The sequence below is a fragment of the Serratia sp. AS12 genome (assembly GCF_000214195.1).
Lineage (GTDB): Bacteria > Pseudomonadota > Gammaproteobacteria > Enterobacterales > Enterobacteriaceae > Serratia > Serratia plymuthica.
This window is the reverse complement of the sequence record NC_015566.1, coordinates 5027848-5142143: the sequence shown is the minus strand read 5'-3', so window position 1 is coordinate 5142143 and position 114296 is coordinate 5027848. Positions and strand designations below refer to the sequence as shown.

The 114296-nt window shown below is 57.7% G+C and carries 101 protein-coding genes (2 of these 101 only partly in view); 58 read left to right on the top strand and 43 right to left on the bottom strand.

The genetic code is table 11. The features are described 5' to 3' along the window. On the top strand, positions 1 to 264 hold the final stretch of the coding sequence (fetA, locus tag SERAS12_RS23800; RefSeq protein ID WP_013814887.1) for an iron ABC transporter ATP-binding protein FetA. It extends 414 nt beyond the left edge of the window; the window shows 264 of its 678 coding nt (coding positions 415-678); its start codon lies off the left edge, out of view; its stop codon occupies positions 262 to 264. Then, entirely contained in the window at positions 251 to 1024 is a 774-nt protein-coding gene (gene fetB, locus SERAS12_RS23795) for an iron export ABC transporter permease subunit FetB (protein ID WP_006328625.1), read from the top strand. Before fetA ends, fetB begins: the two co-directional genes overlap by 14 nt. A gap of 41 nt (positions 1025 to 1065) precedes the next feature. Here the strand turns inward: fetB and SERAS12_RS23790 are convergent, their stop codons facing one another. Further along, entirely contained in the window at positions 1066 to 1902 is an 837-nt protein-coding gene (locus SERAS12_RS23790; protein ID WP_013814886.1) for a TIM barrel protein, read from the bottom strand. A 31-nt stretch (positions 1903 to 1933) separates the two neighbouring features. Continuing rightward, positions 1934 to 3376 carry a sugar porter family MFS transporter gene (locus SERAS12_RS23785; protein ID WP_013814885.1) on the bottom strand — a complete coding sequence of 481 codons (1443 nt, stop codon included), beginning with the start codon at positions 3374 to 3376 and terminating at the stop codon, positions 1934 to 1936. Positions 3377 to 3933: 557 nt separating this feature from the next. On the opposite strand from SERAS12_RS23785, the gene SERAS12_RS23780 reads away from it, so the two are divergent. The 4 genes from SERAS12_RS23780 (at position 3934) to SERAS12_RS23765 (ending at position 7256) form a co-directional block, all read left to right on the top strand. Continuing rightward, positions 3934 to 5439 carry a CoA-acylating methylmalonate-semialdehyde dehydrogenase gene (locus SERAS12_RS23780; protein WP_013814884.1) on the top strand — a complete coding sequence of 502 codons (1506 nt, stop codon included), beginning with the start codon at positions 3934 to 3936 and terminating at the stop codon, positions 5437 to 5439. Between the two features lie 86 nt (positions 5440 to 5525). Next, on the top strand, positions 5526 to 6344 hold the full coding sequence (gene iolB / locus SERAS12_RS23775; protein WP_013814883.1) for a 5-deoxy-glucuronate isomerase: 819 nt from the start codon (positions 5526 to 5528) through the stop codon (positions 6342 to 6344). Positions 6345 to 6633: 289 nt separating this feature from the next. After that, complete coding sequence (locus tag SERAS12_RS23770) at positions 6634 to 6903, top strand: hypothetical protein (protein ID WP_013814882.1); 270 nt, start codon at positions 6634 to 6636, stop codon at positions 6901 to 6903. 14 nt (positions 6904 to 6917) lie between these two features. Continuing rightward, positions 6918 to 7256, top strand: coding sequence for a hypothetical protein (locus SERAS12_RS23765; protein WP_013814881.1), 339 nt, complete (start codon positions 6918 to 6920; stop codon positions 7254 to 7256). 83 nt (positions 7257 to 7339) lie between these two features. Here SERAS12_RS23765 and SERAS12_RS23760 read toward each other — a convergent pair whose 3' ends face one another. Both SERAS12_RS23760 and iolC read right to left on the bottom strand, forming a co-directional pair. Next, positions 7340 to 8176, bottom strand: a complete 837-nt coding sequence (locus tag SERAS12_RS23760; protein ID WP_013814880.1) for a MurR/RpiR family transcriptional regulator — start codon at positions 8174 to 8176, stop codon at positions 7340 to 7342. A 197-nt stretch (positions 8177 to 8373) separates the two neighbouring features. Further along, entirely contained in the window at positions 8374 to 10302 is a 1929-nt protein-coding gene (gene iolC, locus SERAS12_RS23755; protein WP_013814879.1) for a 5-dehydro-2-deoxygluconokinase, read from the bottom strand. A gap of 86 nt (positions 10303 to 10388) precedes the next feature. Between iolC and SERAS12_RS23750 the strand changes: the two genes are divergently transcribed. The 5 genes from SERAS12_RS23750 to iolE are packed head-to-tail and all read left to right on the top strand — an operon-like array spanning position 10389 to position 15665. Beyond that, positions 10389 to 10736 carry a hypothetical protein gene (locus SERAS12_RS23750; protein WP_041416480.1) on the top strand — a complete coding sequence of 116 codons (348 nt, stop codon included), beginning with the start codon at positions 10389 to 10391 and terminating at the stop codon, positions 10734 to 10736. 49 nt (positions 10737 to 10785) lie between these two features. After that, positions 10786 to 12726, top strand: coding sequence for a 3D-(3,5/4)-trihydroxycyclohexane-1,2-dione acylhydrolase (decyclizing) (iolD, locus tag SERAS12_RS23745; RefSeq protein ID WP_013814878.1), 1941 nt, complete (start codon positions 10786 to 10788; stop codon positions 12724 to 12726). A gap of 48 nt (positions 12727 to 12774) precedes the next feature. Further along, positions 12775 to 13788, top strand: coding sequence for a Gfo/Idh/MocA family protein (locus SERAS12_RS23740; RefSeq protein WP_013814877.1), 1014 nt, complete (start codon positions 12775 to 12777; stop codon positions 13786 to 13788). A 38-nt stretch (positions 13789 to 13826) separates the two neighbouring features. After that, on the top strand, positions 13827 to 14711 hold the full coding sequence (locus SERAS12_RS23735) for a sugar phosphate isomerase/epimerase family protein (RefSeq protein WP_013814876.1): 885 nt from the start codon (positions 13827 to 13829) through the stop codon (positions 14709 to 14711). 57 nt (positions 14712 to 14768) lie between these two features. After that, entirely contained in the window at positions 14769 to 15665 is an 897-nt protein-coding gene (iolE, locus tag SERAS12_RS23730) for a myo-inosose-2 dehydratase (protein ID WP_006328609.1), read from the top strand. A 184-nt stretch (positions 15666 to 15849) separates the two neighbouring features. On the opposite strand, the gene SERAS12_RS23725 is transcribed toward iolE, so the two are convergent. Together SERAS12_RS23725 and SERAS12_RS23720 are read right to left on the bottom strand one after the other, a co-directional pair. After that, the gene (locus SERAS12_RS23725) at positions 15850 to 17028 is read right to left on the bottom strand and encodes a P1 family peptidase (protein WP_013814875.1); all 1179 of its coding nucleotides are present in this window, start codon (positions 17026 to 17028) and stop codon (positions 15850 to 15852) included. Further along, on the bottom strand, positions 17021 to 17542 hold the full coding sequence (locus SERAS12_RS23720; RefSeq protein WP_013814874.1) for a GNAT family N-acetyltransferase: 522 nt from the start codon (positions 17540 to 17542) through the stop codon (positions 17021 to 17023). Before SERAS12_RS23720 ends, SERAS12_RS23725 begins: the two co-directional genes overlap by 8 nt. 389 nt (positions 17543 to 17931) lie before the next feature. Between SERAS12_RS23720 and SERAS12_RS23715 the strand changes: the two genes are divergently transcribed. The 4 genes from SERAS12_RS23715 (at position 17932) to gntK (ending at position 22159) form a co-directional block, all read left to right on the top strand. Next, positions 17932 to 18627: a pirin family protein gene (locus SERAS12_RS23715; RefSeq protein ID WP_013814873.1), complete on the top strand. Its 696-nt coding sequence runs from the start codon at positions 17932 to 17934 to the stop codon at positions 18625 to 18627. 131 nt (positions 18628 to 18758) lie between these two features. Continuing rightward, positions 18759 to 19754 carry a gluconate operon transcriptional repressor GntR gene (gntR, locus tag SERAS12_RS23710; protein WP_013814872.1) on the top strand — a complete coding sequence of 332 codons (996 nt, stop codon included), beginning with the start codon at positions 18759 to 18761 and terminating at the stop codon, positions 19752 to 19754. Positions 19755 to 20138: 384 nt separating this feature from the next. Further along, on the top strand, positions 20139 to 21455 hold the full coding sequence (gene gntT, locus SERAS12_RS23705) for a gluconate transporter (protein WP_004951440.1): 1317 nt from the start codon (positions 20139 to 20141) through the stop codon (positions 21453 to 21455). A gap of 173 nt (positions 21456 to 21628) precedes the next feature. Further along, positions 21629 to 22159, top strand: a complete 531-nt coding sequence (gene gntK, locus SERAS12_RS23700) for a gluconokinase (RefSeq protein ID WP_013814871.1) — start codon at positions 21629 to 21631, stop codon at positions 22157 to 22159. A 45-nt stretch (positions 22160 to 22204) separates the two neighbouring features. On the opposite strand, the gene SERAS12_RS23695 is transcribed toward gntK, so the two are convergent. Next, complete coding sequence (locus SERAS12_RS23695) at positions 22205 to 22798, bottom strand: YhgN family NAAT transporter (protein WP_013814870.1); 594 nt, start codon at positions 22796 to 22798, stop codon at positions 22205 to 22207. 239 nt (positions 22799 to 23037) lie between these two features. Here SERAS12_RS23695 and asd point away from each other — a divergent pair, with 239 nt between their 5' ends. The 6 genes from asd (at position 23038) to glgP (ending at position 34252) form a co-directional block, all read left to right on the top strand. Further along, on the top strand, positions 23038 to 24141 hold the full coding sequence (gene asd, locus SERAS12_RS23690; protein ID WP_004951431.1) for an aspartate-semialdehyde dehydrogenase: 1104 nt from the start codon (positions 23038 to 23040) through the stop codon (positions 24139 to 24141). Positions 24142 to 24651: 510 nt separating this feature from the next. Next, positions 24652 to 26838 carry a 1,4-alpha-glucan branching enzyme gene (glgB, locus tag SERAS12_RS23685; RefSeq protein WP_013814869.1) on the top strand — a complete coding sequence of 729 codons (2187 nt, stop codon included), beginning with the start codon at positions 24652 to 24654 and terminating at the stop codon, positions 26836 to 26838. Then, complete coding sequence (glgX, locus tag SERAS12_RS23680) at positions 26835 to 28817, top strand: glycogen debranching protein GlgX (RefSeq protein WP_013814868.1); 1983 nt, start codon at positions 26835 to 26837, stop codon at positions 28815 to 28817. The genes glgB and glgX overlap by 4 nt, the downstream gene beginning before the upstream one ends. Positions 28818 to 28832: 15 nt before the next feature. Next, a complete protein-coding gene (glgC, locus tag SERAS12_RS23675; RefSeq protein WP_013814867.1) occupies positions 28833 to 30110 on the top strand; it encodes a glucose-1-phosphate adenylyltransferase in 1278 nt (425 codons plus the stop codon). A gap of 116 nt (positions 30111 to 30226) precedes the next feature. Continuing rightward, entirely contained in the window at positions 30227 to 31660 is a 1434-nt protein-coding gene (gene glgA / locus SERAS12_RS23670) for a glycogen synthase GlgA (RefSeq protein ID WP_013814866.1), read from the top strand. A gap of 144 nt (positions 31661 to 31804) precedes the next feature. Then, positions 31805 to 34252 carry a glycogen phosphorylase gene (gene glgP, locus SERAS12_RS23665; protein WP_013814865.1) on the top strand — a complete coding sequence of 816 codons (2448 nt, stop codon included), beginning with the start codon at positions 31805 to 31807 and terminating at the stop codon, positions 34250 to 34252. A gap of 42 nt (positions 34253 to 34294) precedes the next feature. Here glgP and glpD read toward each other — a convergent pair whose 3' ends face one another. The 3 genes from glpD to glpG form a co-directional block, all read right to left on the bottom strand. Continuing rightward, the gene (gene glpD, locus SERAS12_RS23660; protein WP_013814864.1) at positions 34295 to 35803 is read right to left on the bottom strand and encodes a glycerol-3-phosphate dehydrogenase; all 1509 of its coding nucleotides are present in this window, start codon (positions 35801 to 35803) and stop codon (positions 34295 to 34297) included. A gap of 265 nt (positions 35804 to 36068) precedes the next feature. Further along, positions 36069 to 36827 carry a DeoR/GlpR family transcriptional regulator gene (locus SERAS12_RS23655; protein WP_004930797.1) on the bottom strand — a complete coding sequence of 253 codons (759 nt, stop codon included), beginning with the start codon at positions 36825 to 36827 and terminating at the stop codon, positions 36069 to 36071. 36 nt (positions 36828 to 36863) lie between these two features. Beyond that, positions 36864 to 37700 (bottom strand): rhomboid family intramembrane serine protease GlpG, encoded by an 837-nt coding sequence (glpG, locus tag SERAS12_RS23650; protein ID WP_013814863.1) that lies wholly within the window; start codon positions 37698 to 37700, stop codon positions 36864 to 36866. A gap of 490 nt (positions 37701 to 38190) precedes the next feature. On the opposite strand from glpG, the gene rbsK reads away from it, so the two are divergent. The 4 genes from rbsK to SERAS12_RS23630 all read left to right on the top strand — a co-directional run bounded on the left by rbsK (position 38191) and on the right by SERAS12_RS23630 (position 42252). After that, positions 38191 to 39402, top strand: a complete 1212-nt coding sequence (rbsK, locus tag SERAS12_RS23645) for a ribokinase (protein WP_013814862.1) — start codon at positions 38191 to 38193, stop codon at positions 39400 to 39402. A 55-nt stretch (positions 39403 to 39457) separates the two neighbouring features. Further along, positions 39458 to 40381 carry a dihydrodipicolinate synthase family protein gene (locus tag SERAS12_RS23640; RefSeq protein WP_013814861.1) on the top strand — a complete coding sequence of 308 codons (924 nt, stop codon included), beginning with the start codon at positions 39458 to 39460 and terminating at the stop codon, positions 40379 to 40381. A gap of 96 nt (positions 40382 to 40477) precedes the next feature. Continuing rightward, the gene (locus SERAS12_RS23635; protein ID WP_013814860.1) at positions 40478 to 40960 is read left to right on the top strand and encodes a YhcH/YjgK/YiaL family protein; all 483 of its coding nucleotides are present in this window, start codon (positions 40478 to 40480) and stop codon (positions 40958 to 40960) included. After that, complete coding sequence (locus SERAS12_RS23630) at positions 40957 to 42252, top strand: MFS transporter (RefSeq protein WP_013814859.1); 1296 nt, start codon at positions 40957 to 40959, stop codon at positions 42250 to 42252. The genes SERAS12_RS23635 and SERAS12_RS23630 overlap by 4 nt, the downstream gene beginning before the upstream one ends. A 34-nt stretch (positions 42253 to 42286) precedes the next feature. Here SERAS12_RS23630 and glpE read toward each other — a convergent pair whose 3' ends face one another. Then, complete coding sequence (gene glpE / locus SERAS12_RS23625) at positions 42287 to 42613, bottom strand: thiosulfate sulfurtransferase GlpE (protein ID WP_004951393.1); 327 nt, start codon at positions 42611 to 42613, stop codon at positions 42287 to 42289. A gap of 83 nt (positions 42614 to 42696) precedes the next feature. Next, positions 42697 to 45411 carry an HTH-type transcriptional regulator MalT gene (gene malT / locus SERAS12_RS23620; RefSeq protein WP_013814858.1) on the bottom strand — a complete coding sequence of 905 codons (2715 nt, stop codon included), beginning with the start codon at positions 45409 to 45411 and terminating at the stop codon, positions 42697 to 42699. A gap of 544 nt (positions 45412 to 45955) precedes the next feature. Between malT and malP the strand changes: the two genes are divergently transcribed. Further along, on the top strand, positions 45956 to 48361 hold the full coding sequence (malP, locus tag SERAS12_RS23615; protein WP_013814856.1) for a maltodextrin phosphorylase: 2406 nt from the start codon (positions 45956 to 45958) through the stop codon (positions 48359 to 48361). A gap of 9 nt (positions 48362 to 48370) precedes the next feature. Then, positions 48371 to 50461 (top strand): 4-alpha-glucanotransferase, encoded by a 2091-nt coding sequence (gene malQ / locus SERAS12_RS23610; RefSeq protein ID WP_013814855.1) that lies wholly within the window; start codon positions 48371 to 48373, stop codon positions 50459 to 50461. Positions 50462 to 50648: 187 nt separating this feature from the next. On the opposite strand, the gene nfuA is transcribed toward malQ, so the two are convergent. Both nfuA and gntX read right to left on the bottom strand, forming a co-directional pair. Next, positions 50649 to 51224: a Fe-S biogenesis protein NfuA gene (gene nfuA / locus SERAS12_RS23605; protein ID WP_012147309.1), complete on the bottom strand. Its 576-nt coding sequence runs from the start codon at positions 51222 to 51224 to the stop codon at positions 50649 to 50651. 58 nt (positions 51225 to 51282) lie between these two features. Beyond that, a complete protein-coding gene (gene gntX / locus SERAS12_RS23600; protein ID WP_013814854.1) occupies positions 51283 to 51966 on the bottom strand; it encodes a DNA utilization protein GntX in 684 nt (227 codons plus the stop codon). Positions 51967 to 52008: 42 nt separating this feature from the next. Between gntX and bioH the strand changes: the two genes are divergently transcribed. Together bioH and SERAS12_RS23590 are read left to right on the top strand one after the other, a co-directional pair. After that, complete coding sequence (gene bioH / locus SERAS12_RS23595) at positions 52009 to 52791, top strand: pimeloyl-ACP methyl ester esterase BioH (protein ID WP_013814853.1); 783 nt, start codon at positions 52009 to 52011, stop codon at positions 52789 to 52791. A 259-nt stretch (positions 52792 to 53050) separates the two neighbouring features. Continuing rightward, a complete protein-coding gene (locus tag SERAS12_RS23590; RefSeq protein ID WP_013814852.1) occupies positions 53051 to 53332 on the top strand; it encodes a YdgH/BhsA/McbA-like domain containing protein in 282 nt (93 codons plus the stop codon). A 46-nt stretch (positions 53333 to 53378) separates the two neighbouring features. On the opposite strand, the gene SERAS12_RS23585 is transcribed toward SERAS12_RS23590, so the two are convergent. The 5 genes from SERAS12_RS23585 to greB form a co-directional block, all read right to left on the bottom strand. Beyond that, on the bottom strand, positions 53379 to 53618 hold the full coding sequence (locus SERAS12_RS23585; protein ID WP_013814851.1) for a FeoC-like transcriptional regulator: 240 nt from the start codon (positions 53616 to 53618) through the stop codon (positions 53379 to 53381). Further along, on the bottom strand, positions 53618 to 55933 hold the full coding sequence (gene feoB, locus SERAS12_RS23580) for a Fe(2+) transporter permease subunit FeoB (protein ID WP_041416659.1): 2316 nt from the start codon (positions 55931 to 55933) through the stop codon (positions 53618 to 53620). Before feoB ends, SERAS12_RS23585 begins: the two co-directional genes overlap by 1 nt. A 72-nt stretch (positions 55934 to 56005) precedes the next feature. Continuing rightward, positions 56006 to 56230 (bottom strand): ferrous iron transporter A, encoded by a 225-nt coding sequence (gene feoA, locus SERAS12_RS23575; RefSeq protein ID WP_004951370.1) that lies wholly within the window; start codon positions 56228 to 56230, stop codon positions 56006 to 56008. A gap of 686 nt (positions 56231 to 56916) precedes the next feature. After that, on the bottom strand, positions 56917 to 59241 hold the full coding sequence (locus tag SERAS12_RS23570; protein ID WP_013814849.1) for a Tex family protein: 2325 nt from the start codon (positions 59239 to 59241) through the stop codon (positions 56917 to 56919). Between the two features lie 179 nt (positions 59242 to 59420). Continuing rightward, entirely contained in the window at positions 59421 to 59894 is a 474-nt protein-coding gene (gene greB / locus SERAS12_RS23565) for a transcription elongation factor GreB (RefSeq protein WP_013814848.1), read from the bottom strand. A gap of 406 nt (positions 59895 to 60300) precedes the next feature. Between greB and ompR the strand changes: the two genes are divergently transcribed. Both ompR and envZ read left to right on the top strand, forming a co-directional pair. After that, entirely contained in the window at positions 60301 to 61020 is a 720-nt protein-coding gene (gene ompR / locus SERAS12_RS23560; protein ID WP_004709363.1) for a two-component system response regulator OmpR, read from the top strand. Next, positions 61017 to 62387, top strand: coding sequence for a two-component system sensor histidine kinase EnvZ (envZ, locus tag SERAS12_RS23555; protein ID WP_013814847.1), 1371 nt, complete (start codon positions 61017 to 61019; stop codon positions 62385 to 62387). Before ompR ends, envZ begins: the two co-directional genes overlap by 4 nt. Before the next feature lie 36 nt (positions 62388 to 62423). Here the strand turns inward: envZ and SERAS12_RS23550 are convergent, their stop codons facing one another. The 7 genes from SERAS12_RS23550 to SERAS12_RS23520 form a co-directional block, all read right to left on the bottom strand. Next, entirely contained in the window at positions 62424 to 62903 is a 480-nt protein-coding gene (locus SERAS12_RS23550) for a type II toxin-antitoxin system VapC family toxin (RefSeq protein ID WP_013814846.1), read from the bottom strand. Continuing rightward, positions 62900 to 63163, bottom strand: a complete 264-nt coding sequence (locus SERAS12_RS23545; protein ID WP_013814845.1) for a plasmid stabilization protein — start codon at positions 63161 to 63163, stop codon at positions 62900 to 62902. The genes SERAS12_RS23550 and SERAS12_RS23545 overlap by 4 nt, the downstream gene beginning before the upstream one ends. A gap of 126 nt (positions 63164 to 63289) precedes the next feature. Beyond that, a complete protein-coding gene (gene pckA, locus SERAS12_RS23540; protein ID WP_013814844.1) occupies positions 63290 to 64909 on the bottom strand; it encodes a phosphoenolpyruvate carboxykinase (ATP) in 1620 nt (539 codons plus the stop codon). Between the two features lie 196 nt (positions 64910 to 65105). Next, entirely contained in the window at positions 65106 to 65984 is an 879-nt protein-coding gene (hslO, locus tag SERAS12_RS23535; RefSeq protein WP_004951344.1) for an Hsp33 family molecular chaperone HslO, read from the bottom strand. 25 nt (positions 65985 to 66009) lie between these two features. Further along, on the bottom strand, positions 66010 to 66417 hold the full coding sequence (gene hslR, locus SERAS12_RS23530) for a ribosome-associated heat shock protein Hsp15 (RefSeq protein ID WP_013814843.1): 408 nt from the start codon (positions 66415 to 66417) through the stop codon (positions 66010 to 66012). Further along, positions 66414 to 67094 carry a GMP/IMP nucleotidase gene (yrfG, locus tag SERAS12_RS23525; RefSeq protein WP_013814842.1) on the bottom strand — a complete coding sequence of 227 codons (681 nt, stop codon included), beginning with the start codon at positions 67092 to 67094 and terminating at the stop codon, positions 66414 to 66416. The genes hslR and yrfG overlap by 4 nt, the downstream gene beginning before the upstream one ends. Positions 67095 to 67190: 96 nt before the next feature. Beyond that, positions 67191 to 69326, bottom strand: coding sequence for an intracellular growth attenuator family protein (locus SERAS12_RS23520; RefSeq protein WP_041416468.1), 2136 nt, complete (start codon positions 69324 to 69326; stop codon positions 67191 to 67193). Positions 69327 to 69785: 459 nt separating this feature from the next. Between SERAS12_RS23520 and nudE the strand changes: the two genes are divergently transcribed. After that, complete coding sequence (gene nudE, locus SERAS12_RS23515; RefSeq protein ID WP_013814840.1) at positions 69786 to 70346, top strand: ADP compounds hydrolase NudE; 561 nt, start codon at positions 69786 to 69788, stop codon at positions 70344 to 70346. Between the two features lie 53 nt (positions 70347 to 70399). On the opposite strand, the gene mrcA is transcribed toward nudE, so the two are convergent. Then, positions 70400 to 72958 (bottom strand): peptidoglycan glycosyltransferase/peptidoglycan DD-transpeptidase MrcA, encoded by a 2559-nt coding sequence (gene mrcA / locus SERAS12_RS23510; protein WP_013814839.1) that lies wholly within the window; start codon positions 72956 to 72958, stop codon positions 70400 to 70402. A 122-nt stretch (positions 72959 to 73080) separates the two neighbouring features. On the opposite strand from mrcA, the gene pilM reads away from it, so the two are divergent. From pilM to trpS, 12 genes are all read left to right on the top strand, one after another. After that, a complete protein-coding gene (gene pilM / locus SERAS12_RS23505; protein WP_013814838.1) occupies positions 73081 to 73914 on the top strand; it encodes a type IV pilus biogenesis protein PilM in 834 nt (277 codons plus the stop codon). Next, positions 73914 to 74450: a PilN domain-containing protein gene (locus SERAS12_RS23500; protein ID WP_013814837.1), complete on the top strand. Its 537-nt coding sequence runs from the start codon at positions 73914 to 73916 to the stop codon at positions 74448 to 74450. The genes pilM and SERAS12_RS23500 overlap by 1 nt, the downstream gene beginning before the upstream one ends. Next, positions 74443 to 74964 carry a hypothetical protein gene (locus SERAS12_RS23495; RefSeq protein ID WP_013814836.1) on the top strand — a complete coding sequence of 174 codons (522 nt, stop codon included), beginning with the start codon at positions 74443 to 74445 and terminating at the stop codon, positions 74962 to 74964. The genes SERAS12_RS23500 and SERAS12_RS23495 overlap by 8 nt, the downstream gene beginning before the upstream one ends. Beyond that, the gene (locus tag SERAS12_RS23490) at positions 74957 to 75319 is read left to right on the top strand and encodes a DNA utilization family protein (protein WP_013814835.1); all 363 of its coding nucleotides are present in this window, start codon (positions 74957 to 74959) and stop codon (positions 75317 to 75319) included. Before SERAS12_RS23495 ends, SERAS12_RS23490 begins: the two co-directional genes overlap by 8 nt. Continuing rightward, a complete protein-coding gene (gene hofQ / locus SERAS12_RS23485; RefSeq protein WP_013814834.1) occupies positions 75316 to 76560 on the top strand; it encodes a DNA uptake porin HofQ in 1245 nt (414 codons plus the stop codon). The genes SERAS12_RS23490 and hofQ overlap by 4 nt, the downstream gene beginning before the upstream one ends. A gap of 348 nt (positions 76561 to 76908) precedes the next feature. Beyond that, positions 76909 to 77430, top strand: a complete 522-nt coding sequence (gene aroK / locus SERAS12_RS23480; protein ID WP_004391482.1) for a shikimate kinase AroK — start codon at positions 76909 to 76911, stop codon at positions 77428 to 77430. A 95-nt stretch (positions 77431 to 77525) separates the two neighbouring features. Beyond that, positions 77526 to 78623 carry a 3-dehydroquinate synthase gene (gene aroB, locus SERAS12_RS23475; protein ID WP_013814833.1) on the top strand — a complete coding sequence of 366 codons (1098 nt, stop codon included), beginning with the start codon at positions 77526 to 77528 and terminating at the stop codon, positions 78621 to 78623. Positions 78624 to 78781: 158 nt separating this feature from the next. After that, positions 78782 to 79852, top strand: coding sequence for an SPOR domain-containing protein (locus SERAS12_RS23470; protein WP_013814832.1), 1071 nt, complete (start codon positions 78782 to 78784; stop codon positions 79850 to 79852). 319 nt (positions 79853 to 80171) lie between these two features. Next, entirely contained in the window at positions 80172 to 80984 is an 813-nt protein-coding gene (gene dam, locus SERAS12_RS23465; protein WP_004951307.1) for an adenine-specific DNA-methyltransferase, read from the top strand. 112 nt (positions 80985 to 81096) lie between these two features. Next, positions 81097 to 81774, top strand: a complete 678-nt coding sequence (gene rpe / locus SERAS12_RS23460) for a ribulose-phosphate 3-epimerase (protein ID WP_006319070.1) — start codon at positions 81097 to 81099, stop codon at positions 81772 to 81774. After that, positions 81767 to 82465, top strand: a complete 699-nt coding sequence (locus SERAS12_RS23455) for a phosphoglycolate phosphatase (protein WP_013814831.1) — start codon at positions 81767 to 81769, stop codon at positions 82463 to 82465. Before rpe ends, SERAS12_RS23455 begins: the two co-directional genes overlap by 8 nt. A gap of 2 nt (positions 82466 to 82467) precedes the next feature. Continuing rightward, positions 82468 to 83472: a tryptophan--tRNA ligase gene (gene trpS, locus SERAS12_RS23450; protein WP_004951301.1), complete on the top strand. Its 1005-nt coding sequence runs from the start codon at positions 82468 to 82470 to the stop codon at positions 83470 to 83472. A 51-nt stretch (positions 83473 to 83523) separates the two neighbouring features. Here the strand turns inward: trpS and cysG are convergent, their stop codons facing one another. From cysG to nirB, 4 genes are read right to left on the bottom strand one after another with little or no spacing between them, the layout of a single operon-like run. Continuing rightward, the gene (gene cysG / locus SERAS12_RS23445; RefSeq protein ID WP_013814830.1) at positions 83524 to 84927 is read right to left on the bottom strand and encodes a siroheme synthase CysG; all 1404 of its coding nucleotides are present in this window, start codon (positions 84925 to 84927) and stop codon (positions 83524 to 83526) included. 49 nt (positions 84928 to 84976) lie between these two features. After that, entirely contained in the window at positions 84977 to 85777 is an 801-nt protein-coding gene (nirC, locus tag SERAS12_RS23440) for a nitrite transporter NirC (protein WP_013814829.1), read from the bottom strand. A gap of 30 nt (positions 85778 to 85807) precedes the next feature. Further along, a complete protein-coding gene (gene nirD / locus SERAS12_RS23435) occupies positions 85808 to 86134 on the bottom strand; it encodes a nitrite reductase small subunit NirD (protein WP_013814828.1) in 327 nt (108 codons plus the stop codon). Continuing rightward, the gene (gene nirB, locus SERAS12_RS23430) at positions 86131 to 88680 is read right to left on the bottom strand and encodes a nitrite reductase large subunit NirB (protein WP_013814827.1); all 2550 of its coding nucleotides are present in this window, start codon (positions 88678 to 88680) and stop codon (positions 86131 to 86133) included. The genes nirD and nirB overlap by 4 nt, the downstream gene beginning before the upstream one ends. 303 nt (positions 88681 to 88983) lie before the next feature. Between nirB and SERAS12_RS23425 the strand changes: the two genes are divergently transcribed. Next, on the top strand, positions 88984 to 90252 hold the full coding sequence (locus SERAS12_RS23425) for a cytosine deaminase (RefSeq protein WP_041416657.1): 1269 nt from the start codon (positions 88984 to 88986) through the stop codon (positions 90250 to 90252). A gap of 63 nt (positions 90253 to 90315) precedes the next feature. On the opposite strand, the gene tsgA is transcribed toward SERAS12_RS23425, so the two are convergent. The 4 genes from tsgA to SERAS12_RS23405 all read right to left on the bottom strand — a co-directional run bounded on the left by tsgA (position 90316) and on the right by SERAS12_RS23405 (position 94469). Then, the gene (tsgA, locus tag SERAS12_RS23420; protein WP_013814825.1) at positions 90316 to 91500 is read right to left on the bottom strand and encodes an MFS transporter TsgA; all 1185 of its coding nucleotides are present in this window, start codon (positions 91498 to 91500) and stop codon (positions 90316 to 90318) included. A gap of 248 nt (positions 91501 to 91748) precedes the next feature. After that, entirely contained in the window at positions 91749 to 92729 is a 981-nt protein-coding gene (locus SERAS12_RS23415; RefSeq protein WP_013814824.1) for a LacI family DNA-binding transcriptional regulator, read from the bottom strand. A gap of 97 nt (positions 92730 to 92826) precedes the next feature. Then, positions 92827 to 94134 (bottom strand): 6-phospho-beta-glucosidase, encoded by a 1308-nt coding sequence (locus SERAS12_RS23410; protein WP_013814823.1) that lies wholly within the window; start codon positions 94132 to 94134, stop codon positions 92827 to 92829. After that, positions 94131 to 94469, bottom strand: coding sequence for a PTS lactose/cellobiose transporter subunit IIA (locus SERAS12_RS23405; protein WP_041416656.1), 339 nt, complete (start codon positions 94467 to 94469; stop codon positions 94131 to 94133). Before SERAS12_RS23405 ends, SERAS12_RS23410 begins: the two co-directional genes overlap by 4 nt. Positions 94470 to 94824: 355 nt before the next feature. Here SERAS12_RS23405 and ppiA point away from each other — a divergent pair, with 355 nt between their 5' ends. The 3 genes from ppiA to btsR all read left to right on the top strand — a co-directional run bounded on the left by ppiA (position 94825) and on the right by btsR (position 97964). Continuing rightward, the gene (gene ppiA, locus SERAS12_RS23400) at positions 94825 to 95394 is read left to right on the top strand and encodes a peptidylprolyl isomerase A (protein WP_013814821.1); all 570 of its coding nucleotides are present in this window, start codon (positions 94825 to 94827) and stop codon (positions 95392 to 95394) included. Positions 95395 to 95553: 159 nt separating this feature from the next. Then, positions 95554 to 97239 (top strand): sensor histidine kinase, encoded by a 1686-nt coding sequence (locus SERAS12_RS23395; RefSeq protein ID WP_013814820.1) that lies wholly within the window; start codon positions 95554 to 95556, stop codon positions 97237 to 97239. Further along, entirely contained in the window at positions 97239 to 97964 is a 726-nt protein-coding gene (gene btsR, locus SERAS12_RS23390) for a two-component system response regulator BtsR (protein WP_013814819.1), read from the top strand. The genes SERAS12_RS23395 and btsR overlap by 1 nt, the downstream gene beginning before the upstream one ends. Here btsR and SERAS12_RS23385 read toward each other — a convergent pair whose 3' ends face one another. Next, positions 97965 to 98243, bottom strand: a complete 279-nt coding sequence (locus SERAS12_RS23385) for a type II toxin-antitoxin system RelE/ParE family toxin (protein WP_013814818.1) — start codon at positions 98241 to 98243, stop codon at positions 97965 to 97967. Positions 98244 to 98266: 23 nt separating this feature from the next. Further along, positions 98267 to 98536, bottom strand: a complete 270-nt coding sequence (locus tag SERAS12_RS23380; protein ID WP_013814817.1) for a hypothetical protein — start codon at positions 98534 to 98536, stop codon at positions 98267 to 98269. A 229-nt stretch (positions 98537 to 98765) separates the two neighbouring features. Here SERAS12_RS23380 and SERAS12_RS23375 point away from each other — a divergent pair, with 229 nt between their 5' ends. The 3 genes from SERAS12_RS23375 to SERAS12_RS23365 all read left to right on the top strand — a co-directional run bounded on the left by SERAS12_RS23375 (position 98766) and on the right by SERAS12_RS23365 (position 102322). Beyond that, positions 98766 to 100292 (top strand): helicase HerA-like domain-containing protein, encoded by a 1527-nt coding sequence (locus SERAS12_RS23375; RefSeq protein ID WP_013814816.1) that lies wholly within the window; start codon positions 98766 to 98768, stop codon positions 100290 to 100292. 105 nt (positions 100293 to 100397) lie between these two features. Beyond that, on the top strand, positions 100398 to 100973 hold the full coding sequence (locus SERAS12_RS23370; protein WP_013814815.1) for an aminodeoxychorismate synthase component II: 576 nt from the start codon (positions 100398 to 100400) through the stop codon (positions 100971 to 100973). A 131-nt stretch (positions 100974 to 101104) separates the two neighbouring features. Beyond that, the gene (locus SERAS12_RS23365; RefSeq protein WP_013814814.1) at positions 101105 to 102322 is read left to right on the top strand and encodes an aspartate aminotransferase family protein; all 1218 of its coding nucleotides are present in this window, start codon (positions 101105 to 101107) and stop codon (positions 102320 to 102322) included. 38 nt (positions 102323 to 102360) lie between these two features. Here SERAS12_RS23365 and SERAS12_RS23360 read toward each other — a convergent pair whose 3' ends face one another. Next, positions 102361 to 104436: a YccS/YhfK family putative transporter gene (locus SERAS12_RS23360; protein WP_013814813.1), complete on the bottom strand. Its 2076-nt coding sequence runs from the start codon at positions 104434 to 104436 to the stop codon at positions 102361 to 102363. Between the two features lie 54 nt (positions 104437 to 104490). Next, positions 104491 to 105123, bottom strand: coding sequence for a cAMP-activated global transcriptional regulator CRP (gene crp / locus SERAS12_RS23355; protein WP_004090925.1), 633 nt, complete (start codon positions 105121 to 105123; stop codon positions 104491 to 104493). A gap of 379 nt (positions 105124 to 105502) precedes the next feature. On the opposite strand from crp, the gene SERAS12_RS23350 reads away from it, so the two are divergent. Beyond that, complete coding sequence (locus SERAS12_RS23350) at positions 105503 to 105910, top strand: OsmC family protein (protein ID WP_013814812.1); 408 nt, start codon at positions 105503 to 105505, stop codon at positions 105908 to 105910. Between the two features lie 45 nt (positions 105911 to 105955). On the opposite strand, the gene SERAS12_RS23345 is transcribed toward SERAS12_RS23350, so the two are convergent. The 3 genes from SERAS12_RS23345 to SERAS12_RS23335 all read right to left on the bottom strand — a co-directional run bounded on the left by SERAS12_RS23345 (position 105956) and on the right by SERAS12_RS23335 (position 108187). Then, positions 105956 to 106825, bottom strand: a complete 870-nt coding sequence (locus SERAS12_RS23345; RefSeq protein WP_013814811.1) for a phosphoribulokinase — start codon at positions 106823 to 106825, stop codon at positions 105956 to 105958. 151 nt (positions 106826 to 106976) lie between these two features. After that, a complete protein-coding gene (locus tag SERAS12_RS23340; RefSeq protein WP_013814810.1) occupies positions 106977 to 107210 on the bottom strand; it encodes a YheU family protein in 234 nt (77 codons plus the stop codon). Then, a complete protein-coding gene (locus SERAS12_RS23335; protein ID WP_013814809.1) occupies positions 107207 to 108187 on the bottom strand; it encodes a hydrolase in 981 nt (326 codons plus the stop codon). The genes SERAS12_RS23340 and SERAS12_RS23335 overlap by 4 nt, the downstream gene beginning before the upstream one ends. Positions 108188 to 108305: 118 nt before the next feature. On the opposite strand from SERAS12_RS23335, the gene SERAS12_RS23330 reads away from it, so the two are divergent. The 6 genes from SERAS12_RS23330 to tauD all read left to right on the top strand — a co-directional run bounded on the left by SERAS12_RS23330 (position 108306) and on the right by tauD (position 113267). Next, positions 108306 to 108908 (top strand): LysE family translocator, encoded by a 603-nt coding sequence (locus tag SERAS12_RS23330; protein ID WP_013814808.1) that lies wholly within the window; start codon positions 108306 to 108308, stop codon positions 108906 to 108908. A gap of 10 nt (positions 108909 to 108918) precedes the next feature. Further along, the gene (locus SERAS12_RS23325; protein ID WP_013814807.1) at positions 108919 to 109701 is read left to right on the top strand and encodes a PhzF family phenazine biosynthesis protein; all 783 of its coding nucleotides are present in this window, start codon (positions 108919 to 108921) and stop codon (positions 109699 to 109701) included. 115 nt (positions 109702 to 109816) lie between these two features. Further along, entirely contained in the window at positions 109817 to 110812 is a 996-nt protein-coding gene (gene tauA / locus SERAS12_RS23320) for a taurine ABC transporter substrate-binding protein (RefSeq protein WP_013814806.1), read from the top strand. Positions 110813 to 110821: 9 nt separating this feature from the next. Then, positions 110822 to 111589, top strand: a complete 768-nt coding sequence (gene tauB / locus SERAS12_RS23315) for a taurine ABC transporter ATP-binding subunit (RefSeq protein WP_013814805.1) — start codon at positions 110822 to 110824, stop codon at positions 111587 to 111589. Continuing rightward, the gene (tauC, locus tag SERAS12_RS23310) at positions 111586 to 112422 is read left to right on the top strand and encodes a taurine ABC transporter permease TauC (protein ID WP_013814804.1); all 837 of its coding nucleotides are present in this window, start codon (positions 111586 to 111588) and stop codon (positions 112420 to 112422) included. The genes tauB and tauC overlap by 4 nt, the downstream gene beginning before the upstream one ends. Further along, complete coding sequence (tauD, locus tag SERAS12_RS23305; RefSeq protein ID WP_013814803.1) at positions 112419 to 113267, top strand: taurine dioxygenase; 849 nt, start codon at positions 112419 to 112421, stop codon at positions 113265 to 113267. The genes tauC and tauD overlap by 4 nt, the downstream gene beginning before the upstream one ends. A 14-nt stretch (positions 113268 to 113281) precedes the next feature. Here the strand turns inward: tauD and SERAS12_RS23300 are convergent, their stop codons facing one another. Then, positions 113282 to 114296, bottom strand: the 3' portion of a protein-coding gene (locus SERAS12_RS23300; RefSeq protein ID WP_013814802.1) for an ABC transporter ATP-binding protein. It continues 899 nt past the right edge of the window; the window shows 1015 of its 1914 coding nt (coding positions 900-1914); its start codon lies off the right edge, out of view; the stop codon is at positions 113282 to 113284.

The following is a 114296-nucleotide window of genomic DNA, read 5'->3' as shown; positions in this document are numbered from 1 at the left end:
TCGGGCGGGGAGAAACAGCGTATTTCCTTGATCCGCAACCTGCAGTTTATGCCCAAGGTGCTGCTGTTGGATGAAATCACCAGCGCGCTGGATGAAGAGAATAAACGTAACGTTAACGAGATTATTCATCAGCTGGTATCGCAACATGGCGTAGCGGCGTTGTGGGTCACGCACGATAAAGATGAAATCAAACATGCGGACGATGTGATTACCCTGAGCGCCCACGGCGCACGGGCACAGGAGAAAGCCGATGAACCAGCATAATATCACCAATGAATCTTTAGGGTTGTCGATGATACTGGTGGTTATCGCTATTTTGATCAGCCATAAAGAAAAGCTGGCGCTGGAAAAAGACATTATCTGGAGTATTTGCCGCGCGGTAGTGCAGCTGATTATTGTCGGCTACGTGTTGAAATACATTTTTGATGTGAACAACGCCATTCTGACGGTGCTGATGGTGCTGTTTATTTGTTTTAACGCCGCTTATAACGCGCAAAAGCGCAGTAAATATATTGAGCATGCGTTTATTACCTCATTTATCGCCATTACCACGGGCGCGGTACTGACGCTGGTGGTGTTGGTGCTGACCGGTTCGATAGAGTTTACGCCGATGCAGGTGATCCCGATTTCTGGCATGATCGCCGGCAATGCCATGGTGGCGGTTGGGTTGTGTTACAACAATCTGGGGCAGCGTTTCAAAGGCGATCAGCAGAAGATTCAGGAGATGCTCAGTTTGGGCGCGTCGCCGAAGTTTGCCTCGACGGCGTTGATCCGCGACAGCATCCGCGCGTCGTTGATTCCGACGGTCGATTCCGCCAAAACCGTCGGGCTGGTCAGCCTGCCGGGTATGATGTCCGGTTTGATCTTCGCGGGTATTGATCCGGTCAAGGCGATCAAGTACCAGATCATGGTCACCTTTATGCTGCTTTCCACCGCCAGCCTGTCGACCATTATTGCCTGCTATCTGGCCTACCGTAAATTCTATAACGCCCGCCATCAACTGGTGGTCAGCAAGCTGAAGTAGCGTTGAAAAAACGGCCTCCGAAGAGGCCGTTATGCTCTCTGCTACCCTTGCAGCAGGGCGATGCTCTGGCGGATTTCACGTTCTATATCTGCCTCTGACCAGCTATCCAGTTGCGAAGAGAACGGCTCGAAGGCGTAAATGCCGGTATAACCGAGGCGCTCCAGATTCTGCACCTGCTTTTTGCTTTCCAGCCGATCTTGGTCGCTTAGCATGATGCGTTCTTCGTCGCTTAGCGCGCTTTTGCTTAGCGGGTCTTCCACCCCGGAAAGGTGCACCAGGCCAATGCCATCGATGTCAATCTGCGCATCAAACTCGGGTTGCGCCACCTCACTTAAATAATGGTGGAAGGTATCCAGCACGATTTTGTAGGGCGCGCCGGAATCCCCGATCAGCGACTGCGTCAGCAGCGACGAGCGCAGTGAACTGATGCCGAAGCCCAGCGGTTCGACATAGCCCTGCACGCCATATTGTTTAAACAGCGGGGCCAGCAGCTTCAGGGACGCCAACGTATCCGTCTTTTTCTGCTCTTCGCTGCGGCGATCGTCCGCGCTGCAATGCGGGCACAGCACCAGCGCCTTGCTATGGATGGCCTGGGCTTGCGACAGCAGCGCCTTGGCATTTTTCAGCAGCGCGGCCTCGTCGTCCAGCAGGTTAAACCTGCCAAGGGCATTGATAGTGATGATCTCAATGCCGTATTTTGCCGCCAGCGCAGTGAGTTGCTCATTGCTCAGGCTGTCGGTCACCTTGCCGCTCGGCATATCGTTGCGCAGCTCAACTTTGCTGAGCCCGCACTTTTTCACCAGGCGGAAAAAGGATTCCAAATCGAGATTCGGCGCGATCTTGCGGTTGATGCAAAAACGCTTTGGCGCAATGGTCATGATGCATGACTCCTGAAGGGGTTGAGAAAGCTTAGGGCTTGCCGTCTTGCAACGGCACCGGCCGTGTTTCGGACAAGGGCAGGCGATAGCGTTTCGCCATCACCACGTCTTCCATTTTCTCGAGGGAGACGCCCCGGGTTTCCGGGATATAGCGGCTGACAAACCAGTAGCTGAACAGGCAGCACGCCGCAAAAATCCACATCGGGAAAGCGCCGTGGAACTGGGAGAACAGATACGGATTGTCGTTGATCATCGGGAAGCTTTGCGAAACCACAAAGTTGGCCAGCCACATGCAGCCGACGGCGATGCTCATGCCCTGCGAACGCATGCGGTTGGGGAAAATCTCCGACACCAGCACCCAGGCGCCGACGCCCCAGGACAACGCGAAAAACACCATGAAGAACAGCATGCCGAACAGCGCGAAATAGCCGGTCGCCTCGGTATACAGCGCATAAGAGGTGATAAGCAGCCCGACGATGACCCCCAGCGTGCCCCAGCGCATCAACGGGATACGGCCCATACGATCCATCAGCATGGCGCCAATCACCGAGCCGACCAACTGCATCACGCCAATCCAGATGGTCTGGAACAGCGCTTCCTGCGCATTCTCGGTGACGGTTTTCAGCACCACCGGCGCGTAATACATCATGACGTTAACGCCGGTGACCTGTTGCAGCATGGCGATCATGCAGCCGACAAACAGGATGAATCGCACGCGCTTATCGGTGTAGCTGAGTTTTTGCTTGCTGGATTGTTGATCCTGCCGTATCGAATCCTTGATTTCCCGCAGTACGTTTTTGGCATGCTCGGCGTTGGAGACGCGGGTCAGCATCGCCAGCGCCTGATCGTCACGGCCGACCATCACGCTCCAGCGCGGGGATTCCGGAATGATGAACACCAGAATGCAAAACAGGATGCAGGGAAGCACGCCGGAGGCGAACATCCAGCGCCAGCCCATCTCCACCAGCCAGGCTTCGCTGGCGATGCTGGCAATCTTGAAGTTGACGTAAAAGATCACGATCTGGCCGAACACGATGGCGAACTGCTGCATGCTGAGTGCGCGGCCGCGCATGTCTTTCGGTGACACTTCAGACATGTACATCGGTGAGACGGTGGCGGCGATGCCCACGGCCAACCCGCCGATAATGCGGTAAATGACAAACCAGGTGAAGGTCGGCGCCAACGAGGAACCTATGGCCGAGACGGTGAACAGCAGCGCCGCCAGCATCAGCGCCTTCTTGCGGCCATAACGCCCCGCCAGCGGCCCGGCGGCAAAGGCGCCAACCACACAGCCGATCACCACGTTGGAGACCGCCCAGCCGGTTTCGGCCGGGCTGAGGTTGAAATAGGTTTTCAGGGATTCGATCGCGCCGGAGATCACGGCGGTATCGTAGCCGAACAGCAGGCCGCCCAGAGCGGCGACCCCGCAAATCTTCATGATGTAGCCGGTATTGCGTTTACGCTGATATGACATTTATTGCTCCGATTTTTATCCTGGCTTCTGCCCGCATGTTGCGTTGTAGGGAAAAGGGAGCAGAAGGGTGAACCGTGCCTGTCATCAAGGCGGTGATATTTGTGCAGTTCTTCCTTAAACAAGAACATTTATTTCATAATTAGTGAATAATGAAATATTGATTTTTAGATCCAGTTCAAAAAAAACCGCAAACGGACAGCCAACGTTACCGAAAGATTTACGCGCGCCCGGCGCCGTTGCGTTGGCCGACCTCTGCTATTTTTCTGTATAAAAGTCAGTGGTAAATACCGCCCGTCGCCCGGCAAGCCGGCGGCGCGTTTTTTACCGCAATGCAATGCCCCTGTATGACGACAGGGTAAAACTGCGACCTTCCGCACTAAAAACAAAATTTCTAAAATAATTTATTTGAAACTTTTTTTTCAATGAAATAGAGTTTGCTTTATCCGGTCAGGATTTAGCCTGCTTGCGGGCATGAGCTGGCAGTGTGATTCAAACGCCACGGCGTGCGGCAGCCCCGCATGCGGCCAGGCGACAGCGGACTTAAAAGAGGGTGAGACATGAAAACCGTGGGTAACTTTATTGGCGGGCAGGTGTGCCTGAGCAGCAGCAATCAAACCGTCGACGTGCATAACCCGGCTACCGGTCAGGTTGAACGTCGCGTCACGCAGAGCACCGCCGCCGAGGTGAAACAGGCCATCGATGTCGCCCATCAGGCGTTTACCGACTGGTCGCGCACCACACCGCTGCGCCGTGCGCGCATCATGTTCAATTTTAAGGCGCTGCTGGAACAGCATCGCGAAGAACTGGCGCAGCTTATCGTCAGTGAACACGGCAAAGTCTATTCCGATGCGCTGGGCGAACTGACCCGCGGTCTGGAAGTGGTCGAGTTTGCCTGCGGCATTCCGCATTTGATCAAAGGCGAATATTCGCCGGATGTCGGCAGCGGTGTCGACAGCTTCTCGCTGATGCAGCCGCTGGGCGTGGTGGCGGGCATTACCCCGTTCAACTTCCCGGCGATGGTGCCGATGTGGATGTTCCCTATCGCGCTCGCCTGCGGCAATACCTTCGTCCTCAAGCCGCCGGCGCTGGTGCCTTCGGCCTCGGTGCGGCTGGCGGAGCTGCTGAAAGAAGCCGGCCTGCCGGACGGCGTATTCAACGTGGTTCATTGTTCTAATGAAAACGCCGCCCAGCTGTGCACCGATCCGCACATTCAGGCGGTGAGCTTTGTCGGCTCGTCTGCGGTAGCGGAACACATCTACACGACCGCCAGCGCCCACGGCAAGCGGGTACAAGCCTTTGGCGCAGCGAAAAATCAGGCCATCATCATGCCGGACGCCGATCTGGACGCGACCGTAAATGCCCTGATGGGCGGCGCGTTCGGTTCTGCCGGTGAGCGTTGCATGGCACTGCCGGTGGCGGTGGTGGTGGGTGACGACACGGCCGACAAGCTGATCGCCAAGCTGAAACCGCTGATTGCCCAACTGCGCGTTGGCCCTGGCATTCAGCAGGGCGGCGAAGAAAACGAAATGGGGCCGCTGGTGTCTTCGGCGCACCAGAAGAAAGTGTTGGGTTATATCGATCTGGGTGCGGAAGAGGGCGCGACGCTGGTGGCCGATGGCCGCAACTATCAGGTAGCGGGCTATCCGGAGGGTTACTACGTTGGCGGTACTCTGTTTGACCACGTGACTTCTGACATGCGCATCTATCGTGAAGAGATCTTCGGACCGGTGCTGGGTATTGTCCGCGTACCGGATTACCAGACCGCCATCGATACGGTGAACAGCCATGAGTTTGGCAATGGCAGCGCCATCTTCACCAGTAACGGCCACTATGCACGCCAGTTCGTGCAGGAAGTGCAGGCCGGCATGGTGGGGGTTAACGTGCCGGTGCCGGTCCCGATGGCGTTTCACAGCTTCGGCGGCTGGAAGCGCTCGGTATTCGGTGCCCTGAACGTGCACGGCACCGACGGCGTGCGTTTCTACACCCGCATGAAAACCGCCACAGCGCGCTGGCCGACCGGGCAGCAGACGGTGTCGGAATACAGTATGCCGACGCTGGGTTAATCCCCGAACCGACAGACCAGGGCCGTTACTTCATTGGAGTGACGGCCGCTGCATTTGTAACGCTATAGGTTAACAGGAGAATAATCATGTCCTCATTGCTCGCCAAATGTCAGCAGCCGAACGCCGAGGGGCGCATCCAGCACGTCACCCCAGAGAATGCCGACTGGCGCTTTGTCGGGTTCGATGTCTATCGCCTCGAAGCCGGCCAGACGCTGCAATTGGAAAGCGGCGATAAAGAGCTGTGCCTGGTGCTGGTCGCCGGCATTGCCTCCGTCGCCACCCTGCGGGCGGAATATCCGCATATCGGCAAACGCATGAGCCCGTTTGAGCGCACGCCGCCTTACGCGGTCTACGTGCCGCATCACGACAAGATTAACGTGCGGGCGGAAAGCGATGTGGAGTTGGCGGTGTGCAGCGCACCGGGCAAAGGGCATCTGCCGTCGCGCCTGATTACGCCGGCGGATGTGGGCGTCGAGCGGCGCGGAAAGGGGCGCAATCAGCGTCTGGTGCATAACATTCTGCCGGACAGCGAACCCGCCGACAGCCTGCTGGTGGTGGAAGTGTACACCGATGAAGGCAATACCAGTTCATACCCCAGCCACAAGCACGACCAGGAGGATTCGCCGGATGAAACCTATCTGGAAGAAACCTACTATCACCGCATTCAACCTGAACAGGGTTTTTGCCTGCAGCGAGTCTATACCGACGATCGCGAACTGGATGAGTGCATGCCGGTGTATAACCGTGACGTGGTCAAGGTACCGCGCGGTTACCATCCGGTGGCGACGCTGGCCGGTTACGACAGCTACTATCTCAACGTGATGGCCGGGCCGGTGCGGCTGTGGAAATTCACCTGGGAAAAAGACCACGCCTGGATTAACAGCGACGGTTATCCGGCGCGCTAGGTCAAGTCTGTGTTATGACATTAAGCCCGTGAAACGGGCTTTCCTCATGATCGGCCACATAGCTGTCAATTGGCGTGTGTATAAATTTAGTATCAATTTGCTCCCCGCCTGTTCAAATGATAACCTTTTTAAACATGAGTCGCTGGGTGTGATGACAGGCTATGTGCGCGGAAGCGAAAGTAGCGAGTAGCCGCGAAGTGCAATTGCCGTGATTTGTTCGCAAGCCTGGTGAGGCGTCCTTTGAGCGGAAGCTTTCGCCTGTGCAATAGAAGTAAAAGAGGAATCCGTTATGACGACTACGATGTCCCAAAAGGCTGCTCGAGAAGGGTTGGGTTCACCCGACCTATTTGAAGGCGGTGTTTTCGTCACCAAAAATGGCGTCGCTGAGCTGTTTGTCCAAACTGCAGCTGAGAGAGAGGCAGAGATTAGGGAACGCAATCTCGAACGACAGGCTAATGCCCTGCTAAAACTGGTGATGCTGGCTAAACAAGACATTAAAAATCAGCGTGGAATGTCACCTGAGGAAACGCTGAGAAGATTGCGTGTAGCACGCAAATAACAAAGAGGTGCTGAGTGCCGAAATATAGGGATATTATTGTTTCACCGGCGGCAGAATGGAGTCTTAAAGATATCGAGTCGTTTAAAAGCGGGATTATTGGCCAGGCTAATGCCGGTGAATTTGTGGATAATCTGCTGTTATCATCTCTATCGGCGATAGCTGAAGACCCCACTCGCTATCGTTTCAATGCGGTGTTATCAGGCTGCGGCGTACAGCTCCGTGAGCGGCTGGATCCCGACAGCGAGTATCGTGTTATCTATGACTGTGACGACAAAACCATCGAAATCCTGGTTTTTGTCAGCATGAAACAGGATCTGGAAAGCGCATTGTACCGCTATCTGGTATTGCAATAGCTTTCAGCACCCGGCTGTGCCGGGTACATTCTCATCGGTAAAACGGCCCGATTTCCTGCGTGCCGCCTCCCTTATTACCATAACTACTCGTCTTTGGCATTATTCAGCGCCAAGGATACCGCCAGGGTTTGCGCCAGACACATTGAGGCGACCTGCGAGCGGAAACCGTCCACCTGCGCTTCGCGCACCACAAAGCACACGTCGCTGAAGGCGGCCAGCGGGCTGACCTGGCTGTCGGTGATGGCGATCTGTTGCGCGCCGCGTTTGGCGCCCAGTTCCACCAACTCCAGCGCTTCTTGCGCATACGGCGAGTAGCTGATGGCAATCACCACGTCCTTGGGTTTCACCATGCTCAATTGCTCGGTAAACATGCCGCCCAACCCGTCGATCAGAAACGCCCGACGTTCAAGGTGGCGCAACGCATAGGTAAGGTACGAGGCGACGCTGAAAGAACGGCGCAGGCCAATCACGTAGATGTTCTCGGCGTTGTTCAGCAATTCAACGGCACGGTCCAGCTGCTCTGAGCTGGTTTGCATCGCCAGCTGTTGCAGCGCCTGAGCGTTGACCATGGTGAACACGTTGAGAATTTCCGCCGGTTTTTCCGGTGCGACGTTGCCGTCGGTCGCAGTCTGGCGAAACAGGCGGGCGCGTTCGGTGTAGTTGACCGTTTCTTCCATCAGGTGCTGGCGAAAAACCTGTTTCATTTCGTTGAAACCGCTAAAGCCAAACGCGTTGGCGAAGCGGATCAGCGTGGAAGGCGGAACGCTGGCCTGGGCGGCGATGGAGGCAACGGTATCGAAAGCAATGCTGTTACTGTTATCCAAAATGTAACGCGCCACCTGTTTCAAGCGCTTGCTTAGCGTTTCATAACGGTGGCGAATCTCGTCCTGTAACAGCGAAAGTTGAGTTGGGTTGTTCATCCATTCGGCTCGCAGTGGGGGCTAAGGCGTATCGGCCTGACGCCTGAGTTGTTGACAGCCCATTCTAACAGATGGAGCGGAAATTTCATTTCATCTAAAAGCGATTTATTCGATTGCACGTTGCGTTACTTCACAGAAAAGCGGCAAAAAAATCCCCTTAAAGCGGCGAAAATCGCTGTAAGGGGAGTCTTTGTCGATTAGCTTGCGTCGTGGCCGGGGCGATATTGGCGCCAGAAACCGATCAGCGTCAGGTATTTTTGTTTCACCTGTTCGATTAAGCCGGCGTCATCCAGTTCGCCCTGCAACCAGCGGCGTGAAGGCTGGCCGAAAATGGTGCGGCCAACGGCAAAACCTTTCACCCAAGGCGCATCTGCAGCGGCGGCGAAGCCGGCCTTCAGCGTTTCCTCCGGGGAATCCAACCCCAGGATCAGGACGCCGCGACAGAAGGGATCGTTAGCCTCGATCAACGCGCCGACCTGCCGCCAGTTCTCGGCACTCAGCGGCGGCAGTTTCCACCAGTCCGGCTTCACGCCCAGCCGGTAGAAATGTTGCAGCATGTCCAGATAGTAACGCTCGTCTTTGTCGGCGTTGCTTTCCGGCAAAATCACCTCGAGCAGCAGCTCGTGGCCGGATTTGCAGCAGCCGCGATAGACGTCGCCGATCAGTTCATCCTGTTCGCGGCGCAGTTCGGCGGCGTCATGCGGATGGTAAAACACCAGGCATTTCACTACGTGTTCCTGCGGCCAGTCGATCAGTTGCGAGCCGATATTGCCGTGCTCCAGCCGCAGCGGGCGCGAGCTGGGCAGCTCGACCGGCCGGCCAATCCACCAGCCCTGGCCGGTGATTTCGTTCAGCGCTGCCTGGCCGTAAGTGGTGTCGGCCAGAATGCCGCTGTTGCCCTGCAGCCCGGCATCTTCTGCGGCCCGTTGCGCCGCCGCCAGCAGCAGGGTTTTCAATTGGGGGATACGTTCTTCACTGACGTTGGCTTCGCGCGCCATATCCGCCAGCTGCTTGCGGTGATCGAAGGCGAACACGCACAGTTCCGGCCACTGTTTTTTGCGGGTCGTCACCCGGTGCAGGTGGTTGAGCCGCGGGTCGCGGTCCGGGCGTTTCACTTCCCGTTCGCGTTGCAAATAGTCATCCAGCTCCAGTTTGGTGGGCATCGCCGGCGCGCAACCGTGGCGCGAAACCACCAGTGCACCGCAGGCGTTGGCGTAGCGGCAGGCCTGATCCCAGCCTTCATCGTTCAGGTAACCGCGCAGCAGGCCGGACATAAAGGCATCGCCGGCGCCCAGCACGTTCAGTACCTCAACCCGTACGCCGGAATGCAGTTTTACCTGCTGCCAGTCGGCGGCGATCTCACCTTCGAAGACCGAGCAGCCCTGAGCTCCGCGTTTGCAGACCAGTGTGGCCTGGGTCGCTTTGCGTACGTTGCTCAGTGCAGTCAGTGTGTCGGTGCTGCCGCCGGCAATATGAAACTCTTCTTCGGTACCGACGATTAAATCAAAGTGGTGCAGCACCTCTTGCAGTTCGCGGGTCACCTTCTCGGATTCCACAAAGCGGGTTTCACCGTCGCCCAACGAGGTCAGGCCCCACAATACCGGGCGGTAGTCGATATCCAGCGCGGTGCGCAAGCCGTGGCGGCGGGCGTACTCCAGCGCCTTCAGCACCGCAGCGCGGGTATTCGGGTGCGACAAGTGGGTGCCGGTAATGGCCAGCGCGCGTGACGACGCAATATAGGATTCGTCGATATCGTCCGGCGTCAGTGCCATGTCGGCGCAGTTTTCACGGTAGAAAATCAGCGGGAAGGTTTCCTGATCCTTGATGCCGAGGATCACCAGGCCGGTCAGGCGCTCTGGGTCGACGATCAGGCTCCGGGTGTCGGCGCCGACGCGTTGCAGCTCTTCGCGCAGGAAACGGCCCATATGCTCATCGCCGACGCGGGCCAGCATGCCGGACTTCAACCCCTGAATGGCGGTGCCGTAGGCTACGTTGCCGGAAGAGCCGCCGAGATACTTGGAGAATGTGCTGGCATCTTCCAGGCGTGCGCCGATCTGTTGTGCATAGAAATCGACGGCGATACGCCCGAGACAAATGACATCAAGTTGTTTTTCTTGTGTAGCCATACCCGTTTCCTTCTGTATTAAGCAAAACCCCGACTGCAAAGCATATTTTGGAGTATGAGGAATAAAAATTTCAATTTCAAGATTGAATGAAATTTACACCCCAAAAATGTGATGCATTTAAAACCATGATGAAAGCGGGGATGCAGAGGGCGAAAACCGCGCCCTGCCTGAGAGGAAAACGTGCTGCAACGGGGGTTGATGCTTACGCGTCACAGGCCGGTGGCATCGGGTACGCAGGCGGGTTTGGCGCGGTTGGGATGGGGCCGCATCGGCCGGAAAGGGCGGCTAAGTCGGTGAATTCTAAAGGCATGGATGAAATGGGGTTTTCATCATTATGCGATCTTTATCGCAAAATGAAATGTTTCTTCTGTAATGTCATTTTATGGAAAATATATTTGTTTATAATCGCTTCACGTTTCACGTTGTCGGTTTAGTGAGCGGCACCGCTGGAAAGCCATAGGGCATAATGTAGAGGGTGGAGAAATGGGCAAGATCAGATTAACCATGGCACAGGCGCTCGTCAGGTTCCTCGACAACCAGTATCTGCTGGTCGACGGCGTGGAAACCAAATTCGTAAAGGGCATCTTTGCGATTTTCGGTCACGGCAACGTCCTCGGCCTGGGGCAGGCGCTGGAACAAGACAGCGGCGAACTGGTGGTGCACCAGGGGCGCAATGAGCAGGGCATGGCCCATGCGGCGACCGGCTTCGCCAAGCAGAAGCTGCGTCAGCAGATCTACGCCTGCAGCTCTTCCGTCGGCCCCGGTGCCGCCAATATGATCACCGCCGCCGCGACCGCCACCGCCAACCGCATTCCTTTATTGCTGCTGCCGGGCGACGTCTATGCGTCGCGCCAGCCGGACCCGGTGTTGCAGCAGATCGAACAGTCCTACGATCTCAGCATCAGCACCAATGACGCGTTCCGCGCGGTCAGCAAATACTGGGATCGCATCGTGCGGCCGGAACAGCTGATGAGCGCCTGCATCAACGCGATGCGCGTGCTGACCGATCCGGCGGAAACCGGCGCGGTCACGCTGTGCCTGCCGCAGGACGTGCAGGGCGAAGCCTATGACTACCCGGACTACTTTTTCCAAAAGCGCGTACATCGGCTCGATCGCCGCCCGGCGACCGAAGGCATGCTGGCGGATGCGCTGGCGCTGTTGACCGCCAAACGCAAACCGCTGCTGGTGTGCGGCGGCGGGGTGAAATATTCGCAGGCCGGGCAGGCGCTGCGCGAGTTTGCCGAACGTTTCCACATTCCGTTTGTGGAAACTCAGGCCGGCAAGGGCACGGTGCCTTCCAGCCATCCGTTTAACCTGGGCGGCATCGGCGAAACCGGTTGTCTGGCGGCCAATACGCTGGCCAAACAGGCCGACCTGGTGATTGGCGTAGGCACCCGTTACACCGACTTCACCACGTCGTCAAAATGGCTGTTCCAGCATTCGGATGTCGATTTCCTCAATATTAACGTCAGCGGTTTCGACGCCGGCAAACTCGACGGCGTACAGGTGCTGGCCGATGCCCGTGCGGCGCTGGTCGCCTTGAGCGCCCTGCTGGCGCAATCCGATTACCGCGCCGGTTGGGGCGATGCCATTGCCGAGGCGCGCAGCGCGCAGCAGCAGGAAACCGCCCGCGTTTATGCGGTGGAATACACGGGCGAAGGCTTTGTGCCGGAAATTGACGATCATCTCGATCGCGACCGTGTCTTCGCCGAATTTATTGAACAGACCGACTCGCTGCTGACCCAAAGCCGAGTGCTGGGCGTGTTGAATCAGCACCTGCCGCAGGACAGCGTGATCGTCGCCGCCGCCGGCAGTCTGCCGGGCGATTTGCAGCGCGTGTGGCACAACCACGGCGAGCACGGTTATCACGTGGAATACGGCTATTCGTGCATGGGCTACGAGGTTAACGCGGCGTTGGGAGTCAAACTGGCCGAACCGCAGCGCGAGGTGTATGCGATGGTCGGCGACGGCGCCTTTATGATGCTGCATTCCGAACTGGTCACCTCGATTCAGGAAGGTTGCAAAATCAACGTGGTGCTGTTCGACAACATGACCAACGGCTGCATCAACAACCTGCAGATGGAACACGGTATGGACAGCTACACCACCGAATTCCGCTTCCGCAACCCGCAGGGCGGCAAGCTCGACGGCAACTTTGTGCCGGTCAATTTCGCCATGCTGGCGGCGGCCTACGGCTGCAAAACCTACAGCGTTACCACCGAACAACAACTGATCGACGCGCTGGCCGATGCGCGCCTGCAGAAGGTCTCTACCCTGCTGGACATCAAAGTGCTGCCAAAAACCATGGTGCACAAGTATCTCAGCTGGTGGCGCGTGGGCGGTGCTCAGGTGGCCGACAGCGAAAAAATTGTCGCCGTGGCCCGCAAGCTGCAGGAAAACATCGATAAGGCCCGCGATTACTGATTACCCAGACCTTGCGTCTGCCGCAACTATTTGAAGAGGATAACGAAGATGACATTGAACATTGGGGTTATTGGCACCGGCGCAATCGGTCGGGATCATATTCGCCGCTGCAGCAAAGTGTTGCAGGGCAGCCGCATCGTGGCGGTCAACGACATCAACCGCGACAACGCCGCCAAGGTTGTGAGCGATCTGAAGCTGGACGCCAAGGTGTATGACAACGGCCACGATCTGATCAAGGCGGCGGACGTGCAGGCGGTGCTGGTCACTTCCTGGGGCCCGAGCCACGAAGAATTTGTGCTGGCGGCCATCGCCGCCGGCAAGCCGGTGTTCTGCGAGAAGCCGCTGGCGGTCACCGCACAGGGCTGTAAAAACATCGTCGAAGCCGAAGCGAAGCACGGCAAACGCCTGGTGCAGGTGGGTTTTATGCGCCCTTACGATCGCGGCTACCGCGCCTTGAAACAGGTGCTGACCAGCGGCCAGATCGGCGAGCCGTTGATGCTGCATTGTGCGCACCGCAACCCGACCGTCGGTGAGGCCTATACCACCGATATGGCGATCACCGACACCTTGATTCACGAGATCGACGTGCTGCGCTGGCTGCTGGATGACGACTACGTCTCGGTGCAGGTGGTGTTCCCGCGTAAAAGCCCCAAGGCGTTCCCGCACCTGAAAGATCCGCAGATTGTGCTGTTTGAAACCGCCAAGGGCACGCGCATTGACGTCGAAATTTTCGTTAACTGCCAGTACGGCTATGACATCCAGTGTGAAGTGGTGGGTGAAACCGGCATCGCCAAACTGCCGGAGCCTTCGTCGGTGCAGATGCGCAGCGGCGCCAAACTGTCTACCGAGATCCTGACCGACTGGAAAGACCGCTTTATTGACGCCTATGACGTTGAGCTGCAAGGCTTTATCAACGACGTGCTGGCCGGGAAACTGACCGGGCCTTCCGCCTGGGACGGTTATGCGGCCTCTGTGACTGCCGACGCCTGCGTGGCCGCGCAGCTCAGCGGCGAGATTGTGCCGGTGACCCTGCCGCCGCGCCCGACGTTCTACAACCACTAATGGGCTGACCGCCGTACCCACGTTTAAGAGGAATGACCATGAAGATCGCTTTTGATGTTGATGTCATCAGGGACCTGGGCATCACCAAAATGGTTCAGCAGGTAGCGGACTGGGGCTATCGGTATATCGAACAGTCGCCGCACCCGCAGATCAATCCGTTCTATAAGCATCCGAAAGCCGGCCGTGAGGTGATGGCGGAATACAAGAACGCGCTGAAAGCGACCGGTGTGGAGATTTCCTCGTTTATTGTGGTGTACCGCTGGTCCGGCCCTGGTGAGGATCGTCGCCAGGCGGCAGTCAAAAACTGGCGCCGGATGATAGAGATTGCGGTGGAAATGGGCGTGCAGGTGATCAACACCGAGCTGGCCGGCAACCCTAATGAGCCGGAAATTTGCGAAGAGCTTTGGTATCGCTCAATGGAGGAGCTGCTGCCGATCATTGAGCGCGAAGGCATCCGCATGGAGATCCAGTCTCATCCGTGGGATTTCTGCGAACTGAGCAACGAAACCGCCGACATGGTGAAATCGCTGCGTAGCGACCACGTCAAGTACCTCTACAGCGTGCCGCACAGCTTCTATTACGACAAAGGCCAGGGCGACGTGGCCGGCATGCTGAAATATGCCGGAGACGATCTTTCCCACGTGCTGATCGCCGACACCATGAACCACACCAAACACTGCCGCTATATCGTCAACCCGCCGGGGGTGGACGCTGCCGTGCACCAGCACGTGGGTATTGGCGAAGGCGAGGTGGATTTCGACGCGCTGTTCCAGACCCTGCGCGATATGGAGTTCGCCAACCGCAACTTTAAGGTCGGTGGCGAATCGATCATCTGCACTTCGCTGTTTGGCTACCCGGAAAAAATGAAAAACCAGGCAGTGGCGACCAGAGAGCGCATCGAGAAAGAGCTGCTGGGCAAATAACCTTTTCGGCGCGTCGGCGAACTCCGTCGGCGCGTCATCCGATTATTGAGGCTGAACATGAACAAAGACAACGTGAAACTGGCCATTGCGCCGATCGGCTGGACCAATGACGATATGCCAGAATTGGGCAAAGAGAATACTTTCCAGCAGTGCGTCAGTGAAATGGCGCTGGCCGGCTTCACCGGCAGCGAAGTCGGGAGCAAGTACCCGCGCGATCCGGCGGTGTTGAAGCCGATGCTGGATATTCGTGGCATCCAGATCTGCAACGCCTGGTTCAGCACCTTTTTTGCCGACGGCCAGAAAGAAAAAACCATCGATGAATTTATCAACCATATGAATTTCCTGCATGCGATGGGTGCCAGGGTGATCGGCTGTTCCGAGCAGAGCAAGAGCATTCAGGGCACCACCAAAGGGGTGTTCGAAGAGAAGCCGTATTTCAGCGACGAAGAGTGGCAGCGGGTGGCCGATGGCTACAATGAGCTGGCGAAAATTGCCGCCGACAAGGGGATGCAGGTTTGCCTGCACCACCATATGGGCACCGGCATCCAGACTACCGCAGAGATTGACCGCTACATGAGCATGGTGAACGACGACGTCTATCTGCTGTTTGATACCGGCCACGCTTACTACTCGGAAGGCAGCCAGCAGGCGATGATGGCGATACTGGAGAAGTATCTGCCGCGTATTAACCATGTGCATTTGAAAGACGTGCGTGACGAGGTGGTGGCGGAAGTGAAGGCCAATAAGCTGAGCTTCCTCGACGGCGTGAAGAAGGGCACCTTCACCGTGCCGGGTGATGGTGTGATCGACTTCCGTCCGGTGTTTAAACTGCTGGATGAGCGGGGCTACAAGGGCTGGATGGTGGTGGAGGCCGAACAGGATCCGGCGCTGGCCAACCCGTTTGAATATGCGGTGAAGGCGCGCCGTTATATCAAGGAGACCGCCGGCATTTAATCGGGCCGGGAAAGATACCCGTCATACTTGAAGCTGCCTCTGTGTTGGCTGCGAGCACTTACCCGAATCACTTACTTGAGTCAGCTCATCGGGATAAGCACCCTTGCCGCCTGGATGCAACTCCACTTATTTTGGGTATAAAAAGGTGCCTGAGTTATCAAGGCACCTTTTTTATTTGCCGGGGTCAGGCGAGGGTTTTCCAGGTGGTGACCTGGCTGCCGGGCCATGGGGTGGCGGCGTAGACGCCACGGGCGATCGCCCGCGCCAGCGTGTCTGCCGCCAAGGCGCCAATTTGCAGCACCGCCAGCTCGCGGCTGCCCTGAACCTCGCGCTTGCCGGTGGACAAGGCAAACACCACGTCGCCGTCGAACGGGCTGTGCAATGGGCGGATGGCGCGCGCCATGCCGTCCTGTGCCATGATCGCCACGCGTTTCAATTCCACCCGGGTCAGCGCCAGATCGGTGGCGATGCAGGCCAGGGTGGTGTTTTTCCTGCCGCCTGTCGGCTCGGTGGGCATCCAGTCTTCGCCCTGGCCATGCAACTGCGCCAGCGCGGCCGCGCCGCCGTTGCCGAATTCACCGTTGATTTCATAAGGCGTGGCCCAGAAGGCACGGGTGCCGGGTGCGACCACCGAACCCAGGCTGTTGACCGCCACCAGCGCGCCGACGGTTGCGCCGTTAGCCGCCACGATGGAAGCTGAGCCGAGGCCGCCTTTCAGCTTGCCCATGCCGGTCATGGCGCCATAGCCTGCCCCCACGGTGCCGAGCGGGAAGTCGTGGCCCGCCTTGCCGGCCGCGTCTATCCCCAGTTGGCGGTAGGGCGGATCAAGCTGCCAGTTTTTATCGCCCGCGTTGTTCAGATCATACAGGCAGGCGGTAGGTACTATGGGGGAAACCGGCACGCCGGGAGCAGGCCGCAGGGCGTAGCCGCGGCCTTGTTGCCCCAGCCAGGCCGCGACGCCGTCCGCCGCCGCCAGCCCGTATACCGAGCCGCCGCTCAGCACCAGCGCATCGACGGTTTGCACCAGGTTATCTTCCCCCAGCGCGTCGGTTTCACGGGTTGCCGGGCCACCACCGCGCACGTCGACGGCGGCGATCGCCGGGCTATCCGGCAGGATCACTGTGGTGCCGGTGCGTACCTGGCTGCTCTGGGCGACGCCGACCTTCAGGCCGGGAACGTCGGTAATCAGGTTGCGGGCGCCGCTCCGCACGGCAGGAGAGGTTGGCATGGCGGCCCCCAGGAAGGTGGTGGGAGAAAGGATGCCGATAGCACCCGTTACGCAGGCCAGCGTCTGCACAAAAGTGCGGCGGCTGACGGTTAAGGGCCGGTTAACCGGCCCTGATTCATTTTCGCTATCACTCATGATGTGCTTTTGCCTGCTGCTCGCTGCGAAAGCGAGCCATATGATGAGAATCCACCAACTCGCCATCGCGCATGGCATAAGCGCGGCTGGTACCTTCAATTTCAAAGCCGAACTTGCGGTAGAGCGCAATGGCGGCTTGATTGTCGGTAAACACCGTCAGCTCGATGCGCTCGATGGCCGCCCAGTTGTCGCAAAGGTCGATCATCGCCTTCATCAGGCTGCTGCCGACGCCTTTGCCGTGATAACGCGCATCGACGCCAATGCCGAAGGTCGCCACATGGCGACGGCGAAGGCGCTGGTTCAACATCACGGCAAGCTGGCCGACGATCTGCCCGTCGATACAGGCCACCAGGTTGTGGGTGCCCGGTTCGAGGTTGGCGAGGCGCTTGTGCCACAGTTCTTTTGAGGCTAGCGGGAGTTGTAGCGTGTCACGGTAAAGTTGTGGTTGAGAGTAAAGCTGATGTAAGGCCTGTGCATCTGCCGCTTCTACGTGACGAACCACTATTTCACTCATGACGCTGCTCCTGTTGCTTACCGGTTGAATAACCTTTGAATTTATCCGTTTATCCTGACGAGTCAACATTATTTCGGATGGGGCAAAATAACGCTTTACAGGTGCGAATGATAATGATTATTATTGCGATGCGTTCCGGGGAGAGCATCGCCTTTTTGATACTCTTCCTGCGAAGGCACGACATTGCTCACATTGCTTCCAGTGTTACTTAGCCAGCTCGGGTGCTGGCTTTTTTTTTGCCTGTTTTTACCCCCTTCACGCCTTCAACAACTCCGCTGAAAATAGCTTCGCCACTCCATCTAATTTTTTGAACAGAGGGGTGAGTTTTTTACGCTTTCTTATTCTGCTGCCGGGACTAGACTGTAAAAAAACATTGAGGAGAGTTGAATATGATTTATTTACGTAAAGCAGAAGATCGCGGTCATGCCAATCATGGTTGGCTGGATAGCTGGCATACCTTCTCATTTGCCAACTACTACGATGCCGATTTTATGGGGTTCTCGGCGCTGCGGGTGATCAACGAAGACGTGATCGACGCGGGGCAGGGTTTTGGCACTCATCCGCATAAAGACATGGAGATCCTGACCTACGTGCTGAGCGGCACGGTAGAGCATCAGGACAGCATGGGCAACAAAGAGCAGATTCAAGCCGGCGAGTTCCAGATCATGAGTGCGGGTACCGGGGTGCGCCACTCTGAATACAACGGCAATAAGGATCGCCCGCTGCACCTGTACCAGATTTGGATTATTCCTGATCAGGTCGGGCTGGAGCCGCGTTATGAGCAACGTATGTTCGATGCGCCGCAGGGCCGCCAGTTAGTGCTGTCGCCGGATGCGCGCGAGGGTTCGCTGAAGGTGTTCCAGGATATGACTTTGTCACGCTGGGCGCTGAACAAAGACGAGCAGTCGGCGTATCAGATCGAGGCCCAGCGCCGCGTTTGGATCCAGGTAGTCCGCGGCAACGTGGTGATCAACGGTCAACAGGCCGGCACCAGCGATGCTTTCGCGGTGTGGGATGAAGCCGAGCTGTCGATTCAGGCGGATGAAGACAGTGAAATCCTGCTGTTCGATCTGCCGCCGGTGTGATTAAGCGGTAAATATCAAGGGCTCACGCGGTGAGCCCTTTTTGCATTCGGCCATCCGGCAACCAACAATATCGGCCCCGGTTTTTTTTTGCTAAAATGAATGCCCTTTCACGGTTAGCCAGTTCATTGATAATGAAGAAAAAACGGCCGGTACTTCAGGATGTTGCAGACAAGGTTGGCGTGACCAAGATGACGGTGAGCCGTTATCTGCGTAATCCCGATCAAGTTTCTGTCGCCTTGCAGCAAAAAATTGCCGTCGCGCTTGATGAGCTGGGCTACATTCCCAACCGTGCGCCGGATATCCTTTCCAACTCGACCAGCCGCGCCATTGGCGTACTGCTGCCGTCGTTAACCAACCAGGTGTTTGCCGAAGTCTTGCGCGGTATCGAGAGCGTGACCGATGCGCACAATTACCAGACCATGCTGGCGCACTACGGCTATTTGCCGGAGCGTGAAGAGCAGCGCCTGACCTCGCTGCTGTCGTACAATATCGACGGCTTGATCCTGTCCGAACGCCACCATACCCCGCGTACCCTGAAGATGATCGAGGTGGCGGGCATCCCGGTGGTGGAGCTGATGGACTGCGTGTCGCCGTGCATTGATCTGGCGGTGGGCTTCAATAACTTCGAAGCCGCGCGCCAGATGACTCAGCAAATCATCGCTCACGGCCACCGTCACGTGGTGTATTTCGGCGCACGTCAGGATGAGCGCACCATTATCAAACAGCAGGGCTATGAGCAGGCAATGCGCGAGTCCGGCCTGGAACCGTACAGCGTCATGACCGCGCGTTCGTCGTCCTATTCCGCCGGCGGCGAACTGCTACGCCAGGCGCAGCGCGACTATCCGCAGATTGACAGTATCTTCTGCACCAACGATGACCTGGCGATTGGCGCCACCTTTGAGTGCCAGCGTCAGGGGCTGTCGATCCCCGATCAGATGGCGATTGCCGGTTTCCACGGCCACGATATCGGTCAGGTGATGGTGCCGAAACTGGCGAGCGTGCTGACGCCGCGTGAAAGGATGGGGCAAATCGGCGCCGAGCGTCTGCTGGCGCGGTTGCGGGGTGAAACCGTTTCCCCGCGTATGGTAGACGTTGGTTTTACCGTGATCCCCGGCGGCAGTATTTGATCGTTTTTAACTAACCGCATTTTGAACCCGCGCCGTTCGGCGCGTTTCACCTCCCACCGGTGCGCTTGCCGCTCGTTACTGCCGTAAGTTTGATCTCTATCCCAGAACGCGAATTTTAGTCGTTTACCCGATTCCGTCATTCATGTTGTTACCGGTATCATGATACCGGTAACAATGAGGTCAGTGACAGCCTAGGGGCGCAGCACGCTGCGGCCGCACGGAGCGGGGCGAGTAAATCGCCCCCTGCAAGCAGGGACAGAACCTTTGACTCAGTACCACCTACAGCTCGCCTTCTGACACCGGGGAAGAGCCTGAAAATACAACAAGCGCACGCTTTACGGTCTAGGGTAAAGAGAGTCGCGATAAAAGGGTTGGAGAAAAATTATGCCATTAGTGATTGTTGCAGGCGGCGTAGCGTTGCTGCTGCTGCTGATGATTCGCTTTAAGCTGAACGGCTTTATCTCTCTGGTTTTAGTCGCACTGGCGGTGGGTATCGCACAGGGCATGCCGGTAGATAAAGTGATCGGCTCCATCAAGGCCGGCGTTGGCGGCACGCTGGGCAGCCTGGCGTTGATCATGGGCTTTGGCGCCATGCTCGGCAAGTTGCTGGCGGACTGCGGCGGCGCTCAGCGCATCGCCACAACGCTTATCGACAAGTTCGGCAAAAAACACATTCAATGGGCGGTGGTGCTGACCGGTTTTACCGTCGGTTTCGCGCTGTTCTATGAGGTCGGCTTCGTGCTGCTGCTGCCGCTGGTATTCAGCATCGCCGCCTCCGCCCGCGTTCCGCTGCTGTACGTTGGCGTGCCGATGGCGGCTGCGCTGTCGGTGACCCACGGTTTCCTGCCGCCGCACCCTGGCCCAACGGCGATCGCCACCATCTTCCATGCCGACATGGGGAAAACCCTGCTGTATGGCACGCTGCTGGCCATCCCGACGGTGATCCTGGCCGGCCCGGTCTACGCCCGCTTCCTGAAAGGCATCGACAAACCGGTGCCGGAAGGCCTGTATAACCCGAAAATCTTCACCGAAGAAGAAATGCCAAGTTTTGGCATCAGCGTTGCCACTTCTCTGGTGCCGGTGATCCTGATGGCATTGCGCGCCGTGGCCGAAATGGTGCTGCCGAAGGGCCATACATTGCTGCGTTTTGCCGAGTTCTTCGGCGATCCGGTGATGGCGACGCTGATTGCGGTGTTGATCGCTATCTTCACCTTTGGCCTTAATCGTGGCCGTACCATGGATGAAGTGATGGGCACCATCACCGATTCAATCAAAATTATCGCCATGATGCTGTTGATCATCGGCGGCGGCGGTGCGTTCAAGCAGGTGCTGGTCGACAGCGGCGTAGAAAAATACATCGCCGGTTTGATGGAAGGCAGTAACGTATCGCCAATTCTGATGGCGTGGTCCATTGCCGCCGCGCTGCGTCTGGCACTGGGTTCCGCCACCGTGGCGGCGATCACCGCCGGCGGCATCGTCGCCCCGCTGATTGCCACCACCGGCGTCAGCCCGGAGCTGATGGTGATCGCGGTCGGTTCGGGCAGCGTGATTTTCTCTCACGTCAACGATCCGGGTTTCTGGCTGTTCAAGGAGTATTTCAACCTGAGCATTATGGAAACCCTCAAATCCTGGTCGGTGCTGGAAACCATCATCTCGGTTTGCGGCCTGGTAGGCTGCCTGCTGCTGGCGACGGTCGTATAATTTAGCGGTTACCTTTCAAGCTGCGGCCGCCTGGCGGCAGCTTGAAATTCATAGGATATCCTGAGGCTATCGGGTGCCCTGCGCGGCACCGGGCATCATTTTGAGTTTGGGGCGCATTGGGCGGCGCAATCCACCGCACAAACCTGCGTGAGTCCCCATAAGGACATGAGATTATGAGCAATCCACAGCACCACGTATTTATTTTGATGGGCGTTTCAGGCAGCGGTAAATCCGCCGTCGCCAGCGACGTTGCCCACCAGGCCCACGCCGCGATGCTGGACGGCGACTACCTGCACCCGCGCGCCAATATCAACAAAATGGCGTCCGGGCACGCGCTGGACGACAACGATCGCGCCCCGTGGCTGACGGCATTGAACGACGCCATTTTCGCTATGCAACGCACCAATGACGTGTCGCTGCTGGTGTGTTCGGCGCTGAAAAAAAGCTACCGCGACCGGCTGCGCGAGGGTAACAGCAACCTGCATTTTATCTATCTGAAAGGGGATAAGGCGGTGATTGAAGAGCGCTTGAAACAGCGCAAGGGGCATTTCTTCAAGCCGCAGATGCTGGTGTCTCAGTTTGCGACGCTTGAAGAACCGGGTGCGCAGGAGCAGGACGTGCGGGCGATTGATATCAACCAGCCGCTGGACGGCGTGATCGCCGATACTTTGGCTTACATTCGCAGCGTCGCAGCCCCGCAATAACCGGCTGCGTCATGATACCGGCGCCGCCAGGCGCCAGTATGTTCACTACAACTTCATGTAAGCCCGCACGCCGTCCAGGAACATTTGGGTCGACAGCATCACCAGAATCAACCCCATCAGCCTTTCCAGCGCGCTGACCCCTTTGCTGCCCAGCAGGCGCAGGAACAGGTTCGACATCAGCAATATCGCGGCGGAAATACCCCAGGCAATCAGCAGGGCCACCACCAGATGCGAAATCTGGTTCGGATACTGGTGTGAGAGCAGCATCAGTGCCGCCAAAATCGAAGGCCCTGCCACCAACGGGATCGCCAGCGGCACCAGGAAAGGTTCTTCACCGGCGGAAAGCCCGCTGCTGCTGCCTTCCTGAGAGGGGAAAATCATCTTGATGGCGATCAGGAACAGGATAATCCCGCCGGAAATGGACACGGTTTCGGTACGCAGGTTGAGGAACGCCAGGATTTTCTCGCCGGCAAACAGGAAAATAAGCATCAACAGCAAGGCGATCAACAGCTCGCGAATCAACACCATCCGCCGGCGGCGCGGTTCCAGGTGCTTGAGCACCGACATGAAAATCGGCAGGTTGCCCAGCGGATCCATGATTAAAAACAGCAATACCGTGACTGAAATCATCTCTGTCATTATTACCTCAGAATTAAAAAAACACGCCGCCCATCCCGACGGTGCACAGGCCATAGCCGAGGGCTTTCAAGTGCTGGCAACAACGCTGCAGCTTGAAAGACTGCGGGCATATAAGAAGGATTGCTGAGAATCGCTCACCCATCGAATAAATTCACTTTGCGCCTGCGCTGACATTTTGTAAGGTGGAGAGATATTGCACACAACTCTAAGCAGTTATCCTCCAAAGCAGGACAGTTATTATGAAAAACGTTGGTTTCATCGGTTGGCGCGGAATGGTCGGCTCCGTACTCATGCAGCGCATGACGGAAGAGCGCGACTTCGACGCCATTCGCCCGGTCTTTTTCTCCACTTCGCAGCACGGTTCTGCGGCGCCGGCATTCGGCGGCCAGCAGGGCACGCTGCAAGATGCTTACGATGTTGACGCGCTGAGCGCGCTCGACATTATTATTACCTGCCAGGGCGGCGATTATACCAATGAAATTTACCCTAAGCTGCGTGAAATCGGCTGGCAAGGGTACTGGATTGACGCGGCATCTTCTCTGCGGATGGGGGATGACGCGATTATCATCCTGGATCCGGTCAACCATGCGGTGATTCAGCAGGGTCTGGACAAAGGTATCAAGACCTTTGTTGGCGGTAACTGCACCGTCAGCCTGATGCTGATGTCGCTCGGCGGCCTGTTCGCCAACGATCTGGTGGAGTGGGCTTCCGTATCCACCTATCAGGCGGCCTCCGGTGGCGGCGCGCGCCACATGCGCGAACTTCTGACCCAAATGGGCATGTTGCATGCCGATGTGGCGAAAGAGCTGCAGGACCCGGCTTCGGCCATTTTGGATATCGAACGCAAAGTCACTGCGGCTACCCGCAGCGGCAAACTTCCGACCGATAACTTCGGTGTGCCGCTGGCCGGCAGCCTGATCCCGTGGATCGACAAACAGCTCGATAACGGCCAAAGCCGCGAAGAGTGGAAAGGCCAGGCGGAAACCAACAAGATTCTGAACACCTCCAGCGTGATCCCGGTTGACGGTTTGTGCGTGCGCGTTGGCGCGCTGCGTTGCCATAGCCAGGCGTTCACCCTGAAGCTGAAAAAAGACGTTTCGCTGCCGGAAATTGAACAGATGCTGGCGACCCACAATGATTGGGTGCGGGTGATCCCGAACGACCGTGAGCTGACCATGCGTGAGTTGACGCCGGCTGCGGTTACCGGGACGCTGAACACACCGGTCGGTCGCTTGCGCAAGCTGAATATGGGGCCGGAATATCTGTCCGCGTTCACCGTGGGTGACCAACTGCTGTGGGGCGCGGCAGAGCCGCTGCGCCGTATGCTGCGCATCCTGCTGTAAACCTGAACTGAACTTCCCGGGGGCTGGCCTCTTTCAGCCCCCCAAAGCCTTATTTTCCGCTTTTCACCCTGTCTTGACGCGTTATGGACGAAGTTGCTGCCAGGGGAGATGCTCGTACCGATAACCGGCCTTCCTCCCGGCAGGCAGTAGCGCAACGGCGCTGCGGGCTGGCAGTTTTCTTAATGAATGATTTTCCATGCTAATACGGCACTGTTTTTGACAGACATTGGCTATGCTTAAAGCGTTGGCGAATACATTTTCACCAACGCTGAAAAGATGACTAAAAATAAGCATAAAGAGCGGAAATTCAGGTCGGCAAGCTGAAAATTGATCAATAACCGACCGCAATCACGCTTTAGATACCGAATGAATTGCATGATAACCAAAACGGCTATGGATTAATCATTTACCCAATGGATGTCAAATCGCGGCCTGCAAGGCGGCGACCTGGACGGTGATGGGTAGACGCAGCCTCTTATAAATCATGCTCTTAATCTAAGGAAGAAGTCTATGCCTGTACTTCCCGATCGTGACGTGATTGATCAGCTTTTCTCCGGCAATTTTGCCGATCCCTTTTCTCTGCTGGGTATGCATGCGGTCGATAATGGCCTGCAAGTGCGTGCGCTGTTGCCTGACGCCAGCGAAGTCTGGTTGCTGGAGCAGCAAACCGGCAAGCGGGTGGTGCAGCTGGCCTGCGACGATGCCCGTGGTTTTTTCAGCGCTACCGTCCCGCGTCGGAAAACCCCCTTTCGTTATCAACTGGAGGTCCGCTGGCAAAATCACCAGCAGATCGTCGACGATCCCTACCGTTTTGGCACCTTGTTGCAGGATATCGACGGCTGGCTGCTGGCGGAGGGCACCCATCTGCGGCCGTATGAGCGGCTGGGGGCGCATCTCGCGACGCTCGACGGGGTAGAAGGCGTCAGCTTTGCCGTCTGGGCGCCCAATGCCCAGCGCGTTTCGGTGGTGGGAGAGTTCAACTTCTGGGACGGCCGCCGCCATCCAATGCGCCTGCGCCGTGAAAACGGTATCTGGGAGCTGTTCCTGCCTGGGGTGAAAGCCGGGCAGCTGTACAAATACGAAATCATCGACTGCTATGGCAACACCCAACTGAAAGCCGACCCTTATGCCTTTGAAGCGCAGATGCGACCGGATACGGCTTCCCTGGTGACGCCGCTGCCGGAGGTGGTGGCAAATACTCCGGAACGTCAACGCGCCAACGATTTGGATCGGCCAATCTCCATCTACGAGGTGCATCTGGGTTCGTGGCGGCGCCACACCGACGATAATTTCTGGCTCAGCTACGGCGAGCTGGCGGTGCAGTTGATCAATTACGTCAAAGACATGGGATTTACCCATATCGAGCTGTTGCCGATTAACGAGCATCCCTTCGACGGCAGTTGGGGTTATCAGCCGCTGGGGCTCTACGCCCCGACCCGACGTTTCGGCACGCCCGCCGATTTCAAAGCCTTTGTGGCGGCGGCGCACCGGGCCGGCATCAACGTGATCCTGGACTGGGTGCCGGGGCATTTCCCCAGCGACGCCTATGGTTTGGCGAATTTCGACGGCACCGCGCTGTATGAATACGCCGACCCCCGCGAGGGCTTCCATCAAGATTGGAACACGCTGATCTACAACTATGGCCGCAATGAGGTACGCAACTATCTGGCGGGCAATGCCCTTTACTGGATGGAACGTTACGGTATCGACGCTCTGCGCGTCGATGCCGTGGCCTCGATGATCTACCGTGATTACAGCCGCGCCGAAGGCGAGTGGGTGCCGAATTATTACGGCGGCAACGAAAACCTGGAGGCCATAGCCTTCCTGCGCTACACCAACCATACCGTCGGCAAGGAGCGGCCCGGCGCGGTGACGCTGGCGGAGGAATCCACCGATTACCCGGGGGTCACGCTACCGCCAGATGCCAATGGGTTGGGGTTCCACTACAAATGGAACCTGGGCTGGATGCACGATACGCTCGACTACATGCAGTGCGATCCGGTACACCGCAAATATCATCACAATCAGATGACCTTCGGCATGTTGTATGCCTACACCGAGAACTTCGTGCTGCCGATTTCTCATGACGAAGTGGTGCACGGCAAAAAATCGATTCTCGACCGCATGCCCGGCGATGCCTGGCAGAAGTTCGCCAACCTGCGCGCCTATTACGGTTTTATGTGGGCGCACCCCGGCAAAAAACTGCTGTTCATGGGCTGCGAGTTTGCCCAGGGGCGCGAATGGAATTTCGATACCAGCCTCGACTGGCATCTGCTGGAGGGTCTGGACGGCTGGCATCACGGCGTGCAGCGGCTGGTGCGCGATCTCAACCACTGCTATCAGCAGCAGGCACCGTTGTATGAGCGTGACTACCGCCCGGACGGCTTCGAATGGCTGGTGGTGGACGATCACGACAACTCGGTGTTTGCCTTTGCCCGTTACGACTCGCAGGGCAACGAGCTGATCGCCGTCAGCAACTTTACTCCGGTGCCGCGCCACCATTACCGCATCGGTATCTCCCGCCCCGGCGAGTATCGGGAAATCCTTAATACCGACTCGCACCATTATCACGGCAGCAATACCGGCAATCAGGGCCGCGTGGTGTCGGAACCGATCGGCAATCACGGCCGCGAGCATTCGATTAGCGTGACCGTACCGCCATTGGCGACGATCTACCTGCTGCGGGAGGCGCAATGACTGAGCTGACGCCCGGCATCGCCGCGCCTCTCGGGGCGCATTATGACGGTAACGGCATCAACTTTACCCTGTTTTCCGCCCACGCCACCGGCGTGGAGCTGTGCCTGTTTGACGGGCAACAGCGCGAGGTGCGTCTGCCGCTGCCGGCGCGCAGTGGCGATATCTGGCACGGCTATCTGCCGGGCGGCAAACCGGGCCAGCGCTACGGTTACCGGGTGCACGGCCAGTTTGATCCCGCGCAGGGGCTGCGGTTTAACCCTAACAAACTGCTGTTGGATCCCGCCGCCCGCGCGGTCGAGGGGCCAGTGGCGGACGATCTGGAACTGCATGGCGGCTATGACCGGCCGGACCCGCAGGACAGCGCAGAGGTGATGCCGAAGTGCGTGGTCATCGACGAAGCCTACGATTGGCAGGATGACCGCCCGCCGGCCACGCCGTGGGGTAAAACGGTGATTTACGAAGCGCACGTGCGCGGCCTCACTCTGCTGCACCCGGATATCCCGCCGGTGCTGCGCGGCAGTTTCGCAGCGCTCGGGCATCCGGTGATGATCGCCCATTTCAAGCGCCTCGGCATCACGGCGCTGGAACTGCTGCCGGTACAGCAGCATAGCTCCGAGCCGCGTCTGCAGCGTCTCGGGCTGATTAACTACTGGGGATATAACGTGCTGGCGCCCTATGCGCCGGATAACCGTTATTGCAGCCTGCGCACCGACATGACGCCGCTGCGCGAATTTCGCGATGCGGTGAAGGCGCTGCACAAGGCCGGGATTGAGGTGATCCTCGACGTGGTGTTCAACCACAGCGCCGAGTTGGACATGGACGGGCCGACACTGTCGCTGCGCGGTATCGATAACCCGGAGTATTACTGGCTTGCTCCCGACGGGGGATACGTTAATGACACCGGCTGTGGCAACACGCTGCGGTTGGATAAACCGCAGGGCGTGGCCTGGGTGATGGAGTGCCTGCGTTTCTGGGTGAGCGAATGTCATGTCGACGGTTTTCGCTTCGATCTGGGCAGCGTGCTGGGCCGTACCCCGGCGTTCGATCGCGATGCGCCGCTGTTCCAGGCGATGCTGGCGGACGATCTGCTGTCGCGCTGCAAGCTGATCGCCGAGCCGTGGGACATTGGCCCCGGCGGTTATCAGGTGGGCGCTTTTCCGGGGCGCTTCGCCGAGTGGAATGACCATTACCGGGATGATATGCGCCGCTTTTGGCTGCAGGGCGATTTGCCGCTTGGCCAGTTTGCCCAACGCTTTGCCGGCTCCAGCGATGTGTTCAACCAACGCGGGCGTGCGCCGTACGCCAGCATCAACATGCTGACCGCTCATGACGGGTTTACCCTGCAGGATCTGGTCAGTTTTAACCGTAAGCACAACCAGCTTAACGGTGAAGGCAACCGTGACGGCAGCGACCATAATTTCAGCTATAACCACGGTGTTGAAGGCCCGATTGCCGACGACGCCATTGTGCAACGCCGCAGGGCCAGCCGGCAGGCACTGCTTGCCACGTTGTTGCTGTCCCAGGGGACGCCGATGCTGCTGGCCGGCGATGAGCATGGACACAGCCAGCAGGGGAACAACAATGCCTATTGTCAGGACAACGCCATCACCTGGCTCGACTGGGCCAAGGCGGATGACTCGCTCACCGCTTATACCGCAGAGCTGATTCACCTGCGCCGGCAGATCCCCGCCCTGCAGCAAGACCGCTGGTGGCAGGAGGGTGACGGCAGCGTGCAGTGGTTGAACGCGCAAGGGCACCCGCCTGCGGCGCAAGAATGGGAGCAGGGAGATTTGCAATTGCAGATCCGCCTGTCGCAGCGCTGGCTGGTGGTGGTTAACGCCACGCCGCAGACGGTGGAGATGAGGTTGCCTGCGGGCGATTGGCAGGTTGTCGCCCCCTTTACTCAGGAAGGACCGCAGGCGGTTTTACCCGCCTGGAACCAGGCTGCGCACTCGATTTGCGTGCTGGTACAGAAATAATAAAAGGAGTCAGCTATGGTTAGGTTTGAAAATAAAGACCCCCTGATGTTGGCGCGCCAACTGCCGATTAAGTCCGTTGCTCTGATTCTGGCCGGCGGCCGCGGTTCGCGCTTGAAAGATTTAACCTCAACCCGTGCCAAGCCTGCCGTCCACTTTGGCGGTAAGTTCCGCATCATTGATTTTGCCCTGTCGAACTGCCTGAATTCGGGTATCCGCCGTATCGGCGTGATCACCCAGTATCAGTCCCATACCCTGGTACAGCATATTCAGCGCGGCTGGTCGTTTCTCAATGAAGAGATGAACGAATTTGTCGATCTGCTGCCGGCCCAGCAACGCCTCAGTACCGAGCACTGGTACAAGGGCACGGCGGATGCGGTGTACCAGAACCTGGACATCATTCGCCGCTACGATGCCGAGTATGTGGTGATCCTGGCGGGCGATCACATCTACAAGATGGATTACTCGCGCATGCTGATCGATCACGTCGAAAAGGGCGCGCAATGCACGGTGGCCTGCTTGCCGGTACCGCGCGATGAGGCCAGCGAATTCGGCGTGATGGAAGTCGATGAGAACGATCTGATCCTCGAGTTCCTGGAAAAACCGAGCAATCCGCCGCCAATGCCGGGTAACCCGGAGATGTCGCTGGCCAGCATGGGGATCTACATCTTTAACGCCGACTATCTGTTCCAACTGCTGGAAGAGGATATGTCGACCCCCGGCTCCACCCACGATTTCGGCAAGGATCTGATCCCGAAAATCACCGCTCAGAAAGCGGCGTGGGCGCACCCGTTCACGCTGTCTTGTGTCACCTCCAATACCGATCTGCCGCCGTACTGGCGCGATGTAGGCACGCTGGAAGCCTACTGGCGCGCCAACCTCGATCTGGCCTCGGTGACGCCGGAACTGGACATGTATGACCGCGCCTGGCCGATCCGCACCCATATGGAGCCGCTGCCGCCGGCCAAGTTCGTGCAGGACCGATCCGGCAGCCACGGCATGACCATGAATTCGCTGGTGTCCGGCGGCTGTATCGTCTCAGGTTCGGTGGTGGTGCATTCGGTGCTGTTCCCGCGGGTGCGGGTGAACTCGTTTTGTACCATCGACTCTACCGTATTGCTGCCGGACGTAAACGTCGGTCGCTCTTGCCGTCTGCGGCGCTGCATCATTGACCGCGCCTGCCACATTCCCGAGGGCATGGTGATTGGCGAAAACGCCGATGAGGACAGCAAACGCTTTTATCGCTCGGAAGGCGGCATTGTGCTGGTGACGCGCGAAATGCTGTCAAAGTTGTGAGTTAAGGTTGTCGGTGGAACGATGATACCGCCGCCTTGTGAATAGACTGATGGCTTGCAAAACGCGGAATTTACAACAGCGGCAAGCCTGCTTCTTTGCCGACTTCAGGAGTGATAATGCAGGTTTTACACGTATGTTCTGAAATGTTCCCTCTGTTGAAAACCGGGGGGCTCGCAGACGTGGTTGGCGCATTACCGGCGGCTCAAATTGCCGAGGGCGGCGACGTTCGGGTGCTCTTGCCCGCTTTTCCTGACGTGCGTAATGGTATACCGGACTCCGTTCTGGTGGCGGAAATCGATTCGTTCGCCGGCCGGGTCGGCCTGCGCTACGGTACCTATCATGGCGTGGGCATCTACCTGATTGACGCCCCCTGGCTGTATGACCGGCCGGGCAGCCCCTATCACGACCAGTCGATGAATGCCTATTCCGACAACCATCGGCGTTTTGCCCTGTTGGGCTGGATCGCCTGTGAGTTGGCCAAGGGGTTGGACCGCTACTGGCGGCCGCAGGTGGTGCACGCCCATGACTGGCACGCCGGCCTGGCCTGTGCCTATCTGGCGGCCAACGGCCACCCGGCGCGTTCGATTTTCACCGTGCACAATCTGGCCTATCAGGGACTGTTCTCCGCCCATCACGTGGCTGAACTGTGGCTTCCGCCTTCGTTTTACAACGTTTACGGCCTGGAGTTTTACGGCCAGATGTCGTTCCTGAAAGCCGGGCTGTATTACGCCGACCATATCACCGCCGTCAGCCCGACCTACGCGCGGGAAATCACCCGGCCGGAGTTCGGTTGCGGCATGGAAGGGTTGTTGCAGGAACGTCAGCGGCAGGGGCGGCTGAGCGGTATTCTTAACGGCGTGGACGACAATATTTGGGATCCGTCCCACGATCCGCGCTTGACCGCCCGCTACGATGCTGACGATCTGAAGAACAAGACCAAGAACAAGCTGCACCTGCAAAAAGCGATGGGCCTGAAGGTGGACGAGTCGCTGCCGGTGTTTGCGGTGGTGAGCCGCCTGACCAACCAGAAAGGTCTGGATCTGGTGTTGGAAGCGTTGCCGGCGCTGCTGGAGCAGGGCGGCCAACTGGCGCTGTTAGGGGCCGGCGATGCGGTGTTGCAGCAGGCGTTTCTGGCCGCTGCCGCCGACTATCCGGAACAGGTCGGCGTACAGATTGGTTATCACGAGGCGTTCTCGCACCGGATTATCGGCGGCGCCGATGTGATCATGGTGCCGAGCCGCTTCGAACCCTGCGGACTGACCCAACTCTACGGCTTGAAATACGGCACGCTGCCCCTGGTGCGCCGCACCGGCGGGCTGGCGGATACGGTGGTGGACTGCGCGCTGGAGAATCTGGCCGACGGCACCGCCAGCGGATTTGTGTTCGATGATTGTGATGCCGGCGCACTGGGCAACGCCATCCGGCGTGCCATGGTGCTGTGGAGCAGGCCGAAGCATTGGCGTCACGTACAGCGCCACGCCATGAGCGTGGATTTTGGCTGGCAGATAGCGGCAAAGGCTTATCTGTCACTTTATTCCCGTCATACTTGACGCTGCCTCTGTGTTGGCTGCACTCACTTACCCGAATCACTTACTGAAGTAAGTGATTCGGGATAAGTTCCCTTGCCGCCTTGATGCAGCGCCAATTATTTTGGGTATATCAACGCTTGTTGTAACAACTCACTTGGGATCACTATGACTTCACCGATTAGTTACACCTCACCCACGGTCAGTGTTGAAGCGCTGAAACATTCCATCGCCTATAAGTTGATGTTTATTGTCGGCAAGGATCCGGCTATCGCCAACCAGCATGACTGGCTGAACGCCGTGCTGTTTGCGGTGCGCGACCGCATGGTGGAACGCTGGCTGCGTTCCAACCGCGCCCAGCTTTCCCAGGACGTGCGGCAGGTCTATTACCTGTCGATGGAGTTTCTGCTCGGACGCACGCTCTCCAACGCGCTGCTGTCGATGGGGATATACCAGGATATCGATGACGCGTTGAATGAAATGGGGCTGAGTCTCGGTGAATTGCTGGAGGAAGAGAACGATCCGGGGCTGGGCAACGGTGGTCTGGGGCGGCTGGCGGCCTGTTTCCTCGATTCGCTGGCGACGCTGGCGCTGCCGGGGCGCGGCTACGGCATCCGCTACGAATACGGCATGTTCAAGCAGAACATCGTTAACGGCCAGCAGATGGAGTCACCGGACTACTGGCTGGAATACGGCAATCCGTGGGAGTTCCCGCGCCACAACACCCGATATAAGGTGCGCTTCGGCGGGCGAATTCAGCAGGAAGGCGCCAAGACGCGGTGGCTGGAAACCGAAGAGGTGTTGGCCATCGCTTACGATCAGGTGATCCCCGGTTTTGATACCGACGCCACCAACACGCTGCGGCTGTGGAGCGCCCAGGCCAGTAACGAAATCAACCTCGGTAAATTCAATCAGGGTGATTATTTCGCGGCGGTTGAGGATAAAAACCACTCGGAGAACGTATCGCGCGTATTGTACCCGGACGACTCCACCTATTCCGGGCGCGAGCTTCGGTTGCGGCAGGAGTATTTCCTGGTGTCGGCCACGGTGCAGGATATCCTCAACCGCCACTGGATGATGCATAAAACCTTCGACAATCTGGCGGACAAGATTGCCATTCACCTGAATGACACTCACCCGGTGTTGTCTATCCCCGAACTGATGCATCGGCTGATCGACGATCACAAGTTCAGTTGGCTCGACGCCTGGGCCGTCGTGGAGCAGGTATTCTCCTACACCAACCACACGCTGATGAGCGAAGCGCTGGAGACCTGGCCGCTGGACATGATCGGCCGGATCCTGCCGCGTCACTTGCAGTTGATCTTCGAGATCAATGATCACTTCCTCAAGCACGTGCAGGAAGTGGTGCCGGGCGACAACGAGCTGCTGGCGCGGGTGTCGATCATTGACGAGACCAATGGCCGCCGGGTGCGCATGGCGTGGCTGGCGGTGGTGGCCAGCCATAAGGTCAATGGGGTTTCCGCACTGCATTCCGAGCTGATGGTGCAATCGCTGTTTGCCGACTTTGCGCGCATTTTCCCCGATCGTTTCTGCAACAAAACCAACGGCGTCACGCCGCGCCGCTGGCTGGGGTTGGCCAACCGGCCGCTTTCCGCCGTGCTTGACGACAGCATTGGCCAGACCTGGCGCACCGATCTTAGCCAACTGAGCGAGCTCAAAGCCAACATCGATTTCCCCAGTTTTCTGCAGGCGGTTCAGGCTGCCAAACGGCAAAACAAGGAGCGGTTGGCGAAGTACATCGCCAAAACCCTGAATGTGGTAGTCAACCCGGATGCGTTGTTCGATGTGCAGATCAAACGCATTCATGAGTACAAACGGCAACTGCTCAATGTACTGCACGTGATCACGCTGTATAACCGCCTGTTGCAGGATCCGGAGACCGAGCGCGTGCCGAGGGTCGTGATCTTCGCCGGCAAAGCGGCGTCGGCCTATTATGCGGCTAAGCAGATCATTCGCCTGATCAACGATGTGGCGAAGGTGATCAATAACGATCCGCGCGTGCACACCCAGTTGAAGGTCGTATTTATTCCGAACTACAGCGTCAGTCTGGCGCAGTTGATCATTCCGGCGGCGGACCTTTCCGAGCAGATCTCGCTGGCGGGCACCGAGGCGTCGGGCACCAGCAACATGAAGTTCGCCCTTAACGGCGCGCTGACCATCGGCACGTTGGACGGCGCCAACGTAGAGATGCTGGAGCATGTGGGTGAAGAGAACATCTTTATCTTCGGCAATACCGCCGAGCAGGTGGAAGAGTTGCGCCGCAACGGCTACAACCCGCATCTGTACTATGAGCAAGATCCCGAACTGCATCAGGCGCTGACCCAGATCGCCACCGGCGTATTCAGCCCGGAGGAGCCAAAGCGCTACAGCAATCTGTTTGATTCGCTGGTGAATTTGGGCGATCACTACCAGTTACTGGCCGATTACCGCAGCTATGTGGATACGCAGGACAAGGTGGATGAGGTGTACCGCAATCAGGATGACTGGACGCGGCGGGCGATCTTGAATATCGCCAACATGGGGTATTTTTCTTCCGACCGCACCATTCAGGAGTATGCGGACGAAATCTGGCACATCAAACCGATCAAGCTGTAATGCCAAAGGGCCGGATATCCGGCCCTTTTCACATTCAATGGCTCAGGAAGCCAGAGAGAGCGTTTTCGTTTTCGTGTGTTGCGCCAGCCAGGCTTTCACCCGCGCCTGCTGCGCATCATCCAGCCACATACCCAGCTTGGTGCGGCGCCAGATGGCGTCTTCCAGCTCGACCACCCACTCTTTCTCTACCAGATAGCGCAGTTCGGCTTCATACAGGCCGTGACCAAACTCTTCGCCCAGGCTGCTGAGGCCGTTGGCATTCGCCAGGATCAGCTCGCTGTGGCTGCCGTAGGTGCGGGCGTAGCGGCGCGCCAGGGATTCCGGCAACCAGCCGTGTTCGCGGCGCAGTTTGGCGGCATAGCTGTCGCGATCGCCACCGATGTCGCCGCCGGGCAGCGAACCGTTTTTGGTCCACGCCGGGCCGCAGCCAGGGTAGTAATGCGCCAGTTTTTCCATCGCATGTTCAGCCAGCTTGCGATAGGTGGTCAGTTTACCGCCGAACACCGACAGCAGCGGCGCTTTGCCCTGCTCGTCATGCACGTCCAGCGTGTAGTCGCGGGTCACCGCCTGCGGCGAATCGGATTCGTCATCGCACAGCGGACGCACACCGGAGTAGGTCCAGACGATGTCGTCACGGCCCAACTGCTTCTTGAAGTGGTCGTTGTACACTTTCAGCAGGTAGTCGATCTCGTTATCGTCGATCTTCACGTCTTTCGGATCGCCGTGGTATTCCACGTCGGTGGTGCCGATGATCGAGAATTCGTCATTCCACGGGATCACGAATACGATGCGGTGGTCTTCGTTTTGCAGAATATAGGACTGCGGCTGGTTGTGAGCACGTGGCACCACGATATGGCTGCCTTTGATCAGGCGGATGCCGTACGGGGATTTCAGCTTCAGGCCGTCGTCGAAGAAGTGTTTCACCCAAGGGCCGGTGGCGTTGACCAGGCCCTTGGCGCGCCAGGTAAAGGTTTTACCGCTGTCGACGTCAACCGCTTCCACCATCCACAGGCCGTTTTCACGCCATGCACGGGTCACTTTGGTGCGGGTGCGTACTTCACCGCCGCGTTTTTCCACTTCCTGTGCGTTCAGCACCACCAGGCGGGCATCATCCACCCAGCAGTCGGAATATTCGAAACCGCGCTTCAGATCAGGCTTAAGTACCGATTCTGGTCCAAATCGCAAACTCTTGCTGCCCGGCAGGCTGGTGCGTTTGCCCAGGTGATCGTACAGGAACAGGCCGATGCGGATCATCCAGGCCGGGCGCAGATGCGGCTGGTGCGGCAGGCGGAAACGCATGGGGAACGCGATGTGCGGCGCCAGCTTCAGCAACACTTCACGCTCGGCCAGCGCTTCGCTCACCAGGCGGAATTCGTAGTGTTCCAGGTAGCGCAGGCCGCCGTGGATCAGTTTGGAACTGGCGGAAGACGTAGCGCAGGCCAAGTCTTGCGCTTCCAGTAGCAGTACGGACAGCCCGCGCCCGGCAGCATCCGCCGCGATGCCGGCACCGTTGATGCCGCCACCGATAACGATCAAGTCTTTGGTTTCCACGTCAACTTCCTCCAGATGTTCGAAATAGCTCTTTCATGTTCGTTTTCGCTCATGATTGTAATCAAAAACCAACAAACAAGCCAAGACTTAACCAAACAAAAACATTTAGGCGTGATAGAGGTAACAGTTTGGTGATAGTAGTTATACAAAGAAAAGGGATATTCCGGCAGGCAATGCCGGGCTCAGCAGGCTGAACCCAGGTAAAAACGGCGGGGGTGACGGCGCGGTAGGCTGCGCCCCTTGGGTTAGACGAGAAGGGCGGAGATCAGCACAGCTCGAGCTGCACGTCGTACTGTTCGATGATTTTCATCACGCTCGGCGGCGGTAACTGGTCGGTAAACAGGTAGTCGATCAGGTTCATATTGCCGAGGTTGACCATCGCATTACGGCCGAATTTGGAATGGTCGGTCACCAGCATCACGCAGCGCGAGTTTTCGATAATTGCGCGTTTGGTGCGCACTTCATGGTAGTCGAATTCGAGCAGCGAGCCATCCATGTCGATGCCGCTGATGCCGAGAATGCCGTAATCGAGCCGGAACTGGGAGATAAAGTCCAGCGTGGCCTCGCCCATGATGCCGCCGTCGCGGGTGCGCACTTCACCGCCGGCCAGGATCAGGCGGAAATCTTCCTTGGCGGTCAGCAGGGTGGCGACGTTCAGGTTATTGGTCACCACGCGCAGGTTTTTGTGGTTCATCAGCGCGTGAGCGACCGCTTCCGGCGTGGTACCGATATCGATAAACAACGTGGCGCCGTCGGGGATCTGGCTGGCGACGCGTTGGGCGATACGCGCTTTCTCTTCCGACCACATCACTTTGCGATCGTTATAGGCGGCGTTGACCGAGCTGGAAGGCAATGCAGCGCCGCCGTGGTGGCGCTGAATTTTGTTCTGATCGGCAAGGTCATTCAAATCACGGCGAATCGTTTGCGGGCTGACGTCAAAATGTTCGACCAGTTCTTCCGTACTGACATAGCCCTGCAGGCGCACCAGCTCGATAATTGCGTCATGACGCTGTGTTTGCTTCACGATAATCCCCTAAAACGCCTGGCTTGTACCTGGCTGTTATTGTTCGTTGTGCGCGCGATGACGCGTGTCCCAAAATGCCATCAATAACCCTAACACTAAACCGGCCACGTGTGCCGCGTTAGCGATCGACATTCCTAAAATATCGAAATACCCGGCCACCAGCCAGAGTACTGAAAATACCATCAGGCCGCGCGGCAGCATCAGGCCGCGTTCCGGTGCCCGTTCGCCGCTGAGCCAGCTGTAGCCCATCAGCGCATAGACCACGCCGGACAGGCCGCCGAACAACGCGCCGCTGAACAGTGACTGCGCCCAACCGCTGAAGAAGGCCGATACCACCGCCAGCACGAACAGCTTACCGGTGCCGAGGCGTTTTTCCAGCGGGCCGCCGAGATACCACCACCACAGCAGGTTAAAGGTGATGTGCAGCAGCGAAAAATGCAAAAACGCGTGGCTGACCCAGCGCCACAGCTGCGGGTATTGGCTGCTGTCTTGCGGCCAGGAGAGCCAGTACATCACGGTGTCATCGCCCATCGCCTGCATCAGGATGTACACCGCAATGCACAGCACCATCACGCCCAGCGTCAGCGGCCCGGCCTTGCTGCGCAGGGTTTGCAGATAGGAGTAGCCTGGGTAGTGCAGATCGGCGGCGGTGTTGCCGGTTTCCCAACTGGCGGCCTGATAGCGGCGGTTGAGCGGATCGACCAGGAACTGCTGCAACTCGTGCTGTACCTGCTCCAGATGGCTGTCGTCAGCCAGCCAGATTTCCGCTGCCTCGCCGGTATTGTGCACGCTAAGTTCAATGCCCTGTGTCGCCATGTAGTCGACAAAGGCTTGAGCCAGGCGGGGGTTGGATACGGCGATTACTCGAACCATAGATATTCCGTTTCATATACCCGTCGCCTTTCAAGCCACGGCGTTGTTGGCTGCATTCAGTTACGTGGCCCGTTTATGGGCCACGTAACTGAGGGGGCCGCTGCAAGCAGCGTTCAAATCTGCTCCCGGCAGATTTGTCACCCCAGTCACTTACCTGAGTAAGCTCCAGGGGATTTACACCCTTGCCGCCTGGCCGCAGCTTGAAATTCATAGGGTAAAGATAAGTTGGACCGTCGGTTTGCCGCCGACGGCGTTGACGGCTGATTATACCGTTGAAATCTTGAACGCAGGCAAGGGATCTGCGAAAAACCAGTAAAAACACCCACTAACGGCCCTGTGGCGGCTCATCAATCCCGCTGTTTGCCCGCCATGGGCCGGCGAATATTGCAGCGATTTTTGTTTACTTCCGTTTAGCCCTGCAACATATGATCACAGTCACTTTTTAACCATTGGGGGTCCCTTACTCTCAAAAACAGGTGCTGAGGTGACTATGTTTCTCGAAGAACGACGCAATAACATCCTGGATTATCTGGATAAATATGAACGCGTTAGCGTGGCGTACCTGGCCACGTCTTTTGCAGTGACCAAAGAAACCATCCGCAGCGATTTAAACGTGCTGGCGCAACTGGGGTTAGTGCAGCGCTGCCACGGCGGCGCGATCGTCATCCGCCGCAGCCTGCAGGCCAAATTAATTACCGAAACCGACGGCACGTTCGAAGTGCTGTTAAGGCGCCTGGAAAGCCAGAAAAGAAAGGCGCAGGAGCCGGAGAGAGGAAAAAACATGCGAGGCAAGGTCTGTATTCTGGGGTCATTCAATGTCGATATCGTCGCCAGGGTGGCGCGCTTTCCCAAAGGCGGCGAATCGCTGCTGGCGCTCGGCAGTACGCTCGGCCCCGGCGGCAAGGGGGCCAATCAGGCGATGGCCGCCAGCCGGGCCGGCGCTCTGGTGCATTTCGTGTCCAAAGTCGGCAAAGATCAGTTCAGTCAGTTCGCTTTCGACCACCTCTCTGCGTCGGAAATCCACTCGTTCACTTTATACCAGTCGGAAACCGAGCCGACCGGCAATGCCATCATTTATGTTTCGCAGCAGGACGGCGAGAACATGATCGCCATTTATTCCGGCGCGAATAAAACCATCACCGACGAAGAAGTGGCTGCAATTGCCCCGGAACTGGCCGGCGCAGAGGTTCTGCTGGTGCAGCTGGAGAATAACTTTAACGCCACGTTGAACGCGATGAAGCTGGCTAATGCGTTGGGGATCCGGGTGATCCTCAATCCTGCGCCTTACTCCGCCGACGCGCTGCAATGCCTGGAATATGTCGATGTGATCACCCCGAATGAAACCGAGGCCTCGCTGCTGTCCGGCGTGGAGGTCACGGATCTGAACAGCGCCAAAGAGGCGGCGCAGCGTATCGCCGGGCTGGGCGCCCGACGGGTCATCATCACCATGGGCGCGCGTGGAGCGATGATCCTCGAAGGTTCGCAGTTCCAGCACATTCCCGCGTTCCCGGCGTTGAGCGTCGATACCACCGGCGCGGGAGATGCGTTCAACGGCGCCTTCGCTGCGGCTATCGCCACCGGGCAAACGATTGCCCAGGCGGCAACCTATGCCGCCGCCTTTGCGTCACTGGCGGTGGAAAGAGAAGGGGCGTCCAACATGCCGCAACATCAACAGGTGGTGGCTCGTCTGAGCCAGCGCTGATCCCTAATCAAACAACACCATTGTCTGCCGCGTCAGCGCGGTATGAGGAGCAAAAATGAAGAACATCGAGGGCATTGTGCCGGTAATGCTAACGCCGTTTACCGCTCGCAACGAGATTGACTATCCTGGCCTGGCACGCCTGATCGACTGGTATTTGCAGCGCGGCGTCGATGCGTTGTTCGCCGTCTGTCAGTCCAGCGAGATGCAGTTCCTCAGCCTGGCGGAACGGGTTGAGCTGGCGCGTTTTGTAGTGCAGCGGGTGGACGGCCGGGTGCCGGTTATCGCTTCCGGCCATATCAGCGACGCGCTGGAGCAGCAAATTGAAGAGCTGCAGGCGATGGCGCAAACCGGCATCGACGCGCTGGTGCTGGTGACCAACCATCTTGACCCGCAACGCCAGGGCAGCGCGGCATTTTTCGCCACGCTGGACAGCCTGCTGGCGGCGTTGCCGGTTAGCATGCCGCTTGGCCTGTACGAATGTCCGGCGCCTTACCGCCGTTTGCTGAGCGATGAAGAACTGAGCTATTGCGCCGACAGCGGCCGCTTTGTCGTGCTGAAAGACGTCAGTTGCTGTCTGCCGACCGTGACGCGTCGGGTGGCATTAACCGCAGGGACGCCGCTGAATATCATCAATGCCAACGCCGCTATCGCCTGGCCGGCGATGCAGGCCGGATCCAAAGGGTTCAGCGGGGTATTCACCAATTTCCACCCGGAGCTGTACCACTGGCTGTATCACCACGGCGCGCAGCGGCCTGAGCTGGCGCAGGAACTGGCGACCTTCCTGTCGTTGGCGGCGGTCACGGAGACGCTGGGTTATCCGAAAAACGCCAAGATCTATCACCAGCGATTGGGCACTTTCGACAGCGAGCTGTGCCGGGTAAACCAGGACGACGTGCTGGAGAAATTCTGGGGGCTGAGCGTGCTGCTGGATCAAATCCGCAGCGGTACCGGGTTCTACCAGCAAAAAATTGCCGGTTAAGGCTGTGCGGGAAGATGGCGACATCCTCCCGCCGTTCAACAACACCACTGTACCTACCACACCCGCTAAAACTATCACTACAAGGGGAACACCATCATGATGCTTTGCGATCTGCAGGACTGGGCGCGGGAAAAACACGCGTTTCATCCGATGATTCACCAGGCCATCGCGTTTATCGAACGCACTGATTTTGCCAAGCTGCAACCCGGTAAAATCGACATTATTCCCGGCAAGATGTTTTGCCTGCTGCAGGAGATGAGCACCGTGCCGGCGCAGCAAATGCGCCCTGAGTCGCACTTTGACTACGTTGACGTGCAGTACCTGTTGCAGGGGGAAGAAACTATCGGCGTGGCGCGCCGCCGGGGCGATGAACCTGTGGCGGAAGAGCGGCGCCACCACGACATCGTGTTTTACCAACAGGTGCAAAATGAAATGGCGGTTTCGCTGTTGCCCGGTACCTTTGCGGTATTTTTCCCGCACGATCTGCATCGCCCTTGCTGCCAAACCCACGGTGAGTCTTTTATCCGCAAAGCCGTGATTAAAATTCACCTCAGCCTGTTTACGGAGCCGCAATCATGAAAGAGGCGACTTCTGCGCTGCATTCATCGGCCGCCGTACCGGCGGCGCCGATCTCCCGTTTGCGTTGGGGCATTATCCTGATCCTGTTGATTGCCGCGGTGGTGAACTATCTCGATCGGGCCAACCTGAGCATCGCCAATACCACTATTGCCCGGGAGTTTGGTTTTTCCTCGACCGAAATGGGCCTGCTGCTGTCGGCGTTTTTGTGGCCTTACGCGCTCGCCAACCTGCCCGCCGGCTGGCTGGTGGACAAACTGGGGCCGAAGAAAATGTTCTCCTGGGCGCTGGGATTGTGGTCGGCATTTACCGTGATGGCGGCGTTCGTCAACAGCTACTCGATGTTCTATGGCCTACGGATGCTGCTGGGCGTATCGGAATCCCCGTTTTTCACGTCGGGGATCAAGATCACCCATCGCTGGTTCTCGGAGAAAGAGCGTGGTCTGCCTACTTCGATCATCAACACCGGTTCGCAGATTGCCAACGCCATCGCTCCGCCGATCCTCACCGTGCTGTTGCTGACGCTCGGCTGGCGCGGCATGTTTATCGCCATTGGTCTGGCGGGCATTCCGCTGATGCTGGCCTGGCTGAAGTTTTACCGTGATCCGACGGCGCGGGAAGAGGCGATGATCCACGCCGAAAAACGTGCGGCGGCAAAAGCCGTCAGCCAGCAGCAGGGTGGGAGCTGGGGTTCGCTGTTCCGCCATAAAACGACCTGGTTCATGATTTTGGGCAACTTTTCCATCATGTTCACCATCTGGGTTTACCTGACCTGGCTGCCGAGCTATCTGGAGAATTCGCTGGGCTTTAGTCTGAAACAGACCGGTTGGATCGCGTCGATCCCGTTCTTTGCCGGCATTCTGGGGGTATTGTGCGGCGGGGCGATTTCCGATCGTTTGATCCGCCGTGGGGTGAAAGCGATCACCGCACGCAAGATCCCGATCGTTTGCGGTGCTGCGCTGGCAGCCTGCTGCGTGGCGCCGATCGCCTTTGTCGACAGTACGCCGCTGTGCATTTTATTGCTGTCGCTGGGGTATTTCTTCTCGCAACTGCCTTCCGGCGTGATCTGGACGCTGGCGACGGATATCGCACCGAAACAGCAGGTGGCTTCGTTGGGGGCGATTCAGAACTTTGGCGGTTTCCTCGGTGCGGCGATGGCGCCGATTGTCACCGGGGTGATCCTCGACCTGACCGGGCAGTTCACCAACGTGTTCTTGTTGGGGGCGGGTTTGCTGATGCTGGGGGCGTTCAGCTACGGCCTGTTTGTCAAACGGCCGATGGTGGCGGTGGAGTAGCAAAGGAAGAGGGCGCAGGATGCGCCCTGATTTTTTACGCTGAAGTTTCAACGTCCTGCGGGTACTGACGTGCCCAGGCTTCAAAGCCGCCATCAATGCTGTATACCGCATCAAACCCCTGATTCAGCAGGTATTGCGCCGCGCTGCGGCTGCTGTTGCCGTGGTAGCACATCACCATCACCGGCCGGTCAAAGTCGTTGTGCTGCATGAATGTTTGCAGGCTGGCGTTGGTGAGGTGAAACGCGCCCGGCGTGTGCCCGGCTTCAAAACTCTGCGGATCGCGGATGTCGACCAGAGCGGCGCTGTCTTCTTTCCAACGCGCGTAGGCCTGTTCAACGTTGATCGCTTCAAACTGTTCCATGACTTCTGACTGCCTTGTAATGAGAATATGCCGCCATTGTAACCAACTCTGCGGCAATTAAGACCAGAGCAACGCTGTGGTTTTTAGGCGCCGTAACCCATCATCTTCAGCAGTTGCTGCGCCTGCTGCACCGCTTCCTGGCGGTGGGCCACGCCCAGCTTCTGATACAGGTTGCGGATATGGGTTTTGATGGTGGTGGCCGCCACGTCCAGCTCGCCGGCGATCTGGTCGTTGCTGTAACCGGAATAAATCAGCCCCAGTACCTGCCATTCGCGCTGCGTCAGCGGGCTGGTACGGATCAGTTCCGGCACCTGCGGGTGCGTTAGCAGCTTATCGACGAAGTTCTCGTCAAAATGCGCGAATTTATGCCGATGATGCTGGTTGATGTCGCGCAGAATGCGTTGAGCCCGATGGTGCTCCAGCTCCGGTAGCGTATTGAGCTGAATCAGCTGACGCAGCTGCTGCGCCATCACTTCGCCCTCGATGACAAAGTGGCTGATAAATCCGGTGCGGCTGGCCAGTGACAGCGCCTCCATCAGCACCCTTTGCGCATCGCCTTTACGTTCCATCTGCCAGTAAAGTTGGTTACTGAGCAGCAGGTTGCGGTTCAGATCGCTCACCAGCCGCAGGCGGCGGGCGTTTTCGTTCAGTTCATCCAGCACCACTTCGGCTTCTTCGTACTGGCCGAGCATGATTTGCACCCGGGCGATATTACGCCACTGGCCCTGCATAAAGTGGTTATCCGCCATGCCGGGTTTTTCGGTTTGGCGCAGCCATTGGGCCGCAGCGGCGGTGTCGCCGGTCATCTGCCAGTGGATCACCCGCGGTTTGTCGGCGTTGGTCAGCCAGTCGCGATGGTATTGAGTGCCGTGCAGCAGCGCTTCGCAACGCTGCAGGTGCGCATGGGCGTTATCCAGATCGCCGCGCGCCAGCGAGCATTTGGCCAGCATGGCGATGCATTGCAGCTGCTGCTGAGGCTGGAAGTTGGCCAGAATTTTCAGACCCTGACGCGCCGCGTCTTCCGCTTCGTCCAGCCGTGACCAGGACCACAGGATCTGCGAACGGATACGCAGCAGGAACTCATGCATCGGCAACTGTTCCAGATGCTGTTCACGCACCAGTTCAAAAGCCTTGTCCTGCGTCTCATAGGCGGCCTGCAGGAAACCCTGGGCAATCAGAATTTCGCTCTGTTGCAACAGCGCCCACAACGCGTAGTGATAGGCTTGATGGCGTCGCGCCATCTGCTCGGTTTGCTGCATCATCGGCAACGCACGGGCCAGCTCGCCCTTGCAGTGATGCACTTCGCCGGTTACCGAGGTGGCGACGATGCGGCTGTAATAACTGGAAAGCGGCAGAAACTTCAGCGCCTCGGTAGCCAGGCGTTCGGCCTCTTCCGGCTTGCCGGCGTTGATCGCCACCTGTGCGCGCAGGGCGTCGAATTCGGCATGCAGGGTCCGATCGACGTCGATTTTTTGATCGCGCATCGCCTGTTCGGCGCGTTCCAACAGGGTGTTCACTTCGATGTAGCGGTGTTGGCTCTGCGCCAGCCAGGCCTGCAACAGCGCCAGCTTGGGATTTTGGATCAACCGTTCATACGGCAGTGCATTCAGGCACTCTTCCAGCAGAGCCAGCTCGCTGTGATGGAACAGCGACCAGGCGTGTTGCAGCAGGATATCGCGCAGCATGCTGACGTCGCTGGCCGCCAGCGCGTGGTGAATCGCCTCCGCCGGGTAACCCAATGCCAGCCAGCCTTCGGCGGCGGCGCGGTGCAGCCCCGGCAGCTCCAGCGCCAGCTCCCATTGGCAGCGTTGGCGCAGGAAAGTGGCGAACAGCGGATGGAAGCAGAACCACTCGCCGGTGTCGTCCATGCGGTGGATAAACAGCCCCTGGCGCTCCAGCTCTTCCAGCCGTTGCTGGCCGTTATCTTCGCCGGTCAGGCGCACGATCAGCGCATCGTTCATTGAGCGCAGCACCGAGCAGCGCAACAGGAAGGCGCGCGCCCCGGCATCGACGTGATCCAGCACTTCATCCACCAGATAATCGGACAGGTGGCTGGCGTTCAGACCGGCCAGGCGTTTGGCGGATTGCTGTGCAGACGAGGTGGACTGCCGGGCAGACAGCGCAATCAGCTGCAACGCGGTGGCCCAACCTTCGACTTCATCGCACAGGCGGCTGCTGTCATGCTGTTCCATCGGCGCGGCCAGGCGGCAATCGAAGAATTGTTTGGCTTCCTGATGGGTAAACGCCAGTTGCTGCGTGCCCATCTCCAGCAGTTGATCGCGCACGCGCAGGTTGGCGATGCCCAGCGGCGGCAGGGTACGGGACAGCAGGATCAGCGTCAGGTTTTCCGGCTGGTGGCGCAGGAAGAAGCGCATGGCCTCATGGATGACGTCATTGGTGATCAGGTGGTAATCGTCAATCACCAGGTACAGCGGCTGATGCCAGTCGGACAGCTCAATGAACAACTGGGCGAACAGCGCCGACAGGCTGGCGTACTGATGTTTTTGGCTCAACGCTTCGCTCTTCACGCAGTGGCCGCCGCTGGCATGTTGCAAGGCGGCGATCAGGTAGCTGGCAAAGCGCTCGGGTTGGTTGTCGCTTTCATCCAGCGAGTACCAGCCCAAATCTGATTTGCCGGCTGCCCATTGTGCGACCAGCGTCGTTTTTCCGTATCCCGCAGGGCAATTAACCAATGTCAGGCGATAGTTTGCCGTGCCGGCTAATTTGGCCAGCAGGCGATCGCGGATCACGGTATTTTGCAGCCGTACCGGACGGCTCAGTTTTGATGGGATCAGCATAGTATTCCAGAGTGAAAATCGCGGCTCCCGTAGCCGTTGGCCTGCCCGAAGGGGTTCATTTCATCGCGACTCCTGCCGGGATCGGAGTAAAACTAATTATTTTATGGCTCGTAATTAATCACCCTCCTAACTTCTGACAACGTTAAACGTATTGCAACAAGGTTCATCTTCGGCTTGGAGTTAAATTGCTATTGATCACACTTTTTTACGTTTGCAGGCAAATCATTGCGCAATTGCGGTGTTGTGAGGCGGTCGGGCAAGGCCGTTGAGGGAAAGCATGTCGATGCATGTACAAAACTTCATCAGCTGCATTAACTATGCTAATTTCATGGCGGGGATTTTCTGCTTATTCTCAGTGCTCGTCGCGTTCGTCGGCGGGCTTTTTTGCATCATGCAAGGGAGTCAAAAAGTGCCTGAGATCACAATTTTAGCTACGCCCCAATCCTCCTCCCCAGCTAATCCCCGGGCGGGATGATGCCTTCAATCTTTCTCCCCGGCACGATAACGGTAATTTGACCCACTTACTGGATAGAGAGTTTCCCTTATGTCACAGCCTATGCTTAAAAAGGATGCTTTTCTGGCGGCACTGACCCGTCAGTGGCAACGGTTTGGCCTCAGTTCTGCACAACAGATGACCCAGCACCAATGGTGGGAGGCGGTAAGCCGTGCGCTGGCCGAGCAGCTTGCTGCGCAGCCTGCGCCGCGCAAAAGCACCAAGCCGCTGCGCCATGTGAACTATATTTCGATGGAGTTTCTGATTGGCCGCCTGACGGCGAATAACCTGATTAACCTGGGCTGGTACGACACCGTCGAACAGGCGTTGGCGGAGCAGGATATCAAGCTGGCGGATCTGCTGGAGCAGGAAACCGATCCGGCACTGGGCAACGGCGGGCTGGGGCGTCTGGCGGCCTGTTTCCTGGATTCGATGGCGACGGTGGAACAACCGGCCACCGGTTATGGCCTCAACTACCAATACGGGCTGTTCCGCCAGTCGTTCAGCGAAGGTCAGCAGCAAGAAGCGCCGGATAACTGGCAGCGCGAAAGCTACCCGTGGTTCCAGCACAATGCCGCGCTGTCGGTGGATGTGGGTATCGGCGGAAAACTGGAAAAGCTGCCCGGTGGCCGCGAACTGTGGCGCCCGGCGTTTACCCTGCGTGGCGAAGCCTGGGATCTGCCGGTGCTGGGCTTCCGTAATGGCGTAACCCAACCGCTGCGCCTGTGGCAGGCGACCCATCAGCACCCGTTCGATCTGGGGGATTTCAACGACGGCAAATTCCTGCAGGCGGAGAAGCAGGGAGTAGAAGCCGCCAAGCTGACCAAGGTACTGTACCCGAACGACAACCATCAGGCGGGCAAGCGTCTGCGCCTGATGCAGCAATATTTCCAGTGCGCCTGTTCGGTGGCGGATATCCTGCGCAAACACCATCAGGCCGGCCGCAAGATTGAAGACCTGCCTAAGTATGAAGTGATTCAACTCAACGACACTCACCCCACCATCGCCATCCCGGAAATGCTGCGCATTCTGCTGGATGAGCATCAGTTGGAATGGGATGCCGCCTGGGCGATCACCAGCAACACCTTTGCCTACACCAACCACACCCTGATGCCTGAGGCGCTGGAGTGTTGGGATGAGAAGCTGGTGCGCAGCCTGCTGCCGCGTCATTTCTCCATCATCAAGCAGATCAACGCCAACTTCAAAAATCTGGTGGATAAACACTGGCCGGGTGACAAGGCGGTGTGGGCCAAGCTGGCGGTACACCATGACAAACAGGTGCGCATGGCCAATCTATGCGTGGTCAGCGGTTTTGCGGTCAACGGCGTAGCGCAGCTGCACTCCGACCTGGTGGTGAAAGACCTGTTCCCGGAATATCACCAGCTGTGGCCGAACAAATTCCACAACGTCACCAACGGCATCACGCCGCGCCGCTGGCTGAAACAGTGTAACCCGGCGCTGTCGGGGCTGATTGACGAGACGCTGAAGGTCGAGTGGGCCAACGATCTCGACGCGCTGAAAGGGCTGGAAAAATATGCCGATGACGCGGCGTTCCGCCAACGTTATCGGCAAATCAAACGCGATAACAAAGTCGCCTTGGCAAACTATGTGCACGGCGTAATGGGGCTGACGCTGAACCCGGACGCCATTTTCGATGTGCAGATCAAGCGCCTGCACGAATACAAACGCCAGCATTTGAACCTGTTGCACATTCTGTCGCTATATCGCCAACTGCGCGACAACCCGAATCTGGACATCGTGCCTCGGGTGTTCCTGTTCGGGGCCAAAGCGGCACCGGGCTACTATCTGGCGAAGAACATCATTTATGCGATCAATCAGGCAGCTGCGATGATCAACAACGATCCGCGGGTGAAGGATCGGCTGAAAGTGGCGTTTATTCCTGATTACCGCGTTTCCGTCGCTGAATTGATGATCCCGGCGGCGGATATCTCCGAGCAGATCTCTACCGCCGGCAAAGAAGCGTCCGGCACCGGCAACATGAAGCTGGCGCTGAACGGCGCGCTGACCGTCGGTACGCTGGACGGGGCCAATGTGGAGATCGCTGAGCAGGTGGGCGAAGACAACATCTTTATCTTCGGTAATACCGTCGATCAGGTGAAGGCGCTGCTGGCCAAAGGCTACGACCCGCTCAGCTACCGCAAGAAGGACAAACACCTGAAGGCGATCCTCGACGAGTTGGCGAGCGGCGCATTCAGCCATGGCGACAAGCACGCCTTCGACATGATGCTGCACAGCTTGCTGGAAGGCGGTGACCCTTATCTGGTGCTGGCCGACTTCGCTTCGTACTGCCAGGCTCAACGGCAGGTAGATGAGCTGTATCGTGACCAGGACGAATGGACACGCCGCACTATTCTTAACACCGCGCGGGTCGGTATGTTCAGTTCGGATCGTTCGATCCGCGACTACCAACAGCGTATCTGGCAAGCCAAGCGTTAAGGAGAGCGAATGGATCGCAAGCGCATCGATCAGGCGGCCGCTCAGGCGGGTATTGCCGCTGATTATATTAACGCTCATGGGAAACAGCAGGCGATCGCGGAGGAGACCAAGCGCAAGCTGCTGGAGGCCATGGGGCGGAGTGCCGCACCGCTGGAGGCTGCGGTGACGCCGCTGCCGGAGGTCAAGGTGTTCTATCAGGGCGCGCCGGTGGCGTTGCCGCTTGCGGGCAGCGGCGAGTATCTCTGGACTCTGCTGCGTGAAGACGGTGGCCGGCAACAGGGGCGCGCCAGCGCGCGTAAAACCCTTACCCTGCCGGGCGAGTTGCCGGCGGGTTATCACCAACTGACGCTGACCCAGGACGAACGGCAGTGGCAGTGCCGGTTGATTGTTGCGCCGAAACGCTGCTTTGAGCCGGACGCGCTGCTGACCGGACAAAAGCTGTGGGGCGCTTGCGTCCAGCTTTACACCCTGCGCTCCGATCGTAACTGGGGTATCGGCGATTTTGGCGATCTGCGGCAGATGGTGGAGCAGGTTGGAGAACGGGGAGGCGCTTTTGTCGGGCTGAACCCGATCCACGCGCTGTATCCGGCGAACCCGGAAAGCGCCAGCCCGTACAGCCCGTCATCGCGACGCTGGCTGAACGTGGTGTATATCGATGTGAACGCGGTGGAAGAGTTCCAGCGTAGCGATGCGGCGCAAAAATGGTGGCTGAAACCGGCCACGCAAAAACAGCTGACCAAAGCGCGCAGCAGCGAACAGGTGGATTACAGCACGGTGACGCAGCTCAAGCTGGCGGCGCTGAAGCTGGCGTTCCCGTTGTTCCAGGGGCGTAAAGCCGGTGACGAACAGCGTCAGGCGTTCGAGCAGTTCGTTGTCGACGGTGGCGCCAGTCTGTATCAGCAGGCGGCATTTGACGCATTGCATGCTCATCTTGCCGCCGCTGACGGCAGCCTGTGGGGTTGGCCGGCCTGGCCTGAGCAATATCGGCAGGGCGACAGCGCCGCAGTGAAGCAGTTTTGCCGGCAACAGCAGGATTCGGTGACCTTCTATCTGTGGTTGCAGTGGTTGGCCGCCAGCCAGTTTGCCGACTGTTTCCGCCTGAGCCAACAACAGCAAATGCCGATTGGCCTGTACCGTGATTTGGCGGTGGGCGTGGCGGAAGGCGGTTCGGAAACCTGGTGCGAGCCGGATCTTTATTGCCTGAAAGCGTCGGTTGGCGCGCCGCCGGACATTCTGGGCCCGCTGGGACAAAACTGGGGGCTGCCGCCGATGGATCCGCACGTGATGGCGGCGCGGGGTTACCAGCCGTTTATCGACCTGTTGCGCGCCAATATGACCAGTTGCGGTGCGCTGCGCATTGACCACGTAATGGCGCTGCTGCGCCTGTGGTGGATCCCCTACGGCGAAACCGCCGACCATGGCGCTTACGTGAAATACCCGGTGGATGACCTGTTGGCGGTGTTGGCGCTGGAGAGCCAGCGTCACCGCTGTATGGTGATTGGCGAAGACCTCGGTACCGTGCCGGTCGAGATTGTCGCCAAGCTGCGTGACAGCGGCGTCTATTCTTATAAGGTGCTGTATTTCGAGCGTGACGGCGAGAACCACTTCCGTGCGCCGCAGGCCTACCCGGTGCAGGCGATGGCGACCATCACCACGCATGACCTGCCGACGCTGCGCGGTTATTGGCAGAGCGGCGATCTGCAGCTGGGCAACCAGCTGGGGCTGTATCCGGATGCGGAGATCCTGAAAGCATTGTTTGCCGATCGTGAACGCGCCAAGCAGGGGTTGCTGGACGGATTGCATCATTATGGCTGTGTGCCGCAGAAGGTGGGCAAGAAGGCGGCGTTGCTGAACATGAGCCCGCTGCTGAACCGTGGCTTACAGCGCTATGTTGCCGACAGCGCCAGCGCACTGCTGGGCCTGCAGCCGGAAGACTGGCTGGACATGGCAGAACCGGTCAATATTCCCGGCACCAGCGATCAGTACCCAAACTGGCGGCGTAAACTGAACAAAACGCTTGAGGAGATGTTTGCCGATCAGCAAGTTAACCGGCTGCTGAAGGATTTGGACAAGCGGCGGCGCAAGGTGTCGGTAGGGTGACAGAGAAGAATTCTTGTACTAAAGACGAGAAATAGGAACCTTGGCTTTCATTCTTATGATAGATACCCAAATTAATTGGAGTTGCAGCTCGGCGGCGAGTGCTTGCATCCCCAGGAGCTTACTCAGGTAAGTGACTGGGGGGGCACGCATGCAGCCAACAACGCTGCAACTTCAAGTAAGAAGGGTATCAGTAGTAAGAGTGCTCGCCGCGCTGATGCTCGGTCAGATCGCGCACGCCTTTCAGCTCAGGGAACTTCTGCAACAACTCTTTCTCGATCCCTTCCTTCAGTGTTACGTCGACCATTGAACAGCCGTTACAGCCGCCGCCGAACTGCAGGATCGCCAAACTGTCGTCGGTGATTTCCATCAGCGTTACGCGGCCGCCGTGGCCTGCCAGCTGTGGGTTGATCTGCGATTGCAGCACGTATTCAACGCGTTCCATCAGCGGGGCGTTGTCGTCGACCTTGCGCATTTTGGCGTTTGGCGCTTTCAGCGTCAGCTGCGAACCCAACTGGTCGGTGACGAAGTCGATTTCGGCGTCGTCCAGATAAGGCTTGCTCAGCTCGTCAATATAGGCGGACAGCTTTTCGAATTTCAGCTCGGTGTCTGTCGCTTCCACGGCATCCGGCGGGCAATAAGAGACACCGCATTCGGCCGTAGGCGTACCCGGGTTGATCACGAATACGCGGATTTGGGTGCCTTCTTCTTGATTTGCCAGCAGTTTGGCAAAGTGTTCCTGTGCGGTATCTGTTATACGAATCATAGCATTAGCTCAGTAGTTGACTTCTATTGTCGGTTATAATACGCCCATTGCGGTGGCACTACAATGTGCGGCAAACGCACCAGATTTGTATCGATGCCGCCCCTTGCCGCAGCAAGAGCCTGGTGATTTCCGCCACCGTGCTGCCGGTCGTCACCACATCATCCAACAGGGCAACGTGTCGGCCTGCCAGCGGCTCATGGCAACGAAAGGCGCCACGCAGGTTGCGTCTGCGCATACGGGCAGGCAACTGCTGCTGTGGAGCGGTTTTTCGTACCCGCCTCAGAGCGGCAGGGCGATAATCGCAACCCAGCCAGTGCGCCAGCGGCCGCGCCAGCAGATCGCTCTGATTATAGCCGCGTCGCCAGCAACGTTTAGCCTGCAAGGGTACCGCTAAAATCACATCGGGTCTGTTCAGATACTGCTCTCTGTGTGCCCGTTGCCAGTTTAGCAATATCAGCCGTGCCAGCAGCGGCGCCAGTTCCGGCGCGTGCTGAAACTTGAATTTTTTGATCAGTTGACGAAGCGGCGCGACGTAGTCGCCGACGAACACCAGCGCCTGCCAGGGCGGTGGCCGTTGCAGGCAGCGACCGCAGGGGTGTGCGGCGTCGCCGGCGGGCAGGCCGCAGCAGGGGCAGCACAGCGGTTTGGCCGGCAGATGGCGCAGGCAGTAACTACAGATGCCGTGGCGGCTGAGGCATAATGGCTGCCGGCATAGCCAACAGCGGCTGTGGATTGATAGCATGGCCGTCCTCCCTGACGGATGAGAATGAAAGGACAATAACTGATGACAGCGCTGTACTGGCAAACAATAGGTGAAGGTGAGCACGATCTTGTGCTGCTGCACGGATGGGGACTGAATGCGGAGGTGTGGGGTTGCACGCTTGAGCGGCTGACGCCGCATTTTCGCCTGCATCTGGTCGATCTGCCGGGCTATGGCCGCAGTCAGGGATTTGGCGGCATGTCGCTCGCGCAGATGGCGGAGATCGTGCTGGCTGCCGCACCGCCACAGGCATGGTGGTTGGGCTGGTCGCTCGGCGGGCTGGTGGCCGGCCAGATTGCGCTGACGCAGCCTCAGCGGGTACGCGGGCTGATCACCGTGGCTTCCTCGCCGTGTTTTGCCGCGCAGGACGACTGGCCGGGGATTCGCCCAGAGGTGCTGAGCGGTTTTCAGCATCAGTTGAGTCAGGACTTCCAGCGCACCGTAGAACGCTTTCTGGCATTACAAACCTTGGGCACGGCAAGCGCACGGCAGGACGCCCGCCTGCTGAAATCGGTGGTGTTGAATCAGCCGATGCCGAGCGTCGAGGTGCTGAACGGCGGCCTGGAGATGCTGCGCACCGCGGATTTACGCCTGTCGATGGCCGAATTGACCCTGCCGCTGCTGCGTATATACGGGTATCTGGACGGGGTGGTGCCGCGCAAGGTCGCCGGGTTACTGGATGTCAGTTGGCCGCATTCATCGTCGGTCGTCATGGCGAAAGCGGCTCATGCGCCCTTCATTTCTCACCCTGATGAATTTGCCGAGATTATCCGCACCTTTGTGACCGAAGGTGGCATTCCGCGCTAAAACGCACAATAAAGCGCTAAAGAAATGGCCGCTCAGTGGATAAAAAAGAAACCTGTTCGATACTTAGTGGGGTGGATGCGTTGGCTGAAAACTGAAAAACCGCTCGCGGATTTTTTCACTTTGACGTTTCGTCTCTGGGAAAAGGATTCTCGTCAGGGAAAGCAACGAGGTCTGAAGATGTCACGGCAGCCGGTGTTATTACGCATGTACCCCTGGACGGCTTTCATAACAAATAAATGTTCCCTTGAGAGGTATGGTAATGAAATCTTTGAAAATGATTATTGCAGCGTTGGTCGTCGGTTCCGTGTCTTTCAGCTCCCTGGCGGCAACCTTGCTGACCAAAGAAGATCTGGACAAGAATCCGGGTAAATACGAGAAGATCGGTACGGTAACCACCACCGCGCAAACCACTTCGCCGATGGATGCTAAAGAAGAACTGTCCAAACTGGCGGATGAAAAAGGCGGTCAGTATTACGTGATCATTGCCGGCCGCGAACACGGTAAGTTCAGCGCGACAGCCGAAGTGTATAAAGACAAGTAATCATTCTTGATTAACAAGGGGCGCATTTCGTACTGCGCCCCGGTTTTTAGCGTTTTAACCGATACACCACCGTATCGCACCCCTTGCCCTCCGGGCAACTTTTGCAACTGCCGCTCAGACAGGCGCTGTTATCCTGCTCAACCCGTTCCACTTTTCCCATCGCCGTTAAACGTTCCAGCATCGCCAGCACCAGCGGCAGTGGGGTAGTCAACTGGCGGCTGAGTTGTTGCGCCTGAGCGCTGCCATGCAGCGCCAACGCATCGCGGATCTGCAGCAGGCCGGCCATCAGTGGCAGTTACCCTGGGCATCCTGGCAACAGGCGGCAGGCGTAGCCTTGCCCAGACGCACCGTTACCCGGCTGCGCGCCCGGTGCAGGCAGAACAGGATCAGCAGATTAAACAGCGCCACGATGGCGACGGCCGTCAGGCTGTAGCGCGGATGCTGGCTGAAGGTGGCTGTCTGGTAAAACAGCGTGGCCAACGAGTAGGCCACGTTCAGCCCCCAGAGAATGGAGAACGTCATCCAGCCGCGGCTGGATTCACGGGCGATAGCGCCCATCACCGAGACGCAGGGCACGTACAGCAGCACAAAGATCAGGTAACTGTAGGCGGAGATGCCGGAGCCGAATTTGCTGCTCATCATGCCCATGGAACTGACGCCCATTTCCCCGTCGCCCTTGCTGGCCTCGATGGGGTTGGACAGCACGCTCAGGCTGAAGGTGTCTTTCAGCCCTTGCCAGGTGGTCTCCACTGCGCCGCTCAGTTCGCCCAAAAGGGTAAAGTTGGCGGCATCAAACTCGGTGTTATTGATGTGTTCAGCGGTGTACAGGGTGTTCAGCGTGCCGACCACCACTTCTTTCGCCATGGCCCCGGTCACCAGCCCAACGGTGGCTTGCCAGTTGTCGCTGTGCACGCCCATCGGTTGCAGCAGCGGCGTCAGGAGCTTGGACACCGACGCCAACGCGGAATCATTGATGTTGTCTACCGGCTTGCCGCTGAACGTAAAGCTGTTCAGGCCGCCGATGAAGATGCTGGCGATCACGATCACTTTCCCGGCGCGCAGCACAAAGCCTTTCAGCCGCTGCCAGGTTTGCAGCAGCAGGCTTTTCAGGTGCGGCACATGATAAACCGGCAATTCCATGACGAACGGCGAAGCTTCGCCGCGCATGATGGTGTACTTCAGTACCAGCCCGGTGAGGATCGCCACCACGATGCCGAGCATATACAGCGAGAACACCACGCCCGCACCGTCCTGGCCGAAGAAGGCGGCGGCAAACACCGCAAAGATCGCCAGCCGGGCGCCGCAGGACATGAACGGTGCCATCATGATGGTAATCAAGCGTTCGCGCGGGGCATCCAGCGTGCGGGCGCCCATGATGGACGGCACGTTGCAACCGAAGCCGACAATCAGCGGCACGAAGGATTTACCGGGCAGCCCAAGCGCCTGCATCAGGCGGTCCATGACAAAGGCTGCACGCGCCATGTAGCCGGAGTCTTCGAGAAAGGACAGAAACAGATACATCATGCCGATTTGCGGCACCAGCGGCAGCACGGTGTTGATGCCGCCGCCGACGCCCTGCGCCAGGAAAATCGTCAGCCATTCAGGAAAGTGCAGGCTGTAGCCCAGCCATTGGATGCCCTGGATAAAGATTGCCGCCGAACCGATATCAAAGATCGGTTGCAGCGCGCCGCCGAGGTTGATCGCCAGCAAGAACATCAGGTACATCACCAGCAAAAAGATGGGCACCCCCAGCCAGCGGTTGAGGATCACCCTGTCCAGCGTTTCGGTCAGGCGGTTTGGCATCGCCTGCTGCGAGTTGCCGACCGCATCACACAGGGTGGCTATCGACTGATAGCGTGCATCGGCAATCACCAACGCAGGATCTTCTTGTTGCTGCTGTTGCAGCGCCAGCCTGGCGGCAGGCAGCAGGGCGGTGGCGTTGCCGGCCAATTGATGGCCGTAAATATCGCCCTCCAGCATTTGCAGCGCCAGCCAGCGGCGTTGTTCCGTCGGCAGCGCCTCCGGCATGGCATCGCTCAGGGTAGCCATTTCCTTCAACAGTACCGGTGGATAGTCCACCAGCGCTTTCAGATCGTTAAACCGATGATGGTCGATTATTTGCTTCAACGCCCCGATACCGTCGGCCTTGGTGGAGATCAGAGGCACCACCGGGCAGCCGAGGCGTGCCGACAGCGCAGCGATATCAATGTCGATTTGCTGGCTTCTGGCGATATCCAGCATGTTCAGCGCGAGGATGCAGGGGATACCCAGTTCCAGCAGTTGCAGCGTCAGATACAGGTTGCGCTCAAGGTTGGAGGCGTCGACGACGTTGATCAGCAGATCGGCATCGCCGCTCAGGATGTAGTGGCAGGCGATTTGCTCGTCGAGCGAGGTTTGCTCCGAGATGGTGGTCAGCGAATAGGTGCCGGGCAGATCGACCAGTTTGACCTGGGATTGCGGCGTGGTGAACTGGCCTTCTTTACGCTCTACCGTCACGCCTGCCCAGTTGCCGACCCGCTGGCGAGCCCCGGTCAACTGATTGAACAGCGTAGTTTTACCGGAATTGGGGTTGCCTATTAAGCCAATAGTGAGTTTTTTCATCATTTCGCGTGATATCAGTCAATGGACATTGAGCCGGGCGGTGGGGCGCGGCCGGGGCACGAGGGCGCAGAGTCAGGATTGGCCGTCGAGCAGGATCAGGGCCAAATCTTTCCTGCGCAGCACCAGGCTGACGCGGCGGGTTTTTATTTCTATCGGGTCCCCCAGCGGCGCGACGCGCACCACCTCGAACGATGAGCCAGGCAGCATGCCGAGCGATAACAGCTTCTGGCGATAGGCCGGACCGATGTCATTGGAGAAACCGGCAATTTTATAAGAGCGTTTAGGTTGAAGATGCATATAACCTTCTCAGAGCCCCTGGTCTTGGGCCGATGACGATAAAAGAACGTTCCAGACGAAGCGTCGCGATGAGGATCGCAGGCTGCCGACGTTTTCAATCCATGAGGTAATGCAGTGAACACGCAACGCAATAATAGTGAGAATAGTTATCGTATTCAATACAAAAAGTAGGGGTATTGGTAACCAACGGTTATAGCACCGACACTTAGCGATCGGATTGCCTGATGCCTTTATTTCTATCACCTGGTCTGCAGGGGGGCAAATGCGAATGGCGAGTTAAATCAGTTACGTAATTGCAGCGATTTTTTCTGATTTGCAAAACTTAACGACAGATTGAGTGGTTTTTAGACGGTGTGGCGGCGAGCCTGCGTTTTATTCGGTAACATCTTGTCTGCGGAATACGAGCGCTAACCATTTGTGTTTCGCTGGGAAATGCCAAAATGAAAACGCCATGTTAATAACGGTGTTAATGAACCGGGATTCGACGTTATTTTCAGGCTTAAAAACCGGGCATTTATCGCTCAGGAAAAATAAGCGGGTTTATTGAGGCGGGTCAAAAAATAGCGACGCTATTTTTTGAGAAAGGGCGGAGCCGGCTCCGCCCTGTGTACCTTTGGTCTTTCCGTATGCAGCACTGCGCCAGTGACAGGGGCGAATGTATTCGCCCCGGCCGTGCCGTGCACCTGCTATTTCTTACCGAATGCCGCAGCCAGCGCATCACCCATGGCGCTGTTGCCGGCCGGTGAACTGTTGCGCGGTTTGGCCTTATTGGCCGGCGCGCGGGATGGGGCATCCTTCGCCGGTGCATTGCCGCCACCGCGACGTGGCGAACCTTCACCCGGTTGCTCGTCCAGACGCATGCTCAGTGCGATGCGCTTGCGCTGCAGATCCACTTCCATCACCTTCACTTTGACGATGTCGCCGGCTTTCACCACGGTGTGCGGATCTTCGACGAACTTGTCCGCCAGCGAGGAGATATGCACCAAGCCGTCCTGATGTACGCCGATATCCACAAAGGCGCCGAAGTTGGTGACGTTAGTGACCGAACCTTCCAAAATCATGCCCGGCTGCAGATCGTTGAGGGTTTCCACGCCCTCGGCAAAGGTGGCGGTTTTGAATTCCGGACGCGGATCGCGGCCCGGTTTCTCCAACTCTTTCAGGATGTCGGTGACCGTCGGTACACCGAATTTGTCGTCGGTGAAGTCGCTGGCCTTCAGACTGCGCACTGCTGCCGGGTTACCCATCAAATCCTGCAGCGCCTGCCGGGTGGCGGCCAGAATGCGTTCGACCACCGGGTAGGTTTCCGGGTGAACGGTTGAGGCATCCAGCGGGTTGTCGCCGTGGTTGATGCGCAGGAAGCCGGCGCACTGTTCAAAGGCTTTCGGCCCCAGGCGGCTGACTTTCAGCAGTTGTTCGCGGTTGCTGAAGCGGCCGTTTTCATCACGCCAGGTAACGATGTTCTGCGCCATCATGCGCGTCAGGCCGGCCACGCGGGTCAGCAACGGCACTGAGGCGGTGTTCAGATCGACGCCGACGGCGTTTACGCAGTCTTCCACCACCGAGTCCAGTTTTTTCGCCAGTTGGCTTTGGCTGACGTCGTGCTGGTACTGGCCGACGCCGATGGATTTCGGGTCGATTTTGACCAGCTCGGCCAGCGGATCCTGCAAACGGCGGGCGATGGAGACGGCCCCGCGCAGCGAGACGTCGAGGTTCGGGAATTCCAGCGCCGCCAGTTCGGAGGCGGAATACACCGAGGCGCCGGCTTCGCTGACGATCACCTTCTGCGCTTTGACGTCGCTGAACTGCTGCTGCAATTCAAGGTAAAAACGCTCCGTCTCACGCGACGCTGTGCCGTTGCCGATAGCAACCAGCTCCACTTTGTGTTTGATGCACAGCGCGGCGACGATGGCGGCGGCTTTTGCGGCCTGGCCGGTGTGCGGGTAGACGGTATCGGTGGCAACCAGCTTGCCGGTTGCATCCACCACCGCCACTTTTACCCCGGTGCGCAGACCGGGGTCCAGGCCCATGGTGGCGCGCATGCCGGCCGGTGCGGCCATCAGCAGATCCTGCATGTTACGGGCGAAAACGTTGATGGCTTCGTCTTCCGCGCGTTCGCGCACCGTGCCCATCAATTCGGTTTCCAGATGCAACAGCACCTTGATGCGCCAGGTCCAGTTGACCACCGCTTTGCGCCAGGCGTCGGCCGGGGCGTTATTCAGGCGCAGGTCGAGGTGGCTGATGATGATTTGCTCCGCCTGGCTTTCGCGCGGGGCTTCTTCAAACTGCGGATCGGCGTTCAGCGCCAACTGCAGCACGCCTTCGTTGCGGCCACGGAACATCGCCAATGCACGGTGTGAAGGCACCAGGGCAATAGGCTCATGGTGATCAAAGTAGTCGCGGAACTTGGCACCGGCTTCTTCTTTGCCTTCCACCACTTTGGACACCAGGTGGGCGTGCTTCCACAGGTAGTTACGTACCTTGGCCAGCAGCGCGGCGTCTTCGGCGAAGCGCTCCATCAGGATGTAACGCGCGCCGTCGAGGGCGGCTTTGACATCCGCCACGCCCTTGTCGGCGTCAACGTAGCCTTCGGCCAACTGTTCCGGCTGTTGCTGCGGATCCTGCCACAGGGTGTCGGCCAATGGCTCCAGGCCGGCTTCGATAGCGATTTGGCCACGGGTACGACGTTTGGGTTTGTACGGCAGGTAGAGGTCTTCGAGCTCGGTTTTGCTTTGCGTGGCGTTGATCGCCCCCGCCAGCTGTTCGGTCAGTTTACCCTGCTCGTCGATCGATTTGAGGATGGTCTGACGGCGGTCTTCCAGTTCACGCAGATAACCCAGGCGGGTTTCCAGCTGGCGCAGTTGGGTGTCGTCCAGGCCCCCGGTGACTTCCTTACGATAGCGTGCGATAAAAGGCACGGTATTACCTTCATCCAGCAGACGGATGGCGGAGTCAACTTGCTCCGGCCGGGCCTGCAGTTCTGTTGCAATAATGCGGCTCAGTGGGTCATTCATAGGTCTGGTATCTGTTGAGAACGGTTAGGAAACAGGGGGACAGTTATACGGATTGATCGGCAAAAATGCCAGTGGCGCTGCCCGTCTTTGCCCGATGCGCCGAGGTTACGCGGGGGGCCGCTGCCGCAAGCCCCGCGGGACAGCGGCCACCTGCGCGGCCGCTCGGAAAAAACCGAATCTTACTTCACGTACTCGATCTCATTCACATACCACAGCGCATCGCCCACCGGGGTGTTGACGGTGGCGGCATCCCCCACCTCTTTTTTCAGCAGGGCGCGGGCCATCGGCGAATCGATGGAGATGTAGTCCCGGCGGCCAAAAATTTCGTCGTAGCCCACAATGCGAAAGCGCTTGCTCTCGCCATTCTCATTTTCCACTTCCACCCAGGCGCCGAAGAACACCTTGCCTTCCTGCTGCGGCGAATAGTCGACAATCTTCAACTGCGCGAGACATTTGGTCAGGTAGCGGACGCGGCGATCGATTTCCCGCAATCGTTTTTTGTTGTACTGGTAATCGGCATTTTCACTTCTGTCGCCGAGACTGGCGGCCCAGGTCACTTTCTTGGTGACCTCCGGTCGCTCTTCACGCCAGAGAAAGTCCAGCTCTTGCTTGAGCTTGTCGTAACCCTCGCGGGTTATCAGCTGCGTTCTCATTGTTTTCTGCCTTATGGGGATTTCAAAGGTTGCATGACGGTGCTTTGGCTTGGCGTTGCTGGATGCAATTAGCGCTCAATAAAGCATCGGCTCGCAAAATTGCCGACCGCTGACGTTTTTTATCGCCTCGCCTGAGTTACACTGCCGAACCAGCCGCCCGGCCGCAACTTGAAATTTATGGGGCATCGCCCTTGGTCGATTAACGGCGTTATCCCAAATTCAGTCTAAAAATATCGGGATTTTGACGAACCGTCGCCGGCATTTTGATGAAAATTGTTGATAAATGGGCAAAAGAATAAGCTTTGTAACAATTTCGTCTAGAATATATACCATTAAACGCTGTCCGAAATGACAGGGTTTTTTAACAATATTCACGTCAGGCAATAAAGCCTTTGGGAGTAATACAATGCAAGAGAATCATAAGATTCTGGTCGTCGATGATGACATGCGCCTGCGTGCGCTTTTAGAGCGTTATTTAACCGAACAGGGTTTTCAGGTTCGCAGCGTCGCCAACGCTGAGCAAATGGATCGCTTGCTGACTCGTGAATCTTTCCACCTGATGGTGCTGGACCTGATGTTGCCGGGTGAAGATGGGCTGTCCATCTGCCGCCGTCTGCGTAGCCAGAGCAACCCGATGCCGATCATCATGGTGACCGCCAAAGGCGAAGAGGTCGACCGTATCGTTGGGCTGGAAATCGGCGCCGACGACTACATCCCAAAACCTTTCAACCCGCGTGAACTGCTGGCCCGCATCCGTGCGGTATTGCGCCGTCAGGCCAACGAACTGCCAGGCGCGCCTTCGCAGGAAGAAGCGGTGATTGCCTTCGGCAAATTCAAACTGAATCTGGGCACCCGTGAAATGTTCCGCGAAGATGAGCCTATGCCATTGACCAGCGGTGAGTTTGCGGTGTTGAAGGCGTTGGTGAGCCATCCGCGTGAGCCGCTTTCGCGCGACAAGCTGATGAACCTGGCGCGCGGCCGTGAATACAGCGCGATGGAACGCTCCATCGACGTGCAAATTTCCCGTCTTCGCCGCATGGTTGAAGAAGATCCGGCACATCCACGCTATATCCAGACCGTTTGGGGTCTTGGCTACGTCTTCGTCCCGGACGGCAGCAAGGCATGAGACGATTGCGCTTTTCACCGCGTAGCTCGTTTGCCCGAACCCTGCTGTTGATCGTCACCTTGCTGTTCGTCAGCCTGGTGACGACCTATCTGGTGGTGCTGAACTTCGCCATCCTGCCCAGTTTGCAGCAGTTCAACAAGGTATTGGCCTACGAAGTGCGTATGCTGATGACCGATCGGTTGCAGCTGGAAGATGGCACATTGCTGGAAGTGCCGCCGGCGTTTCGCCGTGAGATTTACCGTGAGTTGGGGATTTCCCTGTACACCAACTCGGCGGCGGAGGAGAGCGGGCTGCGCTGGGCGCAGCACTATCAATTCCTCAGCCAACAGATGGCGCAGCAGCTCGGCGGGCCGACCGACGTGCGGGTGGAAGTGAACAAGAACTCCCCGGTGGTGTGGCTGAAAACCTGGCTGCAACCTGATATCTGGGTGCGGGTTCCGCTCACTGAAATTCACCAGGGCGATTTCTCGCCGCTGTTCCGCTATACCCTGGCGATTATGCTGCTGGCTATCGGCGGTGCCTGGCTGTTTATCCGTATCCAGAACCGCCCGCTGGTGGAGTTGGAGCACGCGGCTTTGCAGGTGGGCAAAGGCATTATCCCGCCGCCGCTGCGTGAATACGGCGCTTCGGAAGTGCGTTCGGTGACGCGGGCCTTCAATCAGATGGCATCGGGCGTCAAGCAACTGGCCGACGACCGCACGCTGCTGATGGCCGGCGTTAGTCACGATCTTCGCACGCCGCTGACGCGTATCCGCTTGGCGACCGAGATGATGAGCACCGAAGATGGCTATCTGGCGGAGTCGATCAATAAAGATATCGAAGAGTGCAACGCCATCATCGAGCAGTTTATCGACTATCTGCGTACCGGCCAGGAGATGCAAACCGAGCTCAGCGATCTGAACTCGATTCTGGGCGAAGTCGTGGCGGCCGAGAGCGGCTATGAGCGGGTTATCGAAACCGCCATTGCGCCGGGTGAACTGATGATGAATGTGCATCCGCTGTCGATTAAGCGTGCGGCGGTGAACATGGTGGTGAATGCGGCGCGTTACGGTAACGGCTGGATCAAGGTCAGTAGCGGGCGTGAACTGCAACGCGGTTGGTTCCAGGTGGAGGACGACGGCCCGGGCATCAAACCTGAAGAGCTGAAACACCTGCTGCAGCCGTTTGTCCGCGGCGACAGCGCGCGCAGCACCAGCGGAACCGGGCTTGGCCTGGCGATCGTGCAGCGCATTATCGACGGTCATCACGGCGCGTTGGATATCGGCACCAGCGAACGCGGCGGGCTGTTGATCAGGGCTTATATTCCGTTGCCGATGGAGAAAAAAGAGTCGGTCAATGGGCATCAGGCGGCGAAAGAGAACGCATGATACCTGCTGACAGAGGGCCGTCTCGCTGCGGCCTCGTCAGGGTTTTCTGCTCATCACGTAGTATTCTGCCGCTTCTTCATGCAGGCGACGGGTATGCCCCATTAACCAGGGATCGGTGAGGGTGACACCGCTGTGTATAAAGTCCTTGGTGTTACGCGTGGCCAGGGTAGCGCCGTAATGCAGGCATGTTGCGGCTATCTGATTATCAATAATGCTGACGGTCGTGCCCCGACGGCGATTGGCACCCATTAATTCCGCATGCCGTATGGCGCACTCGGCGTCAAAGGGCAAAATCCTTTCTACGAACTCTTCTTGCAGCATTGTGCTGAGATTGTTTTGCAATTCAGTCTGCTTTTTACCCTCGGGCATACAGGCAACGCCGGTATAGAGTTCTGCAACCACGATCGCGCTGAGATAAAATTCGTAGGTATCCTGCTCATCCAGCCATTTTAAAACATTGTAGTGAGGGGCTGGACGCAGTAGTTCAGAAACCACGTTAGTATCGAGAATGATCATACCTGGTCATCATCATCGTCAAAGGTGACAATGCGCGCCGGGGTTTTATCGCGCGGTGGGATCTCCAGCTCAACGCCACCCAACTCGGCAAAATGTTGATGGATACGCGTTCCCAGCCCATAGCGCGGCGGTTTTTTCACCAGAGCCTGTTTCAAAATCATGCGTGCTTCCTCCTCCATGGAGTGGCCGTTTTTCGCTGCCGAAATACGCAGCAATTCCTTTATGTCATCGTCCAGATTTCTGACGGTTATGGTAGCCATTGAAATCTCCTTTGCTGTCAATGATTGCACTGCATTATCATCTCGCTTATCTGGCTAAAAAACAACCGTTAAAAATAAAAAAAGGCGTGGAATCCACGCCTTAGCTGAAGCTGTAAAAAGAGAAGGTTACAGTTTTGGACCGGCGCTGACCAGCGCTGCGCCCGCAGGCGTATCGGTATATTTGTCGAAGTTGGTGATAAAACGCTCGGCCAGATCCTGCGCTTTTTCCTGCCACTGTTCAGGGTTGGCGTAGGTAGCGCGTGGATCCAGGATATCCGGGTTGACGCCCGGCAGTGAGGTCGGCATCGCCAGATCGAAGATTGGCAGAGTAATGGTTTCTGCCTTATCGATTTCACCGTTGAGGATTGCGTCAATAATGCCGCGGGTATCCTTGATGGAGATGCGTTTGCCGGTGCCGTTCCAGCCTGTGTTCACCAGGTAGGCTTGTGCGCCGGCGGCCAGCATGCGTTTTACCAGCACTTCAGCATACTGCGTTGGGTGCAGCGTCAGGAAAGCTGCGCCGAAGCAGGAGGAGAAGGTCGGGGTTGGCTCGGTCACGCCGCGCTCGGTACCGGCCAGCTTGGCGGTGAAACCGGACAGGAAGTGGTACTGAGTCTGGTTCGCGGTCAGGCGAGAGACCGGTGGCAACACGCCGAAGGCGTCCGCAGTCAGGAAGATCACCTTGGTGGCATGACCCGCTTTGGAAACCGGCTTGACGATGTTGTGGATGTGGTAGATCGGGTAGGAAACGCGGGTGTTCTCGGTTTTTGAACCGTCGTTGAAATCTATGGTGCCGTCTGCCAGCACGGCAACGTTTTCCAGCAACGCATCGCGCTTGATGGCGTGATAGATTTCCGGCTCGGCTTCTTCAGACAATTTGATGGTTTTGGCGTAGCAGCCACCTTCGAAGTTAAATACGCCGTCGTCATCCCAGCCGTGTTCGTCATCGCCAATCAACTGGCGTTTTGGATCGGTGGACAGAGTGGTTTTGCCGGTGCCGGACAGGCCGAAGAACACGGCCACGTCGCCTTTCTCACCCACGTTGGCCGAGCAGTGCATGGAAGCGATGCCTTTCAACGGCAGCAGGTAGTTCATTATAGAGAACATACCCTTTTTCATTTCGCCGCCGTACCAGGTGCCGCCAATCAGCTGCATGCGTTCGGTCAGGTTGAACGCGACGAAGTTTTCCGAGTTCAGACCCTGCTGCTGCCAGTTCGGGTTGGTGCACTTGGCGCCGTTCATCACCACGAAGTCCGGCTCGAAATCCTGCAACTCTTCGTCAGACGGGCGGATGAACATGTTTTTCACGAAGTGTGCCTGCCAGGCTACTTCAGTGATAAAGCGCACTTTCAGACGGGAGTCGGCGTTGGCGCCGCAGAAAGTATCTACTACAAACAGACGTTTTCCGGAGAGCTGCGTGGTGACCAGCTGTTTCAGGTCTGCCCAGATTTCAGGGCTGAGGGGTTTGTTGTCGTTTTTGCCTTTACCTTGATCGGCCCACCAGACGGTGTCGCGGGTGATGTCGTCACGGACGATGTATTTATCTTTCGGGGAACGGCCGGTAAAAATACCGGTGTCGACGGATACGGCGCCCAACTTGGTCACGACCCCACGTTCAAAACCCTCCAGAGACGGGTCTGTTTCTTCCTTGAACAGCAGTTCATAACTCGGGTTGTAAACGATTTCGCCGACGTTATGAATGCCATAAGCGGCCAGCTCCTGAGGGGTTATACCTTTAACACGCATGTCACTACTCCTTGGTCACAGAATTTCTGGCGCCAATTGTAGGGATTCAGCAGCGCGTAACCGCGATAGGTATCAAATAATTAACGTTTTAGGCGGTTTTTCGTTACGATCTGAGAGATAGTCCACGGAAAAAAGCAAGCGTGCAAACGGGGAAAACCGGCAGGTGCAGGGTGCACCCGCCGATGCGAGGTGTTACTTAGTGCAACTGTTCGCTTTCGCCGGTATTACCGGTGTACAGTGCTGCAACATCCACTGCGTCAAAGACATAGTGATTGCCGCAGTAGTCACAGTGCATATCGATATTGCCGTCCTGCTCCAGCATTTGAGCCACTTCTTCGGCCGGCAGCGTAATCAGGGCGTCAGCGCAACGCTGGCGTGAACAGGTGCAACGGAAGATCACGTCCTGCGGTTCGTAGAGGGTGACTTCTTCCTGATGGTACAGGCGATACAGCACCTCATTGGCCGGCAGGCCGAACAGTTCTTCGCTTTTCACCGTGTTGGTCAGTTGCACCAGATGATCGAAATCATCGGCATTGCCGTCTTGCGCCGGCAGTACCTGCAACAGCATACCGCCCGCAGCCGGTTTGCCCTCTGACTCGCCGGTACGAATGAACAGGCGGGTTGGCAACTGCTCGGACTGACGGAAGTAGGCTTCAAGGCACTCGGCCAGGGTTTCGCCTTCCAGCGCGACCACGCCCTGATAGCGTTCGCCTTCGGTAGGCGCGATGGTGATCACCATGACGCCGTTGCCAATCATCTGATGCAGCGTGCTGTCGTCAGCAATGTCGCTCTGTACGCGCGCCACGCCCCGCATTTCCTGGCGATTGTTGCCGTTAATCACCGCCAGCTTCAGTGGACCGTCGCCCTGCACTTGCACGGTGATGTCGCCGTCGAACTTCAGGGTTGCCGTCAGCAGGCTGGTGGCGACCAACAGTTCACCCAACAGCTTTTGTACCGGCGCCGGGTAGTCGTGATTGTTCAGTACCTGCTGATAGGTTTCGCTGACGGTAACCAGCTCACCGCGCACCGCGTAGTTTTCAAACAGGTAACGGTGCAATTGGTCATGGTTGGACATAGTTTTCTCTCATTGCGGTGAGGGCTTATTCCTGCTCACCAAATTTAAATTTAATCAGGTCGCGCCGCTCTTTCTTGTCCGGACGGCGGTCCGGGTGCGGCATGGTCAACGCATTCATCTTGCGCGCGATCGCCATTTTCTCTCGGTTGGCGATACTGGCCTCGGTTTCCTGATACATTTGCTGCGCCTCGTCGGCGCCGCGCCTTTGACCGGTGAGGGCCAGCACGATCACTGTGCGTTCTTCATTGCCCTGGCGCAGTCTGATCTCTGCATTGATCTCGACAATTTTGCTCGGCTTGCCGCGTTGTCCGTTGTAGTGCACCTTGCCGCCGTCGATCATGTCCCGCGCCAGCGCGCGAGTCTTATAGAAACGAGCCGCCCAGAGCCATTTGTCCAGCCGGACCGCGTCGTCCCGCGTTGCTTTTTCTTTCATCGTTTGCCCTTTTCCAGCGCCGGTATCAACAGGCGGTAGTCGCGCATCGACGGATAGTGCCGGAAGGTTTTCTCCGCCATGCTGGAATCCGGGTTCTGTACGCCCAGGCAGTAGCGAATGCCAAAACTGCGGGCGGCGTCCAAAATAGGCTCGCCGTCATCGATAAACAGCGTGCGCTGCGGATCAAAACCGGTGTGCTGCTGAACGGCCTGCCACAAACGCTGATCTTCTTTCGGATAACCAAATGTGTGGGTGGAAAGCAATAAATCAAGGTGCCGATCCAAACCGGTATGCTCAATTTTTACCGCCAGGCTGTGCGGATGGGCATTGGTCAGCAAAATAGTCTGATGGCCAGCCGCGCGTAAGGCCTGTAAAAAGGGCTCGGTATCCTCGCGCAGACGGGCGCGGTTGCCCACTTCGCTGGTCATGCGATAAATGTCCAGATCGAGCCGTTCGCTCCAGTAATCGAAGCAGTACCAATTCATGGTGTGCTGCACCGCCACATATTCCTGATGAATAATCTGGCTTGCTTCGTCGAGCGGGATAGCGCGTTGTTCGCTTAATGCCTGTGGCACGAGACGCAGCCAAAAATGGCTGTCGAACTCCAGATCGAGCAGGGTGCCGTCCATATCCAGCAGGACGGTGTCGATCTCATGCCAGTCAAACTCGGGAACCATGAAAACTCCATAGGCGAACCGTCGGCGGTCCGCAGGATAAGGATAATAGCGTTAGCGTAGCATAAGCTGATGACAGGGCCGAAATCGGCGAGTGACTCAGGCCATCGGCCGCAATGACATTGGGGTGAGCTGCGGGTTAAAGCAACTTTCGTAGTAGCGCTGGATATCGGCGATACGGTGCTGGTTGAGGCGATAACGCTGCGCGAACCGCCAGGAGTTGTAACCCAGAATGACCATGACCGCCAGCAACAGCAGGCTGGTGCCCAGATAGCGCCACAGGGTGATCATATCCGGTTCGCTATGCAGCGCGATGTGGCGGGTGCCGTTGGCATCGACGCTGATGTTGGTGATGACGCCCTGGGCTTCGAATGGCGTATGCAACAACATGCCGGCAAGGCGTTGCAGTTCATTCCACTGCTCAAGCGCATTGTATTCGTTTAACGGCACCGCCGGCTGCGGGTGGTTCACCAACTGTTTGCCTTCATCGCTGCTGATCAGGAAGCCACCCGGTGGCGGGCTGTTAAGCGCCGCTGCGGCCTGCCGGGTTTCGTTGTACACGAACGAGGAGGCGGCAACTTTGGTCAGGCTTTCCAGCGATTCGGCGCTCACCGGCCGGAGCAGGACGTTAACCCCTTGCAGCGAGCCTGATTTGGCGCGTTTCACCAGGGTATTCCAGTTTTTGACGTTACCCAGGTTCACCAACGCATTCTTGAGCCGGACACAGTCATTTTCCGCTTGGCACAGATCCTGCGTTTTCAGCACGATACCGGAAAAATCATCCAGCAGTATCATGCCCGACTTTTCAATTGCGCTGGCCAGTTGCGGGTTGAGCTTCTGTTCGGCAACTTCAGGATGCAGCTGGGTATTCACTGCCGCCAGCAACGCCGAGGCCTTGTCGATGACTTCCGACTCCGGTTGCGGCAGCGGTGCGGCGGTGTTCCAGTAAATTCCCGAGCAATCGAAAGGCATAAAGTTGGAGGCGTTTGTGCCGTTGGTCAGCGGTGGCACATAACACATGCCGTTACCCTGGGCTTTCAACTGGTCCCCGATGCGCAAGGTTGTGCCTTCCAACGCTTGCACATTGGTCACCTCAATTTTTTGCGCGCCTTGCAGCCAGGCCGTGCTCAGCTTCAGCGGCAGGCTCAGCGGGATATAGGTCAGCAGTAACACCAGTATCAGCAACGAACTGGCCATCAGAACCGCGTTTTTGCCCCATTGCTGCAGCGGGAAATTTTTCACCTCATCGTGCAGGGAAAGAAACCGCCCCTGACGCACCACCTGACGGTTAAGATAGATATCTACGTCGGTGGTTTTCCCCAGATCCTGGGTGATGTAAGGCTGCCAGTGCGGTGGGTAAATCAGATCGATGATACCGAGCGAGATGTTGCTTATCTGCCCCTGATTGGATTCGCCAAACAGTCCCCAACGTTTTGGGGTGCCACGCAGGCAGTGCACCTCTTTCAGTTCACGCGCGGCCGGCTGGCGGAACAGGTTCCAGCAGCCCCAGGCGATGGTCAGCACGGCGACGAAAATCATCCAGGGAATGACCAACACCGGGCTTATCAGGCTGAAAAACAGCAACAGCAGGGCGGCGGAGATGATGCCGGCTTCCTTGATGCCGTTCGGGCGATTCAACGTGTGTTCTTCGGGGGTTTCCTTACGGATGTTCACCAACTCGATGTGTTCGCTTTCTTCCTTGCGGATCGAGGCGTTTTTGGCTGGCGTTGCCGTCACTACCGGCGGTTGCGGCCGATCGTGGATATGATCTTTCAGCGAATGCCCATTGAGTGAAATGACCAGGGGCAGCGTCTGGGTTTTTATCACTTCAACGTGGTTATCGGCGCTGATGTATTGCTCCCAGAACGGCGGCAGATGCACTTCTTCGGCATCGAGATAATAGCGCCACTTATTGGGTTCATCGCTGGCCAGCCCATAGCGAGTAATGGCGTGGGTGACGGGATAAACGTTATCGCTCTGTGGGGTCAGCGCCAGTTTGGCGGAAGGCAGCGACGGGCTGCTGCCGGGCAACAGTTTGTTGCTGAGCATATTCTGCAGACTGAGATAATGCTCAACAGCCATGCGTTCTTCGCCGGACAGCTTGCGGTGCGTGGGTTTGATAAAGGGCAGGGCACGTGTCAGCATCGGCTGATTGCGGGCTTTAAACCAAAGATACAGGCCGGCGGCAATCAGGCAGGCAAGCACTAAGGCCAATATCAACGCTATTGTGCTCATGCTATCCCCATCTTGCACCCGTGAACCTCACCAACCTGATGAAACGTTGAATATTATACGGAGTAAACGGCCAGCAGGCACTTAGAACAATGAGGGAGGAACAGATTTTCTGTCGCGATCTCATTTATCGATGCAATATATCTGCTCGGTTGCCGTGTCTCCTCTACGCGATGATAGCAACCGGGGGCAGCAGTCGATATCGGCATTATCCTATTTTAATGCTCTCTTTTTGCTGAATGGGTACAGAAAATCGGCGGGTAGCTGGCTAGGCTTGTTAAAAAAAAGTAAATTACAGCTTGTGCTCGTTGCGACAAAGGTTCTCATTAACGCACAATGTGATCAAGATCGAATTTGGTCAGCGTTTGAGCGCATCTGCGCCACGCCAATCATTATTCTGGTTATCCGCGTCATCATCTCTGATGCTGTGGCGCACCGCCGGATAACTCATTTGAGGCAATCATGGATAAACACCTGCAAAAACCTAAAATTCTGAAAGTGGAAACGGTCGCACGTTCGCGTTTATTTAACGTTGAGTCGGTCGATCTGGAGTTCAGTAACGGTGTACGGCGGGTGTATGAGCGGATGCGACCTTCAGAAAGGGAAGCCGTGATGATTGTCCCGGTGATTGGCGACGACCTGCTGCTGATCCGCGAATATGCGGTGGGCACCGAATCTTACGAGCTGGGTTTCCCCAAAGGGTTGATCGACCCGGGAGAGGGCGTGCTGGAGGCGGCCAACCGTGAACTGATGGAAGAGGTGGGCTTTGGCGCCAAACGCTTCGATTTCCTCAGCCAACTGACCATGGCGCCGTCCTATTTTTCCAGCAAAATGAATATTGTGTTGGCGAACGATCTCTATCTGCAGAGCCTGGAAGGCGATGAGCCTGAACCCTTGCCGCAGGTGCGTTGGCCGATAGCCGACATGATGTCATTGCTGGCGGAGCCTGATTTCCGCGAGGCGCGCAATGTCAGTGCACTGTTCCTCACCGAGGCATTTCTGCGCGGCTCGCGCCAGACATAAATCCCCTATCTCCGTCGATAAAAAAAGGGCCAGATTTCTCTGGCCCTTTTCCATTAGAACAGCTCGTGGCTTTCGCCGCCGGGGTCCGTCAACGTAGTGCCGGTATCCCGCGTCGGGTAGCTTGTCGGCTGAGTACCTTCGATAAAGTATTCGGAGCGACTGCCGCCGCCGCCGCCAGAAAGCTTGCCGCTGCTTTTGTCGATGGTGACGCTGATAATACCCGGTGGTGGGGTGACTTTTTGCTCAGGAATGCCTTCCAGCGCGATTTTCATAAAATCATCCCATGCCGGTTGCGCGCTTTTCGCACCGCCTTCACCGCCGGAGATTTGATCTTCGATGGCGCCGGAAGCCGTTGCACGGCCGAGGTCGCGGCGATGATCATCGAAACCAATCCAGACCGACGTGACGGTATCGGGGCCATAGCCGGAGAACCAGGCGTCTTTTGAACTGTTGGTGGTCCCGGTTTTACCGCCGATATCATGCCGCTTCAAATCGCGTCCGGCGCGCCAGGCTGTTCCCATCCAACCCGGTTCGCCAAAGATGTTGCTGTTCAGCGCATCGTGCATCAGGAACGCCAACTGGGTACTGATTACATGCGGCGCATATTGCAGATCGCCATCCTGCTGCACCTGAGCCGGCGTAACCTGTTCCAGTTGCGGCATCGGTACGTTACCGTTACCGCCTTCCTGCGACGTCGCGACGTTTTCGACGTTATCGTCGGAAAGTACGGCGGAACGGTGGGTATCGCCATAAATTACCGGCAGATTGCAGCTGTCGCAGACCACTTTGGGTCTGGTTTCAAATACGGTATTGCCGGTTTCATCTTCGATTTTGGTGATGAAATACGGGTCGACCAGATAACCGCCGTTCGCCAGTACCGCATAACCGCGCACCAGTTGCATCGGGGTGAACGAAGCCGAGCCCAGCGCCAGCGATTCGGTGTGCACGATGTTTTGCGCCGGGAAACCGAAACGTTGCAGATATTCCGCCGCGTAGTCGACACCCATTGCACGCATGGCGCGCACCATCACTACGTTCTTCGATTGTCCCAACCCCTGACGCAGGCGAATAGGGCCGTCGTAGGTTGGCGGTGAGTTCTTCGGCCGCCAGTCAGTACCGGCACCGGCATCCCAGCGGGTGACCGGCAGATCGTTCAGGATCGTGGCCAGGGTCAGGCCTTTGTCCATCGCTGCGGTGTACAGGAACGGCTTGATGTTGGAGCCGACCTGACGCAGCGCCTGGGTAACGCGGTTGAACTTGCTCTGATTGAAGTCAAACCCGCCGACCAGCGCTTTAACGGCGCCATCATTCGGGTTGATCGACACCAGCGCAGAGTTGACGTCCGGTACCTGTGACAGCCACCAGTTTTCATTCACCTTGCGTACCCACACCTGCTGACCGGCCTGCACCACGTCGGTCACGCGTTTTGGCGTTGGGCCTTGCTGCGTGTCGGACTTGAACGGCCGCGCCCAGCGCATGGTGGCCATTGGCAAGGCAACATTGCTGCCATCGGACAGCATGGCCGTTGCTTCATCGGCGGCCGCTTGGGTGATGACTGCAGGCACCAGCGGGCCATAATTCGGCAGGTTTTTCAGTGAATCGACGATCTGTTTTTGATCCCAGGCCGCCTCACCCACTTTCCACAGCACGTTGGACGGGCCGCGGTAGCCATGACGCATGTCATACGCCAGCACGTTGTTACGTACCGACTCCTGCGCCGCCAACTGCAACTTTTTGGTGACGGTGGTATAGACCTTGTAACCGTCGGTATAGGCGTTCTCACCGTAACGCTTGATCATCTCCTGACGCACCATCTCGGAGAGATAGGGTGCGGAGAAGTTGATTTCCGGCGCATGGTAGTTGGCCACCAGATCTTCGCCACGGGCCTGATCGTACTGAGCCTGGGTAATGTAATGCTCATCCAGCATGCGCGACAGCACCACATTGCGACGAGCCACGGCGCGATCGTGCGAGTAAAGCGGGTTGAAGGTTGATGGCGCCTTAGGCAAGCCGGCGATGGTCGCCATTTCGCTCAAGGTCAGTTGGCTGACGTCTTTGCCGAAGTAGACCTGCGCTGCAGCGCCCACGCCGTAAGCGCGGTAACCCAGGTAGATCTTGTTCAGATACAGCTCGAGGATTTCGTCTTTGGTCAGCATCTGTTCGATGCGTACCGCCAGGAAGGCTTCCTTGATCTTGCGCATCAGGGTGCGTTCCGGGCTTAAAAAGAAGTTTCTCGCCAACTGTTGGGTAATGGTGCTCGCCCCCTGTGACGCATGGCCGGAGACCAGTGCAATAGAGGCGGCACGGAAGATACCGACCGGATCGACGCCGTGATGTTCATAGAAGCGGCTGTCTTCGGTGGCGATAAACGCATGCACCATGACCGGCGGAATTTGGTTCAGCTTCAGCGGAATACGACGTTTTTCACCGTATTGGGCGATCAGTTCGCCATCGGCGCTGTAAACCTGCATCGGTATCTGCAGCCGTACGTCTTTCAGCGTTGCAACGTCAGGCAGCTGCGGCTCGACATATTTGTACAAGCCAAAAATCGAGGCTGCCCCCAACACGATGCAACACACTGCAAGGATTAGTAAATACTTTACGAACTTCACCTGAGATTTCCCATTTTCATGTCATTTGGGCAGTTTATAAACAACCGCGCGGTAGTATAAAGGCAAGCCTGCAACATGGATATGTTCTTTTATCATCTGACGATATGGAGGTCGGGCGAAATATGTTATCTCAAGCATGGCAGGTGGGGCTGGATATACAAAGTAACCGCATTTGCGCCCTGGCGGCACAGCGCCGCCGCAACGGTTGGCAACTGCGTCACTGGTGGCAGCAAACGTTGCCGCAAGCGGTGCTGCGTGAGGGGAGTCTCGAACAACCCGAGGTGCTGACTCACGCGCTGCGGCAATGGCGGGTCCAGTTGCCAAGACATATTTGCTTACGCATTGCTTTGCCTGCCCAGCGAGTTTTGCAGCATCTGATGCCGATGCCGGATGCCAGGCTGAAAGAGCCGGCGCGCGGTGATTATATTACCCGCCAGGGCCTGAAGCAGTTCCCGCTGGATAGCCAGACGTTGGCGCTGGACTATCGCCAATCTCCGCCTGACTCTGCCGCTTTGTTGCTCACCGCCGCGCGTCAGCAAGAGTTGCAGCAGTGGCTGCATTGTTTGCGTCAGGCCAATTTACGGCCGCAGGTGGTCGACATCACTCCTTGTGCCTTGCACATGATGGCATTTGCCGCAGGCGTACCGGCTGAAGCCGGTTTGCTGCACCGCCTCGATCGGGAGTGGCTATGGACCGCCCCGCGTCGCACGGCCTTTGCCTATGGCATTTTGCCGGAGGGCGATGCTAGCCAGGCGCTGGCGGCGATGCATGCAGCCTGCCCGTCAATCGGTGAGCATCCGATTTATTACAGCAGCGTGGTGGACGAGCCGCCTCCGCAGGGGTGTTTGCCATGGTCACCGTTCAGCGCGTTCAACCAATTGCGGCCCCCGTTGCCCCGATTGCCGGGGGCATTTGTGTTGGCCGGGGGGCTGGCGCTGCGCAGCGGGGATCGCTGATGTATCAGGTTAATCTTCTGCCCTGGCGCAGGCTGGCCCAGCGCCGCCGCTGTGCCTTCTGGTTACGAATTTTCGTATTGCAACTGGCGTTGATGCTGGCGGCAATGGCGGTTGTTTTTGTCCTGATGAGTTATCAACAAACACAGCGGCATGAGGCTTTGTCGGCGCTGTCCCGGCAACAGGCGGCGTTGGTGGAGCGTTATCAGCAACTCCAGCAGGCGATGGCGCGTTTGGCTCACTTAACCGCGCAGGCGGATCAGCAGGGGAAGAACCAGGCACACAACCGGCGTTATCTGCAGCTGTTACAGCAGTTCTCGGTCATTCTTCCTGCGCCGATGTGGCTTACCTCCTTGGAAAGCAACGCACAAAATATCACGCTACGGGGCCTCAGCCGCCGATATGGGGCTGTCATTCAGTTTGAGCAGCAGTTGGCGGCACTGCCGCTATTGCAGCGCTGCCGGCTGGCGGACGTGGTACAGCGCCAGGATGGCCTGTTTTCATTCACTCTGATGGCGCAATGGGGGCTGAATGGATAAGCCGTTGCCGCTCTGGACAAGGCACTGGCTGAACCTGCCGGGTTGGAAGGTGCTGGTTGCGCAAGGATTGGTGTTGGGCTGCCTGGCTTTGCTGTACGGCATATTTTTTCTGCACGGCAAATGGCAGCAGCGGGAGCGCACATTGGCGGAGCAACAGCGTCTGATTGAGCAGATTGAGCCGTTAAGACAGCAACTGGCCCAGATGCCAACGTTGGAGGAGATTAATCTTCGCCTGCAGCAGAATACGCTCAAGCCCGCCGCTCATGGCGATTTGACGCAAGTGCTGCAGTTGGCGGGTGCTGCATTGCAACGCTGGCAGCAGCAGGAAAAACCCCAGCGTCAAACCCTGAGCCTTCATATGCATTACGGCGGTTTATTACTGCTGTTGGAGGCGTTGCCTCCCGCATTTCGCATCGATCACATGACCCTTGAAGCGCAGGGTGAAGGGCTGACAGCGCACTTCGCTTTACTCGATGCACCGGCAGACGCCATTCCGGTAAACGCAGATGAATAAAAAAGGTTACGGGGTTTGGTGGCTGTTGCTGCCGTGGGCGTTGATGGCGCAACCGCGCAATCCCTTTATGCCGCCACCCGTGTCTGATTGCCTGACGCAGAGAGAATCGCCGGCAAACTGGCTTTTGAAGGGCACCGTCGGGCAGGCAGCATCGCACCATGCCTGGGTGGTCACGCCCGCAGGGCAGTGGTTGCGTTTAGCGTCTCGGCAAAGCCTGCTGGGCGGGCGCTGGCGAGTGGAACAGGTGTTTGAGGGGCGGTTGGTGTTGAAAGCAGGTCCTGAAGATCCGGCTTGTCCGGCGGCTGACAATACCCTGGTGCTGACATTGGGAAACCATAAGGAAGAAAAAAAATGAAAGGAGGCACTTGGCTGGGCGTGGTGTTGTGGGGTATTGCTGCCGCGGGCATGGCGACACAGAACAAGGAACCGATATCGATGGCGTTTCAGGACGCCCCGGTAACCCTGGTATTGCAGGCGCTGGCGGATTATCAGCAACTCAATGTGGTCACCGCGACTGGCGTGGGCGGCAACCTGACGTTGCGGTTGGATAACGTGCCTTGGCAGCAAGCGCTGGCGGTGATCCTGCGTATGGGAAAACTGTCGATGACGCTGGAAGGTAACGTCATGATGGTGTTTCCCGAACCGGATGAACAGGAAAAACAACGACAACTGTTGGCGTTGGCACAAAAGCAGCCGCTGCAAAGCGTAACCTTGACGTTAAATCATGCAGATGCGGTAGAGATTGCCGAAAACCTGAATGCCCAGGGCAGTATTTTGCTGAGCGAGCGCGGCAGCGTGGTGGCGGATAAACGCACTAATGCGTTGCTGATCCGCGATACCGCCTCGGTTGTGGCGTTATTAACCAAACGCATCGCGGAAATGGATGCGCCATTGGCGCAGGTACAGCTGGCGGCGCATATCGTCACCATCAACAGTGAGAGTTTGCGCGAGCTCGGCGTGCGTTGGGGTTTGGCCCCGGATGAAGGTGCCGCAAAGCCATTGCGGATGGGGGACTTTAACGTGAGTCTGCCGCTGGAGAGTAGCGCGGTCAATGCCGGTTTCCACCTGGCGCGCATCGGCGGGCGTCTGTTGGACCTTGAGTTAATGGCGCTGGAGCAAGAGAACCAGGTAGAAATCATCGCCAGCCCGCGTTTGCTGACTGCGCATCAGCAAACCGCCAGCATTAAACAGGGAACGGAAATCCCCTATGAGGTGAGTAGCGGCCACAGCGGGGCGACATCAATGGAGTTCAAGGAAGCGGTGCTGGGCATGGAAGTGACGCCGAAAATTTTGCCGAACGGCCGCATTACTTTGACGCTGACAATCAGCCAGAACATGCCTGGGCGTTCAATCACCCGGGCAGCCGGCGAGGCGCTGGCGATCGATAAGCAGGAGATCAAAACCCAGGTGACGGTGAAAGACGGTGAAACCATTGTATTGGGCGGCGTATTTCAGCGCCAGAGCGCTCAGGGGGCGGACAAGGTACCGGGGCTCGGGGATATTCCACTGCTGGGTTCCTTGTTCAAACAGAGCACCAAACAGCATAAACGACGCGAGCTGGTGATATTCATTACTCCGACATTGATTAAGGCATGAGCAGCAAGCTGTCAGGTTCGGTGGAAATCGCCTAAAGTTGATGAGCAGATGCACTTTTTTCTCACCTTGGGGGCATCTGCGTTTGACGCTGCGGCCGATTTAGCTTACAAGGGTTACCGAATTGAGCACCGAGGTTTTTTGTTAACGCCAAGACGCCGTTAAAAACGTATGGTTTCCCTCCTGCGGCGTGGATTGCGATTTATTCGGTTGCCAAACTACCAAGAGTGTTGAGATAATTTTCCGTCTGATCTCGCACTATCGCTCATGAGGTTTCAGTTTAGGTCCCGCCGCTGATTTGATTGGCGGGGCGGGTTAACATTAACGAATAGTCTTAGTAATACCAAAAACATGGCAGAGAAACGCAATATCTTTCTGGTTGGGCCTATGGGTGCCGGCAAAAGCACTATTGGCCGTCAGTTAGCTCAGCAACTCAATATGGAGTTCTTCGACTCTGATCAAGAAATTGAGCGACGTACCGGAGCTGACGTGGGCTGGGTATTCGACGTGGAAGGTGAAGAAGGTTTCCGCGATCGTGAAGAAAAAGTCATTAATGAACTGACGGAAAAGCAAGGGATTGTGCTGGCTACCGGCGGTGGTTCGGTTAAATCGCGTGAAACGCGTAACCGTCTGTCGGCGCGTGGTGTCGTGGTTTATTTGGAAACCACTATCGAGAAGCAGTTGGCCCGCACTCAGCGCGACAAAAAGCGTCCGTTGCTGCAGGTTGATTCTCCTCCGCGCGAAGTGCTGGAAGCGTTGGCGAAAGAGCGCAATCCGTTATACGAAGAAATTGCAGATGTCACCATCCGCACCGACGATCAAAGCGCTAAAGTGGTTGCCAACCAGATTATCAATATGCTGGAAAGCAACTGATTGCGGTTTCCGTGTTCGCCACGGCAAATGCGGAAAGACTGATTGTGTTCCCCGCAACAGCGGGGATAAACCACACATTGAGAACTGAGCGCGACATGGAGAGAATTACCGTAACGCTTGGGGAGCGCAGCTACCCGATTACCATAGCCGCCGGATTGTTTAACGATCCGGCTTCTTTTATGCCGCTAAAGGCGGGTGAACAGGTCATGCTGGTCACCAACCAAACCTTGGCGCCGCTCTATCTGGACCGGGTCCGGAAGGTGCTTGAGCAGGCGGGCGTAATGGTGGATCAGGTGATTCTGCCTGATGGCGAACAGTATAAATCCCTTGCCGTGCTTGAGCAGGTGTTCTCGGCGCTGCTGCAAAAGCCTCACGGTCGCGATACCACGTTGATCGCGCTCGGCGGCGGCGTGGTGGGCGATCTTACCGGTTTTGCCGCGGCTTGCTATCAGCGCGGTGTCCGCTTTATTCAGGTTCCTACCACCTTGCTTTCGCAGGTGGACTCTTCCGTTGGCGGTAAAACCGCCGTCAATCATCCGCTCGGTAAAAACATGATCGGCGCATTCTATCAGCCTGCTTCAGTGGTGGTTGATCTGGACTGCCTGAAAACCTTACCGGCGCGTGAGCTCTCCTCTGGCCTGGCTGAAGTGATCAAGTACGGGATCATTCTCGACAGTGATTTCTTCGTCTGGCTGGAAAACAACATCGATGCGTTGGTTGCGCTGGATATGACAGCCCTGGGCTATTGTATCCGCCGTTGCTGTGAGCTGAAGGCCGAGGTGGTTGCCGCTGATGAACGCGAAAGCGGTCTGCGCGCGCTGCTGAATCTGGGCCATACTTATGGCCATGCGATTGAAGCAGAAATGGGCTATGGTGTATGGCTGCACGGTGAAGCCGTTGCTGCCGGCATGATGATGGCGGCGGAAACCGCGCATCGTCTCGGCCAGTTCTCCGCTGGCGATATTGAACGCATTAAAACACTGTTGTTGCGCGCTGGTTTACCGGTGTGCGGGCCGCAGGAAATGGCGCCGGAATCTTATTTGCCGCACATGATGCGCGACAAGAAAGTGTTGGCCGGCGAACTGCGTCTGGTACTGCCGACGGCCATTGGTCAGGCGGAAGTTCGTGGCGGAGTTGGGCATGATGTGGTGCTTGCTTCTATCGCAGCTTGCTTGCCTGAACGGAATGCCTGAGTAAATCGGACGAAGTAACAGTGGTTTAGCCGCTGTTTACATCTATATTAATAATGTGCAAAGCATGACTGATGTCGCTTTGCCATCATCGGGTTAATCTGCCCGTACCACGGTAGGTCTACGGTGGTGGGCTTTTGCCTCTAGTTGGAGGGTTTCAGATGGATGAGTTTAAACCGGAAGACGATCTCAGACCTGATAGCAGCGATCGTCGTCCTGCACGTTCGCGTAAACCAGCTCCGGGACCACGCTTCGCCGTTTCGCGTCAGCACCTGATGATTGGCATCGGTATTCTGGTGCTGCTGTTGCTGATTGTCGGCATCGGCTCGGCGTTGAAGGCGCCTACCAAGCATGAAGCGACACAGGAAGGCGCGCAAAACGGCGCGGCCAAAGACATCAACCTGTCTGGTTCTTCGTCGCTGACAGCCGGTAATACCGGTGTTCCAGGCGGCACGACCGATACCAATGACAATAACGGCGTGAGCAGCACTTCTGCGCAACAGCCGCAAAACGTCAGCGTTCCACCGATCTCCAGCACGCCGACAGAAGCGCAACCGCAGCCGGTGCAGGATGGCGCGCAGCAGCGTGTCGATCTGCCGGGCAATATGTCGGATGCGTTATCCGCCCAGCAGGGCCAGGTTGATGCGGCGACGCAGGGCATGAGTGGCCCGGCTTCAACGCTGCCTACGGCTCCGGCCACCCTGATGAACGGCGCCGCTGCGACCGCAGCGAAAGAAGCAACGCGCCCGGTTCAGGGCACTGCGCCACAGCAACACAAGACACCGGCAAAAACCGTCAGTAAACCGGCGACGACGCAGCAGCATAAAGCGCCAACCACGGTGTATACCCCGGCTCCTTCCGCCAAACCGGGAGCGGTAAGCAGCAAAACGGGCACGACGAGCGCCAAAGCAGACACGACGAGTGCCAAGGCGGGCGTTGTTAGCGGCAGCGGCAGTTCGCTGCAGTCTGCCCCGGCCAGCCACTATACCCTGCAGTTGAGCAGCGCTTCGCGTTCCGATACGTTGAACGCCTACGCCAAGCAGCAGAAACTGCAGAATTATCAGGTGTACGCGACCCAGCGTGACGGTAAAGCATGGTACGTGCTGGTGAGCGGTAATTACGCCTCTGCGGCTGAAGCCAAGCGCGCAATCGCGACGCTGCCGGCGGATGTTCAGGCGAAAAAGCCATGGGCCAAGCCTGTACGTCAGGTTCAGCAGGACCTGAAAAAGTAACCCAATAGATTTCAAGCTGCAGTCAGGGCATGGATTTCATGCATTGTAGGGATGTAGATGCTGCGGCCGTAGTAAGCGGGGCGAAGATTTTTGCCTCTACGGTGATGGGGGTGGCAAGTTTGCCGTGAGCAGATTTGCCCGCCCCCTGCGGTGGCTCCGAGAGGGGTAGGCCCATGGACAGGCCAAATAACTGCACGCAGTCGACATTGCTGCAGCTTGAAAGATGAAGGGTATAATCATTTAAATTTGTGCGCTGATGTGCTGTCTGAAACAGAGTACAATCCGCCGCTCTGAATTGTATAAGTAGCTAACTGACGGCATGAAGAAAAACCGCGCTTTTTTAAAATGGGCTGGTGGAAAATACCCGCTGGTTGACGAGATTCGTCGTCATCTGCCGGCGGGCGACTGCTTAATCGAGCCCTTCGTGGGTGCGGGTTCAGTCTTCCTGAACACGGAGTACGACGCCTATATTCTCGCCGACATCAACAGCGATCTTATCAACCTGTATAACATCGTTAAGCTGCGTACGGATGATTTCGTGCGCGATGCCCGCCTTCTTTTCACCGATGAGTTCAATCAATCGGATCGCTTCTACCTGCTGCGCGAAGAGTTTAATACCAGTGCCGATGCCTATCGCCGCGCGCTGCTGTTCCTCTATCTGAACCGCCACTGTTATAACGGCCTGTGCCGGTATAATCTGCGTGGAGAGTTCAATGTCCCGTTTGGACGTTACAAGAAACCGTACTTCCCGGAAGAAGAGCTGTACTGGTTCGCTGAAAAATCCCGCAACGCCACTTTTGTCTGTGAGCATTACCGCGATACCATGGCAAAAGCCGAGCGCGGGACAGTGATATATTGCGATCCGCCGTATGCGCCATTATCGGCGACGGCGAATTTTACCGCTTACCACACCAACAGCTTCAGTATTGCCGATCAGCAAAGCCTGGCGTTAATGGCGCATCAGCTTTCTGTGGAAAGCCAGGTGCCGGTATTGATTTCCAACCATGACACCGAGCTGACGCGTGACTGGTACCAGCATGCCGCGCTGTACGTGGTGAAAGCGCGCCGCACCATCAGCCGTAATATTCTTGGTCGCAGTAAAGTGAACGAGCTTTTGGCGCTCTATCGTTAAACCGGGGTACGCCCCGGCGTATATGCCCAGCGGATTTCAGGTGCAGCCCACAACGCTGCGGCTTGAAACGCGAAGGGTATAACAATTCGAACCCTACGTTTGGAGATTGCGGATGAAAAAGTTTTTAATTGCCCCGTCCATTCTGTCGGCAGATTTTGCCCGGTTAGGTGAAGATACCGCTAACGTGCTGGCCGCAGGCGGCGACGTGGTGCACTTCGACGTGATGGATAACCACTACGTTCCCAATCTGACCATCGGGCCGATGGTTTGCCAGGCGCTGCGCGACTATGGCATCACCGCGCCGATTGACGTGCATCTGATGGTGAAACCGGTCGATCGCATCGTCCCGGATTTCGCTGCGGCGGGCGCCAACTATATCTCTTTCCATCCGGAAGCCTCCGAACACGTCGATCGCACCATTCAGCTGATTAAAGAGCACGGCTGCAAGGCCGGCCTGGTATTCAACCCGGCGACGCCGTTGAGCTACCTGGATTACGTCATGGATAAAGTCGACGTGATCCTGCTGATGTCGGTCAATCCGGGCTTTGGCGGCCAGTCGTTTATCCACGGCACCCTGGATAAGCTGCGCCAGGTGCGCAAGCTGATCGACGAAAGTGGCCGTGATATCCGTCTGGAAGTCGATGGCGGCGTGAAGGTAGACAATATCGCCGAGATTGCAGCGGCGGGCGCGGACATGTTTGTCGCCGGTTCAGCGATCTTCGGCAAGCCGGATTACCGCAAGGTGATCGACGAGATGCGCAGCGAACTGGCGAAAGTGACTCATGGCTGATTTCAGCGCGATCCGCGCTCTGGCCTTCGATCTCGACGGCACGCTGGTAGACAGCGCGCCGGGGTTGGCGGCAGCCATCGATCTGGCGCTGGCCGAAATGGGTCTGCCGCAGGCCGGCGAAGCCCGCGTGGGGACCTGGATTGGCAATGGCGCCGATGTGCTGGTGCAGCGTGCGCTGCGTTGGGCTGAAGTGGAAGCCACGCCGGAACACAACAGTCAGTTGCGTGAGCGCTTCGATCACTTCTACGCGCAAACCGTCGACAGCGGCAGCCGCCTGTTCCCACAGGTGAAAGAAACGCTGGCCCACCTGGCTGCACAGGGTTATCCGATGGCGCTGGTGACCAACAAACCGACGCCGTTTGTTGCGCCGTTACTGACCGCGTTGGGGATTATCGATTATTTCTCGCTGATCATCGGCGGTGACGACGTGGTGGAAAAGAAACCGCATCCGGCGCCGCTGTATCTGGTGCTCGGCAAGCTTGGCCTGCGCGCCAATGAGCTGCTGTTCGTGGGCGATTCGCGCAACGATATTCAGGCGGCACAGGGGGCGGGTTGCCCAAGCGCTGCGCTGACCTACGGTTATAACTACGGCGAGGCTATTGCCCTGAGCCATCCCGACCGCGTGTTGGAGCGCTTTGCCGATTTGTTGCCCTCTCTTGGGCTGTCATCTTTAGAGAATCAGGAAATTTAAACATGAGTAAGCCCATCGTATTTAGCGGCGCGCAGCCGTCCGGTGAACTGAGCATTGGCAACTACATGGGTGCGCTGCGTCAGTGGGTTAAGCTGCAGGACGATTACGACTGCATCTACTGCATCGTCGATCTGCACGCCATCACCGTACGTCAGGACGCGGAAAAACTGCGCAAGGCTACGCTGGATACGCTGGCGCTGTATCTGGCCTGCGGCATCGATCCGCAAAAGAGCACCATCTTTGTGCAGTCGCACGTGCCGGAACACACTCAACTGAGCTGGGTGCTGAACTGCTACACCTATTTCGGCGAGCTGAGCCGCATGACCCAGTTCAAAGACAAATCCGCGCGCTATGCGGAAAACATCAATGCCGGCCTGTTCAGCTACCCGGTGCTGATGGCGGCGGACATTCTGCTGTATCAGACCAACCAGGTGCCGGTCGGAGAAGACCAGAAACAGCATCTGGAATTGAGCCGTGACATCGGTCAGCGTTTCAACGCGCTGTATGGCGATGTGTTCAAGGTGCCTGAACCGTTCATTCCCAAGTCTGGCGCGCGCGTGATGTCGTTGCAGGATCCGACCAAGAAGATGTCCAAGTCGGACGATAACCGCAATAACGTGATCGGCCTGCTGGAAGATCCGAAAGCGGTAGCCAAGAAAATCAAGCGTGCGATGACCGACTCCGAAGAGCCGCCGGTGATTCGTTACGACGTGGCGAACAAGCCGGGCGTATCCAACTTGCTGGATATTCTCTCGGGCGTGACCGGCAAAAGCATCGCTCAGCTGGAAGCCGAATTTGAAGGCCAGATGTACGGCCACCTGAAAGGTGCGGTTGCCGATGCGGTATCCGGTATGCTGGGTGAGTTGCAGGAGCGTTATCACAACTTCCGCAATGACGAGGCCTTGCTGCAGCAGGTCATGCGTGACGGTGCGGCCAAGGCGCGTGCGCGCGCCCAGGAAACGCTGGCGAAGGTTTACCAGGCGGTAGGCTTCGTGTCACAGCCTTAATGCTTTGCGCAGATAGAAAAGCGGCCATGAGCCGCTTTTTTTACGTCGGTATCAGGCCATTTGAGCCAGCTTTTGCGGCGTTTCCTGGCTGGAGAACCAGTTCAGCTTGCTGCGCAGGCTCACCACGCTGCCGACGATAATCAGGCTTGGGCTGGCGGCCTGTTGGGCCAGCGTTCCCAGTTGGTTCAGCTCGCCTTCGATCACCCGTTGACGGCATGAAGTACCGTTTTCCACCAGCGCCACCGGCGTGGTCGTGGGCATGCCGTGGGCAATCAGTTGGCGTTGGATATCCGCGGCCTGTGTCAGGCCCATGTAAAACACCAGCGTTTGCTGCCCGGCGGCCAGCGTCGGCCAGTCCAACCCGCCGCCGCTCTTGGCGTGGCCGGTCACCAGCCGCACGCTCTGCGCATGGTCGCGATGGGTGAGGGGAATGCCGCTGTAGGCAGAACAACCGGAAGCGGCGGTAATGCCCGGCACCACCGAGAACGGGATATTGGCATCGGCCAGCGTTTCCAGCTCTTCGCCGCCACGGCCGAAAATAAACGGATCACCGCCTTTCAGCCGCACAACGCGTTTACCCTGTTGCGCCTGTTCCAGCAGGATGCGGTTGATCTGCTCCTGCGGCACGCAATGGTGGCCCGCGCGTTTGCCGACGAAGATACGCTCGGCATCGCGACGCACCAGCGTCATGATCTCGTCGGACACCAGCCGATCGTAAACCACCACGTCGGCCTGCTGGATCTGTTGCAAACCCTTGAGCGTCAGCAAGCCGGCGTCCCCCGGCCCTGCGCCCACCAGCACCACTTCGCCGGACTCCTCCGCAGGACAGTCGAACAACTGTTCGATCTGCCGCTGCGCCAGCGCCTGGTCATCATTGGCCAGCGACTGCGCCAGCCGGTCATGGGCAAACAGTTTCTCCCAAAAACGACGGCGGGCACCTGCACCGGTAAAGTGCTGTTTCACCCGTTGGCGCAATGAGCCGCCCAGTTGCGCCAGCTTGCCAAGATGCTGCGGCAACACGGCTTCCAGTTTTTCACGCAGCAGCCGTGCCAGCACTGGCGCCTTGCCGCCGGAGGACACCGCGACCATGATCGGGGAGCGATCGATAATCGACGGCATGATAAAACTGGCGCGTTTGGGGTCGTCGACAACGTTGCAGAATACCCGTTGCTGGTTGGCGCACTGATAGACCAGCGCGTTAACCTCGAGCCGATCGGTTGCGGCGATGACCAGCCATTTGTCCGCCAGCAATACCGCGCTGAATTCCCCTTCCACCAACCTAACCCGGCCAAGGGCTGCCCACTCGTGGAACTGGGGGCTGAATGCGCAGGCGTTGACGGTCAGCAATGCGCCGGCGTCCAGCAGCAGACGCGCCTTGCGTTCGGCGACCTCGCCGCCACCGACCAGCAGGCAGGCTTTGTGTTGCAGTTGGCAGAAAATCGGCAGGTAATCCATCGGCAAACCTCGAGCAATTGGCAACGGGGGCGCAGTGCGCCCCGAAATATTATGCAGCCTGGCGCGCTGCGGTTTTCTCGGCCTGCGGACGTTCGGCACGCGGGGTGGCGTACCAGTAACCCAGGCCCATCAGGACCGAGCCGGACAGGATATTGCCCAGAGTTACCCACAGCAGGTTATGGCCGATCCCGCTCAGAGTGTAGGCTTCGCTGTGATGGCCGAACCAGGACAGGGCGAACAGCGTCATGTTGGCGACGGAGTGTTCGTAGCCGGAGGCGATAAAGGCCAGCAGGCACCACCAGATGGCGATAAATTTGGCGGCGCCCTCGACGCGAATCGCCATCCAAATGGCCAGGCAAACCAGCCAGTTGCACAGCACGCCCTTGAAGAACAGCACTTCGGCGGGGGCGGTGGTTTTCGCCAGCGCCACAGTATGTACCAGGCTGGTGTCCACCGGCAGCAGGCTGCCGCCACCGTAGTAGTACATCAGCGCCACCAGCACCGACCCCAGCAAGTTACCCAACCAGGTTTGCGGCAGGACTGCCCACATCTGGCTCTGGCGGATGGTACCGGCTTTGACGCCCAGCGTCAGGAACATGGTGTGGCCGGTAAACAGCTCGGAACCGGCGATGATCACCAGCGTCAGCGCGATGCCGAAGGTGGCGCCCATCACTAATGGCCGAAGGGACGGATCGACCAGATTGCCAAGGGTGAAGATTAAAATGATGCCGAGGCCGACGTAAGCCCCGGCCATCGCCGAGCTGATCCAAAAGCCCAGCGGGCTGTCTTTCGACAGCCTGACGATGCGCGCTGCGTTGGCGGCGCATTTGTTGATGGTATCGGTGAACATGCTGCTTCCCCTGAGGTTAACGTGAAAATATCAGGCCGCGACCTGCACCATGCCGTCGACTACCCGGCAGGTGAAATGCGCAACTGAGCGGCTGCCATCTTCCAGGCAGCAGCCGTCGTGCAGGCGGAAATGTTGTTTTTTCAGCGGGCTGGCGACCCACAGTTCACCCTGATGTTCGGCGATCAGGCCGCGTGACAGCACGCTGGCCTGGGCGAAAGGATCGATATTGCTGATAGCAAATACCCGCTCATCGGCATGGGGGCGGAATACCGCCACCTGCTGTTCGCCGATCAGGGCACACACGCCGGTGCCGGGCAGGATATCAGTGACGGGGCAAAGGGTGATCCACTGGCTCATACGTTGTTCTCCTCAGCGTCCAGCAGGGTGACGGGAATGCGTTCATCCGGGCGCGCCGGCCGATGCTGTTCGCGCTCGGCTACGATCTGTACGTTCGGATCGCGCAGGCTGCTGTTGATAAAGTGGGCGAAACGGACCTGGGCCTGCGGATCTTCGACGGCTTCTTTCCACTCGCAGATAACCGCATCGCGCAGGCGGGCGATTTCGGTTTCCAACTGATCGTTGATGCCCAGTTTGTCGTCAATGATCACCTTACGCAGATAATCGATGCCGCCTTCCAGGCTTTCCAGCCACACCGAAGTGCGTTGCAGCTTATCGGCGGTGCGGATGTAGAACATCATGAAACGGTCCAGATAACGTTCCAGCGTAGCGCTGTCGAGATCCGCCGCCAGCAGGTCGGCGTGGCGAGGTTTCATGCCGCCGTTACCGCATACGTACAGGTTCCAGCCGTTCTCGGTGGCGATGATGCCGACGTCCTTGCCCTGCGCTTCAGCACATTCGCGGGTACAGCCGGAAACGCCGAACTTCATTTTGTGCGGCGTGCGGATGCCTTTGTAGCGGTGTTCCAGTTTGACGCCAAACCCGACGCTGTCACCCACGCCAAAGCGGCACCAGGTGCTGCCGACACAGGTTTTCGACATGCGCAACGCCTTGGCGTAGGCATGGCCGGTTTCAAAACCGGCGGCAATCAGCTTGCTCCAGATAGCCGGCAGGTCGTCTTTCTGCGCACCGAACATACCGATGCGCTGGGAACCGGTCATCTTGGTATACAGGTTGTATTCCTTGGCAATCTGGCCGACCGCCATCAGCCCGTCCGGCGTAATTTCACCGCCGGCGGAGCGTGGGATCACCGAATAAGTGCCGTCTTTCTGGATATTGCCGAGGAAGTTGTCGTTGGTGTCCTGCAACGGCGTGTGCTGCGGTTTGAGCACGAATTCATTCCAGCAGGAAGCCAGCAGCGAGCCGACGGTCGGCTTACAGACTTCACAACCGTAACCTTTGCCGTATTTGGCCAGCAGTGCGTCGAAGGACTTGATGCCTTCAACGCGGATCAGGTGGTACAACTCCTGGCGTGAATAGGCGAAGTGTTCGCACAGATGGTGGTTAACCTCGATACCCTGTTTGCTCAGCTCGGCGTTCAGCACTTGGGTGATCAGCGGAATACAGCCGCCGCAGCCGGTACCGGCCTTGGTTTCTGATTTTATCGCCGCGACGGTGTGGCAGCCCATGCCGACCGCCTTGACGATGTCACCCTTGGTGACGTCGAAGCAGGAACAGATTTGCGCGGTGTCCGGCAGGGAATCCACGCCGATGGCCGGCTTGCTGCCCGCATGTGCCGGCAAGATCAGGCCGTCCGGGTTTTCCGGCAGTTCAATGGCGTTCAGCGCCAGTTGCAACAGATTGCCGTAGTCGCTGGTATCGCCCACCAACACTGCGCCGAGCAGGGTTTTATTGTCGGCGCTGACGATGATGCGCTTATAGACTTCTTTGCTTTCATCCAGATAAACGTAACTGCGCGCGCCTTCAGTGCGACCGTGGGCATCGCCAATGCCGCCAACGTCCACACCCAGCAGCTTCAGCTTGGCGCTCATGTCGGCGCCCTGGAAGGCATTTTCACGGCCCAGCAAATGATCGGCCGTGACCTGCGCCATTTTATAGCCCGGCGCCACCAGGCCGAAGGTACGCTCACGCCAGGAGGCGCACTCGCCGATGGCGTAAACGTCCGGATCGGAGGTTTGGCAACTGTCGTTAATCACGATGCCGCCACGGCGGGCGGTAGCCAGGCCACATTGGTGAGCCAGCTTGTCCTGAGCGCGGATGCCGGTGGAAAACACGATAAAGTCCACTTCCAGCTCGGTGCCGTCGGCGAACTGCATGGTTTTACGCGCCTGTTCCCCGCCGTTGACGATCTCTTTCGTGTTTTTACCGGTATGCACTTTGACGCCCATGCGTTCGATCTTGCGGCGCAACTGATCGCCGCCCATAGGATCGAGCTGTTCGGCCATCAGCATTGGGGCGAATTCAATGACGTGAGTTTCGACGCCCAGGCTTTTCAGCGCCCCGGCGGCTTCCAGCCCCAGCAGGCCGCCGCCAACCACCGCACCGCGTTTGCTGCGGCGTGCGCAGGCTTCGATGGCGTTCAGATCTTCAATGGTGCGGTAGACAAAGCAATCCTGGCTTTCCGAGCCTTTAATCGGCGGGATCCACGGGTAGGAGCCGGTGGCCATAATCAGCTTGTCGTAGTAAAGGGTGCGGCCGGTATTGGAGTGAATGACCTTCTCACTGCGGTTGATGGTAATGGCGCGCTCGCCGACCAACACCTTCACGCCCTGTTTTTCGTAGAAGCCTTCGCGTACCAGCGAGAGTTCTTCGGCAGTATGGTGGGCGAAATAAGACGACAGGTGCACGCGGTCATAGGCGATGCGCGGTTCTTCACAAAACACGGTGATCTCAAACTGGTCTTTGTCTGCTTTTTCCAGCAGATCTTCGATAAACCGGTGGCTGACCATGCCGTTCCCGATGACAGCAAGTTTGACTCTGCTCATTATTGCCTCAAAATTCTGATTTCCTAGGCTTACCTTATGCCTCCCCACGGGCAATTTATTGATGCAAATCAAGTGCACCTTCATATACCTCTAATGTGGTATATAGATGATTTTTATCGATATTTGATAAGTTGCGGTTTTTATTCATCTTTAGCTGAAACGAGCCAGTTACTGTGAACCTTACCCCGTCGGGAGTAGCGGAGGGAGTAATAAACTTTTTGCGGCTTTGTCAGCCGGATCCGCTGCCAGTATGATGAATAAAACGAGCCGCAACAGCAGAGGTGAAGGGTGGCCAAGAATCCATTGAAGTTTATCGACAACCTGCGTTTGAGCGGGCATGAAGGGCTGTGGCAACTGGCCATTGAGCAGGGGCGCATTGCCCATCTGGTGCCGCAACCTGAGGGGAAGGAGTGGCGCAGCGACGTGCTTGATGCGCAGGGTGGGCTGGCGCTGCCGGCGTTTGTCGAGCCGCATATCCATTTGGACACCACCCAGACCGCCGGACAGCCGGCCTGGAACCAGTCCGGCACCCTGTTTGAAGGCATTGAGCGCTGGGCGGAGCGCAAGGCATTGCTGACCCACGAGGACGTCAAACAACGCGCCTGGCAGACGCTGAAATGGCAGATCGCCAACGGCGTGCAGTACGTGCGTACCCATGTTGACGTCTCCGATCCGACCCTGACCGCGCTGCGCGCCATGCTGGAGGTGAAGCAGGAGGTTGCGCCCTGGGTGACGCTGCAAATCGTCGCTTTCCCGCAGGAAGGCATTATGTCCTATCCCAACGGCGAGGCATTGCTGGAAGAGGCGCTGCGGCTGGGGGCTGACGTGGTGGGGGCCATTCCGCACTTCGAGTTTACGCGCGAATACGGCGTAGAATCGCTGCACAAGGCCTTTGCGCTGGCGCAAAAGTACGATCGGCTGGTGGACGTACACTGCGATGAGATTGACGATGAGCAGTCGCGCTTTGTCGAAACCGTGGCGGCGCTGGCGCTGAAGCTGAATATGGGCGCCAGGGTGACCGCCAGCCATACCACCGCGATGCACTCCTATAACGGTGCTTACACGTCACGGCTGTTCCGCCTGTTGAAAATGTCCGGCATCAACTTTGTCGCTAACCCGCTGGTCAATATTCACCTGCAGGGGCGCTTCGACAGCTACCCGAAACGGCGCGGCATCACGCGGGTGAAAGAAATGCTGGAAGCGGAGATTAACGTCTGCTTTGGCCACGACGACGTCTTCGATCCCTGGTATCCGCTGGGGACCGCCAATATGCTGCAAGTCCTGCACATGGGGCTGCACGTCTGCCAACTGATGGGATACGGCCAGATTGACGACGGGCTGAAACTGATCACCAGCCACAGCGCGCGCACCCTGCACCTGACCGATTATGGCCTGGCGGCGGGCAACAGCGCCAATCTGGTGATCCTGCCTGCGGAAAGCGGCTTTGATGCGGTACGCCGTCAGACCCCGGTGCGCTATTCGATTCGTCAGGGGGCGGTGATTGCCGAGACCCGGCCGGCGGAAACCACGCTGTATCTGGCGCAGGATGAGAAGGTGGATTTCCGGCGCTAAGGCGTGGGCAACAGCCATAAAAAAAGGCGCCTGAGGCGCCTTTTTGATGTCACGGACGACAGATTAGTGCGTCACGTGACCGTGGCTGCGGTGCTTGGTAACGAAACCGAGCAGCAGACACATGACGAACACCGCCAGGTACAGGCCGTTGGCGGTGGTCAGCGCAGCGTGTGCGCCGCCTTTAGCCACGATCGGGCCGGTGACCACGAAGGTCAGCATGGTGCCGATGGTGCCGCAGGTCAGGATGAAGTTAACCAGTTTCGGTGAGGACACCTTGGTTTGCAGCGAGCCTAGGGTGATCAGCGTGGTGTAGATCGCGCTGGAAACGAAGCCCAAAGCCATAATGTAGTAGCCCAGGTGTTCCGGATTGTCGGTGCTGACGAACAGGTACATCGCGCCGGTCGCCAGAGCGGCCAGAACAGTGACGATACGCTGCAAGTCAAAGAAGCGCAGGATAAAGCTGAACACCCACATGCCAAGCATGTACGAGGTCCAGAAATCGCTGACCAGCTTACCTGCCTGGCCGATGTCCATCCCGAAGGACTTGGTGGCGTATTCCGGCACCCATTGGATAAAGCCCAACTGACCGAGGATATAGCACAGAGCGGCGATCGACAGGAACAGCACGCCGACACCCCATTTCTCTTTCGCTACCGGCTGGCCGGCATTGGCGCCTTTGTTGCCCAGCACCGGGAATTCGGAGAACAGGGTCAGCACAAAGATGCCCACGTACAGCAGGCCGATGCAGGCATACACCCAGTACCAGCCGATCTGACGCGCCAGCAGCATCGCGGCGACAATCGGGAAGATCATCCCGGCCATGCTGAAGAAAGAGTCAGTGAACAGCAGGCGCGAACCGCGCTGGCGGCCGGCGTACATATGGGTGATCAGGAAGGTGCCTATCGACATGGTGATGCCGCTGACCACGCCAAGGATAAACATGCACAAGGAGAACATCGTCAGGCTCTTGGTCACCATCAGCCCGGCGACAGCCAGTACCATCAGGATAAAGCCAAACATCAGTTGACGCTTCAGCGGAATGATTTCCATCAACCAGGCGTTGAGGAAGATCGAAATCAAGATGCCGGCGTTAAGGAAAGTAAAGGTGTTGCTCATGCTGGAAACCGGCAGATTAAAGTACTCTGCAATGTTCCCCATCACCATCCCTGTGACGATAACTAAAGCGCCGGTCAGCGCGTAAGAAAAATAGCTGATCCAGGTAAGCCGTAGACGGTTGCTGTCATTCATTATATAGGCCTGATTATGTCTGTTAGGATTATACCCGTCGCCTTTCAAACCGCAGTTGGGTGCCCAGCTGCAATTTGAAATTCACGGGGTATAACACTGGGTTAAGGCCGCTGGCTTTTCCTTGTAAAAGCAGAAAAGTCCCGATCAGGCCACCAGGGAGCGGATCCTAGCACAGACAACGGGAGTTTTTGTGATGGCTGTCGATTTTTTGATGCAATCAATGAAAGGTTGTGAAATTTTTTTGTGATCTATTTGCTTATCGTCACAATCGAGTCGCGGCTGACGATCGTCGGCGCGAAGCTGATGTGCGGGGTGGTCGGATCAATCAGCAGCCGCGTGGCGTATTGCGCCATCTCGGTAATCGGGAAATGTACGCTGGTCAGCGCCGGTCGCACGAAGGGCGCGCGTTCGCCGCTGTCGTAACAGATTAGCGAGATATCTTGCGGTACCCGCAGACGGTGCTCGTTGAGCGCCAGCAGCGCGCCGATGGCCATTTCTTCGTTACAGCAGTAAATGGCGGTGGGCAGGGTTTCCAGTTGCAGCAGTCGGTCGGCGCAGCGGTAGCCGCTTTCCAGGTCGTAAACCCCTTCCACGCAGGCCAGCGGCTTGATATGCGCGGCCTGCATCGCCTGTTCGAAACCCTGCAGCCGCAGCCGGCTGGAAATCCGTTCGCTTGGGCCGCTGATGCAGGCGATACGCCGGTGACCGGCATCGATCAACTGTTGCGTCGCCATGCGGCTGGCGAGTGGGTGATCAAAGATGACGCAGCGGTCTTCCAGGCCGGGCACCAGGCGATCGAGCAGCACAAAGCTGCGTTGCTCCGCCGCCAACTGGCGCAGTTGGTCGTCGCTGAGGAAACGCACGTGCAGGATCACCCCGTCACAGCGAAGGTTGAACAGCCGCTGGATCGCCCGCCATTCGTTTTCCGCACTGTTGCGGCCCTGGGTCACCAGCAGCTGTTTACCCTGGGATTCGGCTTCGGTTTGCACAAAGTCCATCAGCGCGCCGAAGAAACCGCCGCGATACGAGGTGGTGACCAGGCCCAGCGTATTGCTGTGGCTGGAAGCCAGCGCGCGGGCGGCGGGGTTGGGGGTATAACCGAGCTGGGCTACCGCCCGTTCAACCTTCTCGCGGGTCGGCGCTTTAACGTTGGTATCGCCATTCACTACGCGTGACACGGTGGCGCGGGACACGCCCGCCAATGCTGCGACATCTTCCAGTGTCACCATCATCCGACTCCTGATTACGGCTAAAACCGGGTTCGGCGAACCGAACCCCTGCATAGTAGGTATAGCAATGTATCAGCAACCACGTCCCGCCAGGCGGTTATTTAAACTGCGGCAGATAAGGCGCATTCACCGCCAGCACGTCTTCCAGCAGCGGTTGCGCCACGTTGGCATTGGCCACCAGCGGATTGGTGACCAGCGCCAGCAGCCCGCTGCGACGATCGCCATGCACTGCGGCTTCGATGGTCAGGCGCTCGTAGGCCTTCAGCTGCTGGGTCAGCGCGTGCATGGAATCCGGCAGCGTGCCGAAGGTCAGCGGGTGCGCGCCCTGCGCATCGACGATGCAGTTGGTTTCTATCACGGCATCGTCCGGTAAGCCGCGAATGGCGCCCCGGTTTGCGGTATTGACGACTAATTGCGTACCGAGATTATTATGGATCGCACGAATTAGCTCCAGCGCCACTTCCGAATAGTATGATCCACCGCGAAAACTCAGTTGTTCAGGCTTGCTGTCGAGCTGAGGATCGGCATACAGCTCAAACAGTTCTTTCTCCACCTTCATCACTTGCTCGGCACGGGTGCCGCGCTCGGCCGCCGCGGCCACTTCTTCGGCCAGCATCTCTTTGGTCTGGTAGAAATAGCGATGATACGGGCAGGGGATGGCGCCTACGGCGCGCAGGAAGTCCGGCTGCCATGGTTCTTCTTTGATGTTGTTCATGGTCAGTGCAGCGCCGTCGCACAGCATGTCGATCACCTTGTCGGTCACGTCATGGCCGTTTTGCAGCACCTGATGCACCCACACCATGTGGTTCAGCCCGGCGAACTGCAACTGCACGTCTTCATAGGGGCTTTTTAACATAGTGGCGATCATGTGGTGCATGCTGATCGGCACGTTGCACAGGCCGATAATGTTCGCTTTGGTATAGCGGGAGACCGCTTCGGTGACGATGCCGGCCGGGTTGGTGAAGTTAATGATCCAGGCGTCCGGCGCCAGCTTTTCCACTCTGCGCGCAATATCCAGCATGACCGGGATGGTGCGCAGCGCTTTGGCGAAGCCGCCCACGCCGGTAGTTTCCTGGCCGATCAAATCGTATTTCAGGCCGAGACGCTCGTCGGCGGCGCGTGCCGGTAACTGGCCGACGCGGAACTGGGTCAGGACGAAGTGGGCACCGCGAATGGCGTCATCCAGCTCGAAATGCACACTGACCTTCACCTGCTCCAGCCCATTGCGCGCCAGCATACGCCGGGTCAGCGCGGCGATGATCTCTACCTTCTCGCGGCCCGGTTCAACGTCAACCAGCGCCAATTCGGTCACCGGCAGTTCTTCGATGCGCTGGATTAGCCCATCGACCAACTCTGGCGTGTAGCTGCTGCCGCCGCCGATAACGGCGATTTTCAACGAATTCATGCGCGAGTCTCCAACAGTGCCTGACGGCGGTAAAGTTCAATCATGTCGTCTGCCAGATCCTGGATCACCATGGCGTTCATCAGGTGGTCCTGCGCATGAACGGTAATCAGGTTGATGGTCAGTTTGCCGCAGCCTTCATCCAGGCCGATCAACTGGGTTTGGATAAGGTGCGCTTTTTTCACCGACTGTTTCGATTCGGCCATGTGTTTGGCTGACGCAGTAAAGTCCCCGGCACGCGCCTGTTGCAGCGCCATCAGGGCACTGCTGCGGGCGCCACCGGAGAACACCAGCAGTTCCATGATGGTGCTTTCAAAATCGGGGCTGATTTCAGTCATCAATTCACTCACGTTATTTCTCCTGTTATCGCGCGACAGCGGTGCCGGCGGACCTGCGTTAATCTCGGTTTCTCTAAAATGAGAGCGCTCTCATTCATGTAGAGTAACGGGAATCGAGAACTAAACCGGGAGTTGTGTCGCAAAAAGCGACGAAGGTGTGAAAAGGGCAAAAAATGCGTGATGCAGTTGGCAAAAAGGGTATCGGCGATCATACTTTTGGCAGTAAAAATCGCGGCTGGCCAAGATATGCTCCCTCAGTTGCGTAAATATAGGTAAATGGCTGGCACTCCCAGGTACAGCTCTTTAGAATCAAAGCGCTTTTCCGTTGTTTGTCTCTCAGAGAAAGGACCCGTTAATGTTCAAACGTACTTTAGTGACCTTCGTTGCGCTGTGTTCCCTGACAGCAATGTCACCCGCAGCGTTCGCCGCCGGTGAAACTCATGTCATGCTGACCACCTCGGCAGGGAATATCGAATTGGCGCTCGACAGTCAGAAGGCTCCGGTTTCCACCAAGAACTTCGTCGACTACGTGAACAGCGGCTATTACAACAACACCGTTTTCCACCGCGTGATCCCGGGCTTTATGGTTCAGGGCGGCGGTTTTACTGCGGATATGCAGCAAAAAACCACTAACGCGCCAATCAAGAACGAAGCCGATAACGGCCTGCGCAACCTGCGCGGCACCATCTCGATGGCGCGTACCGCCGATAAAGACAGCGCCACCAGCCAGTTCTTCCTGAACGTGGCGGATAACGCCTTCCTGGATCACGGCCAGCGCGACTTCGGTTACGCGGTGTTCGGTAAAGTGGTGAAAGGCATGGACGTGGTGGACAAAATTTCCCAGGCGCCTACCGGCAATGTGGGCCCGTACCAGAATGTCCCGAGCAAGCCTATCGTCATTCTGTCAGCCAAAGTGCTGCCATAAATTTTCTGTGCCGATCCCGTCGGGGTCGGCCGTTCCTTCCTTCCGAAGCTTTGCCTGCATCACTGTTTTCTTCCCCGCCGCATGTTTTAATAGCCCGCTTATAATCAGACCGGAAACCCGGCATTTTGCCTTTGTTTTCTCTCGGAATGAGCGGCTGCCATGTTTGAATTTAACCAGGTTCTGCTGTTGTTACAGCAGATGTGCGTTTATCTTGTTATTGCTTATTTGCTGAGCAAAACCCCGCTATTTATTCCTCTGACGCAGGTGACCATCCGGTTGCCGCATAAGCTGTTGTGCTACCTCATCTTCTCGGTGTTCTGCATCATGGGCACCTATTTCGGCTTGCACGTCGAAGGCTCGATAGCCAATACCCGCGCCATCGGCGCCGTGCTGGGGGGCCTGCTGGGCGGGCCTTCGGTCGGTTTTCTGGTGGGGCTGACCGGTGGCCTGCACCGTTACACGCTGGGCGGCATGACCGACATCGCTTGTGCGGTATCCACGGTGGCGGAAGGGCTGGTCGGCGGGCTGGTGCACAGCATCGCCATGCGCCGCAGGCGTATCGACCTGCTGTTTAATCCCTTGTTTGTCGCCGGCGTGGCGTTGGTCACCGAAGTGTTGCAGATGGCGATCATCCTGGCGATTGCACGGCCGTTCGGCGAGGCGCTGCGGCTGGTCGAACACATTGCCTTGCCGATGTTGATCGCCAATACCCTGGGGGCGGCGATGTTCATGCAAATCCTGCTGGACCGGCGGGCGATGTTCGAGAAATACACCAGCGCGTTTTCCGCCAAGGCGCTGAAGATCGCCGAACGTACCGAGGGCATCTTACGGCAGGGGTTCGATCAGGAAAACAGCATGAAGGTGGCGCGGGTGATCTATCAGGAGTTGGGCATCGGTGCGGTGGCCATAACCGATCGCGAGAAGCTGCTGGCGTTTATCGGCATTGGCGATGACCATCATCTGCCGGGCACGCCAATCTCATCGGGGCATTCGCATCGCGCTATCGACAACAATGAAGTGGTGTACGCCGACGGTAACGAGCTTTCCTACTGTTGCTCGATCAACCCCAACTGCAAGCTGGGCTCGACGCTGGTGATCCCGCTGCGCGGCGAGAATCAGCGGGTGATCGGCACCATCAAGCTGTACGAACCGAAAAGCCGGTTGTTCAGCACCATCAATCGCACGCTGGGCGAGGGTATCGCCAGCCTGTTGTCCGCGCAGATTATGGCCGGGCAGTATGAGCGTCATAAACAGCTGCTGGCGCAGTCCGAAATCAAACTGCTGCATGCGCAGGTTAACCCGCACTTCCTGTTTAACGCCCTGAATACGCTGGTGGCGGTGATCCGCCGTGATGGCGACCGGGCCTGTGAACTGGTGCAGTACCTTTCGACCTTTTTCCGCAAAAACCTGAAACGTTCGGATGACGAGGTCAGCCTGGCTGACGAGCTGGAACATGTGAACGCCTACCTGCAAATTGAGCAGGCGCGTTTTGCCGATCGGCTGGAGATCGCGGTTTCGCTGCCGGAAGAGCTGTTGGCGGTGCGATTGCCGGCCTTTTCGCTGCAACCGATCGTCGAGAACGCCATCAAGCACGGCACTTCGCAACTGTTGGGCGTGGGACGGATTGATATCGGCGCACGGCTTGAGGGCGAGTGCCTGCTGCTGCAAGTGACCGATAACGCCGGCTTGTTCCAGCCGCAGCCGAACAACAGCGGGCTGGGGATGAACCTGGTGGATAAGCGCATACGCGTACGCTACGGCGAGGGCTATGGCGTGCAGGTGGCCTGCGAACCGCAAACATTTACCCGCATTACGCTCAACGTGCCGCTGGCGAGGGCTGCCTGATGTTAAACGTACTGATTGTTGATGATGAACCTTCCGCACGCGATAACCTGCGGCATTTACTGGAGGCGGAAGACGGTATCTGCATTGTTGGCGAATGCGCCAACGCGATAGAAGCCATTAGCGGGATCCACCGCCTGCAGCCGGACGTGGTGTTCCTGGATATTCAGATGCCGCGCATTACCGGGCTGGAGATGGTGGGTATGCTCGATCCCAACCGCATGCCGCATATCGTATTCCTGACCGCCTATGACGAGTATGCGGTGCAGGCTTTTGAAGAACACGCGTTTGACTATCTGCTGAAGCCGGCGGAGCCGAAGCGGTTGAGCAAAACGCTGCAGCGCCTGCAGCAGCATCGTGGGCAGCAGAATATCGCTGCACTGGATGAGAGTGCCGGCTATCTGAAATACATTCCCTGCACCGGCCACAGTCGCATTTACCTGCTGCGTTTTGACGAGGTGGTGGCTGTCCGCTCGCGGCTGAGCGGGGTGTTCGTGGTGCGTAATGACGGTATGGAGTGTTTCACCGAACTGACGTTGCGGACGCTGGAGCTCCGCACGCCGCTGGTACGCTGCCACCGCCAGTATCTGGTCAACCTGGAGCAGGTGCGCGAAATTCGCTTCGAGGACAGCGGCGCGGCGGAGATGATCATGCCGGCCGGAGAACCGGTGCCGGTCAGCCGCCGCTACCTGAAAGCGCTGAAGGAAGAGCTGGGGCTGCGGGGATGATCAATTGGCGGGCCACTGACGGCGGGCATGAACTACGGCCAGCATAATGATTAACCCGTTGGTTAATTCATAAATCAGAAAGTAGGAATGATGAATAACCATTTCACGTGTACCGGGCACTCGGCCTGGTTTTCCACTGGACGGGTTTTGTGAGAGTCGTGTCGCAGCTGCTGAAATCAAGCTATCAATTTCTATAGCTGCGGCCGGATTCTTTGTTTCCAGGTAGTCATAAATTGCCATACGATCGGCAATCGCGGGTTCCGTCCACTTGAGTGTCACGACATTTCCTTATCGCAATCGCATTACCTTATCAGTTTTGACCTACGTTCAGCGAAGTAGGTCTCAACTGCTTCATTATCAGTGATTTTTCCTTCATTAAGCGCTTTGCGGCTTAAGTCCACTTTTTCCTGCAGCCACTGCTCATACTCTTTCTGATGAGTTTGCCGACTGACAAAATCACGCATGAAATCGCGCAGCAACTGAGATGCGGTGCGATCAGCTGCTTTGGCAGCGCTGGCAAAGGCGATTTTTAATTCCTCATCCACTCGGATAACCACGGTAGATTCAGACATGATAATTACCTCGTATATACAACGTAAATCTTACTATATCATCGGTGGCTTATTGTTCAAGCAGGTAGAAACTGCTAGTGCGAGGATCAGTGGAATCTGAAATTATTGGCTTTGCGGGCGTCTTGATGATGCCCTTTTTGTTTGTCCTTGACGGGGTTACGCCGCGCTTATAGCTTTATTGACATCAACAGGCGCTTTTCGCGCCGGGCCAGCGTCAAAGGAAAAGAAAATGAGTGAAGCACGGATTATCGCCAAAGCGATGAAGGACGGGAAACCGGTACAGGATCTGGCGATCTTGCCCGCTTTGGCGAACCGCCATGGCCTGATTACCGGCGCGACCGGGACCGGTAAAACCGTGACGCTGCAAAGAATGGCCGAGCAGTTTTCGCGCATCGGCGTACCGGTGTTCTTGTCTGACGTGAAAGGCGATCTGTCGGGGATTGGCGCGGAAGGCGTGCCCTCCGAGAAGCTGCAAGCGCGCCTGTCGGCGATTGGGGTTAGCGACTGGCAGCCGCAAGCCTGCACCCTCATTCCCTGGGATATCTATGGCGAGAAGGGCCACCCGATCCGTGCTACCGTTTCCGATCTGGGGCCGCTGCTGTTGGGGCGCTTGCTGGATCTGAACGATGTGCAAAGCGGCGTGCTGCAACTGGTATTCAAAATCGCCGACGACAATGCGCTGTTGTTGCTGGACATGAAAGACCTGCGTGCCATGGTGCAATACGTGGGTGACAACGCCAAACAGTTCCAGACCCAGTACGGCAATATCTCTTCTGCCTCGGTCGGCGCTATCCAGCGCGGCCTGTTGACGCTGGAGGAGCAGGGCGCCAATCAGTTCTTCGGCGAGCCGATGCTGGACATCAATGATTTGATGAAAACCGACGCCAACGGCCACGGCATCATTAACCTGCTGGCGGCGGACAAGCTGATCAATCAGCCGAAGCTGTATTCGGTGTTCCTGCTGTGGCTGCTGGCCGAATTGTTCGAACATCTGCCGGAAGTGGGCGACCCGGAACAGCCGAAGCTGGTGTTCTTCTTCGACGAAGCGCACCTGCTGTTCAATGACGCGCCGGCAGCGCTGCTGACCAAAATCGAGCAGGTGGTGCGCCTGATCCGCTCCAAAGGCGTCGGCATCTATTTTGTTACCCAAAACCCGTTGGATATCCCGGACAGCGTGCTTGGTCAGTTGGGTAACCGCGTGCAGCATGCCCTGCGCGCCTTTACTCCTCGCGATCAGAAAGCGGTGAAAGCCGCAGCGCAAACCCTACGCGCCAACCCGACTTTCGACGCGGAAACGGCGATCACCGAATTGGGCGTGGGCGAGGCGCTGGTGTCATTCCTCGACGAGAAAGGGCGGCCTAACGTGGTGGAGCGTGCGATGGTGATCGCGCCGGAGTCCAAAATGGGCATGCTGGGGGCTGAAGGGCTAAACAGCGCAATTAACAAGTCACCGCTGTATGGCCGCTACGAGGATATGGTCGATCGCGAATCGGCTTATGAGAAGCTGTCGTCGGAAGGGTTCGCCACCGTCGGCAGCCCGCAGCCGGGCCAGCAGGCGCAACAACCGCAGGCGCAACAGCAGGCGGGCGGTGGCCTGATGGGCGGCCTGAACGAAATTCTGTTCGGCTCCACCGGCCCGCGCGGCGGCAAGCGCGACGGTATTGTCCAGACCGCCGCCAAGAGCATGGCGCGCGATCTCGGCCGCCAGATCCTGCGCGGCGTGCTGGGCTCGATCATGGGCGGCCGTAAAAAGTAAGCGGAAATTATCGATAGCAGCAGTATTGCAGGGGCGTTGTATACTGCGCCTGTGTAAATCGGGGCGAGATATTTGCCCCCTACGATGATGTCCGTTGGAAACACTATGCTGCTGTTGATCGATAACTACGACTCTTTTACCTATAACCTTTACCAGTACTTTTGCGAATTAGGCGCCGAGGTGCTGGTAAAGCGTAACGACGAGCTGCAACTGGCCGATATCGAACGGCTGGCGCCGCAGCGTCTGGTGATCTCCCCTGGCCCCTGCACCCCGAACGAAGCCGGCATCTCGCTGGCCGCGATCCGTCATTTTGCCGGCAAATTGCCGATCCTCGGCGTTTGCCTGGGGCATCAGGCGCTGGGCCAGGCGTTTGGGGCAAAGGTGGTGCGCGCCCGTGAGGTGATGCACGGTAAAACCTCGGCGATTCATCATCTCGACAGCGGCGTATTTCGCGGGCTGAACAACCCGTTGACCGTTACCCGCTACCACTCGCTGGTGCTGGAAGCCGCCACGCTGCCGGCCTGCTTTGACGTCACCGCCTGGAGCGAGCGCGACGGGGTTCGCGATGAAATCATGGGCATCCGCCACCGTCAGTTGGCGCTGGAGGGTGTGCAGTTCCATCCGGAGAGCATCCTTAGCGAGCAGGGTCACCAACTGCTGGATAATTTTCTTAAAAGTTAATCAGTTAGGTTTTTTTTGCCGACGAAGACGATTTGCATTTGCCCTTTATTGGTTTTTTATGCATATTTTGTGATTATATTTTCACTTAATGGCAGTGAAAATACCGAATCACTTTTAGGGTGGACCCCATAATGACCGAAAAATACCCAGTAAGCCGCAGTACTTTCGATCAGGTTATCTTGCCTGTTTATGCACCTGCCCAGTTTGTCCCGGTGAAGGGCAAAGGCAGCCGCGTGTGGGACCAGCAGGGGAAAGAGTACATCGATTTCTCCGGCGGTATTGCGGTCACGGCGTTAGGGCACTGCCATCCAGCCTTGGTTGAGGCGCTGAAGCAGCAGGGCGAGACTCTGTGGCATACCAGTAATGTTTTTACCAATGAACCGGCGCTGCGCCTGGCCGGCAAACTGATTGATGCCACCTTTGCCGATCGGGTGTTTTTCGCCAACTCAGGCGCGGAAGCCAATGAAGCGGCCTTCAAGCTGGCGCGCCACTACGCCATTAGCCGCCACAGCCCCTATAAAACCAAGATCATCGCGTTTTATAACGCCTTTCACGGCCGTACGCTGTTCACCGTTTCAGTGGGCGGGCAGGCCAAATATTCTGATGGTTTTGGCCCAAAACCGGCGGATATCGTGCATGTGCCGTTCAACGATCTGGCGGCGGTAAAAGCGGTGATGGACGACCACACCTGTGCGGTGGTGATGGAGCCGATCCAGGGCGAAGGGGGGATCACCCCGGTGGACGCCGAATTCCTCAAAGGCGTGCGCGAATTGTGCGATAAGCACCAGGCGCTGCTGGTGTTCGACGAAGTACAAAGCGGTATGGGCCGCAGCGGCAAGCTGTTCGCCTATATGCATTATGGCGTGACGCCGGATATTCTCACCACCGCCAAAGCGCTGGGCGGCGGTTTCCCGGTCAGCGCCATGTTGACCACCGAAGAGATTGCCTCGGTGATGCAGGTGGGTACGCATGGCACCACTTACGGCGGTAATCCGCTGGCCTGTGCGGTGGCGGAAGCGGCGCTGGACGTGATCAATACCCCGGAAGTGCTGAGCGGCATCGAACAACGTCATCATCTGTACGTGCAGGCACTGCAGAAAATTGGCGAGAAATACGATATTTTCAGCGACATTCGCGGCATGGGCTTGTTGATTGGCGCAGAGCTGACTCCGCCGTATCACGGCAAGGCGCGCGATTTCCTCACCGCCGCCGCCGCGCGCGGGCTGATGATCCTCAACGCCGGCCCTAATGTGATCCGCTTTGCGCCTTCTTTGGTTGTGGAGCTGAAAGACATCGATGATGGCATGGCGCTGTTTGAACTGGCGGTACAGGACGTGATTAACGCGTAATCTTATTTCGGGATGACAAGGGGCGCCGCAGGGCGCCCTTATTGATCGCGCAGTTTACGTTTCAGCCAGATGCCATGATGGGGGCGCTGGCGCCAGGCCAGCGACGAAATGGTGTGCATGACGCTCAGGTGGGACAGAATGCGGCGCAGGTGGCGCTCCATTTCGGTAACCGGCATTTCCGGGTGCAAATCCGGTGGCTGCATGATGCTGTTGCCGCTGCTTGGTCCATCGTATTCCAGCCGCTGCTGGCAGCTTTGCAGCGCTATCTCGCAGGTTTGCAGATACTCCTGCGCCAGCTTGGGCGTCAGCATATAGTGCTCGCGCGCCAGAATGGTCATCGCGTTCAGGTGTTCGACAATAAACTGACTGTGCGTTACCCACAGGCGCATATCCGCCAGATAGCTGGATTCAAACCCCGGCTCCTGCATTGCCTGATTCAATGAGGTGAACAGCGCGTTGTGCGCCTGGTTCACCTGCATGCGCGCATAGGCCAGCGCGCTGGGATCGGGTTCCTGCTCTTCCAGCAGCAGGCGCAGTGCCTGTTGATCTTTCTCCAGCGCCTGATGGGCGTTCTTGCGCAGCAGGCCGCTTTGCCACTGTGGCCACAGCCAGATGGTGCCGCCGAACACCAACACGCAGCCGATCAGGGTGTCTATCAGGCGGGGGATCAGGAAATGTGTGCCGTTCAGCGCCAGCAGTTGCAGGGTATAGACCGCCGTCACCGTAAAGCCAATCACCGCCAGCCCGTAGTTTTTACGCGAAACCAGATAGGCCGCCAGCGTAATGACCAGCATCACGCTCAGGGTAGCGCCCTCGGGCATTTGCAACTGCAGCAACCCGGCGGCGATTACCAGCCCGGCCAACGTGCCGAGTGCACGGTGCTGGATGCGAACCCGGGTGGCGTTGTAGCCGTTCTGGCTCACCAGCATGACGGTCAGCAGGATCCAGTAAGGTTTTGGCAGATTGAAAACCATTCCCAGGCTGCTGCCTGCCGCCAGCATTACCCCCAGCCGTGCCGCATTGCGCAGGGCGTTGGATTTGAACGACAGGTAGCTGAACAGCGCCGGCCAGAACGGCAGGCGGTTTTGATTGGCCATCAGGTCGCGACGGTATAACGGATGCTGGGTGCGCAGCAGGCGAGCGATGCGGCTGAAGTGGTAGTAACAGAACTGACCCACTGGATTGTCGGGATGCTGTGCGGCCACTTTTTCCAATGCTGCCAGCTCGTTGGTCATACTGAAGCGCTGGGAGTATTGATGATAGAGAATATCGTGCGCCACCGTGCGCAGCCGGCCGGCAATCACCTGCGCATTGCGGCGGATAATCGCCTCGGCCTGGCTTTGCTCCACCAGTTTTTGCACTTCTTCCGGCAGGTGCAGGCTGACGGTAATGTGTTCTTGTAAATCCAGCGCGACCTGAAAGGTTCGCTGCAGGCGTTTTTGCTCGAGATTATTGGCGTGCGGCAAAAAGTTGAGCTGCTGATACAGCAAGCTGATCAGGTCCATCACTTTTTGCTGGCGCACCAGCAATGGCGGTAACGCGGTTTGCGGATCGGTATGTTGGGTTAACAGGGAATACTTGGCTTCAAAGTAGTCCGCCAGTTCCAGATAAAGCTGGCTCAGCGATTCGCGCATCGGCTGTTCTTTCCACAGCTTGAACCAGAACCAGGTGAACAGGCCGTACCAGGCGGTACCCACCACATACAGTAAGGGGGCGTACCACAGTGGCACCGTGCCGGCCATGCTGAGAGAAAAGATGGCGGCGATCAACGCGGCGGGGAGCAGGCGGGCATGTAATGGGCTGATTTCGCCGCTGACACCGAGCAGCAGAGCCAGGCCAAGCATCAACGCCGGCAGCGGCAATTGCCAGAGCAACGCCTGTTGCAGCAACAGGCTGCTGAGTGCAAACAGTGAACCGCCGACGATCAGGCGTTTGAAAAAACGTTTGTGGGGCGTGTCCAGCCCGGCGATGTTACAGCAGGCGGGAACCAGGGAAAACAGCAGGCCGAGTTGCAGGTGGCCGATCAGCAGGCCAAGGAGCACCGGCAGACACAGCACCAGCGTTTGCCGCAGTGCGTAATTGACTTCCGGGTGGTAAATCAGTCGACGCCACATGATCGGTCGGGGCATAAAAAAACGGCGCGAATCATCGCGCCGTTTTTTCAGTGATTAACGCGTGCCGTAAACGACAATGGTTTTGCCGTGGGCGGAGATCAGGTTTTGATCTTCCAGCATTTTCAGAATGCGGCCGACGGTTTCACGTGAACAACCGACGATCTGACCAATTTCCTGGCGGGTGATTTTGATCTGCATGCCGTCGGGGTGGGTCATGGCATCGGGCTGTTTCGCCAGGTTCAGCAACGTTTGCGCGATGCGGCCGGTAACGTCCAGGAAAGCAAGGTTACCCACTTTCTCTGAGGTCACTTGCAGGCGGCTTGCCATCTGCGCTGACAGGCGCATCAGGATGTCCGGGTTGACCTGAATCAGTTGGCGGAATTTCTTGTAAGAAATCTCAGCCACTTCACAGGCGGTTTTCGCCCTGACCCAGGCGCTACGCTCCTGGCCTTCTTCAAATAATCCAAGCTCGCCGATGAAATCCCCCTGGTTAAGGTAGGACAGGATCATCTCTTTACCTTCTTCATCTTTAATCAGCACCGCGACGGAGCCTTTTACGATGTAGTAAAGCGTTTCGGCTTTTTCACCTTGGTGAATCAGCGTACTTTTGGATGGATATTTGTGGATATGGCAATGAGACAGGAACCATTCGAGTGTAGGGTCTGTTTGCGGTTTGCCGAGAACCATTCGCTGTTATCCTCTGTTGTTATCGCTGCCTTGTGTCACAGGGGTCAGAGTTCCCTGTAAAACGTGCTGTCGCCGTTGTTTTAAGGGTGGCTGGCAGCAGGTTTTGAGGCGTGTCATAAATATACGCTGTTGCTCTAGCATATTAACTTGCCGGGAGAGCTGCAAGCTACATTCTATTAACATACCGGTAAAGGAGCCTTTCTCTGGGAGTTTCCCTGAAATCAGTGTCCCGGAAAGATTTATTGCGGCTCTGTTTGTAGCACAGAGTGAGGCGGGTGTCTCGTGTTGTCTTGCTCGCGCATGACTAGCATCAGGTTCCGTTGCCAGTTTCTATGCGAAAGCGTACTCTGATTTTAAGAAATTAATCGGAGTGACCAATATGCAGGCAAGAGTTAAGTGGGTGGAAGGGTTGACGTTTCTGGGGGAATCCGCGTCTGGCCATCAGGTGTTGATGGACGGCAACGCCGGCGATAAAGCACCCAGCCCGATGGAAATGGTGTTGATGTCGGTGGGGGGATGCAGCGCTATCGACGTGGTGTCGATCCTGAAGAAAGGGCGTAATGATGTGCGTGATTGCGAGGTAAAATTGACCTCCGAACGGCGTGAAGAAGTGCCGCGCATCTTTACCCATATCAACCTGCATTTTATCGTGACCGGCAAAGATCTGACCGACAATATCGTGGAACGTGCGGTGAACCTCTCCGCCGAGAAATACTGCTCGGTATCGTTGATGCTGAACAAGGCTGCCAGCGTGACTCACAGCTTTGAAATCCGCGACGTAGCGTAACGCGTAAGAATAAAGGGGCGCGGCTTGCCGCCGCGCTCCGACCCATTACCCGATTTTTTTGCCTTCCAGCAGTTGCTGCACCAGCGGCGCCATGATCAGCTCCATCGCCAGCCCCATTTTGCCGCCCGGCACCACCAGCGTATTGATGTGCGAGATAAAAGAGCCTTGCAGCATCGCCAGCAGGTAAGGGAAATCGATCTGATCCAGCCCGCGGAAGTGAATCACCACGAAGCTTTCATCCAGTGAAGGAATGGCTTTGGCGGCGAACGGGTTGGAGGTATCCACCGTCGGCACGCGCTGGAAGTTAATGTGGGTGCGCGAGAACTGCGGCGTGATGTAGTTGATATAGTCTTCCATCGAACGCACCACCGAATCCATCACCGCCTCACGTGAATGGCCACGCTCGCCGGTATCGCGGATCAGTTTTTGGATCCACTCCAGGTTAACGATCGGTACCACGCCGACCAGCAGATCGACGTGTTTGGCCACGTCGGTATGTTCGGCAACCACGCCGCCATGCAACCCTTCATAGAACAGCACGTCGGTCGGCGCCGGCAGCGCTTCCCACGGCGTAAAGGAGCCGGGTACCTGGTTATAGGGCACTGCTTCGTCGTAGGTATGAAGGTACTTGCGTGACCGTCCGGTGCCGTTCTTGCCGTACTCGATAAAGCTCTGTTGGAGCAGGCCGAAGTCGTTGGCCTCAGGCCCGAAATAGCTGATATGACGACCCAGATCGCGCGCTTTGCGGATCGCCGCGTCCATTTCCGGCCGGGTATAACGGTGGAAGCTGTCGCCTTCCAGCTCCGCAGCGCGGATGTTCAACTGCTGGAATATCTTACGGAACGCCACGCTGGTGGTGGTGGTGCCGGCGCCGCTGGAGCCGGTCACTGCGATAACGGGATGTTTGGCGGACATGGTGGTTGTCACTCCGTGTTAAATGCGCTGGCGTCAGAGTAGGGTTATTGGTCTGTTTGACGCCCTTTCGCCAAGGGCAAAATTCCGCGCGCGGGTTTGCAATGGTTCATTGTTACCTGATTTTTTCCGTCAGTCATAGAACCGGCAGGCACTAATTTTCTTCCTGCCCGGCACGGAACTGCCCGCGCGGCATGATGTTGATGGTTTCATGCAGTTCTGACCAGACCAACAGGACCTCGCCGTTTTTCAACTGGCGGCGAACGTCTTCCACTTTCTGCTCCAGCGAACGTTCGTGTTCGCCGTAGTCGGTGCCTTCGCGCAGCACAAAGGACTCGATCAGGCTGTTCAGGGTCTCGGTTTCCAGTTCTTTCCAGGGGATAATCACGTTGCGGGTTCCAGATAAGGGGAAAGCCAGGATGGAATGCGGTATTCCAGCCACATGTGGGGTTTGTTCAAACTGCCGCCGACAAAGCCGACATGGCCGCCAAACTCGGTCAACTGATATTCAATGTTGTGCGGCAGGCCGGCGATGTCGGGGATCACTTCGTCGGTCATGAAGGGATCGTCTTTGGCATGGATGATCAGCAGCGGCGTCTGAATTGCCGGTAACAGCGGCAGCGCGCTGCAACGGCGGTAGTAATCGGTGGCGTCGCTAAAGCCGTGGACGCGTGAGGTGATGACATCGTCAAAGTCGCGGATACGGCGCAGCGCCCGGAGTTGCGGCAGCTTGAGCGGCAGAGTGTCGGGGTAGTGCAGCAGCTTGCGGGTGGCGTTTTGTTTCAACTGCCCGAGCAGATAGTGCTGATAAACGCGCGAGAATCCTTGATCCATTCGCAATGAACAGGGCTCCAGCATCAGCGGAGCGGACACGATCACCGCCGCCTGCAACAGGCTGTCTGCCCCTTGCTGAGCCAGGTAGCAGGCCAGCATATTGCCGCCGAGCGAGATGCCAACCGCCGCCGTCGGCACTTCGCCGTGGGTGGCGTGCAGCCACCGCAGAAAAAAGCGTGCATCCTCCGTCTCGCCGGAGTGATAGATGCGCTGTTTGCGGTTCGGTACGCCGCTGCAACCGCGAAAATGCATAACCACCCCGAGCCAGCCTTTTTCACGCCAGGCGTTGAGCAGGCCGTGAGCATAGGGGCTGTAGAAGTTGCCTTCCAGCCCATGGAACAGTACCACGCGCGGCTTGCCGGCGGCCTGTGCCGGATCTTCGCTCCAGGCGAGATCGACAAAATCGCCGTCGGGCAATTCCAGCCGCTGCCAGTGCGGTTTCAACCGCACGCGGCGGCGCACCAGCCGTGGCAGCAGCGTTTGCAAATGTGGGTTACTGGCCCCGGTCAAAGGGCGAAAGGATTCATGCATAACCTGAGTAAAAATCTTATTGGCGGCTATTGTCTGATCAATAGCGCACTGTTAGCTTCAATACCATGAGTTAACAATAATACTGCAAAAAACGCCCCGGGTGAGGAGCACCCGCTTCATGGAACCGAGTTTATTTCTTTCGATGTTAGGCTTCCTGTGGGTTGCCGCGATCACGCCTGGCCCCAACAATATGTTACTGACCACCTCCGGCGCCAATTTTGGCTTTATGCGCTCACTGCTGTTGATGATGGGCATTATGCTCGGCATGCAAAGCATTTTGCTGCTGGTGGCATTCGGCGTCGGTAGCCTGATTTTGGTTTACCCTGCGCTGCACCTGATCCTGAAAGTCCTCGGCAGCCTGTACCTGTTATGGCTGGCGTGGAAAGTCGCTACCGCCGCCTATGAAAAGCTGGAAACCGACGTGGCGCCGCCGCAGCCTATCAGGTTGTATCAGGGCTGGCTGCTGCAGTTCCTCAACCCCAAGGCCTGGCTGATGGCATTGGGCGCGGTGGCGAGCTTCAGTCTGGCGGGCGATAAATATAACGCTTCTATTCTGGCGATTGCGCTGGGTATTTTCGTGGTGAATGTCGTCGCCGGGGTTATTTGGCTGGGGTTTGGCACGGTGATTGGCCGCTTGCTGCGCAGCAAAAAGGCCTGGATCTTGTTTAACCTTTCCATGGGGCTGTTAACCGCGGCCTGTGTGTTACTTATCTGGCATTAAGGAATTGCGGATGACGGACAATTACTTCCACGTAGTGGCGTTTACCGGCGAAGGCTTACGTGGCAATCCGGCGGGCGTCTGCCTGCTGAAGCAGCCCTTGTCGACTGCCGAGATGCAGGCCATTGCCAATGAGCTGTGCCTGCCGGAAACCAGCTTTGTCTGGGACGATGGCGACATGTCGGCGATTCGCTGGTTCACTCCTCAGCGTGAGGTGGATCTCTGCGGCCACGGCACGCTGGCGGCGGCGCATGTGATGTTCAGCGCGGTGAATCCGGCGCTACAGGATATCCGCTTCCGCTCGGCCGGCGGTGAGCTGTACGTTAAGCGTGATGCCGCCGACGGCGAACGGTTGATCCTGGATTTCCCTTCACGACTGCCGCAAAAGGTGGCAGAACCGGCTGGGCTGGCGGCGCTGCTCGGCGTGAAACCGCAGGACGTGTGGCAGGCCACCGCGTTGTTGGTGCTGCTGGAAAATGAAGCCCAGGTGCGGGCGTTGCAGCCGGACATCCCGGCTTTAATCGCGCTGGCTGGCCGTGCGGTCATCGTCAGTGCTCCGGGTGAAAAGGTAGATTTTGTCTCGCGTTATTTTACCCTCGACGGCGGCGAAGACCCGGTGACCGGCTCCGCGCACTGCACGCTGGCACCTTATTGGGCTGCGCGCCTGGGGCGCCATAAGCTGCATGCCCGGCAGATTTCCGCCCGCGGCGGTGAGCTGTTTTGCGAATGGAAAGGCGATCGCACCTTGATTGGCGGCTATGCACGGACGTTTTTACGGGGTGAGTTATCGCTCTGAATGTCATGGTATATTCCTCAAGGTAATAACGAGGTTTTTTTTATTCTTTTATCGCTCGTCAGCGCTCGGATAAAACTGTCAGCAACTGAACAGACTTTTATCAACGGAGCGGATCATGGCGAGCAAACTCTTTTCATTACGCGGTGTAACGCTGCTGGTGTTATCGCTCGGCGCGGCCAGTGCGCAGGCGGTCGACGTTACCGTGGCGTATCAAACCTCGGCGGAACCGGCCAAAGTGGCGCAAGCGGAAAACAGCTTTGCCAAGCAGTCCGGTGCCACCGTTGACTGGCGCAAATTCGACAGCGGTTCCAGCGTATTGCGCGCACTGGCTTCCGGCGACGTGCAGATCGGTAATATCGGTTCCAGCCCTCTGGCGGTAGCCGCCAGCCAGAAACTCCCTATCGAAGTGTTCCTGATCGCCTCGCAGCTCGGCAGTTCCGAAGCGCTGGTGGTGAAGAAGGACATTAAAGGCCCGCAGGATCTGATCGGTAAACGCATTGCGGTGCCGTTTATCTCCACCACCCACTACAGCCTGCTGGCCTCTCTCAAGCATTGGGGCATCAAGCCTGAGCAGGTCAAAATCCTCAATCTGCAGCCGCCGGCCATCGCCGCCGCCTGGCAGCGCGGTGATATCGACGGCGCCTACGTCTGGGCGCCGGTGGTCAACGAGCTGGCCAAACAGGGCAAGGTCCTGACCGATTCCGCACAGGTTGGGGAGTGGGGGGCGCCGACGCTCGACGTCTGGGTGGTGCGCAAGGACTTCGCCGAAAAACACCCGGAGGTGGTGACCGCCTTTGCCGCCAGCGCGTTGAATGCCCAGAAAGCCTATCTGGCACAGCCGGAGCAGTGGCTGAAGGACAAAAGCAATCTCGGTACGCTGTCCCGCCTGAGTGGCGTGCCGGAGGAGCAGGTGCCGGTGCTGGTGAAGGGCAACACCTATCTGCCGGTGGCTGAACAGATTACCCAGCTTGGTCAGCCGGTGGACAAGGCGATTCGCGATACCGCCGAGTTCCTCAAACAGCAGGGCAAAATCCCGCAGGTCGACAGCGATTACAGCGCCTATGTGACCGACCGCTTTGTGAAACAGGTGCAGGCTGCGCCGCAGTCGTAGGGGAGCCGCATGCTAAACGTTAACCATCTTTCAGCAGACTACCAGGGGCGCCCCGCACTGCGCGACGTCTCGTTCCAGATTGCCGCCGGGCAACTGGTGGTGGTGCTCGGCCCGTCGGGCTGCGGCAAAACCACGCTGCTGAATTTGATCGCCGGGTTTATTGAGCCCTCAGCTGGCAGCATCACGTTGGATGGAGCGTCCGTTAACGGCCCAGGAGCCGAGCGGGGCGTGGTGTTCCAGCATGAGGGGTTACTTCCGTGGCGTAACGTGGTGGATAACGTCGAGTTTGGCCTGCAGTTGGCCGGTATCGGCAAGCAGGAGCGCCGAGAGGTGGCGCAGCAGATGTTGCAACGCGTGGGGTTGGCGGGTTACGAGCGGCACTTTATCTGGCAACTTTCCGGCGGTATGCGCCAGCGGGTCGGCATTGCCCGCGCGCTGGCCGCCGATCCGCGCTTGTTGCTGTTGGACGAGCCGTTCGGCGCGCTGGATGCTTTCACCCGCGAGCAGATGCAGGAACTGCTGCTGACCATTTGGCGTGATACCGGCAAGCAGGTATTGCTGATTACCCACGATATTGAAGAGGCGGTTTTCCTCGCAAGCGAACTGTTGCTGTTGTCGCCGGGGCCGGGGCAGGTGGTGGAGCGCCTTTCGCTGAACTTCGGCCAGCGCTACGCCAGCGGCGAGGCATGTCGTTCGATCAAATCCGATCCGGAATTTATCGCGCAGCGCGAATATGTGCTGGGCAAAGTGTTCCAACAGCGCGAGGCATTGCTATGAGCCTGCATTCCATCCTCAAAGAGGTTGCTCAACCGCAGGTTGCGGCGCCGCGTCGTTTCCGCATACCGCGCAACCTTTTGCTGAGCGGTGCTACCTTGCTGGTGGTCTTGGCTGTCTGGTGGGGCGTGACCGCACTGAACCTGATCAGCCCGTTATTTTTACCGGCACCGCAGCAGGTGTTGCACCAGTTGCTGGTCATCGCCAGCCCGCAGGGCTTTATGGACGCCACGCTGTGGCAGCACCTGGCGGCCAGCCTGGGACGCATTCTGGTGGCATTGCTGGCGGCGGTGATTATCGGCGTTCCGGTGGGTATCGCCATGGGGCTGAACGACACGGTGCGTGGCATTCTCGACCCGCTGATTGAGATTTACCGCCCGGTGCCGCCGCTGGCCTATCTGCCGCTGATGGTGATTTGGTTCGGCATCGGCGAAACCTCGAAAATTCTGCTTATTTACCTAGCGATCTTCGCCCCGGTTGCGCTATCTGCCGTAGCCGGCGTGCGCAGTGTGGCACTGGTGCGGGTGCACGCCGCTCGCGCTTTAGGCGCCAACCGCTGGCAGGTGCTGCGTTTTGTGGTGCTGCCGAGTGCGTTGCCGGAAATTTTGACCGGCATCCGCATTGGGCTGGGCGTCGGTTGGTCGACGCTGGTGGCAGCCGAACTGATCGCCGCTACTCGCGGTTTGGGATTTATGGTGCAATCCGCCGGTGAGTTTCTGGCCACCGACGTGGTGTTGGCCGGGATCGGCGTGATTGCGATTATTGCATTTGGGCTGGAGCTGGGGCTGCGTGCCTTGCAGCGCCGATTGACCCCGTGGCATGGAGTACAGCAATGAACGAACGTCTGAAGATTACCCCGCTGGGGCCCTACATCGGCGCGCTGGTGGAAAACGTCGCACTGGCGCGGCCTTTGGGCGACGGCCAGTTTGAGCAGCTTTATCATGCATTGCTCAAACACCAGGTGCTGTTCTTCCGCAATCAGCCGATCACACCGCTGCAACAGCGTGATTTGGCTGGGCGCTTCGGCGATCTGCACATCCATCCGGTTTACCCGCACGCCACCGACGTGGAAGAGATCATCGTGCTGGATACCCATGACGATAACCCGCCGGACAACGACAACTGGCATACCGACGTCACCTTTATCGAAAACCCGCCGCAGGGGGCGATACTGGCGGCGAAGACGTTGCCGTCTTTCGGTGGCGATACCTTGTGGGCCAGCGGCATCGCGGCCTATGAAGCGTTGTCTGAACCCTTCAGGCAACTGTTGGCCGGGTTGAAGGCGGAGCATGACTTCACCAAGTCATTCCCGGAGCATAAGCATTTGTCGAGCGACGAGGAGCACCAGCGTTGGCAGGTGGCGAAGCAGAAAAACCCGCCGCTGCTGCACCCGGTGGTGCGTACCCATCCGGTAAGCGGGCGGCAGGCGCTGTTCGTCAATGAAGGTTTCACTACGAGGATTGTGGATCTGGCACCGAAGGAGAGCGAGGCATTGCTGAACTTCCTGTTCGCCCACATCACCAAGCCGGAGTTCCAGGTGCGCTGGCGCTGGCAGGAGAATGACATCGCGATTTGGGATAACCGCGTGACGCAGCATTACGCCAACGCGGATTATCTGCCGCAGCGGCGCATCATGCACCGTGCGACGATTTTAGGGGATAAACCTTTTTACAAGGCGTGAAGCCGTGTGCGCCCCTACAATTCAAACTCGTTTGTCAGCTGTTCCAATTGCTCCTGCGCATCCAGCCAGGTCATTTCCGTCTCTTCCAGGGCGGATTTGGCCTGGCTTTGTTTTTGCAGGCACTCGGTCAGATCGGCCTTGCGGCTGATGTCATACAGCGCAGAGTCCGCCAGCTTCTCTTCTACCGCCGCCAGTTCGGCGCCCAGTTTTTCCATCTGCTGTTCCAGCTTGGCGATTTGCTTGCGCAGCGGTTGAGTCTGGGTGCGGAATTCGGCTTCACGGCGTTTCTGATCTTTACGCGCTTGTGCGCTGTTGCCGTTGTTTTCTTTCTCCGGCGCATCCTGCTGGTTTTCCTGCCGTTGCAGGTCGCTCAGCCATTGCTGGTAGTCATCCAGATCGCCTTCGAAAACTTCGACCTGGCCATCGTGCACCAGATAGAGATCGTCGGTGGTGGAGCGCAGCAGGTGGCGGTCGTGCGAGACCACCACCAGTGCGCCTTCGAAATCGATCAGCGCTTCGGTCAACGCCTGGCGCATGTCCAGATCCAGGTGGTTGGTCGGTTCGTCGAGCAGCAGCAGGTTAGGGCGCTGCCAGACGATCAGGGCCAGCACCAGCCGCGCCTTTTCGCCGCCGGAGAAACGCTCGGTGGCCTCGGTGACCTTGTCGCCCTGGAAGCCGAAACCGCCCAGGTAGTCGCGCAACTGCTGTTCCAGCACCCGGGGAGCGATGCGGCTCAGGTGTTGCAACGGCGATTCGTCGGCGCGCAAGAACTCCAACTGATGTTGAGCGAAGTAGCCCAGTTTGATGCCCTTCGCCAGGCCAATCTCACCGCTCAGCGGTTCCAGCGAGCCGGCCAGCATTTTGATTAAGGTAGATTTACCGGCGCCATTACGACCCAGCAGGCCAATGCGCGAACCGGGCACCAGGTTGAGCTTGATCGATTTCAGGATCACCTTGTCGCCGTAACCGGCGCTGACCTTCTCCATGCGCAGTAACGGGTTCGGCAAGCTTTCCGGCTGGCGGAAGCTG

What these genes read in the sequence shown, in the direction of transcription:
- fetB (WP_006328625.1), top strand. Translation starts at nt 251, where the DNA reads ATGAACCAGCATAATATCACCAATGAATCTTTAGGGTTGTCGATGATA.
- SERAS12_RS23790 (WP_013814886.1), bottom strand. Translation starts at nt 1,902, where the DNA reads ATGACCATTGCGCCAAAGCGTTTTTGCATCAACCGCAAGATCGCGCCG.
- SERAS12_RS23785 (WP_013814885.1), bottom strand. Translation starts at nt 3,376, where the DNA reads ATGTCATATCAGCGTAAACGCAATACCGGCTACATCATGAAGATTTGC.
- SERAS12_RS23780 (WP_013814884.1), top strand. Translation starts at nt 3,934, where the DNA reads ATGAAAACCGTGGGTAACTTTATTGGCGGGCAGGTGTGCCTGAGCAGC.
- iolB (WP_013814883.1), top strand. Translation starts at nt 5,526, where the DNA reads ATGTCCTCATTGCTCGCCAAATGTCAGCAGCCGAACGCCGAGGGGCGC.
- SERAS12_RS23770 (WP_013814882.1), top strand. Translation starts at nt 6,634, where the DNA reads ATGACGACTACGATGTCCCAAAAGGCTGCTCGAGAAGGGTTGGGTTCA.
- SERAS12_RS23760 (WP_013814880.1), bottom strand. Translation starts at nt 8,176, where the DNA reads ATGAACAACCCAACTCAACTTTCGCTGTTACAGGACGAGATTCGCCAC.
- iolC (WP_013814879.1), bottom strand. Translation starts at nt 10,302, where the DNA reads ATGGCTACACAAGAAAAACAACTTGATGTCATTTGTCTCGGGCGTATC.
- SERAS12_RS23750 (WP_041416480.1), top strand. Translation starts at nt 10,389, where the DNA reads ATGAAATTTACACCCCAAAAATGTGATGCATTTAAAACCATGATGAAA.
- iolD (WP_013814878.1), top strand. Translation starts at nt 10,786, where the DNA reads ATGGGCAAGATCAGATTAACCATGGCACAGGCGCTCGTCAGGTTCCTC.
- SERAS12_RS23740 (WP_013814877.1), top strand. Translation starts at nt 12,775, where the DNA reads ATGACATTGAACATTGGGGTTATTGGCACCGGCGCAATCGGTCGGGAT.
- SERAS12_RS23735 (WP_013814876.1), top strand. Translation starts at nt 13,827, where the DNA reads ATGAAGATCGCTTTTGATGTTGATGTCATCAGGGACCTGGGCATCACC.
- iolE (WP_006328609.1), top strand. Translation starts at nt 14,769, where the DNA reads ATGAACAAAGACAACGTGAAACTGGCCATTGCGCCGATCGGCTGGACC.
- SERAS12_RS23725 (WP_013814875.1), bottom strand. Translation starts at nt 17,028, where the DNA reads ATGAGTGATAGCGAAAATGAATCAGGGCCGGTTAACCGGCCCTTAACC.
- SERAS12_RS23720 (WP_013814874.1), bottom strand. Translation starts at nt 17,542, where the DNA reads ATGAGTGAAATAGTGGTTCGTCACGTAGAAGCGGCAGATGCACAGGCC.
- SERAS12_RS23715 (WP_013814873.1), top strand. Translation starts at nt 17,932, where the DNA reads ATGATTTATTTACGTAAAGCAGAAGATCGCGGTCATGCCAATCATGGT.
- gntR (WP_013814872.1), top strand. Translation starts at nt 18,759, where the DNA reads ATGAAGAAAAAACGGCCGGTACTTCAGGATGTTGCAGACAAGGTTGGC.
- gntT (WP_004951440.1), top strand. Translation starts at nt 20,139, where the DNA reads ATGCCATTAGTGATTGTTGCAGGCGGCGTAGCGTTGCTGCTGCTGCTG.
- gntK (WP_013814871.1), top strand. Translation starts at nt 21,629, where the DNA reads ATGAGCAATCCACAGCACCACGTATTTATTTTGATGGGCGTTTCAGGC.
- SERAS12_RS23695 (WP_013814870.1), bottom strand. Translation starts at nt 22,798, where the DNA reads ATGACAGAGATGATTTCAGTCACGGTATTGCTGTTTTTAATCATGGAT.
- asd (WP_004951431.1), top strand. Translation starts at nt 23,038, where the DNA reads ATGAAAAACGTTGGTTTCATCGGTTGGCGCGGAATGGTCGGCTCCGTA.
- glgB (WP_013814869.1), top strand. Translation starts at nt 24,652, where the DNA reads ATGCCTGTACTTCCCGATCGTGACGTGATTGATCAGCTTTTCTCCGGC.
- glgX (WP_013814868.1), top strand. Translation starts at nt 26,835, where the DNA reads ATGACTGAGCTGACGCCCGGCATCGCCGCGCCTCTCGGGGCGCATTAT.
- glgC (WP_013814867.1), top strand. Translation starts at nt 28,833, where the DNA reads ATGGTTAGGTTTGAAAATAAAGACCCCCTGATGTTGGCGCGCCAACTG.
- glgA (WP_013814866.1), top strand. Translation starts at nt 30,227, where the DNA reads ATGCAGGTTTTACACGTATGTTCTGAAATGTTCCCTCTGTTGAAAACC.
- glgP (WP_013814865.1), top strand. Translation starts at nt 31,805, where the DNA reads ATGACTTCACCGATTAGTTACACCTCACCCACGGTCAGTGTTGAAGCG.
- glpG (WP_013814863.1), bottom strand. Translation starts at nt 37,700, where the DNA reads ATGGTTCGAGTAATCGCCGTATCCAACCCCCGCCTGGCTCAAGCCTTT.
- rbsK (WP_013814862.1), top strand. Translation starts at nt 38,191, where the DNA reads ATGTTTCTCGAAGAACGACGCAATAACATCCTGGATTATCTGGATAAA.
- SERAS12_RS23640 (WP_013814861.1), top strand. Translation starts at nt 39,458, where the DNA reads ATGAAGAACATCGAGGGCATTGTGCCGGTAATGCTAACGCCGTTTACC.
- SERAS12_RS23635 (WP_013814860.1), top strand. Translation starts at nt 40,478, where the DNA reads ATGATGCTTTGCGATCTGCAGGACTGGGCGCGGGAAAAACACGCGTTT.
- SERAS12_RS23630 (WP_013814859.1), top strand. Translation starts at nt 40,957, where the DNA reads ATGAAAGAGGCGACTTCTGCGCTGCATTCATCGGCCGCCGTACCGGCG.
- glpE (WP_004951393.1), bottom strand. Translation starts at nt 42,613, where the DNA reads ATGGAACAGTTTGAAGCGATCAACGTTGAACAGGCCTACGCGCGTTGG.
- malT (WP_013814858.1), bottom strand. Translation starts at nt 45,411, where the DNA reads ATGCTGATCCCATCAAAACTGAGCCGTCCGGTACGGCTGCAAAATACC.
- malP (WP_013814856.1), top strand. Translation starts at nt 45,956, where the DNA reads ATGTCACAGCCTATGCTTAAAAAGGATGCTTTTCTGGCGGCACTGACC.
- malQ (WP_013814855.1), top strand. Translation starts at nt 48,371, where the DNA reads ATGGATCGCAAGCGCATCGATCAGGCGGCCGCTCAGGCGGGTATTGCC.
- nfuA (WP_012147309.1), bottom strand. Translation starts at nt 51,224, where the DNA reads ATGATTCGTATAACAGATACCGCACAGGAACACTTTGCCAAACTGCTG.
- gntX (WP_013814854.1), bottom strand. Translation starts at nt 51,966, where the DNA reads ATGCTATCAATCCACAGCCGCTGTTGGCTATGCCGGCAGCCATTATGC.
- bioH (WP_013814853.1), top strand. Translation starts at nt 52,009, where the DNA reads ATGACAGCGCTGTACTGGCAAACAATAGGTGAAGGTGAGCACGATCTT.
- SERAS12_RS23590 (WP_013814852.1), top strand. Translation starts at nt 53,051, where the DNA reads ATGAAATCTTTGAAAATGATTATTGCAGCGTTGGTCGTCGGTTCCGTG.
- SERAS12_RS23585 (WP_013814851.1), bottom strand. Translation starts at nt 53,618, where the DNA reads ATGGCCGGCCTGCTGCAGATCCGCGATGCGTTGGCGCTGCATGGCAGC.
- feoB (WP_041416659.1), bottom strand. Translation starts at nt 55,933, where the DNA reads ATGAAAAAACTCACTATTGGCTTAATAGGCAACCCCAATTCCGGTAAA.
- feoA (WP_004951370.1), bottom strand. Translation starts at nt 56,230, where the DNA reads ATGCATCTTCAACCTAAACGCTCTTATAAAATTGCCGGTTTCTCCAAT.
- SERAS12_RS23570 (WP_013814849.1), bottom strand. Translation starts at nt 59,241, where the DNA reads ATGAATGACCCACTGAGCCGCATTATTGCAACAGAACTGCAGGCCCGG.
- greB (WP_013814848.1), bottom strand. Translation starts at nt 59,894, where the DNA reads ATGAGAACGCAGCTGATAACCCGCGAGGGTTACGACAAGCTCAAGCAA.
- ompR (WP_004709363.1), top strand. Translation starts at nt 60,301, where the DNA reads ATGCAAGAGAATCATAAGATTCTGGTCGTCGATGATGACATGCGCCTG.
- envZ (WP_013814847.1), top strand. Translation starts at nt 61,017, where the DNA reads ATGAGACGATTGCGCTTTTCACCGCGTAGCTCGTTTGCCCGAACCCTG.
- SERAS12_RS23550 (WP_013814846.1), bottom strand. Translation starts at nt 62,903, where the DNA reads ATGATCATTCTCGATACTAACGTGGTTTCTGAACTACTGCGTCCAGCC.
- SERAS12_RS23545 (WP_013814845.1), bottom strand. Translation starts at nt 63,163, where the DNA reads ATGGCTACCATAACCGTCAGAAATCTGGACGATGACATAAAGGAATTG.
- pckA (WP_013814844.1), bottom strand. Translation starts at nt 64,909, where the DNA reads ATGCGTGTTAAAGGTATAACCCCTCAGGAGCTGGCCGCTTATGGCATT.
- hslO (WP_004951344.1), bottom strand. Translation starts at nt 65,984, where the DNA reads ATGTCCAACCATGACCAATTGCACCGTTACCTGTTTGAAAACTACGCG.
- hslR (WP_013814843.1), bottom strand. Translation starts at nt 66,417, where the DNA reads ATGAAAGAAAAAGCAACGCGGGACGACGCGGTCCGGCTGGACAAATGG.
- yrfG (WP_013814842.1), bottom strand. Translation starts at nt 67,094, where the DNA reads ATGGTTCCCGAGTTTGACTGGCATGAGATCGACACCGTCCTGCTGGAT.
- SERAS12_RS23520 (WP_041416468.1), bottom strand. Translation starts at nt 69,326, where the DNA reads ATGAGCACAATAGCGTTGATATTGGCCTTAGTGCTTGCCTGCCTGATT.
- nudE (WP_013814840.1), top strand. Translation starts at nt 69,786, where the DNA reads ATGGATAAACACCTGCAAAAACCTAAAATTCTGAAAGTGGAAACGGTC.
- pilM (WP_013814838.1), top strand. Translation starts at nt 73,081, where the DNA reads ATGTTATCTCAAGCATGGCAGGTGGGGCTGGATATACAAAGTAACCGC.
- SERAS12_RS23500 (WP_013814837.1), top strand. Translation starts at nt 73,914, where the DNA reads ATGTATCAGGTTAATCTTCTGCCCTGGCGCAGGCTGGCCCAGCGCCGC.
- SERAS12_RS23495 (WP_013814836.1), top strand. Translation starts at nt 74,443, where the DNA reads ATGGATAAGCCGTTGCCGCTCTGGACAAGGCACTGGCTGAACCTGCCG.
- SERAS12_RS23490 (WP_013814835.1), top strand. Translation starts at nt 74,957, where the DNA reads ATGAATAAAAAAGGTTACGGGGTTTGGTGGCTGTTGCTGCCGTGGGCG.
- hofQ (WP_013814834.1), top strand. Translation starts at nt 75,316, where the DNA reads ATGAAAGGAGGCACTTGGCTGGGCGTGGTGTTGTGGGGTATTGCTGCC.
- aroK (WP_004391482.1), top strand. Translation starts at nt 76,909, where the DNA reads ATGGCAGAGAAACGCAATATCTTTCTGGTTGGGCCTATGGGTGCCGGC.
- aroB (WP_013814833.1), top strand. Translation starts at nt 77,526, where the DNA reads ATGGAGAGAATTACCGTAACGCTTGGGGAGCGCAGCTACCCGATTACC.
- SERAS12_RS23470 (WP_013814832.1), top strand. Translation starts at nt 78,782, where the DNA reads ATGGATGAGTTTAAACCGGAAGACGATCTCAGACCTGATAGCAGCGAT.
- dam (WP_004951307.1), top strand. Translation starts at nt 80,172, where the DNA reads ATGAAGAAAAACCGCGCTTTTTTAAAATGGGCTGGTGGAAAATACCCG.
- rpe (WP_006319070.1), top strand. Translation starts at nt 81,097, where the DNA reads ATGAAAAAGTTTTTAATTGCCCCGTCCATTCTGTCGGCAGATTTTGCC.
- SERAS12_RS23455 (WP_013814831.1), top strand. Translation starts at nt 81,767, where the DNA reads ATGGCTGATTTCAGCGCGATCCGCGCTCTGGCCTTCGATCTCGACGGC.
- trpS (WP_004951301.1), top strand. Translation starts at nt 82,468, where the DNA reads ATGAGTAAGCCCATCGTATTTAGCGGCGCGCAGCCGTCCGGTGAACTG.
- cysG (WP_013814830.1), bottom strand. Translation starts at nt 84,927, where the DNA reads ATGGATTACCTGCCGATTTTCTGCCAACTGCAACACAAAGCCTGCCTG.
- nirC (WP_013814829.1), bottom strand. Translation starts at nt 85,777, where the DNA reads ATGTTCACCGATACCATCAACAAATGCGCCGCCAACGCAGCGCGCATC.
- nirD (WP_013814828.1), bottom strand. Translation starts at nt 86,134, where the DNA reads ATGAGCCAGTGGATCACCCTTTGCCCCGTCACTGATATCCTGCCCGGC.
- nirB (WP_013814827.1), bottom strand. Translation starts at nt 88,680, where the DNA reads ATGAGCAGAGTCAAACTTGCTGTCATCGGGAACGGCATGGTCAGCCAC.
- tsgA (WP_013814825.1), bottom strand. Translation starts at nt 91,500, where the DNA reads ATGAATGACAGCAACCGTCTACGGCTTACCTGGATCAGCTATTTTTCT.
- SERAS12_RS23415 (WP_013814824.1), bottom strand. Translation starts at nt 92,729, where the DNA reads ATGGTGACACTGGAAGATGTCGCAGCATTGGCGGGCGTGTCCCGCGCC.
- SERAS12_RS23410 (WP_013814823.1), bottom strand. Translation starts at nt 94,134, where the DNA reads ATGAATTCGTTGAAAATCGCCGTTATCGGCGGCGGCAGCAGCTACACG.
- SERAS12_RS23405 (WP_041416656.1), bottom strand. Translation starts at nt 94,469, where the DNA reads ATGACTGAAATCAGCCCCGATTTTGAAAGCACCATCATGGAACTGCTG.
- ppiA (WP_013814821.1), top strand. Translation starts at nt 94,825, where the DNA reads ATGTTCAAACGTACTTTAGTGACCTTCGTTGCGCTGTGTTCCCTGACA.
- SERAS12_RS23395 (WP_013814820.1), top strand. Translation starts at nt 95,554, where the DNA reads ATGTTTGAATTTAACCAGGTTCTGCTGTTGTTACAGCAGATGTGCGTT.
- btsR (WP_013814819.1), top strand. Translation starts at nt 97,239, where the DNA reads ATGTTAAACGTACTGATTGTTGATGATGAACCTTCCGCACGCGATAAC.
- SERAS12_RS23380 (WP_013814817.1), bottom strand. Translation starts at nt 98,536, where the DNA reads ATGTCTGAATCTACCGTGGTTATCCGAGTGGATGAGGAATTAAAAATC.
- SERAS12_RS23375 (WP_013814816.1), top strand. Translation starts at nt 98,766, where the DNA reads ATGAGTGAAGCACGGATTATCGCCAAAGCGATGAAGGACGGGAAACCG.
- SERAS12_RS23370 (WP_013814815.1), top strand. Translation starts at nt 100,398, where the DNA reads ATGCTGCTGTTGATCGATAACTACGACTCTTTTACCTATAACCTTTAC.
- SERAS12_RS23365 (WP_013814814.1), top strand. Translation starts at nt 101,105, where the DNA reads ATGACCGAAAAATACCCAGTAAGCCGCAGTACTTTCGATCAGGTTATC.
- SERAS12_RS23360 (WP_013814813.1), bottom strand. Translation starts at nt 104,436, where the DNA reads ATGTGGCGTCGACTGATTTACCACCCGGAAGTCAATTACGCACTGCGG.
- crp (WP_004090925.1), bottom strand. Translation starts at nt 105,123, where the DNA reads ATGGTTCTCGGCAAACCGCAAACAGACCCTACACTCGAATGGTTCCTG.
- SERAS12_RS23350 (WP_013814812.1), top strand. Translation starts at nt 105,503, where the DNA reads ATGCAGGCAAGAGTTAAGTGGGTGGAAGGGTTGACGTTTCTGGGGGAA.
- SERAS12_RS23345 (WP_013814811.1), bottom strand. Translation starts at nt 106,825, where the DNA reads ATGTCCGCCAAACATCCCGTTATCGCAGTGACCGGCTCCAGCGGCGCC.
- SERAS12_RS23335 (WP_013814809.1), bottom strand. Translation starts at nt 108,187, where the DNA reads ATGCATGAATCCTTTCGCCCTTTGACCGGGGCCAGTAACCCACATTTG.
- SERAS12_RS23330 (WP_013814808.1), top strand. Translation starts at nt 108,306, where the DNA reads ATGGAACCGAGTTTATTTCTTTCGATGTTAGGCTTCCTGTGGGTTGCC.
- SERAS12_RS23325 (WP_013814807.1), top strand. Translation starts at nt 108,919, where the DNA reads ATGACGGACAATTACTTCCACGTAGTGGCGTTTACCGGCGAAGGCTTA.
- tauA (WP_013814806.1), top strand. Translation starts at nt 109,817, where the DNA reads ATGGCGAGCAAACTCTTTTCATTACGCGGTGTAACGCTGCTGGTGTTA.
- tauB (WP_013814805.1), top strand. Translation starts at nt 110,822, where the DNA reads ATGCTAAACGTTAACCATCTTTCAGCAGACTACCAGGGGCGCCCCGCA.
- tauC (WP_013814804.1), top strand. Translation starts at nt 111,586, where the DNA reads ATGAGCCTGCATTCCATCCTCAAAGAGGTTGCTCAACCGCAGGTTGCG.
- tauD (WP_013814803.1), top strand. Translation starts at nt 112,419, where the DNA reads ATGAACGAACGTCTGAAGATTACCCCGCTGGGGCCCTACATCGGCGCG.